General features: G+C 38.4%; 72 protein-coding genes, 1 tRNA gene and 2 riboswitches. Of the genes, 28 read left to right on the top strand and 45 right to left on the bottom strand.

Annotated elements, in window-relative coordinates:
• Window positions 1–122 precede the first annotated feature (122 nt).
• The 17 genes from fliD to H4J50_RS02755 all read right to left on the bottom strand — a co-directional run bounded on the left by fliD (window position 123) and on the right by H4J50_RS02755 (window position 18,249).
• The gene (fliD, locus tag H4J50_RS02835) at window positions 123–1,544 is read right to left on the bottom strand and encodes a flagellar filament capping protein FliD (protein WP_182254323.1); all 1,422 of its coding nucleotides are present in this window, start codon (window positions 1,542–1,544) and stop codon (window positions 123–125) included.
• Between the two features lie 85 nt (window positions 1,545–1,629).
• A complete protein-coding gene (locus H4J50_RS02830; RefSeq protein WP_182254321.1) occupies window positions 1,630–2,058 on the bottom strand; it encodes a flagellar protein FlaG in 429 nt (142 codons plus the stop codon).
• A 162-nt stretch (window positions 2,059–2,220) separates the two neighbouring features.
• On the bottom strand, window positions 2,221–3,402 hold the full coding sequence (locus H4J50_RS02825) for a flagellin (protein WP_182254319.1): 1,182 nt from the start codon (window positions 3,400–3,402) through the stop codon (window positions 2,221–2,223).
• Window positions 3,403–4,023: 621 nt separating this feature from the next.
• Window positions 4,024–5,202, bottom strand: a complete 1,179-nt coding sequence (locus H4J50_RS02820; RefSeq protein WP_182254317.1) for a flagellin — start codon at window positions 5,200–5,202, stop codon at window positions 4,024–4,026.
• A gap of 304 nt (window positions 5,203–5,506) precedes the next feature.
• Window positions 5,507–6,712 (bottom strand): flagellar hook-associated protein FlgL, encoded by a 1,206-nt coding sequence (gene flgL, locus H4J50_RS02815; protein ID WP_182254315.1) that lies wholly within the window; start codon window positions 6,710–6,712, stop codon window positions 5,507–5,509.
• Window positions 6,713–6,720: 8 nt separating this feature from the next.
• Window positions 6,721–8,721, bottom strand: coding sequence for a flagellar hook-associated protein FlgK (flgK, locus tag H4J50_RS02810; RefSeq protein WP_182254313.1), 2,001 nt, complete (start codon window positions 8,719–8,721; stop codon window positions 6,721–6,723).
• Window positions 8,722–8,773: 52 nt separating this feature from the next.
• On the bottom strand, window positions 8,774–9,766 hold the full coding sequence (gene flgJ, locus H4J50_RS02805; protein WP_182254311.1) for a flagellar assembly peptidoglycan hydrolase FlgJ: 993 nt from the start codon (window positions 9,764–9,766) through the stop codon (window positions 8,774–8,776).
• Between the two features lie 17 nt (window positions 9,767–9,783).
• On the bottom strand, window positions 9,784–10,881 hold the full coding sequence (locus tag H4J50_RS02800; protein WP_404842732.1) for a flagellar basal body P-ring protein FlgI: 1,098 nt from the start codon (window positions 10,879–10,881) through the stop codon (window positions 9,784–9,786).
• Between the two features lie 9 nt (window positions 10,882–10,890).
• Window positions 10,891–11,598, bottom strand: a complete 708-nt coding sequence (gene flgH, locus H4J50_RS02795) for a flagellar basal body L-ring protein FlgH (RefSeq protein WP_182254307.1) — start codon at window positions 11,596–11,598, stop codon at window positions 10,891–10,893.
• A 16-nt stretch (window positions 11,599–11,614) separates the two neighbouring features.
• Window positions 11,615–12,403: a flagellar basal-body rod protein FlgG gene (gene flgG / locus H4J50_RS02790; protein WP_182254305.1), complete on the bottom strand. Its 789-nt coding sequence runs from the start codon at window positions 12,401–12,403 to the stop codon at window positions 11,615–11,617.
• A gap of 22 nt (window positions 12,404–12,425) precedes the next feature.
• On the bottom strand, window positions 12,426–13,169 hold the full coding sequence (flgF, locus tag H4J50_RS02785; protein ID WP_182254304.1) for a flagellar basal-body rod protein FlgF: 744 nt from the start codon (window positions 13,167–13,169) through the stop codon (window positions 12,426–12,428).
• A gap of 276 nt (window positions 13,170–13,445) precedes the next feature.
• Window positions 13,446–14,819 carry a flagellar hook protein FlgE gene (flgE, locus tag H4J50_RS02780; protein ID WP_182254302.1) on the bottom strand — a complete coding sequence of 458 codons (1,374 nt, stop codon included), beginning with the start codon at window positions 14,817–14,819 and terminating at the stop codon, window positions 13,446–13,448.
• 30 nt (window positions 14,820–14,849) lie between these two features.
• A complete protein-coding gene (locus H4J50_RS02775; RefSeq protein WP_182254300.1) occupies window positions 14,850–15,539 on the bottom strand; it encodes a flagellar hook assembly protein FlgD in 690 nt (229 codons plus the stop codon).
• An 18-nt stretch (window positions 15,540–15,557) separates the two neighbouring features.
• Window positions 15,558–15,977 (bottom strand): flagellar basal body rod protein FlgC, encoded by a 420-nt coding sequence (flgC, locus tag H4J50_RS02770; protein WP_108455068.1) that lies wholly within the window; start codon window positions 15,975–15,977, stop codon window positions 15,558–15,560.
• A 2-nt stretch (window positions 15,978–15,979) separates the two neighbouring features.
• Window positions 15,980–16,378, bottom strand: a complete 399-nt coding sequence (gene flgB / locus H4J50_RS02765; protein ID WP_182254298.1) for a flagellar basal body rod protein FlgB — start codon at window positions 16,376–16,378, stop codon at window positions 15,980–15,982.
• Between the two features lie 65 nt (window positions 16,379–16,443).
• Window positions 16,444–17,274, bottom strand: a complete 831-nt coding sequence (locus tag H4J50_RS02760; RefSeq protein ID WP_182254296.1) for a protein-glutamate O-methyltransferase CheR — start codon at window positions 17,272–17,274, stop codon at window positions 16,444–16,446.
• A 39-nt stretch (window positions 17,275–17,313) separates the two neighbouring features.
• Window positions 17,314–18,249 (bottom strand): chemotaxis protein, encoded by a 936-nt coding sequence (locus tag H4J50_RS02755; RefSeq protein WP_182254294.1) that lies wholly within the window; start codon window positions 18,247–18,249, stop codon window positions 17,314–17,316.
• A 266-nt stretch (window positions 18,250–18,515) separates the two neighbouring features.
• Here H4J50_RS02755 and flgA point away from each other — a divergent pair, with 266 nt between their 5' ends.
• The 3 genes from flgA (at window position 18,516) to H4J50_RS02740 (ending at window position 19,973) form a co-directional block, all read left to right on the top strand.
• Window positions 18,516–19,139: a flagellar basal body P-ring formation chaperone FlgA gene (gene flgA / locus H4J50_RS02750; protein WP_239059101.1), complete on the top strand. Its 624-nt coding sequence runs from the start codon at window positions 18,516–18,518 to the stop codon at window positions 19,137–19,139.
• A 74-nt stretch (window positions 19,140–19,213) separates the two neighbouring features.
• A complete protein-coding gene (flgM, locus tag H4J50_RS02745; protein ID WP_108455064.1) occupies window positions 19,214–19,516 on the top strand; it encodes a flagellar biosynthesis anti-sigma factor FlgM in 303 nt (100 codons plus the stop codon).
• 25 nt (window positions 19,517–19,541) lie between these two features.
• Complete coding sequence (locus H4J50_RS02740) at window positions 19,542–19,973, top strand: flagella synthesis protein FlgN (protein ID WP_239059100.1); 432 nt, start codon at window positions 19,542–19,544, stop codon at window positions 19,971–19,973.
• 38 nt (window positions 19,974–20,011) lie between these two features.
• Here the strand turns inward: H4J50_RS02740 and H4J50_RS02735 are convergent, their stop codons facing one another.
• Together H4J50_RS02735 and H4J50_RS02730 are read right to left on the bottom strand one after the other, a co-directional pair.
• A complete protein-coding gene (locus H4J50_RS02735; protein ID WP_182254292.1) occupies window positions 20,012–20,476 on the bottom strand; it encodes an LPP20 family lipoprotein in 465 nt (154 codons plus the stop codon).
• Between the two features lie 37 nt (window positions 20,477–20,513).
• A complete protein-coding gene (locus H4J50_RS02730) occupies window positions 20,514–21,161 on the bottom strand; it encodes a FlgO family outer membrane protein (protein ID WP_108455062.1) in 648 nt (215 codons plus the stop codon).
• Window positions 21,162–21,583: 422 nt separating this feature from the next.
• Here H4J50_RS02730 and H4J50_RS02725 point away from each other — a divergent pair, with 422 nt between their 5' ends.
• Both H4J50_RS02725 and H4J50_RS02720 read left to right on the top strand, forming a co-directional pair.
• Window positions 21,584–22,786 carry a flagella assembly protein FlgT gene (locus H4J50_RS02725; protein WP_239059099.1) on the top strand — a complete coding sequence of 401 codons (1,203 nt, stop codon included), beginning with the start codon at window positions 21,584–21,586 and terminating at the stop codon, window positions 22,784–22,786.
• 191 nt (window positions 22,787–22,977) lie between these two features.
• Window positions 22,978–23,053: transfer RNA gene (locus tag H4J50_RS02720), tRNA-Arg, on the top strand.
• 318 nt (window positions 23,054–23,371) lie between these two features.
• On the opposite strand, the gene H4J50_RS19530 is transcribed toward H4J50_RS02720, so the two are convergent.
• On the bottom strand, window positions 23,372–23,506 hold the full coding sequence (locus tag H4J50_RS19530) for a hypothetical protein (RefSeq protein ID WP_259366141.1): 135 nt from the start codon (window positions 23,504–23,506) through the stop codon (window positions 23,372–23,374).
• A gap of 369 nt (window positions 23,507–23,875) precedes the next feature.
• Between H4J50_RS19530 and tkt the strand changes: the two genes are divergently transcribed.
• From tkt to H4J50_RS02690, 6 genes are all read left to right on the top strand, one after another.
• A complete protein-coding gene (tkt, locus tag H4J50_RS02715) occupies window positions 23,876–25,861 on the top strand; it encodes a transketolase (RefSeq protein ID WP_182254328.1) in 1,986 nt (661 codons plus the stop codon).
• Window positions 25,862–25,957: 96 nt separating this feature from the next.
• Window positions 25,958–26,971, top strand: coding sequence for an erythrose-4-phosphate dehydrogenase (epd, locus tag H4J50_RS02710; protein WP_182254290.1), 1,014 nt, complete (start codon window positions 25,958–25,960; stop codon window positions 26,969–26,971).
• Window positions 26,972–27,043: 72 nt separating this feature from the next.
• Complete coding sequence (locus H4J50_RS02705) at window positions 27,044–28,222, top strand: phosphoglycerate kinase (RefSeq protein ID WP_182254288.1); 1,179 nt, start codon at window positions 27,044–27,046, stop codon at window positions 28,220–28,222.
• Window positions 28,223–28,626: 404 nt separating this feature from the next.
• Entirely contained in the window at window positions 28,627–29,691 is a 1,065-nt protein-coding gene (gene fba / locus H4J50_RS02700) for a class II fructose-bisphosphate aldolase (RefSeq protein WP_108455057.1), read from the top strand.
• 248 nt (window positions 29,692–29,939) lie between these two features.
• Window positions 29,940–30,770 (top strand): mechanosensitive ion channel family protein, encoded by an 831-nt coding sequence (locus H4J50_RS02695; protein ID WP_108455056.1) that lies wholly within the window; start codon window positions 29,940–29,942, stop codon window positions 30,768–30,770.
• The gene (locus H4J50_RS02690; protein ID WP_182254285.1) at window positions 30,760–31,539 is read left to right on the top strand and encodes a YdiY family protein; all 780 of its coding nucleotides are present in this window, start codon (window positions 30,760–30,762) and stop codon (window positions 31,537–31,539) included. The genes H4J50_RS02695 and H4J50_RS02690 overlap by 11 nt, the downstream gene beginning before the upstream one ends.
• A 99-nt stretch (window positions 31,540–31,638) precedes the next feature.
• Here the strand turns inward: H4J50_RS02690 and H4J50_RS02685 are convergent, their stop codons facing one another.
• The 7 genes from H4J50_RS02685 to H4J50_RS02655 all read right to left on the bottom strand — a co-directional run bounded on the left by H4J50_RS02685 (window position 31,639) and on the right by H4J50_RS02655 (window position 37,723).
• Entirely contained in the window at window positions 31,639–32,400 is a 762-nt protein-coding gene (locus H4J50_RS02685) for a metal ABC transporter permease (protein WP_182254283.1), read from the bottom strand.
• Between the two features lie 24 nt (window positions 32,401–32,424).
• On the bottom strand, window positions 32,425–33,336 hold the full coding sequence (locus tag H4J50_RS02680) for a metal ABC transporter solute-binding protein, Zn/Mn family (RefSeq protein WP_108455053.1): 912 nt from the start codon (window positions 33,334–33,336) through the stop codon (window positions 32,425–32,427).
• Window positions 33,320–34,570, bottom strand: coding sequence for a hypothetical protein (locus H4J50_RS02675; RefSeq protein ID WP_162533715.1), 1,251 nt, complete (start codon window positions 34,568–34,570; stop codon window positions 33,320–33,322). The genes H4J50_RS02680 and H4J50_RS02675 overlap by 17 nt, the downstream gene beginning before the upstream one ends.
• 96 nt (window positions 34,571–34,666) lie before the next feature.
• Window positions 34,667–34,957 (bottom strand): ABC-type zinc uptake system zinc chaperone, encoded by a 291-nt coding sequence (locus H4J50_RS02670; protein WP_108455052.1) that lies wholly within the window; start codon window positions 34,955–34,957, stop codon window positions 34,667–34,669.
• 170 nt (window positions 34,958–35,127) lie between these two features.
• Window positions 35,128–35,937, bottom strand: a complete 810-nt coding sequence (gene djlA, locus H4J50_RS02665) for a co-chaperone DjlA (RefSeq protein ID WP_108455051.1) — start codon at window positions 35,935–35,937, stop codon at window positions 35,128–35,130.
• A gap of 34 nt (window positions 35,938–35,971) precedes the next feature.
• On the bottom strand, window positions 35,972–36,685 hold the full coding sequence (murU, locus tag H4J50_RS02660) for an N-acetylmuramate alpha-1-phosphate uridylyltransferase MurU (protein ID WP_182254281.1): 714 nt from the start codon (window positions 36,683–36,685) through the stop codon (window positions 35,972–35,974).
• Between the two features lie 42 nt (window positions 36,686–36,727).
• Window positions 36,728–37,723: an aminoglycoside phosphotransferase family protein gene (locus H4J50_RS02655; RefSeq protein WP_182254279.1), complete on the bottom strand. Its 996-nt coding sequence runs from the start codon at window positions 37,721–37,723 to the stop codon at window positions 36,728–36,730.
• A 143-nt stretch (window positions 37,724–37,866) separates the two neighbouring features.
• Here H4J50_RS02655 and lptD point away from each other — a divergent pair, with 143 nt between their 5' ends.
• The 7 genes from lptD (at window position 37,867) to H4J50_RS02620 (ending at window position 46,696) form a co-directional block, all read left to right on the top strand.
• Window positions 37,867–40,146 (top strand): LPS assembly protein LptD, encoded by a 2,280-nt coding sequence (gene lptD / locus H4J50_RS02650; RefSeq protein WP_182254277.1) that lies wholly within the window; start codon window positions 37,867–37,869, stop codon window positions 40,144–40,146.
• Window positions 40,146–41,468, top strand: a complete 1,323-nt coding sequence (gene surA, locus H4J50_RS02645; RefSeq protein ID WP_404842733.1) for a peptidylprolyl isomerase SurA — start codon at window positions 40,146–40,148, stop codon at window positions 41,466–41,468. The genes lptD and surA overlap by 1 nt, the downstream gene beginning before the upstream one ends.
• On the top strand, window positions 41,468–42,478 hold the full coding sequence (gene pdxA, locus H4J50_RS02640) for a 4-hydroxythreonine-4-phosphate dehydrogenase PdxA (RefSeq protein WP_182254275.1): 1,011 nt from the start codon (window positions 41,468–41,470) through the stop codon (window positions 42,476–42,478). Before surA ends, pdxA begins: the two co-directional genes overlap by 1 nt.
• Window positions 42,475–43,296 (top strand): 16S rRNA (adenine(1518)-N(6)/adenine(1519)-N(6))-dimethyltransferase RsmA, encoded by an 822-nt coding sequence (gene rsmA, locus H4J50_RS02635; RefSeq protein ID WP_108455045.1) that lies wholly within the window; start codon window positions 42,475–42,477, stop codon window positions 43,294–43,296. Before pdxA ends, rsmA begins: the two co-directional genes overlap by 4 nt.
• On the top strand, window positions 43,289–43,681 hold the full coding sequence (apaG, locus tag H4J50_RS02630) for a Co2+/Mg2+ efflux protein ApaG (RefSeq protein WP_108455044.1): 393 nt from the start codon (window positions 43,289–43,291) through the stop codon (window positions 43,679–43,681). Before rsmA ends, apaG begins: the two co-directional genes overlap by 8 nt.
• A gap of 9 nt (window positions 43,682–43,690) precedes the next feature.
• Window positions 43,691–44,509, top strand: coding sequence for a symmetrical bis(5'-nucleosyl)-tetraphosphatase (locus H4J50_RS02625; RefSeq protein ID WP_182254273.1), 819 nt, complete (start codon window positions 43,691–43,693; stop codon window positions 44,507–44,509).
• A 168-nt stretch (window positions 44,510–44,677) separates the two neighbouring features.
• Window positions 44,678–46,696: a methyl-accepting chemotaxis protein gene (locus tag H4J50_RS02620; RefSeq protein ID WP_182254271.1), complete on the top strand. Its 2,019-nt coding sequence runs from the start codon at window positions 44,678–44,680 to the stop codon at window positions 46,694–46,696.
• A 135-nt stretch (window positions 46,697–46,831) separates the two neighbouring features.
• Here the strand turns inward: H4J50_RS02620 and folA are convergent, their stop codons facing one another.
• The 4 genes from folA to rplU form a co-directional block, all read right to left on the bottom strand.
• Window positions 46,832–47,320, bottom strand: coding sequence for a type 3 dihydrofolate reductase (gene folA, locus H4J50_RS02615; protein ID WP_182254269.1), 489 nt, complete (start codon window positions 47,318–47,320; stop codon window positions 46,832–46,834).
• A gap of 123 nt (window positions 47,321–47,443) precedes the next feature.
• Complete coding sequence (gene cgtA / locus H4J50_RS02610) at window positions 47,444–48,610, bottom strand: Obg family GTPase CgtA (RefSeq protein ID WP_108455040.1); 1,167 nt, start codon at window positions 48,608–48,610, stop codon at window positions 47,444–47,446.
• A gap of 329 nt (window positions 48,611–48,939) precedes the next feature.
• A complete protein-coding gene (rpmA, locus tag H4J50_RS02605) occupies window positions 48,940–49,197 on the bottom strand; it encodes a 50S ribosomal protein L27 (RefSeq protein ID WP_081151723.1) in 258 nt (85 codons plus the stop codon).
• A gap of 16 nt (window positions 49,198–49,213) precedes the next feature.
• Window positions 49,214–49,525: a 50S ribosomal protein L21 gene (gene rplU, locus H4J50_RS02600; RefSeq protein WP_077285540.1), complete on the bottom strand. Its 312-nt coding sequence runs from the start codon at window positions 49,523–49,525 to the stop codon at window positions 49,214–49,216.
• Window positions 49,526–49,765: 240 nt separating this feature from the next.
• On the opposite strand from rplU, the gene ispB reads away from it, so the two are divergent.
• A complete protein-coding gene (gene ispB, locus H4J50_RS02595) occupies window positions 49,766–50,737 on the top strand; it encodes an octaprenyl diphosphate synthase (RefSeq protein ID WP_162533714.1) in 972 nt (323 codons plus the stop codon).
• A gap of 151 nt (window positions 50,738–50,888) precedes the next feature.
• Window positions 50,889–51,977: an aldose epimerase family protein gene (locus H4J50_RS02590; RefSeq protein WP_182254267.1), complete on the top strand. Its 1,089-nt coding sequence runs from the start codon at window positions 50,889–50,891 to the stop codon at window positions 51,975–51,977.
• Between the two features lie 121 nt (window positions 51,978–52,098).
• On the opposite strand, the gene argR is transcribed toward H4J50_RS02590, so the two are convergent.
• From argR to H4J50_RS02570, 4 genes are all read right to left on the bottom strand, one after another.
• On the bottom strand, window positions 52,099–52,581 hold the full coding sequence (argR, locus tag H4J50_RS02585) for a transcriptional regulator ArgR (RefSeq protein ID WP_108455037.1): 483 nt from the start codon (window positions 52,579–52,581) through the stop codon (window positions 52,099–52,101).
• A 100-nt stretch (window positions 52,582–52,681) separates the two neighbouring features.
• Window positions 52,682–53,755, bottom strand: coding sequence for an ACP S-malonyltransferase (locus H4J50_RS02580; RefSeq protein ID WP_182254266.1), 1,074 nt, complete (start codon window positions 53,753–53,755; stop codon window positions 52,682–52,684).
• Window positions 53,752–55,956, bottom strand: coding sequence for an alpha-ketoacid dehydrogenase subunit alpha/beta (locus H4J50_RS02575; protein WP_182254264.1), 2,205 nt, complete (start codon window positions 55,954–55,956; stop codon window positions 53,752–53,754). The genes H4J50_RS02580 and H4J50_RS02575 overlap by 4 nt, the downstream gene beginning before the upstream one ends.
• A gap of 119 nt (window positions 55,957–56,075) precedes the next feature.
• Window positions 56,076–57,269 (bottom strand): acyl-CoA dehydrogenase, encoded by a 1,194-nt coding sequence (locus tag H4J50_RS02570; protein ID WP_108457728.1) that lies wholly within the window; start codon window positions 57,267–57,269, stop codon window positions 56,076–56,078.
• Window positions 57,270–57,400: 131 nt separating this feature from the next.
• On the opposite strand from H4J50_RS02570, the gene H4J50_RS02565 reads away from it, so the two are divergent.
• The 4 genes from H4J50_RS02565 to H4J50_RS02550 all read left to right on the top strand — a co-directional run bounded on the left by H4J50_RS02565 (window position 57,401) and on the right by H4J50_RS02550 (window position 63,635).
• Window positions 57,401–58,237 (top strand): LysR family transcriptional regulator, encoded by an 837-nt coding sequence (locus H4J50_RS02565; RefSeq protein WP_182254262.1) that lies wholly within the window; start codon window positions 57,401–57,403, stop codon window positions 58,235–58,237.
• A 161-nt stretch (window positions 58,238–58,398) separates the two neighbouring features.
• Entirely contained in the window at window positions 58,399–59,481 is a 1,083-nt protein-coding gene (locus tag H4J50_RS02560; protein WP_182254260.1) for a phosphotransferase enzyme family protein, read from the top strand.
• Between the two features lie 397 nt (window positions 59,482–59,878).
• Window positions 59,879–60,053, top strand: a riboswitch (cobalamin riboswitch).
• Window positions 60,054–60,155: 102 nt separating this feature from the next.
• Window positions 60,156–62,153 (top strand): TonB-dependent receptor, encoded by a 1,998-nt coding sequence (locus H4J50_RS02555; protein ID WP_182254258.1) that lies wholly within the window; start codon window positions 60,156–60,158, stop codon window positions 62,151–62,153.
• Window positions 62,154–63,635, top strand: a complete 1,482-nt coding sequence (locus H4J50_RS02550) for a cadherin repeat domain-containing protein (protein WP_182254256.1) — start codon at window positions 62,154–62,156, stop codon at window positions 63,633–63,635. It abuts the gene before it with no gap.
• 125 nt (window positions 63,636–63,760) lie between these two features.
• On the opposite strand, the gene H4J50_RS02545 is transcribed toward H4J50_RS02550, so the two are convergent.
• From H4J50_RS02545 to H4J50_RS02525, 5 genes are all read right to left on the bottom strand, one after another.
• Window positions 63,761–65,257, bottom strand: a complete 1,497-nt coding sequence (locus H4J50_RS02545; RefSeq protein WP_182254255.1) for a cobyric acid synthase — start codon at window positions 65,255–65,257, stop codon at window positions 63,761–63,763.
• Window positions 65,254–65,922, bottom strand: coding sequence for a bifunctional adenosylcobinamide kinase/adenosylcobinamide-phosphate guanylyltransferase (cobU, locus tag H4J50_RS02540; protein WP_182254254.1), 669 nt, complete (start codon window positions 65,920–65,922; stop codon window positions 65,254–65,256). The genes H4J50_RS02545 and cobU overlap by 4 nt, the downstream gene beginning before the upstream one ends.
• A complete protein-coding gene (locus H4J50_RS02535) occupies window positions 65,919–66,773 on the bottom strand; it encodes an adenosylcobinamide-GDP ribazoletransferase (RefSeq protein ID WP_182254253.1) in 855 nt (284 codons plus the stop codon). The genes cobU and H4J50_RS02535 overlap by 4 nt, the downstream gene beginning before the upstream one ends.
• Window positions 66,763–67,827, bottom strand: coding sequence for a nicotinate-nucleotide--dimethylbenzimidazole phosphoribosyltransferase (gene cobT, locus H4J50_RS02530; RefSeq protein WP_182254252.1), 1,065 nt, complete (start codon window positions 67,825–67,827; stop codon window positions 66,763–66,765). Before cobT ends, H4J50_RS02535 begins: the two co-directional genes overlap by 11 nt.
• A 163-nt stretch (window positions 67,828–67,990) precedes the next feature.
• Window positions 67,991–68,161: riboswitch (cobalamin riboswitch) on the bottom strand.
• Window positions 68,162–68,375: 214 nt separating this feature from the next.
• Complete coding sequence (locus tag H4J50_RS02525) at window positions 68,376–69,032, bottom strand: histidine phosphatase family protein (RefSeq protein ID WP_182254251.1); 657 nt, start codon at window positions 69,030–69,032, stop codon at window positions 68,376–68,378.
• A gap of 230 nt (window positions 69,033–69,262) precedes the next feature.
• Between H4J50_RS02525 and H4J50_RS02520 the strand changes: the two genes are divergently transcribed.
• The 3 genes from H4J50_RS02520 (at window position 69,263) to H4J50_RS02510 (ending at window position 76,295) form a co-directional block, all read left to right on the top strand.
• Window positions 69,263–70,075 carry a cobalamin-binding protein gene (locus tag H4J50_RS02520; protein ID WP_182254250.1) on the top strand — a complete coding sequence of 271 codons (813 nt, stop codon included), beginning with the start codon at window positions 69,263–69,265 and terminating at the stop codon, window positions 70,073–70,075.
• A gap of 1 nt (window position 70,076) precedes the next feature.
• On the top strand, window positions 70,077–75,707 hold the full coding sequence (locus H4J50_RS02515; protein ID WP_182254249.1) for an ABC transporter substrate-binding protein: 5,631 nt from the start codon (window positions 70,077–70,079) through the stop codon (window positions 75,705–75,707).
• Between the two features lie 120 nt (window positions 75,708–75,827).
• Window positions 75,828–76,295, top strand: a complete 468-nt coding sequence (locus tag H4J50_RS02510; RefSeq protein ID WP_108455023.1) for a 2TM domain-containing protein — start codon at window positions 75,828–75,830, stop codon at window positions 76,293–76,295.
• 85 nt (window positions 76,296–76,380) lie between these two features.
• Here the strand turns inward: H4J50_RS02510 and H4J50_RS02505 are convergent, their stop codons facing one another.
• From H4J50_RS02505 to H4J50_RS02490, 4 genes are all read right to left on the bottom strand, one after another.
• Entirely contained in the window at window positions 76,381–78,066 is a 1,686-nt protein-coding gene (locus H4J50_RS02505) for an RluA family pseudouridine synthase (protein WP_182254248.1), read from the bottom strand.
• A 178-nt stretch (window positions 78,067–78,244) separates the two neighbouring features.
• Window positions 78,245–78,946 (bottom strand): OprD family outer membrane porin, encoded by a 702-nt coding sequence (locus H4J50_RS02500; RefSeq protein WP_182254247.1) that lies wholly within the window; start codon window positions 78,944–78,946, stop codon window positions 78,245–78,247.
• Window positions 78,943–79,314 carry a hypothetical protein gene (locus H4J50_RS02495; RefSeq protein WP_182254246.1) on the bottom strand — a complete coding sequence of 124 codons (372 nt, stop codon included), beginning with the start codon at window positions 79,312–79,314 and terminating at the stop codon, window positions 78,943–78,945. Before H4J50_RS02495 ends, H4J50_RS02500 begins: the two co-directional genes overlap by 4 nt.
• A gap of 145 nt (window positions 79,315–79,459) precedes the next feature.
• A complete protein-coding gene (locus H4J50_RS02490; RefSeq protein ID WP_108455020.1) occupies window positions 79,460–79,744 on the bottom strand; it encodes a hypothetical protein in 285 nt (94 codons plus the stop codon).
• Between the two features lie 511 nt (window positions 79,745–80,255).
• Here H4J50_RS02490 and H4J50_RS02485 point away from each other — a divergent pair.
• Entirely contained in the window at window positions 80,256–81,374 is a 1,119-nt protein-coding gene (locus H4J50_RS02485; protein ID WP_182254245.1) for a GGDEF domain-containing protein, read from the top strand.
• Between the two features lie 132 nt (window positions 81,375–81,506).
• Here H4J50_RS02485 and H4J50_RS02480 read toward each other — a convergent pair whose 3' ends face one another.
• Complete coding sequence (locus H4J50_RS02480; RefSeq protein ID WP_182254325.1) at window positions 81,507–81,758, bottom strand: TIGR03643 family protein; 252 nt, start codon at window positions 81,756–81,758, stop codon at window positions 81,507–81,509.
• Window positions 81,759–81,937 lie beyond the last annotated feature (179 nt).

Here is an 81,937-nt window from a genome sequence, read left to right as displayed (position 1 = left end):
AACGGGCTAGTACCATTCGATTATCTCATGCATTGCCTTGAACAATTGAGCAAGCCAAAAATTGACATCAATTCTTTACTCCCATGGAATATAAAGCTTAGCTAAGTGCTTTCCCCAGACGTTCACGATTCTCTTACTACACCTGGCAAGTTATCAAGCTGTTGCTGTAAATAACTACTAGTCGCATTCAAGTTAGATACTAGTAAATCCATGGCATTATACTGTGAGAATAATCGAGCTTCTAGCGCATCAATTCGTCTGGTAAAAGCTTCTCTTTCATCATCAAGTTTTGATAATTGACTATTTTTACTGTCAATTCGTCCTTGAATAATACCATCAGATTCCGTGTAAAACTCAGTTAAGGTTTTAAGTGATGCTGCAAAACCTGGCGTCTCATCAGAGCCAACAAAAAAGTTTTGTACGCCGTCAACATTCAATGCTATTTGTGCGTCTAAGTCATCAGTATCTAATTCAAATTTGCCAAATCGGTCTGAACGAACACCTAACTGGTTCAATGTTAAACTGTCACCACCGGTACTTGAAAATGAACTGCTTAGTTCTTGACGCAGTTTACTCATTACGCCTCGTAACAAAGAGTCACCGGCAAGCGGGCCCGCTGAACTTTCACCCGATTGTCCGAGTTGCTTACTCAGATCTACAAGCGCGTTATAGCTAGTAACAAATTCTTCAAGACCTAATTTTATATTACTATTGTTTTCGCTAGTTATAGCAATGCTTGGATCGTCATTTACATCATGCGCTTTCTTGGCGGTAATGGTTATACCATCAATAGCGTCAACAAACTCATTAGTACTATTGGTTACAACCAAGGATCCATCTATGGTTATTTGAGCGTCTTTTGCCTCACGAACTTCTGTTAGGTTTGTTGCCCCTGTATCATAAGCTAAGCGGGATAGTCCGACTTTGTCAGTATTATCGGGGCCAAGAATATCACCAGGCTGTGCTACTTCGGCGACGGTTACCGTTATTGCATTAGCAAGACCGGTTTCTTTGCTCGTTAAAACAAGATGTTGACCGTTATCATCGGTGATAATAGTCGCAGATATAGAGGTGTTATCTAAACTGTCGTTGATAGCATCACGAATATCACCCAGTGTGGCAGTCGCTGATACATTAATATCAAAACTTTCGCTGCCTGACGATAAAGTCATTGTACCTTCGCCAACAGCTTCGCTGCTTCCAAAAGCATCCGAAACTAGTTTATGAGGAGTGGCGATTTGATCAACATTGATAGAATAACTGCCTACCTCAGCGTTTTTGGTACTACTTAACGAAACAAAACTATCAGAGCCACTGGTCACTCTTTGTTGGTACTTATCCGCACTGGCTAAATTATCTATGGCATCAGCAACACTTTCTAGCGCTCCTTTTAAAGCACCAACAGCAGAAATATCTGTTGTTATCGCAGCCTGACGGCGGTTTAAGCGACCTTCGAATGGCGCACGTTCTGCCCCAACAATCGCATCAACGATTTCAGAAACCTGAAGGCCTGACCCTATACCTGTAAATGCAATATCTACCATAATTTCACCAAATTTTGTTGCGGTAAGCTTTTGTTATAAGTATACCTGAATAAACAATATCCATTAATCTAAGTTTTAATAGCTGTTATATTTCTGTATCTATCAAGCTACCTGTTGCATTAGATAATTTAGAAATAATAGCCAACACTTCTTCAGAAGGGTATTGCTTAATTAAATCACCCGTACCTTTATCTAGTACTTTAATAACGTCGCGTCCCGAATCTTTATCAACTAAAAACTCTAGACTTCGGTTCATTTCGCCCATAAATTCTTGCAATTGCTGCGCCACTTTATCTAACTGTTCAGGTGTCATTGCTTCCGCTTTTTTCGCTTCACTTATACGATCGGTCTTTTTTTCTTCTAGAACGGAGATATCTTTAGCTAAAGTGTTTTTTTCTACTTCTTCAGTATCTGGCTTCTTTATATTTTTTCGCTCGGCCTTGTCATTTACTAATTCAACGTTTGTTGAGTTATTTGAATTAACAGAGGTATTGACGGTGTTAGATACATTCATCTTTGACTCCTTTATCACCTTAATACATTAATTCTATGACGATTATTAACGCTATTTTAAGGCACAAACTTCATTAACTATAAAAACACAAAAAGGAAGAGGTGTTGTGCCCCTTCCTTAACTTATGCTACTAACATGTTTATGTTAGTGTCACTTCGAGGCTTAACCTAACAAGCTTAATGCGGCTTGTGGTAACTGGTTAGCTTGTGACAAGATTGACGTACCTGCTTGTTGCAAGATTTGGTTCTTAGTCAAGTTAGCTGTTTCTACTGCAAAGTCAGTATCTTGTATACGGCTACGTGACGCTGAAACATTTTCTTGGATGTTAGCAAGGTTACTAATCGTGTAACCAAATCTGTTTTGAAGTGCACCCAAATCAGAACGCTGTTCATCAATTTGTTTCAAAGCGGCATCAATTGACGTAAGTGCTAATTGAGCACCAGTATCATCTGAACCACTAATGTTAATTGAATTTACAGCTGTACCACCAACTGCAGTGTCTGCGCCACCTAAAGTGCCAGCGCCAGGAGCCGTATCAGTGTTAAAAATACCAGCACCGGCTGCGATACTACTACCTGCCGTAACAGCAGTTACTTCATTTGTTGAGGTAAAAGTAATTGAACCAGAACCATCAGAAACGGCTCGAATACCTAAACCACCTACATTCTCATTAACTGCATCAATTAAGTCATCTGTACCTTGACCAACACCAATGTCGAAAGTTACCGTGTTAGTACCCGATGCAGTTGTAACAGCAAAGGTCAGTGTTTCAGCAGCAGCACCTACAACAGCATTATCAAATCCCGCTATAGTAAGACTTTGACCAGATACTGTGCCTAAATCAGTCGCTTTTATGCTTGACAGACTTAAGTCTATTGTTTCATTAGCGTTGGCACCAACTTGGAAGCTTTTAGATGTAAAAGTACCATCTAATAATTTTTGGTCACCAAAGCTAGTAGTATCCGCAATTCGTGTTAACTCTGTGTTTAATGATGTCACCTCTTTTTGAAGTGCATCACGGTCGGCTGCTGAGTTTGAACCGTTAGCCGCTTGCAGTGCTAAGTCACGCATACGTTGTAATATATCTGTTGATGCTTGCATAGCACCTTCAGCAGTTTGTGCCATTGAGATACCGTCGTTAGCATTACGTTGAGCAACACCTAAACCATTAATTTGCGAAGTTAAACGGTTTGAAATTTGTAGACCAGCCGCGTCATCTTTAGCACTGTTGATGCGCATACCTGATGATAAACGTTGCATTGAGGTTTGTAGATCACCGCCTGATTTAGCTAGGTTACGTTGTGCATTAAGTGATGCTGTGTTTGTGATTACTGATAAAGCCATAATAAAACTCCTGATTACAATATGTAATGCGTTAGTTAGTTAGTACATCAGGGGCTTTGTTAAAATCATCAAGCTCCCGTTCTATAAATGGTAACGGCAGTTAAAATAATAACTTTAATTTTTTTACAAAAAAATATAAATCTACTAAAAAAAATAATTAAACATCTCTTGAAAAAGCGCATAAAACCCTATTAATAAGGGCCTGTACGATATTTTATTTATATGATTAAATTTAATAAATAAAACAATCAAGCACCTTCAATTTTTTCAAATAGGCATAAAAAAGTGCTTTATACCTATATATCCTAGCTTTTATCGACTTTACTAACTTACTTTTCAAATTCATTAACGTTATCTGACCATAGTTATCTGACCATAGTTATCTGACCATATATAATAGTAAGTAAGTAAGTAAGTAAGTAAGTAAGTAAGTAAGTAAGTAAGTAAGTAAGTAAGTAAGTATTATGTTTCCTTCAGCGGCAGTATAATTTCACGACTCTATATATACATTCTGCTTAATCACTCTCATTCATCTGTTTAATAAGCTAAAAAAAAGCAAAAAAAAAGCTGAACAATATGTTCAACTCTTCAACTATTTTTACTTTTCTTTTCAGGCAACTATTAACCACCAAGTAAGCTAATTGCTGCTTGTGGAATCTGGTTGGCTTGCGCCAAAATAGACGTACCTGCTTGTTGCAATATTTGATTTTTGGTCAAATTAGCTGTTTCTACTGCAAAATCTGTATCTTGTATACGGCTACGTGACGCTGAAACATTTTCTTGAATGTTAGCTAGGTTACTAATGGTATAACCAAATCTATTTTGAATCGCACCCAAGTCAGCGCGTTGTTCATCTATTTTTTTCAATGCCGCATCGATTGATTCCAGTGCCGCTTGCGCACCAGTGCCATCAGCACCACTGATATTAATTGCATTTACTGCCGTGCCACCAGTTGCTGTATCTGCGCCACCTAGCGTACCCGCACCAGGAGCTGAATTAAAAATACCCGCGTCACCCGCGACACTACTACTGGCCGTAACGGCTGTTACTTCATTCGTTGATGTAAAAGTAATTGAGCCTGCGCCATCAGAAATAGCACGAATACCTAGCGCACCGACATTATTATTTACTGCATCAATTAAATCGTCAGTACCTTGACCTACACCAACATCAAAAGTTACCGTATTTGTACCCGATGCTGTGGTAACAGCAAAGGATAAGGTTTCAGCAGTAGCACCAACAACGGTGTTATCGAATCCTGCAATAGTAAGGCTTTGACCCGATACCGCACCTAGATCAGACGCTTTGATACTTGATAATGACATTTCGATTGTTTCATTTGCATTAGCGCCTACTTGAAAACTTTTAGTACCAAATGTGCCATCAAGTAAAGTTTGATCACCAAATTTAGTTGTCTCTGCAATTCTTGTTAATTCTGTTTGCAAAGCAGTAACTTCTTTTTGTAATGATTCACGATCAGCTGATGAGTTTGACCCATTGGCAGCTTGCAGAGCTAAATCACGCATACGTTGCAAAATTTCGGTTGAGGCTTGCATTGCACCCTCAGCGGTTTGCGCCATTGAAATACCATCGTTAGCATTACGTTGGGCAACACCTAACCCATTAATTTGAGATGTTAATCGATTTGATATTTGCAAACCAGCAGCATCATCTTTAGCACTGTTAATACGCATACCTGATGATAATCGTTGCATAGCAGTAGCTAAGCCATCACCAGATTTAGTCAAGTTACGTTGAGCATTCAATGATGACGTGTTAGTTATTACTGATAAGGCCATGATAGACTCCTAGAAATTTAAATTATCTTTAACATAGTTATGCGTTAGTCGGTTTGCCTTTTGTATCAAACTTCCAACACTGTATATTTCAGCCCGTGTTTATATTTACTAAAACTCACATGACTAAAAAAATGTATGCAATGCATTTGGGCTTCATTGGCCTTAACAGCCAAGTTTTGCGATATAGGTTTACAACCTTTTAACGCCAGTTTTCTGTTTCTTATTTAGATAAAAGCAACATCTGTACCAAAATTAACCAATGGATTCTAATCACCTAATATAATGTACAAAAATAGGTGATTCGTTATCTAATATAATTAAATAAATTCAAACCCTGTATTTGAGTAAAGGTTTGCTGCGCGGCTTGTAGGGCTATTTTTGATTGTTCAAAAGTAGATATTGCCTTAGCGAAATCTAAGTCTTCAATTGCAGATCTGCCTGATGACAGATACAAGGCAGTATCTAAGTTATTATTTTTTTGACGGTCAATAACTTGCAAATTAATGCCTGATTGCGCTCGACGAGACGTTAGGTGATTCATGGAATCACCTAACTGGTCAATAATTCGATTAAAATCAACTTGCACTTGTGGATCTTCGCCGGCACCGGCCTTGGTATTTATCCAATCAATGGCTGAATTTATCGTGTCAAAAACACCAATATTTTGTTCAGGCGTAAGTGATAAGTTATCGCCCGGCAATGGATTGCCGCTTAATTTAACTTCAATACCGTTAAAGGCAATGGTTTGCCCTGGTGCGTAACCGGTAATATTAGTTACGTTGCCCGCACCGTCAGTAATGGTTAAGTCAGTGGCCGTGGTAAAGTTAAATGTGAAGTCTGCTGGGTTTGTTGCGCTATTGTAAATACTAGCATCTGCAACAATGGCACTTTCAACGGCTAAACCTGAAGTGTTGGTGTTATAAGTAGCAGAAAAGTCACCAATAGCATTTGGTACTTTTTGAAAGACTTGTTCACCACTTTGGTTAGTGGCAATTGAAACGTTCTTTGCTATTTGCAGCTCTCTAACACCATTATCGCCGCGATAGTTCACCGAATTATCTGTTTGTTGCACAAATGGTGCATCATCAATTTGGTAACCTGCAAAAACATAACCACCCGATGCATCTTTGGTATTAGCAATATCAAGTATTTGCTGTAAGCTTTGGCTAGCCTGCTGACCAATAGAAGCAAGGTCATCAGCTGTGTACACACCATTATTGGCTTGCAGCATTAAATCTTTTAATTCATTCATAATACCTTCAGCATTCGCCAACGTAGTATCGATTAAACTATTTTTATTTTCTGCTTGAGTAATATTACGTTGGTACTTATCAATACTGGCAAGATCATTTTTATAACCTGCTAACGTACCAAAAGCTACAGCATCATCTTTTGCTGTAACAACGCGCTTGCCAATGGAAATATTATTAACTTGCTCGTTAACGCTGGCCTGCTGATTAGACATCTGCAAACCACTTTGAATATAAAATTGTGCTGTAGAAACGCGCATAATAACTCCTATCTAGTAGCTGCTAATAAGGTATCAAAAATGGTATTTGCCACTGATATTATCTGTGACGACGCTTGGTAGGCTTGTTGGTATTTCAATAAATTTGCTGCTTCTTCATCAAGATTTACCCCTGACTTAGATTGATTACGGTTATATGCTTGGGTAAACAACGCCTGTGCTGTATTAGCCACAAGTTCTGCAGAACTTGCGCTCGACCCAACTTCAGCTGTTGACGTAGCTAATGCTTGACTAAATGTTTGTTTGCCGCCACCAAGAATTTGCTGCTCTTGCGTTGCTGCCATTTGGGATGCATTACTGGCGTTACCTGAGCCAAAAGCGTCTGATACGGTAAATTTCTCACGGGCTAATGCCCCTTGCCCCACTGGCAAACCTGCTATTTCAATTTGAAAAGCGGTGGTGGCTGGTGAAGGTGGCATATCAATAACAGCTGTTGCGCCCGCTGCAAAGCTACCACTGGCCAATGTCGCTGCCGGTGGTGGATTAGCCGCGTCGTAAACTCGATAATTAAACGTGCCTGGCACACTTTCATAAACATCGACCGTTAAACTTGCATTGGTACCTTTGGTAAAAGAGCGAGCAACTTCTGGGTCTGTGACATTAATAATACTTACAGCGCCATTACTGATGTTGTTATCATCCGCCTCAACCTCAATAGCAGAGCTTGCTGCAATGCCTTTAGGATCGGTAAGCGTTACCTGCATTAATGCAGCGCTATTTTCTGTTGGTCGAAGAGTAAAGCTGTCGTCAGCAATTGGTGTGCCTGAGTTAACTTTAAATTCAAAGCCAAAGTCTGTTGGATAAACACCAGGAGACGAAGCAACCAAAGTCGTTGTAGAGCCATCTCGAGGATTAGTCATTATGTAATCTGTGCCATCATACTTAATGGTAAATTCATTAGTTGGGACTAATGAAACGTCAGTAATTGTTAAACCCGCTTCAACGTTGCCAGAATTTTTTGACGAGGCTAATACCCGAGAGTTTTGTAGATTAGTCGCATTGATATCAGTAAAAATATCTAAACCTTGTTTAGCATTTAAATCTAGTCCTTTGGCTTGCGATTGATTTAATGTTTGTGAAACAGCCATAGCTAAACGATTCAGTTCGCTGCGCGCATTAGCCACATGCTCGTCTCGATATTCTATTTTAGCGGCAATAGCTCCACCGAGTTTAGTAGCATCTAGTGCGACTTTGCCATTGCGACTATTTAATTGTAATTTTGTTTGTAATGGATCCGGATTTCCAGCCTCAACACTCACCGTTAAAGGCGTAATACCGGCTACGAGTGTTGCGCCATTACCGATCATCACCGTCATAACGCCATAAGTATCTTCAATGGTACTAACTGAGGTATATTCACCCAATTGATTAACCAGTTGATCGCGTTTATCTAATAGACTATTAGGCTGGCCAGTTAGGTTTAAATCTTTATTTTGTAATATTTGTTCGTTAATTTTCGCTAAATCAAGCGATATTTGCGATATTTTGCTCGCCATTTGCTCTATTTCGCCGTTAGTCGACTTTTCAAGCTGATCGAAATTATTATTTAAACTATTAAAATCTTTTGATAATACATTAGCTTGACTAAGAGCGATATTACGTAAACCAATATCATTTGGATTGTCAGCGATGCCATTAACCGCTTGATAAAAACGATCAAGTGATCCTCTGATAGCCTCAGTTGAGAATGACATTATTTCGTTTAATTGGTTAAGATCTACACTAATGGAATCAGCATTACCCAAGTTACTTTTGTTGAGTAATTGTTCTTTATAGGAAAATTGATCGTAGAGGCGTGTTATGTCTTGTACATATGTACCCGAGCCAACAAAGTTACCACCGTTATAATTGCCAACCGCTGCAACCTGTTCAGTACGCTGACGGGTATAACCTTCGGTATTTACGTTAGCAATGTTATTTCCTGTAGTCGCTAACTGTTGCTGCGCGGACAGTAAACCACTTACACCAGTTTGATACAGATTAATCGACATGACCTAAACTCCTACAGTAACCTTAATTTCAACAGTGTAATTACCGATGAACTTATTTATTTAATAAGCCAGTTACTGTCCGAAGTGTTCCCATTATCTTTTTAGCGTAATCAGGGTCGGTAGCATAACCAGCACTTTGTAGGTTATGCAAAAATTGCTCCACATCTGTAGATTTTTCTAATGCACCTTGATAACGATCACTTTGAGTGAGTAAATTCAAGTAATCATTAACACTTTGACCAATAGACTCATACACCCTAAACGGCTCACGTTTTTTCACCATGGCGCCGTTTTCAAACTCTAAGGTTTCTTTATGGGTTTTCTCACCAGCCCAACGGCTATCAGCTTTAATATTAAATAAATTATTCGAACTCTCACCTGAATCAGTTTTGATAATTTTTTGGCCCCAACCAGTTTCTAGTGCGGCTTGGGCAATAACCACTTCAAATGGTACATTAATTTTGTCTTGCACGCGTTTAGCGTCGGCTGTTAAGGCAGTAACAAAATCTTTTGGCTCTTTAAATGCAGGGCTTAGCAACATACTCGAAGCTTGGGCTGCGATTGAGCCATTTGTTTGACAATCTTTATTAGGATCCTGATTCGCTGACGAGTCTTTGACTAAACTTACTGTATTTACCAATGAAGGTTCGCTAATGCGAACACTGCCGCGACTATCCAGGTTGCCGTCACTACGTAATATTGTATGAGGCGTAAAGTTTTCACTGTCGCCACCAAGTTGGCGAACAATTAACGGTGCAAGACCTAAAGCGCCATTATTAGATAGTTCGAGCGACATTTGTTGGTCATGCATGTCACGATAGAATTTGGTTGACTCAGAGTTCAGCGGGCTGTCTGCCTCTAACACGGCTTGCGCTTTACGCATGCTTTTCATCAGCATTTGCATAAAAATAGCTTCAAACTGCTTTGCAGCTTGTTCTAATGCATCTTTTTTGCTGGCACTATCACCCGACTTAGCGTCTTGACGAATCGAGTTTAAGCCGTTTATGTCTAAAAAGTTTTGTGCATCTGCAATACGTGTTGTCATAGTTACTCCATTGATCATTAAATAATGATCAAATTCCCACGTAAAGCGCCAGCTTGATCTAACGCTTCGAGTATGGCCATAACATCACCAGGACCGGCACCAACTTGGTTTATCGCCCGTACTAATGCATCTAAAGTGACACCGGGGTCAAAAACAAACATACGAGAATCGTCTTGCTTAACGTCAATAATAGATTGATTCGTTGCCACCGTTTCACCTTCTGCAAAAGCGTTAGGTTGCGAAACCGCTTCAATCTCATTAATGGTAACGGTAATACCACCATGAGTTATTGCCGCAGGAAGTAAACGTACATCAGCACCAATAACAATGGTACCAGTACGTGAATTAACAATAATTTTTGCTGACGGTGAGCCAGGTTCAAACTCTAAATTTTCTAAGGTTGACAAAAAGCTAACGCGATCAGCGGCATCTCTTGGAGCGGTAACTTGTACTGAGGCAGCATCTATTGCACGTGCTGAGCCAGAAATTAAATTATTAATAGTGTCTGAAAGTCGTTTTGCCGTGGTGAAATCAGCATTGTGCAGATTAAATGTAATATGATCGCCAGCGGTAAATGGTGATAATACTTCTCGCTCAACCATAGCACCATTGGCAATTCGCCCAACCGTTGGCGTATTAGCAATGACTTTTGAGCCATCGAGCCCTTCAGCACCTAAACCACTTACAATTAAGCTTCCTTGAGCAACGGCATAAGCATTGCCATCAAGCCCCATTAATATCGTTTGAATTAATGTACCGCCACGTAAGCTTTTTGCACTCCCCATTGAAGAAACCGTAACATCAATTTTTTGACCTGGTTTTGAAAACGCAGGTAATTCGGCATGTACGGCCACAGCAGCAACATTCTTAATTTTAGGTTTTAAGTTTGCTGGCATGGTAATACCAAAATTGGTTAGCATGGTTTTGAAGCTTTGCTCAGTAAAAGGGCTTTGCTCGCCTGTGCCAGGTAAACCTACCACTAAGCCATAACCAATAAGTTGGTTGCTTCGCACACCAGCTACATCGGCTAAATCTTTAATACGCTGAGCATTTGCTTCGGGTAAAAAAAGCAATACGATTAAACAAACGAGACTATATAAATATTTTTTCATCATATTTTCCTACTAAATTGGCCACCATGAACTACTGAAAAACTTAGACAACCAACCTTGTTCTTGAACATCGGCAAAGCTTCCTGTGCCTGCGTACTCAATACGTGCATTGGCAACTTTGCTAGAGGTAACGGTATTACTTGAGCTAATATCTTGTGAACGTACAATGCCGGTTAAGCGAATAAACTCATCACCATTATTTAAAGACATCCATTTTTCACCACGGATCATCAGGTTACCATTTGGCAATACACGTAAAACATGCACAGATATATTACCGGATAAACTGTTACCTTGATTTGCTTTAGAGTCACCTGAAAAGTCTGACGTTTGGTTATAGCCAAATTGTATGGCCTTGTTATCAAAATTTATTGCTGCTCCACCAAAACCCGTAATAGGACTTAGCGACGCATTATTATCTTTGGATAACTCAGTTTTTGCACTTTTTTGTGATTGAGTACTTTCACTCAAAATGACAGAAATAATATCGCCAACTCGATGGGCTTTAGAGTCTGAATAGATGTTATTTACATAATTAACGTTAAAAAGTGAGCCCGTTGGCACTAAAGGTTCATCTTTCATTTCCGGCAAAATAGGTGCAAAGTCAGGATCATTAGGCATTGTTTTTACCTGTTCAATACTGGCACAGCCAGTAAAAAATATGGCGACTATGCACACCGTAAATAAGGTGCTTAATAACGAAGATTTCTTGCCTTTCATGAACCCTTCCTCAACTTTATAATTGCTGATTTATGTAGCTAAGCATTTGGTCAACTGCTGAAATAACTTTCGAGTTCATTTCATAAACGCGCTGACTTTCAATAAGATTAACCAACTCTTCTGTCGTATTAACATTGGACGTTTCTAATGCTCCTTGCACTAATAGGCCATATCCGGCTAAGCCCGGAACACCCTCTTGTGGCGCGCCACTGACTGACGTTTCAACGTATAAATTTTGTCCAATTGGCTCTAAACCTGTTGGGTTAATAAAATTAATGGTATTAATTTGTCCAACTACGGCAGGTTCAGCTTGACCTTGCAAAGTGACCGAAACTTCACCATCTTGTGAAACAATAATGCTTAAAGCATCTTCAGGCACAGTAACTTGCGGTTGTAATAAATAACCTGCGCCCGGCGTAACAATATTACCTTCTTCGTCCATGGTAAATTGGCCGTTGCGTGAATAAGCAGACGAGCCATCTGGCATTAAAATTTCAAACATACCTTCGCCTTGAATCATCAAATCCAATGCATTATCAGTATTTAGCATGTCACCTTGGGTATGAATTTTTTGTGTTGCTACCACTTTGGTACCTGCACCTAACATTAACCCTGACGGCATTTCAGTATCTTGCGCTGAACGACCACCTGGTTGGTTAATATTTTGATAAAGTAAGTCTTCAAATACCGCGCGGCTTTTTTTAAAACCAATAGTACTGGCGTTCGCCAAGTTGTTAGATATAACCGCAATTTCTTTTGTTTGCGCATCTAAGCCTGTTTTACTAATCCATAATGCTGGGTTCATACATCACCTCAAAATATTTTATTTATAACGATCGCAATAATGACGCTGCACTTTCATCAATTTCTTCAGCGGTTTTCATCATTTTCAACTGCATTTCAAATTGACGTTGCAGTGCGATCATATCGGTCATTTCACTAATAGGGTTTACGTTGCTTGATTCTAATGAACCACTCGCTACTTTTATCGTGACATCAGCCGGCTCATTGTTGCCGTCTTTACGACGAAATAAGCCATCACTGCCTTTTTCTAGCAAGCGATTATCTGGGTTAACAAATTTAATTCTGCCGACTTCATCTTGAACAGTACTAGGCGCACCCTCAGGCTGAACCATAATGGTGCCATCAGCAGAAATATTAAGTTTACTAATGGGTAAGGGTAAAAATATTGGCCCACTATCGCCAATCACTAAATCACCTCTTGAGGTTTCTAGTGCGCCGTTGTCATTTAATTTTAATTGGCCATTACGGGTATAGGCTTCACTGCCATCTTTAGTTTGTACCGTTAACCAGCCTTGACCTTGAATAGCGAGGTCAAGATCACGCCCGGTACTCAATAATGCACCACTGTCAAAGTTTTGGCCTGCTCGTTCGATCATTGAAAACACTCGAGTAGGCATACCTTCACCGAAAGCTTGCATTGCTCTAGCATTAGCTAAATCAGCCTTAAAGGCCGTAGTTTTGGCGTTAGCGAGGTTATTAGCATTCACTGATAAGGCTTGCATGTTTTGCTTCGCGCCACTCATGGCGATATACAGCAACTTATCCATAATGAAATTCACCCATAATATTAATCATATTTGATGTGTTGCAAATAAAGTGCCAGAAAATTAAGAAGGGTAATGTTAAAGCCAAAATGAATCGGTTATTTATTGTGCGACTTTATGCTTGTGAAGTTTTTAATGTTGGGAACGGCATGAATGTAGCGTTTTTAAAGATAAAAAAACCAGAAATCAATATTGATTATCTGGTTTTTTATTTTCGGCTAATTAATTGTAATTACAATAAATTAGCGCTGAGTATTATTCAACTATTCGCGGTTAAAACTAACGAATTTGTAGAATAGTTTGGTTTAATTGATTGTCTACCTCAAGTGCACGAGAGTTCGCTTGAAAGTTTCGTTGAGCAGAGATTAAATCAATTAATTCTGAAGTTAAGTTAACGTTAGATTGCTCTAATGCTGAAGAGTTTATCGTACCAAAGGTACCTGAACCACCCTCGCCCGCTAACGCTTCACCAGAAGTAATACTTTCTTTCCATGCAGTGTTACCCACTTGTTTTAAACCTTGTTCATTGGCAAAGTTTACCATGGCAATTCGTGATAATGGCTGTGAAGTTCCATTACTATAGCTTGCTCTTACTAAACCATCAGTACCAATATCAATACCGGTTAATCGACCAACAGCTAAACCATCTTGTTGTAAAGAGGTGACTTCAAAGTTAGAAGCAAACTGTGTTGGTTCATTTGCATTAGGTCCTAGGGGATCTAAATTAAAATCAATTTTGATCGTTTGTGAGGTATCTGCGCCATTGGGTAAATGGTTAGTAAAGTCCTCAGTAATAATGCCACCATTAGCTGCAGTCGGAATTTGAGACTGAAAATCACCTGAGGAATCAAATAGTAACCTAGCACCAATCAAACCAGTTGGCGATAACGGACCTGATACGGTGCCCGCAACAGGGTTAGTTCCTCCGCCTGCCGGGTCGACAAGATTAATAGGTTTTCCATCAACACTAGCAAAAACCATCCACTCATTCGGGTTTACACTCGGATCATCTTTAACAAAGAAATAGGTCATAATATGACTATCACCCAAGGAATCAAATATGGTTACTGATGTTGAATTATTAAATGTTAATGGGTCTTCAGGATCAAAATTACCTGGCGCTGTTGAAATATAAGAATCACCCGCAGGTAAATTCATTCTTATATCAACTTCTGAAGATTTTTGAGGTGCACCTGAAGCCGTTGGTATACGAATAGGCTCAGCCGTACTTAAACTGACTGAAGATGAGGTACCATCGGTATTAACAGGAAAACCCAACAAATACCCGCTTTCTGAGTTAACAATAAAGTTGTCTTGGTTCAATTTAAACTGACCAGCTCGGGTATATGAGGTTTCTAAGCTATTTAACTCAGATACCGTGGCAAAAAATCCGTTGCCGGTAATCGCCAAATCTAACGAGTTATTGGTAAACTTTATGCTACCTTGTGAAAACTGCTGTGCAACTTCTGCCGTCAAAACACCGTTACCTGCTTTAGTTTTACTCGAAGATAGAAGCGATGCCGCATAAACGTCGACGAACTCTGCACGTGATTCTTTAAAGCCAGTAGTGTTTACATTCGCTATGTTGTTGGATGTTACATTCAAATCTTTCTGAGCTGCGTTTAATCCGCTCAACGCTATATTAAATGACATAATTTCACCTCATTATAAAAAACTGATTGCTTAACCTTGAGAAACTTCGACTACGTCCGAAAGTTTCATGGTGCTGCCACCATTAAGGTTTAATAAAATACTTCCGCCGCTTCCGGCCAAAGTGACACTATCTACTTTGCGATAAGTCATCGCTTGCAATTCTGATGTATTACCTTCAACTAAGCCGGCAACACGAAAGCGATATGCCCCTTCAGGTGCAGGCTCGCCATTAGATCCTTTGCCGTCCCAAGTAAAGGTAAATCCACCTGCTGCTACGCTACCTACTGGCACGGTTTGAATAATTTCACCGGCAACGTTTTCAACGTAAATATTGACATTACTTGCCGGTTGGTCGGTCACTAACTTACCTTTTACCGATTGACCTTCTTCCATACCAAAGACGTTGTCTTCAACTAAAACACTGCGACCAACAAGCGATGATGCTTGCAGGGCTTGGCTAGACGACATTGAAGCAGCAAAACTGGTAAATTGATCGTTTAACTTTGTCACTCCATCAGTGGTCGAGAAAGCGGTCATCTGAGATATCATCTCATTGTTTTCAACTGGCTTGGTCGGGTCTTGATTCGACAGTTCTTGAGTAAGTAACGCAAAGAAATCTGCTTGCGTTAACATTCCTCGGTCTTCGTCTGCCTCAGGAGTATTGTTCTCCTGCTGCCAGCGGATGTTATCTAATGGGCTAGAGCCAGATACTGTTTCCATGATAGTTCCTATTTAACCTTAGCGTTGACCAAGTGTTAGCGTTTTAGTTAGCATACTTTTTGCTGACTCCGCTATTTGCACATTGGTTTGATATGAACGAGAAGCAGAAATCATGTTAGTCATTTCTTCAATAACATTTACGTTCGGCTTGTAAATATAACCCTCACCATCGGCCATTGGATGGTCAGGAGCATATTCAATATTAAGCGGCTTGTTACTTTCAACAACACCAAGTACCTGAACACCAACCGACTCATTTTGTCCAGCGGCAGCTTTTTGCATCTCAGCGGCAAAAACTGGGTGGCGTGCACGATATGTTTGATCGATACTACTGCTAACACTATCAGCATTAGCAATATTACTAGCCGTAGTATTTAAGCGGACAGACTGTGCGCTCATACCCGAACCAGATATAGAAAATACATTAAATAGGCTCATTTTTATTGCCCTCCAGTAATTGCTTTTCTCAAGCCTTTTATGCTTCCGTTAAGAAATTGTAGGCTTGCTTGATATTGCATAGAGTTTTCTAGATACAAGTTTCGTTCCACTTGTACATCTACACTGTTACCGTCACCAGTATCTGCTTGATTAGGTACACGAAAACCCACGCCGTTATTGAGTTCCATACGAACATCGAAATGTTTTTCGTTAGTGCGCGTCATGCCGGTTTGTTGCTTTGAGGCTGCTTGCGCTAATGCGGCTTTGAAGTCCATTCCTTTGGCTTTGTAGCCGGGTGTATCGGCATTGGCAATATTGCCGGCAATAAGCTCCGCACGTTGTGCACGTATTTGTAAACTTTGCGGGTAAATGCCAAATGCTTTTTCAAAACTAATAGCCATAAAAAAATACCTCCGTATGAATGAAGGTATTTATTCAAGATTTATGCCAGAGATTTATAGAGAGGTTATTTTTTTTGGTAAACGATGCCAGGATTACAACGGATCATATTAAAATCTTGGCTAATACCTGAAAGCGATTCCGAGGCGCCAAGAAATAAATAACGGTCCTTATTTAACGTACTGTGGATTTGTGAAATTATTTTTGACTTTAACTCAGGAGAGAAGTAAATCAAGACGTTACGGCAGAAAACCAAATCAAAACGCCCCATTAAACTATAACTATTTAATAAGTTAATTTGGCGAAAGCTGACCATGTTTTTAATGAAGTCTTTCACCTTCAGCATACCATTATCACCGGCTTCAAAAAATTGTTTTTTACGCTCTAAAGATAAACCTCGTGAGAGGGCTAAATTATCATAATGAGCATACTTGCAATGTTCTAACATGGTGTTAGAGATATCAGTGCCAATAATTTGAACACCACCAGGAAATGCGCCGGGGTTATTTTGTTGAAATTCATAAACCGCCATAGCAATTGAATAAGGTTCTTGTCCTGATGAGCTTGCCGCTGACCAAATTTTTAATTGTGTTTGTTGGCCTTTAAATTCTGGCAGGATTTTCTTTTTCAAAAGTTCGAAAGGATAGTCGTCACGAAACCATAAGGTTTCATTGGTGGTCATGGCGTCAATAACTGATGCCCGCAGTTGCCGTTTAACCGGATTAAGCGTTTGCGCTACTAAATCAGACAAAGACGCAACATCAAATTTTGCCATCAGTGGTGCTAGGCGACTTTTTACCAAGTACTGTTTACTTTCACCTAAAACAATACCGCATTGCTGCTCTAGAAATATTCTAAACTGATGATAACTTTTATCATCGAGTTGCTTAGTTAACACTAGTTATTATCCACCTTATCTAAAGAATGCAAACAAACATTAAGAAGTTTCATCATGTTTTAACCACTTTTTAACCGCAGTAGCTAACTCGTCAGGATGAAATTTAGGAATAAAATCTTCAGCCCCAACTTTTTCTACCATAGCATTATTAAAAACACCACTGAGTGAGGTGTGTAAAATAACAGGCATATTTTTCATGCGATCATTTTGCTTAATTTCTGCTGTCAGCGTATAACCATCCATTTCCGGCATTTCAATATCAGAAATTAACAAAGCGACTTTTTCGGTGATACTATTTTGACACCCGTCAGCAATTGTTTGTAATTGATCAAGTGCATCTTGACCATTTTTGGCTAACAACATAGTTAAACCTAAAGATTCAAGCGCACGTTTGACTTGGTTGCGCGCCACGGTTGAATCATCGGCGATCATAATGACTCGCTCACCAATTTTTTCGCCCACCGTTGCATCAGCAATACCTTCACTTAACTCTGTTGAAATTGGGTTGATTTCATTGAGGATTTTTTCAACATCAAGAATAGAGACCATTTCGTTGTCAATTTCAGTAACTGCCGTTAGGTAGCTTGATTTTCCTGCCCCTTCTGGCGGTGGCATCATATTTTTCCAACTCACGGTCACAATACGCTCAACACCGGCAACAAGAAAGCCCTGCACGCTGCGATTATATTCAGCAATAATGACAAAGCTATCTTCTGTTTGCTCAATCTCCGGGCCACCAGTAGCTTTACTTAAATCAATAATAGAAATAGTTTGGCCACGAATGTGAGCAACGCCTTTAATAACCTTATCTTGTTTGGGTAATAAAGTCAGTCTAGGACAAGGCATGACTTCACGTACTTTAAAAACATTAATGCCAAAGCGATGCCGCCCATTAAGTTTAAATAGCAACAACTCCAATCGGTTTTGTCCGACTAATTGAGTGCGCTGATTAACTGAGTCTAGTATGCCTGTCATAAGAAACCTCTTTGGTATGCCATTGCAAATATAACAAAGGCACGATTCTTGATTGTACAATCATTAAAACCACTAATGTCTGTGCATAACGTAAATACTTTGACGTTATGTATATTAATTTAAGTTGAGTTGATTTTAGTTAACTAAATTAAGCTTAGACGAGTATTTTTATTTCCCTAGCATTCAAATAAGAAATTATGAGCCAATTAAAGATAATATTAACAATAGCCCTTATATACATAGCCATAGTTAATTCGAGTTCAGCCATGACGTTTGATCGGGAGTATCTCTATAACTTCATCAAAAAACATGTCGAGAATAACGTGAGTTTACCTGCTCAAGGAAAGCTAAATGTCGAAGTATCTGAAATAGATCCTCGCATTTCATTACAATCTTGTGTGTCACCATTAACGGCAAATATACCTGAAAACCATAACGGTAGAAACGTAAATGTTAAAATTGTTTGTTCCGACGAAAATTCTTGGTATTTATATATACCGGTAAAAATTCAAACAATAGTGCCTGTTGTAGTGACACGAATGCGCGTCAGCAAAGGTACTTTACTCAGTCAAAGTAATATAGAACTTATATTTAAAGACTCAGGGCAAATTCGAGGGGCAGTGATGACAGATCCAAGCCTTGCCACTGGTGTGCGCACCAAAAGAAATTTATCTCAAGGTAGCGTTATAACAAATAAAAACACCTGCTTTGTTTGTAAAGATGAGCCTGTGAATATCATTGCTAAGTCAGATAGCTTTGAGATTAAGTCGTTTGGCGTTGCGTTAGACGACGGCAGCTTAGGTGAAATTATATCCGTGCGAAATAAGCAATCTGGACGAATTGTTCAAGGGCAAGTTAGCGCTATTAACCAAGTCGTAATTAATTTATAATAATTGCTTAAGTTTTCTGCTGTTTTGCCGATAAAAGGTTAGAAACCAATAACTGTTGTAAGTAGGATACAATAATGGCTATTAATATCAATAACTTGAGTAACACCAACCAAGTAAAGCAACAAGTTCAAACTAAACAGCAAGTTAGCGAAAATGCAAATACATCGCAACAAGCTAAATTAGCACCGCGCGATTCGGTGTCAATTACCCCACAAGCAAAACAGATGACTGAGTTGCAAAAAAAAGCAGCTGACTCACCAGTGCTAAACCAGAAAAAAATAGCTGAATTAAAAGATGCTATTGCATCTGGTGATTATAAAGTTAACCCAGAAAAACTGGCAGCGAGTATTGCTAACTTTGAATTTGATCTCAACTAACTCGTAAGAAGTAAAGGAGTAATAAGTGTCTGAAAAAATAACACCGCAACAATTGATCTCTCAACAGTTATCTCAGTTGATGCAACTAGAAACGTTATTAAATACAGAGAAAGACGTCCTTCAGAAACAAAACCCTGATGCACTTATTAGTATTACCTCAGATAAAAACAACTTACTGATAGCGATTCAAGAAATTGACAATGCTATAGGACAAAGTTTTGAGTTCAAACAAGAAAAGTTAGCTGGTAATTTCGACACAGAGTTAGCCGATATTGAAGCGTGTTTAGTCCGCTGTAAAAAACAAAACCAAATTAATGGTTTAATCATTCATCAGTCTCAACTCTCAGTTGAACGAATGAAAACCTCTTTATTAGAAAATCATAATAAGTCATCAATGACTTATGATAGCAAAGGAAAAACCTCTGGTGGGCTGAGTAGCCTAGGGTTAAAAGCTTAAGCACTTTTATTTTTAGGTATAAATTTCAGCCACTAATGCTAATAATAAGTGATATGCTTTATCTCTTGACGGTTAGACGATGCATTATAAATTTCATATACATCTTTAAAGTCTAAGCTTAACTCTGTTGTGTAACTGTCACCAACAGGGTAACTTTTTACAACTTTAGCGCCACGAATAATACCTTGTACCGAAGCCTTTAGTAGCTGGTTATCTACCACTAAATTAGACATAGTGGTTTTGCCATCAATACTTTGCCCATAAACTTGTTCAGCAAGCTCGGCATAGGCAGCAATTTTTGATGCTTTCATTGCCATTAACATACGTTGTGTTTTGTGTGTTGAGTTTTGCAAACTAATTGGCGCTTGGCCAATAGCCGTTAATACAGGAAATTGCTCTGGCTTTACATTTTGCCATTCAACATGTCTATCAAACACCGAAGAACATGCGCTCAAAACTATAGCACTTAAAAAAATTGCGATATTATTGCGTAAAGTATTCATATTCACCTTCGATATTGTCATTCTCATCATTGGAGTATTATTTCTGTATAGCAATTGCACGAGCATCATCAGCTAGCATTGCGCTGTCACGTATGATCATGCCATCTTTCATTTTAACATTATCATCATTTTTAAAGTCATCGCCTACAACCCAAGCCGGAATAAAAGACTGAGCAGTTGCAACAACAACACGTGATTGCATACCTATCATCCGAGCATTAACTAAAACCCCTGCTTCTTGTTGCATCATGGTTCCGGTCACTACATAGTCAATTATCTGACGTTCAGGTAATTCTTTCCAATCTCGGCTAAAAACATAGTCACCATCTTCAGTAACTCGAATATGCCCAGTAGTTTTAAAATCAATAACCACTAAGCCATGTCGCTGCATTTCATGAACAAAGCTTTCAGATAGTTGATTACCAAGCCAATTGGTTGATTCTAAATTTTTTAAATCCACAAATGACGCAATGGCAATTGGCGTTTTAGGATTTACAAATGTACTACTTTCCAACATTTGATATGCCAAACCTTTAACTACATCGTTTATTGCATGACGAGGTAACGCAAAGCTGTCAATTTCTTGTTTATCAACGTAATTAGAACCATAAAAATCATTGTTTTTGGTTTTTACAGAACACGCCATAAGTGTCGGTATTAGTAGTGCTATAAGCCAATTTTTCATTGAGCTATCCTCAATTAATACAAATATCATAAAATTAATACAAATAACAAAGCATGATCCGCGCCAATATTTAAATTTAACTTGGCTTCATCAATATTAGATTAAAAACCAAACAGTATATGAATAAAAGATACCAGAGGAATTATTAATAACACTCTACTGATGCCTATTTGCTTACCTAATCGATTACCTAGTAGAACGCCTAAATAAAAGGCAAACCTCTCTGCTTATATTATAGAGTGATACCAAGTTGTGTATTCTGCAATGAATACCACCTAAAACTTTACCCTGTGTTTTAACACTGGGGGACATAAAAATACCACGTTTATCAACTCATATAATAGTGAACTAAATTAGCTAGGTAATAGCTTTACCAACATTGGTTTATATTTAAAGTATTAGTAGGCACAAAAAGTGCATATTTGAATAGAGAAATCGATCCACTATTAAAAGAGATATTTATGCGCTTAAGTTCAATTTGCCTTTGCTTTGCTTTATTCAGTAGTGCCAGTTTTGGACAATGGTATGAATCGCAAGGTGTGGCGAGCATAAAAAATGGTGATAATAAAGCAGCCAAAGCTCAAGCGATGCAAAATGCACTAAAAAAAGCGTTGTTGGTTGCAGGTGCTTCTGTATCAAGTGTACAACAAGTCGTTAACGGCTTACTCACCCAAGATCAAATAAGCATACGAGCCAGTGGCAGTGTTAATTCATTAGCCTTGATCAGTGAAACCTACAACGACGACTTTGTAACAGTTACTATTCGAGCTGATATTTTCCCACAAGAAAAAAAATGTTTTGCCGCTGATTATAAAAAATCGATGTTACTTACTCGTAGTAATATATTGCATCGAGAACAAGCCAATATTGGTAGTATTTATGCACTTGATAAAACATTAATTAAAAAGCTCGCCAGTAAAATACAGCAGCAAGGGATATATCTAGACACTAAGTTAGCGCTGCAAACCAAAACAGAATTTTCACGATACAATCAAAGCTTGCAAGCTCAAAGCTTAAAAAATTTAGCGATGTCGTTAGCTAATATGTCAGACAGCCAATATGTTTTATTTTCAGAAATTCAAGACCTATCTATGGCGGATGATGAAAACAATGATTGGCAATTCTGGCAAAAAAATATTTATCAACGCCAATTTAATATCGCACTCTATGTTCACGATGGCACCACAGGTGAAAGAATTCTAGATAAACATTATCAAAGTTCTGCGCCATGGGATTTTGATAAGCGTAAACATATTGATGTAACTAGCCAAAACTTTTGGCAGAGTGAATATGGCCAACAAATAAACCTGTCTTTAGATGACATGGTGCGAGATATCGACGAAAACATGATGTGTCAGCCAACCCAAGGTCGCATCGTGCAAGTTCAGGGTAATTCAATTACTTTTAACTTAGGCAAAAGACACGGGGTGCAAGTGGGTGATGAGTTCTCTTTACTGCATTTCAATAACTTTGTCAGTGATGATAAACGCACATACACCGGCTTTAATATTAGTCCTTATAAAGTGATTGTTACCTCAGTAAGCCAAGATAGTGCCCATGCAACAACGGCAGCACAACACGTATTAGACAATATACAAATAAATGACTTAGCCGTAAGATATTAAACAATAAGTTAAGAGTTCATTGAAAGGATGAATTCAACTGCTATTAATTAAGCCTCTGTTAGTGTTAATTTTATTTGATTTTTTTGAATACAAATTAATAAAATAGTTGTAGCATACTTGGGCTTTAAATAGCATTTCACTGCTCTGGGCTAGTTAATACTGCGTGGTGATAATCAAACTACTTGCGCTTTGTCCTCATAGTTTAACTGGATAAAACTGTGGCCTCCTAAGCCGCTGCTCCAGGTTCGAGTCCTGGTGGGGACGCCAGTAATTGCTTTTAGTAAGCCTCAATAGATCATTTTAAAACGGTTAATATCGTATTACGGCATCGTTTACCTTCGTTCCTTGATATCCTGTCACCACGACATACCGTACATCCTGTACCGTCGTTCTTTGACGTCCTGTCACCACGACATACCGTACATCCTGTTCCGTCGTTCCTTGACGTCCTGTCACCACGACATACCGTACATCCTGTTCCGTCGTTCCTTGACGTCCTGTCACCACGACATACCGTACATCCTGTACATAAAAAAGCCCCGCTATTGCGAGGCTAGTAGTTATGATGAGCTAATTGATAAGCTCTTAATTATTTTGTTCTATTGTAACTTCCTTGTCGTCTAATGCTGAGCCTGTGCTCAACACTGCTGATACTGCTAATATTAATACCGCTAATATTACCGTAGTCAGCTTAATTCCGCGTGACGACGACCTGTTCATTCTTTAATCCTGTATTATGTTGTATCTTTTTCTAATTTTTATTAATACGACGCATTAACATTAAAGCAACTTGTATAGATATTCAACCAAAAGCTCATTAAATGAACGATTTTAATTTTTTCTTATATAAATGCTAAAGTTTATATCTGTCTACTAACTTCCCTTTCAGTTTGCTCAATCAAATTAATAAGCGATCAAAATCTTATTTCATTCATTAAATCAGGTCATTTCACATTTAAAAGACGATAAATATAACTTAGTTAAAAATAATGCCATAAAAGTGCTAATTAAATTTGCAGTCAAGGGGCACTCTAGGTGAAAATAAGCGCAATTTATATCCCATCAAATTTAACAATAATTGGAGCAATTATGCCGTCGCGTCAACAACTGGCCAATGCAATTCGAGTTTTAAGCATGGATGCCGTGCAAAAAGCTAAATCAGGACACCCTGGAGCCCCAATGGGCATGGCAGATATCGCTGAAGTTTTATGGCGTGACTTTCTAAAGCATAATCCAACAGATACACAATGGGCCGATCGTGACCGCTTTGTTTTATCAAATGGCCACGGTTCAATGCTTATATATTCATTATTGCATTTAACGGGTTATGATCTACCAATTGGTGAGTTGAAAAACTTCCGTCAATTGCATTCAAAAACCCCTGGTCATCCAGAGTATGGTTACACACCAGGTGTTGAAACCACTACGGGCCCACTAGGTGCTGGTGTTTCTAATGCGGTAGGTATGGCAATTGCCGAAAAAACTTTAGCGGCACAATTTAACCGCGAAGGTCACAATATAGTTGATCACCACACTTATGTATTTTTAGGTGATGGTTGTTTAATGGAAGGTATTTCGCATGAAGCCTGTTCATTAGCGGGTACTTTAGGTTTAGGTAAATTAATTGCTTTTTGGGATGACAATGGCATTTCAATTGACGGTAAAGTGGAAGGTTGGTTTACCGACGATACGCCTGCTCGCTTTGCAGCTTACGGTTGGCATGTTATTAGTGACGTAGATGGACACGATAGTGCGGCTATTGCAGCGGCAATAACAGAAGCAAAATCGGTAACAGATAAACCTACCATGATTTGTTGTAAAACGGTCATTGGTTTTGGCTCGCCTAATAAATCAGGCACACACGATTGCCATGGTGCACCATTAGGTGATGATGAAATTGCCGCGACTCGCGAATTTTTAAATTGGCCACACGCGCCATTTGAAATTCCAGCAGATATTTACGCTGACTGGGATCAAAAAGAAAAAGGCACTTCAGAGCAAGCAAGTTGGAATGATAAATTTGCTGCATACCAAGCTGCACATCCAGCATTAGCTGCTGAGTATGAACGCCGTGTTATTAAAGGTGCTTTGCCTGCTGAGTTTGAAGAAAAAGCTAATGCTTATATTTTAGAGTGCCAAGAAAAAGCTGAAAATGTTGCCTCGCGAAAAGCATCACAAAATACTATTGAAGTATTTGGTGCAATGTTACCTGAATTATTAGGTGGCTCAGCCGATTTAGCGGGTTCAAACTTAACGCTTTGGTCTGGTTCAAAAGGTATTCAAGACGATGCTGCTGGTAACTACATTTACTACGGTGTTCGTGAATTTGGTATGAGCGGTATTATGAACGGTATTTCATTGCACGGTGGTTTTATCAACTACGGCGCAACTTTCATGATGTTTATGGAATACGCACGAAATGCTGTACGTATGTCTGCTTTAATGGGCATTCAAAACATTTTTGTTTATACCCATGATTCAATTGGTCAAGGTGAAGATGGTCCAACGCATCAGCCTATCGAGCAATTAACTAACTTACGTACAACGCCAAACATGGTGACATGGCGTCCAGCCGATGCAACCGAGTCAGCAGTTGCATGGAAAAACGCGGTTGAACGCCAAAATGCGCCAACTTCATTAATTTTCTCACGCCAAGGTTTACCTGCGTTGAGTCGTACTAATGCACAAGTTAGTGACATTGCTAAAGGTGGTTACATCTTAAAAGACAGCGTTGGCACACCAGAGATTATTTTAATTGCCACGGGCTCTGAAGTGTCTTTGGCATTGAAAGCCGCTGAAAGCTTAGGTGATAACGTGCGTGTTGTTTCTATGCCATCAACCAATATTTTTGATGCTCAAGACAGTGACTATAAAGAATCTGTATTGCCATCAACAGTGATTAAACGTGTTGCTATTGAAGCGGCTCATACCGATTTTTGGTATAAATACGTTGGGTTAAGTGGCAAAGTTGTTGGTATGACAACATTTGGTGAATCAGCGCCAGGTAATGTGCTTCTTGAGCACTTTGGCTTTAGTGTTGAAAACGTTGTTAAAACGGTAAACAGCTTAAGCTAATCGCTTTTTCTCACCGTTAAACGTTATTGATAGCCAGTTAATATTGTTAACTGGCTATTTCCTTTTCTAGGTTCGTTAGCAATAAGATCCAATAATATGTCAATTAATATTGCAATAAATGGCTTTGGAAGAATCGGCAGAAATGTTGTTCGTGCTTTATATGAAAACGGCAGAACGAACGAATTCAATTTAGTCGCTATTAACGAGTTAGCAGAGCCTGAAGGTATAGCGCATTTATTAAAGTACGATTCTACACACGGGCGTTTTTCATTTTCAGTTCAACAAAGTAATGGCAAATTATTTATTGCGGGTGACGAAATCGCATTAAGTCATGAAGCTGAATTAAGCAACTTGCCATGGCAACAACATAATGTCGATATAGTTATTGACTGTAGCGGACAATATGGCAGCCAAGCCGATGGACAACAACATATTAAACAAGGTGCAAAAAAGGTACTTTTTTCGCATCCAGGTTCACAAGATTTAGACGCTACGATTATTTATGGCATAAATCATCAACTACTTACTCCAGCTGAGAAAGTGGTTTCAAACGGCTCGTGTACCACCAACTGTGTCGTGCCCGTTATTCAGGTTTTAGATAAAGCCTTTGGTGTTGAAAGTGGTGCGATTACTACTATTCATTCTTCAATGCATGACCAACAAGTTATTGATGCTTATCACCCTGATTTACGCCGTTCTCGTGCTGCAAGCCAATCAATCATCCCGGTAGACACTAAGCTAGCCGCTGGTATTGAACGAATACTACCTAAGTTTGCTGGTCGATTTGAAGCCATTGCAGTGCGAGTTCCCACTATCAATGTAACGGCAATGGATCTGAGCTTAAACTTATCGAGCGATGCGACTATTGCTGACATTAACCAAGCAATTATCGACGCTCAACAAAACGGTTTAGCCGGGATTTTAGGTTATACCACTGAGCCACTGGTTTCTATTGACTTTAACCATGATCCGCATTCAAGCATTGTGGATGGTAACCAAACTCGTGTTAGTCACAAACGTTTGGTTAAGTTACTTATTTGGTGTGATAACGAATGGGGATTCGCTAACCGTTTATTAGATACCGCCTATACTATGGCTAAAGTGGGTTAGTTCGATAGCACCCAACCAAGAATTTATTTATCACTTACTTAACAGTTAAACTTCTATCAACAGGAAATAAACATGTCAGTAATTAAAATGACCGATCTAGCATTAAACAATCAACGTGTGCTAATTCGTGAAGACTTAAATGTGCCAATAAAAGATGGCAAAATAACTTCCGATGCTCGTTTAAGAGCTGCATTACCAACTTTGAAGCACGCTTTAGAAGCGGGTGCTAAAGTCATGGTAATGTCACATTTAGGTCGCCCAACTGAAGGCGAATACAATCAAGAGTTTTCATTACAACCGGTTGCCGACTATCTTAGTGCAGCACTAAATGTACCTGTACGTTTAGTTAAAAGTTACCTTGACGGTGTAGATGTTAATATTGGTGAACTAGTTATTTTTGAAAATATTCGCTTCAATTCAGGCGAGCAAAATAATGATGATACTTTGTCTAAAAAGTTAGCATCGTTGTGTGATATTTTTGTCATGGACGCATTTGGCACCGCTCATCGTGCACAAGCAAGTACCCACGGCGTGGCAAAATATGCACCTACGGCTTGTGCTGGCCCATTATTAGCGGGTGAGCTTTCAGCTTTATCAAAAGCCCTTGATAACCCTGCCCGCCCATTAGTGGCTATTGTTGGTGGTTCAAAAGTTTCAACTAAACTTACCGTGCTTGATTCTCTCGCAGGTATTGTCGATCAATTAGTTGTTGGTGGCGGTATTGCTAATACTTTTATTGCTTCGCAAGGTCATAATGTTGGTAAATCATTATTCGAAGCTGACTTAGTTGATGAAGCTAAGCGCTTAACAAAACAAGCCAATGACAATAATGGTTCAATTCCAGTTCCAACGGATGTTGTTGTTGGTCAAGAGTTTTCTGAAACAGCCGTTGCGACGCTGAAAAATGTAAATGACGTTGCCGATGGCGACATGATCTTTGATATAGGTCCAGAAAGCGCTAAAGCGCTAGCAGAAATTATTGCTAATGCTGGCACCGTAGTCTGGAATGGCCCTGTAGGTGTATTTGAATTCGACCAATTCGGTAAAGGTACAGAAGTTATCGCCCGTGCCATTGCAGATAGTAAAGCATTTTCTATTGCAGGTGGTGGTGACACTTTAGCCGCAGTTGATAAATATGATATTGCAGACAAGGTATCTTATATCTCAACCGGTGGTGGCGCTTTTCTTGAATTTTTAGAAGGCAAAAAATTACCTGCAGTAGCTATTTTAGAAGCTCGCGCTAAAAAATAAATTTGCTAAACACAATAGTTACAACGGCAGCGTAGAAATACACTGCCGTTTTTTTATTAACCCCATGTTCCCCGCAAGCATTTTAGGTCAAAATCTACTTTTATCACCAAGCAAAATATTTATCATAAATATATTCTCTAGACTGCCATTAATTTGTAGTAAAATTACATAAATTTATAGCTGTTTAGCAATAAAACCTCTCTTATATCTTCAATATTTCAGTAATAAAAACACAAATATAATAACTGTAAAATAATGCGGTTTATTAACCACAGTAGTGCTATTTTTTCACGTGCAATGCACTAATTTCTTCTGATACAATTACGACATGAAAGCACTAAGTTTCATAATGAAACCTTTTTGAAATCAATTTTATCACCAACAATAATCTCAGGAGTTAATTCATGGCTTTAGTTTCTATGCGCCAAATGTTAGATCATGCCGCCGAAAACGGTTACGGTATTCCAGCTTTTAACGTTAACAATTTGGAGCAGGTTAGAGCAATTATGCTTGCTGCTAACGATACTAATAGCCCAGTAATACTGCAGGGTTCTGCTGGTGCTCGTGCTTATGCTGGTGCACCTTTTTTACGTCATTTAATTTTAGCTGCTATTGAAGAATTCCCTCATATTCCTGTGGTAATGCACCAAGATCACGGTACCTCACCTGGCGTGTGTCAACGCTCTATTCAATTAGGCTTTTCATCAGTTATGATGGACGGTTCACTTATGGATGACGGTAAAACACCTTCAAGCTATGAATACAATGTAGACGTAACTCGTCGCACGGTTGAAATGGCACATGCTTGTGGTGTTTCAGTTGAAGGTGAATTAGGTTGTTTAGGTTCACTTGAAACGGGTGAAGCTGGCGAAGAAGATGGTATTGGCGCGGTTGGAAAATTAACCATGGATCAAATGCTAACTGATCCAGAAGAAGCGGCTGATTTTGTTCAAAAAACACAAGTTGACGCCTTAGCCATTGCTTGTGGTACTTCACATGGTGCTTATAAATTTACTCGCCCACCTACAGGCGATATTCTCGCTATCGATCGTATTAAAGCGATTCATGCTCGTATTCCTAATACGCATTTAGTTATGCATGGTTCTTCTTCTGTGCCGCAAGAATGGTTAGCCGTTATTAATGAATTTGGTGGTAAAATACCTGAAACTTATGGTGTTCCGGTTGAGCAGATTCAAGAAGGTATTAAAAATGGTGTGCGTAAAATTAACATCGACACTGACTTACGCTTAGCCTCAACAGGCGCAGTTCGCCGATTTTTAGCACAAAACCCAAGCGAGTTTGACCCACGTAAATTTCTAAAAGCGTCAACACAAGCAATGTATGATATTTGTAAAGCGCGTTATGAAGCTTTTGGTAGTGTTGGTCATGCTTCAGGTATTAAGCCAATATCTTTAGACAATATGTTTGTGCAATATTCAACGGGTAAATTAGACGCATTAATTAAATAGCATTAATAGCTATTACTAACATGCCTATGTGTTCATAACGGTAACCGTTATATTGAAAATTTAGTCAATGATCCGATGAATCGTATTCATCGGATTTTTTTGTTTTGGCTTGCAATGTAAACTTCTCCTTTCTCCCCAAAACACTCCTTAAAGTAATGTTGAAAATTATGGTGTTTTTTGAACAATGTAATGAAATTTCAATTGATGTTTATTATAATCCCCCATCATAAAATTGCTCAGGGTAAATAATGGACACTATTCAGAACTGGTTTCTAGAAAATCAACAAATGCTAATGGATTTTGCGATAAAATTAGTCGTTGCACTAGCTATCGTATTTATTGGTAAATTTGTTGCAAATTTAGTACGCGATGGCGTTGTAAAAGTTATGCGTCATAGAGGTATGGATGAAACCATTATCTCATTCCTAAGCAGCTTACTTTACGGTATGTTGTTCGTTATTGTTATTATCGCTGCTATTTCTCATTTAGGTTTTAACACTACTTCATTAGTCGCCATAGTCGGTGCAGCTGGCTTAGCAATAGGCTTAGCGCTACAGGGATCACTATCTAATTTTGCCTCAGGTGTTCTGCTTATTATATTAAAGCCATTCAAAAGTGGTGATTTTATCGATGTAGCGGGTGTTTCCGGTATTGTTGAAGAAATTCATGTTTTCTCAACAAAATTAAGAACTGGTGATAACAAAGCGGTCATAATTCCAAATGGTAAAATTACCTCTAGTACGATTACTAACTTTTCAACCAAACCTGAGCGCCGATTAGATTTAGTTATTGGTGTAAGTTACGATGCAGATCTTGCTAAAACTAAAGCGTTACTTACTAAGATAACCAGTGAGCATGAATTAGTCTTAAAAGATAAAGAAGTTGTTATCGGTGTACAAGAACTTGCTGAAAGCTCAGTAAACTTTGTTGTTCGCCCTTGGGTTACCTCTGCCGATTACTGGCCATTACATCGTGATCTGTTACAAAAAATTAAAGTCGCATTAGATGATGCTGGCATTGAAATACCATATCCACAATTATCATTACACGTAAGAAAGGAAGAAACAAATGAGTCATAAGTTAATATCAGCAGCACTTTGTTTTATGCCGTTAGTTGCATTAGCAGAAGAAGCAACCGCACCAAAAGTTAAATCTCCTTATACTGCTTCTGCAGAGCTAGGTATGCTTTTTAAAACAGGTGATACAAACAGTGCAGATGTTAAAGCAGGTTTTGACTTTACTCACGAAGCAGGTGCTTGGAAATCAACAGTAAACTTAGGCTCGTTGGTAAAGAAAAGTGAGGAAGAAGATGAAAATGGCGAAGATCACTTTACTACCAGTGATCAAAAGTGGACTGCAGTCGGCCAAACTAATTATACAATTGACAAGGCAAGTCCAAACTATATCTATGCGAATGCTTCTTATGAAGACGACCGTTTTAGTAGTTTCGACAACCAGAGCTCAATTTCTGCAGGTTGGGGTCGTCGTTGGTATGAAACTGAAAAAACAACACTAGATGCTGATATTGGTCCAGGTTTTAAACGCGATGTTGTCAGTGCAACTGATACTGATCCCGAAGAAATCAATACTGCCTTTATTGTTCAAGCCCAAGCTTTATACACACGTGAAATTAATGAGCACGTTTTATTTAAGCAGTTATTAGTAGCAAAGTATGCTCCAAAAAGTGATGCAAACAGTACTTATAAAGCAAGAACGTCTATTTCTACAAAGTTACTTGAAACACTACAACTTAAATTTAGCTTTACTGTAGATTACAATACTGACGTTGATGAAGATAAAGAAAATGTTAACACTGAAACAGCAATGACTTTAGTTTACAGCTTCTAATTATCTAACTAGAAATTATTTTAGTCAGAACATTACCATTGAAAAAGCCAGCAGTTTTTAACTTGCTGGCTTTTTAATTTTTGAATCAACACACCCTATTTACTTTCTTAAACCTAACCTACTTACTAATCTAAACACTACTGCACTTAAGGCTAATGTCGCCACTATTGCCGCACCGCTAGGTAAATCGAAAGTTGCTGACATATACAAGCCTAGTAAATACCCAACTAAACCTACACCGTAAGCCCATAACAATACCCGAGTGCCCTGTAATTTATTAATTGCTAAAGCAGGTAATATTAAGGTACTAAAAACAAGATAAACCCCAACAAGCTCAACGGATAATGTTATAACCACAGCAAATAATAAATAGAAAGCAGCTCCATCTAAAATTTTAGGTCGGTAAAGTATTAACGCAAGTATGGCACTATAGACTATCGTTGGTAATAACAGTTGCTGCCAACTTACCCAAAGAATTTGACCTGACATTAGTTGTTTAAGTAACTCTGCACCATGTGGATCATTAGATAACAACAACATAGCTGTCACAGCAGATAGAACGTAAAAACAACCGATCATCGCCTCTAGCTCTTCTGCCATATATTTGGCTAATAAGGCAATAATGCCTGCCCCTGCTAATGCAAATAGGCCTGGGATCCAAATATTTGCATACGCAAGCTCAGCAAGATCATGATCCATACGCACAACTATCGCTCCTAAAGCCGCTATTTGTGCAATAGCTAAATCTATAAAAATAATACCACGCCTTAATACTTGTTTACCCAATACAACATGAGTTGAAAGTACTAAAATACCCGCAGCGAATGCAGGTAACAGTATAGTGAGTAATTCATAATCCATCGATAATACCTGTAGCTTTAAATGCTATTTTTTAGGGTGATTTACTTTAATTAATAGGTCTAAAGCACTGTCATACAAGCTGAATAAATCATCACTTTGCTGATTACCACCGACCGATAAAGGTAGCACAACAACAGGTAAATTCGATTTTTCTGCTAACCAGTTCGCTCCACGTTGATCTTGGTAAGAAGCCACAACGATTGCCGATATATCACCTTGGTTAGCTAGTTTTAACAAACTTGCAAGGTGGCTACTTGTTGGCGGCAATCCCGGTTTGGGCTCTAAATCAGCAACAGAATCAATACCTGTAAAATCAAATAAATAACGAAATGTTGAGTGATAGGCAATAACTTTCATGCCCTGCAACGTCGCCACTTTTGACTGCCATTGTGTCCTCGCCAATTGCCAACGATTCACAAAGCTTGATAACTGCTGCTGATACACATCGCTTTGCTTTGTATCTAGCTGAATTAACTTCTCTGTTAGTGCCTTCGCAATGTCGAGAACACGCTGTGGTGAAAAATGTAAATGTGGATTTCCAGCACTATGAACATCACCCATGCTGCGATCAACATTACTCATTTGGTCTAACGTTTCGACATGATCAGCGGCAAAAAATAAGCCATCTTCTGTGTTACGTACTCGAGTATTAGCCGATTTCATTTGCAACATAGGTAACCAACCTATCTCTAAATCAGCCCCAGCACAGATCACAAGATCTGCTTGGCGCATTTTAGCAATCAGGCTAGGTCGCGCTTGTACTTGATGTGGATCTTGCATAGCGGTTGTTGCAGTATAAATTTTCGCTGAGGGAGCAAGCTCTTTTGCTAAAGCAGCATACTCTGGCTCACATGCAAAAATATTCATTTGCGCGAAAGCACTTTGGCTCAACGTCAGTAAAGCACTGCTAAGCAGTAATTTAAAATTGATGTGCATTATGTGCTCCTAGTGCCATTACATATTGCAAAGTAATAACATTGTCATTTTCAGCATTATCAAAACCAATATTACTCTGATGACTAAATTCAACTCTAACGGTTGAGAAGTGACTATTGTGCCAAGCAACACTTAGCTCAGTTTCTTTTAGGGTTTGTTGATCGAAATGTTCTTCGTGTAGTACTTGAGTATTTAATTTTCCGTATCGCAGTCCTGCTGACCAACTTGGTGAAAATTGATAGACTCCACTAACATACCAAGCTTGATGATAATCATTAACACTACCTTCTTCGTCATGTTCTGCTGACAAATGCTCTTCATCAAGGTCTGGCACCATAAAATCACTCACCCTAAAATATTCAGCACTGAGCGTTAAATGTTGATATTTATAGTTACCATTTGGCGCCCACTTATAAACAAAATCAGCCACAAAGGTATTTTTACCTGTATAGCTAGCAGAGTGTGCATGCGCTTCTTCACCTTCTTCACCTTCTTCATCGTGTTCTTCAGGCGTTAACAGACCATTTTCATTGCGTAGGTAACTTGCCCCCAACTGCCATGAACTTTCAATACCAATATCACCACCTATTTTTGTAAACGCCGTATAAACGCCCGTGCTATCAAATTCGCGCTCACCTGACTCATCTTCAGCTCGTAAACTATCACCTGAAAAAACTTCAGCTCCCATCGTCCAGTACAAATCTGTTGGTGCTATATAGCTTACTCTTAAGCCATCATCGAAATAATGTCCGCCTAGAAATGCACGATATGCACTCGGTCTACTGGTAAAAGCGTCAGTATGAAGATGTTGATTATTTAAATAGCCAATATCAGATAAGAATCGCCCTGCTCGAACAGTAAATCCATTCGGCAATGCCATTGTTTGTATAAAAGCTTCTTCGACATTAACTTCGGTTTCACCTTCATGTGATTCAAAAACAGTGGTGAGTTTACCAAAAAACATATCATCGATACTGGCACTAAACGCTAACTCAGTTTCACCTAAGCCAAAGCCTTTTGCTCTTTCGGTCATCAGGCGATCTTCACTCTGATAGTAGCCATCTAGCACAGCACTGACAGTAAGGTTAGACAATGTCGGCGTTTGTGCGAATGAAAGTAAAGGCAAAGCGCCAGATAAGATTAAAGCAGCCGTTACTTTAGTCGGGTTAATAGTCGCTAAGCAACCAGCGATATCTGTAGATACAAAAGTCGAAACACGTTGGAAATTTTTCATTTGGAAATCTCTAAAATAAATTATATACGAATACAACAACCCACTTACTCAATTGGCAAGTTGGTTTTGTAAAAATAGCTTGTTAAATAATTAGGTTTAAAGCGTTTTGGGAGGTGCGCGGCTATGATAATTAACACGTTGAATTAGTGCTAATTTTGGTTCAACAGTAACGATTGTTTCTACTTGCTGAACATTAAAGTCAAGTGTGGCGTTTTGCTGTGGTAGTACTTGATCGAATTGATGTTGATGAAAACACAACGTACAGTGTTTTTTAACACCATCATCTATATGTTCAACACTATGCGCAGCAGCAGCCACAGACAATACTAACAATATAGCGCTAAGCCATATTGCGATAAATCGCCTATTAGTTACTGAAAGGAACATTTGTGTTATCCAAAGTATAAATCAAAATCGGCATTAGTCTACGCGACTTACAACTGCGTATGCAAGCTACTGATCAGTCACTTAACACATAAAAAAGCAATTTAGTCGCATTTATGCTGTTTACTTCGTTGTTAAAATAATCTTTAAAAACGAAGTAAATACAAAAGTTGTTATTTATTTTGTGCGTTTATTAACTCGTAAGCTGCTTGAATGTCTTGTGCTTTTTGTTTTGCCGTTTCCATCATCTCAGGAGGTAAACCTTTAGCTACCAGTTTATCTGGGTGATGTTGCGACATAAGTTTACGATAAGCTTTTTTAATATCACTCGCTGAATCTTGTTCTGTAACACCTAACACTTTATAGGCGTTTTCAAGTTGCTGACCCGACTGTGCAAAGCTATGAGTTCCACCTCTTTGCCCTTGTTGATGAAAACTAGCCCCTGCAATTATCATCTCTAATAATTTATCTAATTCATGTGCAGAGTAGCCTAAGCCTTGAGCAACTTGGTGCAGTGCTTCTCGTTCATCTTCATCTAGGCTTCCATCAGCGAAAGCCACTTGAATTTGAATTTCTAAAAAAAGTAACAATAAATCCTGACGATTTCCAACGACAGATCTTAGTTCGGTTAAACGTTCAGTAACTGGGAAGCCTGTTGTTTTTCCATCTCTAAATGCATCTTGAGCTTGTTGACGCATTGCACCTTGTAGCCCCAACTTATCCATATAAGCTGTAGCAAAAGCAATTTCATGCTGGGTAACCTGCCCATTAGCCTTAGCAATAAAACCCATAACTGAAAAGCTGCTATAGAAAAATATTGCTTGGCGGTCGGCATCCGATTTAGCACCACCTAAGTTGTTAAAATTAAGCCCTATACCTTTATCAAACCGATGTCCGAGCCAAGCGCCCAATAACGCACCGAAAATATTTTTACTCAGCATCAAGCCAAATAAAAATCCTAAAACTTTACCCCAAATTCGCATCGTAAAACTCGATAATTAATTAATTATAAAATGGTTAAATAGTGTTTAGCTTAGCTAAACGTTCTGGTGTTCCAACATCTGTCCAAGCGTTAGTCATTAAACTCGCTGACACTTTACCTTGTTCAGCCCCAGCCCTTAACATAGGTGCTAAAGGTTGTATAAGTTGTTGTTCTTGAACTGGTTGTAACAAAGTCGATTCTTGTGTTGCAGCATCTTGCTTAAAAAAACTTTTTCTGTAAAGAGCAATACCACTAAAAGTGTATGTTTCATGATGGTTGTTTTTAGGGTTAGTTAATACCCCTTCGACAAGTTGAAAGTCACCTTTAGGGTTATGCTCTGGATTATTAACCAATAACAAATGAGCGTTAAACTCTTCACCTAAACGTGGTAATTGCTTGAGATTAAAATCGCAATAAATATCACCATTAATCACCATAAAAACATCGTCTTCATGTTCAACTAACATCGGCAATGCTTTTATAATACCACCGGCTGTTTCTAATGCTACAGGCTCTTCGCTATAACTTATATTCGCCGAAAATTGCTGACCGCAACCGAGATAATCTACAATTTTTTGACCTAGCCATGCATGGTTAATTACAATATCTTTGATACCCGCCGCCACTAAGTTTTTTATATGGTGCACTATCAACGGCAAGCCATTCACTGTTAACAGTGGTTTAGGGCAGTTATCAGTTAGTGGTCGCATTCGCTCGCCTCTACCTGCTGCTAATATCATAGCTTTCATGAAAAACTTTCCAAAATCTTACTTAAAAATAAGCACATTATGTTATTTGTTGAGCGCAGGTATTACCCGCTTACTGACTAACTCATGTAAAAAAGTGAGTTTATCATATTGTGCGCTAACATCTTGTATGTAGCTCAAGGTAAGTGGAATATCAGCTAAATATCCTGATTTACTGTCTCTGTGATAGAGGCGTGCAAAAATACCACTCGCTTTTATATGGCGCTGCAATCCAGTTAAATCAAACCAATATTGCCATTTTTCTTTTGTTAGGGTTTCGTTTGGAAAATAATTTTGCACTTGTAAGCGATAATCTTCTATTAAAGGTGCTATAAGCTGGTTTGGCCAACGTACGTAACAATCCCTTAATAAGGAAACCAAGTCATAGATAACGGGCCCTTGTACAGCATCTTGAAAGTCAATAATACCCAGTTCATCATTACTAAGCTGCATAATATTTCGGCTGTGATAATCGCGATGCATAAATACTTTAGGTTGCTCAACCATGGCTGAAACTAATTCATCAAAGCAACGGGTTAATGCAATTTTCTCTTCTGCAGTTAAGTAAATAGCTAAATGTTTTTCGAGTAGCCATTCAGTAAAGATGCTCAATTCTGTGAAAATAAATTTTTCATCATACAAAGGTAAAGTCGACACAGATACCGATGAGCATGTTAGCATTTTATCTAATTCTACTATCGCTTTAGCGTAATATTTCTGCATGTTATCACTTGATAATCGTTCAGATAATACCATGTCGCCAAAATCGCTAAGACAAAGAAAACCTTGTTCGAGATCCGCATGGATAATGTTAGGTACATTAACGCTAACATCTTTCAAAATTTCCTGAACGTTTAAAAAAGCTTGGTTATTTGATAGTTTTACCGGCGCATCAACCGCAATATAACTTTTACTTTGGTATGCAAAGCGAAAGTAACGTCGAAAACCGGCATCACCTGTAAGTGGTAATAAGTTGATTTTTTGCGTTGAAAACTGACTTTCAAGCCAATGTGATAAGGCTGTAGTTCTTAAATTACTCAATAGAAAATATCTCTAAAAAATGATAGTGCCAATATAACTAATTCGCAGGCTAAAGAAAATTGCTATATTATTACCGCCTTTAGCGTTAAAATGCCGAACTAAACTAGGCTTTGTATTTTTCAAGTTAATTACCCGGATTATAAATGCGTTTTTCCTTACACAAAACCCCCTTTCTCTGCCTAATAGCATTTACCTTTGGTAGTAAGGCGCAAAACATTGAAATAAATACAAATATTGCTAGTCAGTGCCCTATTCCATTTTACGCAAATATTGCAGAAGAAACCGGTAAGCAGGCAAACGACAGCTTTACTATTTTATCTTCTACTTCAAATATTAAAAAAGGTGAATATGCTACGTTTACCGGTGGTGTTACCTTATTAAATCAAGATAAATCAATTGTTGCAGATGAATTATCCGTTAATAGAAATACATCTACAGTTAACGCTAATGGTGATATTCACTTTCAAAACAAAGGTATAGATATTTTTGCCGACACGCTTAATATAAATCAATTAAAAAAGTCCACGGCGTTAACATCAACTTCATATCAACTAAACGGCTCTGCTGGGCACGGAAGTGCAAAAGAAATTAATATTGATGGAAATGGAAAAACGATGAGTTTTATCGACTCAAGTTTTACCACTTGTTACGATCCTGTGCCAGATTGGCAGATGCGCGCAAGCGAGATTACCATTTCTTCAGATAAAAAATCACTTGAGGCATATAACGCTCGTTTTAGTCTTTTTGATGTGCCTATTTTATATATTCCTTATTTAACCATGCCTATTAGTGATGAACGCCAATCAGGTATGCTATACCCTAAAATTAGCACTTCAAATAGCTCAGGTTTAGAAGTTGAAATTCCTTATTATGTCAATATATCAGAAAACATGGATGCCACTATTACACCACGCTACATGTCTGATAGAGGCACACAATTAATTACAGAGTTTCGATATTTAGAAGGCTTACAGTCAGGTCAACTTGATATTGAATACCTCAATAAAGATAAAAAACTTAACAATAACGATGATTCACGTTATTTAGCCAGAATTCAACATATTGGTACTTTCTCAGAAAGGTTTAGAGCCCATGTAGACTACACGACCATTAGTGATGATAATTACTTAGTGGATTTAGGTAGTAGCCAATTTAACTCTAACGATGCATATCTCTATCAAATAGGTGAATTGGCTTATTTCGCAGAAAATTGGCAAACCACCCTAAAATTACAAGATTTTGAATTATTAGGTAATCATCAACAAAGTTATAAAACCTTGCCTCAAATAGAAGCGAGGCGCCAACAAACTTTTGATGACTTTGATGGTATCTTTGATGTTTATGGCGAATTTTCTAGCTTTGATACACCAGATTTAACCAAGCCAACAGCGCAGAGATACCATGTAGAAGCTGGTTTACTTTACCCTATGGTTACACCTGCATGGTTTTTAAATTCAGAACTCAAAGTTCTGCAAACTAATTACATTCAACAAAATATTGGTAATAACAGCCTGCTAGAAAAAAATATTAATAGAACGTTGCCTAAAATACGATTGCATGGTGGTGTCAATTTTGATCGTAACATCGCCTTATTTAATAGCGAGTACAACCAAACACTTGAGCCACAGTTACAGTACCTTTATATCCCTGAAAAAGATCAAAGCAACATTGGTATTTACGACACAACTCTATTGCAAGATGACTATAACGGTTTATTCCGTGACCGTCGCTTTAGTGGCATAGACAGAATAGCACAAGCCAATCAGGTTTCGTGGGGGGTAACAAGTCGGTTATTAAATGCTGAAAATAACGAAATGTTGCGTTTTAGTTTGGGCCGTATTGTTTATTTAAATGAAAGTAACTTTGATGAAGCAAATCAAGACACCTTAGTAGATAAGTCAGCATTAGCAGCCGATATTTTCCTTCATTTAAGTCGAAACTGGCAGTTTAGTTCTGACATTCAATATAATACCGATTTAGGCGTGACCAATAAAAGTCAAACCACTTTAGATTACTTATTTAGTAATAATCAAACAATTCAATTGAACCATCGATATACTCGCGATGTCTCAGGAGAGTCATTAGAACAAATGTCGTTGGCGGCAAATGTTAAAATTGCCCAGCGGTGGCAACTTGTAGGGCGGTTTACACAAGACTTACAAGGCAAACGCAGTATTGAAAGCTATGCAGGTCTTGAGTACAGCAGTTGTTGTTGGGGGATACGTTTTACGTACCATCGCAATATTAACTCTAAAATTGAAGATGACCTGAACATAAATGAAAACCGCGATGCATTTGATAGCAGTTTTAATATTCAATTTGTATATAATGGCATAAATAGCAATAAATCTTCCGACAGTGTTGGAGATATGCTTAATTCAAGTATATTCGGCTATAAACGCCCTTACTTCCTCAATAACTAATTAAAAGAAATATACGTTACATGAAAAATTCATTGAAATTATTACTTCTTAGCTCGGTGTTTATTTTAAGCTCATATGAACAGAGTATAGCTGCTGAAGTTGAGCTAGACCGAGTAGCAGCCGTGGTTAATAGTGGTGTGGTATTAGAGTCTGAAGTTAAAGATCTTATTACTTCTATTACCCTACAAGCAAAAAAGAATAACCAAACATTACCTTCTGATCGCGCATTGCGAATTCAAGTAATGGATAAGTTAATTAATGACGCAATAATAGCTCAATTAGGTGAGCGCATGGGTGTTCAAGTGAGTGATGCTCAGCTTGACGAAACCTTGTCTAATTTAGCAAAAGATAATAATCAAACGCTTGATTCATTCCGTCAAGCGCTTGTTGCAGACGGATTAGTTTACGAGAAGTATCGTGAAAGCGTTCGTAATGAGTTAATTGCAGGAGAAGTAAGACGCGCAAGTTTACGTCGTCGTATTTATATTTCACCTCAAGAAATTACCAACTTAATGTCAGTAATGAAAGAGCAAACTAATGCTGACGTTGAATATCGCTTAGGTCATATCTTGATCGAGTTCCCTAATAATCCAAAGCAAGCAGATATTAATGCGGCTAAAGTACGTGCTGATAAAGTACTAGAGTTATTAGATAGCGGCAGCGATTTTACCAATATTGCAATGACATCATCTGGTGGCTCGAACGCTCTTGAAGGTGGTGATTTAGGTTGGAAAACCATTAATGAAATGCCAACATTATTTTCTGAACTCGTTGCAGGTCAAGAAAAAGGCAGTGTGTTTGGTCCAATACGTACAGGTTTAGGTTTTAGTATCGTGAAATTAGTCGATGTTCGTGGTCGTCAGGTTGTCGAAATTGAAGAAGTCAAAGCCAGTCACATATTGATTAAACCTTCAATTATATTAAGTGAAGCAAAAGCAGAAGCCTTACTACAAAGTTTTGTTGATAAACTAAACGCTGGTGAAGCCGACTTTGCCGAACTGGCTAAAGAACATTCTGAAGGACCTACATCGGTTCGTGGTGGTGACTTAGGTTGGTCAGAGCCAAGTAAATATGACCCAGCATTTTCCGAAGCATTAGCCAGTTTAGATATCGACGAAGTTCATAAACCATTTCGTTCATCATTTGGTTGGCATATAGCTAAATTAACTGGTCGTAGAACATTAGACGCCACCCAACAAATGAATGAAAACCGAGTATACCAACTGCTTTATAACCGTAAATTCGGTATGGAAGGGGCTCGTTGGATTAAAGAACTACGCGATGAAGCATACATAGAAATTATAGAAACAGGTAAAAAGTAGTGTTGAAACGAATTGCAATAACGCCAGGCGAGCCTGCAGGCATTGGCCCAGACCTGATGATAAAAGTAGCACAGCGAGATTGGCCAATTCAAATGGTTGCTGTCGCATCTCCTGAGTTATTAATTGCAAGGGCAAAGCTATTAAACCTGCCGATCACCATCAAGCAATATAACGTCAATGATGAAGTAACATCACATAAAGCGGGAACACTTCTTGTGTTACCTGTGCCATTAGAAGATGTTTGCGAAGCTGGTGTTGCTAACCCTAATAATGGCCGCTATGTGGTTGAAACTTTGCGTATTGCGAGTGAAAAAAACATTTCAGGTGAATTTGACGCCGTTGTTACTGGCCCTGTACATAAAGGGTTAATTAATAAAGCAGGAATCGCATTTAGTGGCCATACAGAATACTTTGCTCATGAAGCGAATTGCTCTGACGTTGTCATGATGCTAGCCACTGAAGGGTTAAGAGTTGCACTGGTAACTACACATATTCCTTTAGCTTATGTGTCTAAAGCCATTACCCACGAAAGGCTTCAAAAAGTATCACGCATATTGCATAAAGATTTAATCAAGAAGTTTGGCATCCCTAACCCCAAAATTTATGTTTGTGGTATTAATCCGCATGCGGGGGAAGATGGCCACCTTGGTCGTGAAGAAATCGATGTGATGATCCCGGCATTAGAAGAATTACGTTTAGAGGGCATGAACCTAATTGGTCCATTACCTGCTGATACAATTTTCCAAGCTAAATACTTAAATGACGCTGATGCGATTTTAACCATGTTCCATGATCAGGGTTTACCGGTACTTAAATATAAAGGTTTTGGCGCTTCAGTTAATATTACCCTTGGATTACCATTTATTAGAACATCGGTAGATCATGGTACGGCGTTTGATTTAGCCGGCACCAATCAGGCAGATGCTGGTAGCTTTTATGAAGCTATAAATACCGCGATAACATTGGCTAATAACCATGACAAAGATGCATTAGAGCAGACAAAACTATGAGCAAAAATTCCCACTTAGGTCATCAAGCTAAAAAACGCTTCGGTCAAAACTTTTTACACAATGAAGCTATTATTAGCGATATTGTTGATGCTATTAACCCAGAGCCTGGTGAAAACTTAGTAGAAATTGGCCCAGGTCTAGGCGCACTTACCGAGCCTGTTATCGAACGAGCTGGTCACCTTAATGTAGTTGAGTTAGATAGGGATTTAGCGCACAGACTTCGTCATCATCCATTTTTGGCTTCAAAGCTCACCATACATGAAGAAGATGCATTAAAGTTCGACTTTGCTCAACTTGCTAGTAGCGAAAAGCCATTACGCATTTTTGGTAATTTGCCATATAACATTTCAACGCCGCTTATTTTTCACTTGCTCACGTTTAAAGACAAAGTAAAAGATATGCATTTTATGCTACAAAAAGAAGTAGTCGAGCGTATGGCATCAGGTGAAAACTGCAAAGCTTTTGGGCGCTTATCAATTATGACCCAATATCAATGCCAAGTAATACCTGTAATGGAAATTGGGCCTGAAGCGTTTAAACCTGCACCAAAAGTAGATTCTGCTATTGTCAGATTAATACCGCATAAAACCATAAAAAATCCTGTTAAAGATATTAACTCGCTTAACAAAGTTTGTTTAGCTGCATTTAATCAGCGTAGAAAAACGATTCGAAACAGCTTTAAAAAGCTGATTTCTGCTGAGCAATTAACAGCGTTAGGCATAGATCCTGGACTTCGCCCTGAAAACTTAGCTTTAGCAGATTTTGTTATGTTAGCGAATTTTGTCACTGACAACCCGGTAGAACTAGATAATGAGTAATGACAAAGTAGCAACAGCCGCTGATATTGACATTTCTATTGTCACTGACTTCATTGCGCAGCAATCTGTCGAAGCAGAGCAACAATTTGTTTTTAGTTACACTATCACTGTTACAAATAATAGCAGTGAAACGGTACAATTACTGAGTCGATATTGGTTGATTTCTGATGCTAACGGTGAAACTAATACCGTTACAGGTGAAGGTGTTATCGGTCAGCAACCATTTATTAAACCCGAGCAAAGCTTTACCTACTCAAGTGGCTGCGTGTTGAAGTCTCCTTTAGGTAACATGCAAGGTCACTATCAAATGCAAACACATTCAGCAGCGCTTATTCAAGTTGAAATACCCCCTTTTCGATTAGCAAAGCCTAATATATTGAACTAGAGAACAGTTATGGCTATTTATTTCGTCGGTGATATTCAAGGTTGCTATTACGAACTAGATGCATTGCTGAATCAAGTTGGATTTTCTAGTAATAGTGACCAACTTTATGTTGCGGGTGACCTCGTCGCCCGTGGGCCTAACTCACTTGAAACCTTACGTTTTATAAAGTCACTTGGTAAAAATGCTAAAATCGTCTTAGGTAATCACGACTTGCATTTACTTGCTGTATATCAAGGGATTAAAAAAGTAAAAAAGCAAGATTTGCTAACAACGTTATTGGCAGCGCCTGATGCAGCCTCGCTAATGCAGTGGTTAATTCAACAGCCATTGATTCAAAAACTCCCCAATGAAGAAACTTACATGAGTCATGCCGGACTCTCGCCGCAGTGGACGCCTAAAGTAGCGATGGAGCAGGCTGAAATAGCCCATCAACACTTAACTTCTTCAGCAAGCCAAACTTGGCTGAGTAATATGTATGGCGAACAACCTACTAGCTGGCAGAATGCAAATGATGACTTAGAACGATTTAGATTTACTATTAACTCCCTTACTCGCATGCGCTATTGTCATGCCGATGGTAGTTTAGATTTTAACTGCAAAGAAAGCCCTGCTAGCGCACCTAAAACACTCACGCCTTGGTTTGAGTTTCAACATATATCTCAGCATACACAATGGATATTCGGCCATTGGGCAGCGTTAATGGGAAAATGTCAGCCTGAAAATATTTATGCTCTAGATACTGGCTGTGTTTGGGGGCAACATATGACGATGTTGAGGTGGCATGATAAGAAAATATTTATCGAGCAATCACACAAAAATCAAAGATAAAGCAGAGCATTAGTTTAAAATGTAATTTAGCTTGTTATACTAAGCCATAATAAACAACCTACATTACCTTGTAGTCTAATAATAATTAATGCTTACACACTCTTTTAGTTCAATTGACTGATTATAGTGTAAGCAAATAATGACTTAATCAATACCTTGGTGGGCTCTATGAAATTAACCGTAGCGACGAAAATAATTGGTGGCTTTACCATTATTTCACTTTTACTTTTTTTAACCAGCGCAATATCTTGGAATAGCCTAAATACAATTGGTGATGCCACAAATCAGCAAGATGAACTTGCCATACCGACTTTAAAAGAAAGTAATAAATTAGCAAATGACCTAACCGGCATTGGTAACCTAACCCTAAGGGCATACTATCAAACCACACTGGAGCCACTTGCAGCGAACCAAGAAACTTTTGACGCAGACACAAGCAACTTTAGAAAACATTTAAAAAAGCTAAAAAGCATTGTTCAAAACGAACCTAGTTTACTCAGTAACCTCCATAAAATTGATCCTGTTTATAACAAATTAGAAGATGAAATAGAAAGTGTATTAAGCAATAGAAAACTTGCTATAGAGCAACAAATTACCCTAACTGAAAAAATAGATAACATTGAAGAAAGCGCCGACGACACCGCTACTATTTTATTAGACCTTGGTGATCACGAAATGGCTACAACTAAACTACAACGTGCGGTGAGCTTAGCCGAACGTTTAGAAATGTTGCTTAATAGCATAGTAAGTTCATCTTTTGAATATCGTGATGTTAAAGATGAGCAATCTGCATCGCTAGTGACTAACGAAATACAAAACACTTTTATCGATATTGAGAAATCTATTATTGATGTTGTTAGTGAGCTAAAACTACAAAACACACCAAATATTGCAGAAGATTTAACTGATAGCTTTGCCGCGTTAAAAGGTTACATTGCTGGCAATGAGAAAATATTTTCAAATAAAGACAATCAATTAAATGCGATAGCAGCGGCTACTATTAGTTTAAAATTAGCCGAAGATGGCATTTACCGCGCAAATACCATTTTGGCTAAACAAGTTGAATTAGCAAACGAAACAACCATAGCAACAGGTATTTTAATTGAAAAATCAGTTTCTGATGGTACTCGAAATACCTTTATAATCACCTTAATCTCAATCGTCTTAGCAATAGTTATTGCATGGAAAACTTTAACCAGCATTACCCGACCGCTAAGACGTGTAAATGAAATGCTGCACATTGTTGCATCAGGTGACTTATCTCGTAAGCTAGATGAAAGTGGCAATGATGAATTCGCTCAACTTTCACACAACTGTAATTTGTTAATAGATAGTCTTCGTACGTTAATACAAAGTATTGTTAGTCGCTCCACTCAACTTGCCACAGCGGCAGAGCAAACGTCAGCAGTAACAGCTCAAAGTACGACAGCAATCGAAGAGCAGCGTGCTCAGGTAGAACAGGCGGCCTCAGCAACAACAGAAATGAGTAGTACGGCACAAAGTGTATTATCGAGCGCGAATGATGCGTTAGGTGAAATCAAACAAGCAGACGATGAAGCAGAGCGTGTTAAAGTTATTTCTGGCCGTAATCGTGCAACCATCGAACTACTTGCTAAAGAAGTTGAATCAGCATCACAAGTGATTAATAAACTTCAACAGGACAGCGCATCTATAGGCGGTATTCTTGATGTTATCAGAAGTATTGCAGACCAAACTAATCTACTAGCATTAAATGCTGCCATAGAAGCGGCACGCGCAGGTGAGCATGGCCGAGGGTTTGCTGTGGTAGCAGATGAAGTAAGAACACTAGCAAGTCGTACTCAAGTCTCTACCCAAGAGATTCAAAATATGATCGAAGTGCTACAAGGTGGCGCAGAAAAAGCGGTTTCTGTGATGGATACCGGTAAAGAACAAGCAACTAATTGTGTTGAGCAAAGTGTCGAAGCTGAAAAAGCACTTGATACCATTACCCATGCAGTTCATGAAGCATTCGACCGCAGTTCTCAAATCGCGACAGCGGCAGAGGAACAAAGTGTTGTTGCTCATGAAATAAGTGAAAACCTAGAGTCTATTGTTGCTATAGCTGAACAAACGACTGCGGGCTCTAAGCAAACGGCAGAATCAAGTAGTGAAGTGGCGCGTTTAGCGGAAGAGTTACAACAATCGGTACAAGAGTTTAAACTTTAGTTACTCACAAAAATAACGCATAAAAAAGAGCGCATGAGCGCTCTTTTTTGATCTAACAATACAAACAATCAATGCAATACAATCAATGCAACAAAATCAAATTATATTTATTGGGAATATATTCCCTAGCTACCTTTAAACTTTTTCATAAATTGAAAAGTCGAGTTGGTATTGATTTTTTTCATCGCTCGGTCGAATATCGCTAGCCACTTTCTTCCAAGCTGCTAGATCATATGCGGGGAAATACGTATCACCATCAATATCCGCATCAATGTGTGTTATATAAAGTCGCTGTGCAGCCGCTAAACAATGTTGATATATTGCACCACCCCCAATAACCATCACTTCTTCGCTATCTACAACTAACACCAAGGCAGCGTCAACGGAATTAACCACCTCAACGCCTGCGACTTGATAGCTCTCGTCACGCGAAATAACGATATTTTTTCGTCCCGGTAAGGGCCGACCTATCGATTGAAAAGTTTTTCGCCCCATAATAATAGGCTTACCTAAGGTAGTTTTTTTAAAGTAAGCTAAATCAGCGGGCAAGTGCCACGGCATATCATTATTTTTACCGATAACACGATCATTAGCGTGTGCAACTATCATTGAGAGTATGGTCATGTGGATTATTAATTCTTAAGCAGCGTAATTTAAAAATATTATACGTGATTACCGGCAACAAAAAAGGTGCATTGTATCGCTACAAAGCACCTTTTTTTTATCGGGGGAGAGTAATGTTATAGATTACTTACGATATTCAACTTCTACGTCGTAATCGTCTTCATCCCAATCTTCATCGTCAAGATCATCGGCTAAATCAGCATCAGCTATAGCATCTTCATGATAAGTATCCCATTTAAACTCAACAGTTTTACCATCAATAGGCGCTTCTTCAACCTCTGGAGGTAATGCCTCAATAAAGCTCATAACGCCCTGACACAGATCTTCGGTGCCCATTCTGTTTACTGCTGAAATACTGCGAACCTCACCTTCCCAGCCTAAGCCTTCGATAATGCGATCAGTAACTTCTTTAGCTTCTTCTTCAAGCAATAAGTCTAACTTGTTAAAGACTAACCAGCGTGGCTTTCCTGCTAGTGCTGCAGAATGTGTTTCTAGTTCACCCGCAATGGTTTTTGCATTTTCTAACGGATCAGAGCCATCAACAGGTAAAACATCAACCACATGCAATAAGATACGACAACGCTCTAAGTGTTTTAGAAACTGTGTACCTAAACCAGCGCCATCAGCTGCGCCTTCAATCAAACCAGGGATATCAGCAATAACAAAACTACGTTGAGCATCTAAACGCACAACACCTAAGTTAGGCACAAGCGTGGTAAACGGATAATCGGCTACTTTTGGCTTCGCTGCAGATACACTGCGAATTAACGTTGATTTACCGGCATTAGGCAAGCCAAGTAATCCAACATCAGCTAAAAGTAATAACTCAAGTTTCAAGTTACGAATTTCACCTGGGGTGCCATCAGTTTTCTGACGCGGAGCACGGTTAGTACTACTTTTGAAACGGCTATTACCTAAGCCATGCCAACCACCTTTAGCGACCAGTAATTTTTGCTCGTGTTGCGTTAAATCACCAAGTTGCTCACCGGTGTCAATGTCCACAGCACGCGTACCAATAGGTACTTTTAGGTACAAGTCTTCTGAACCTTTACCTGTACAATCTCTGCTTCGGCCGTTTTCACCACGTTTCGCGCGATGAAATTTCTCAAAACGGTAATCGATTAGTGTATTCCAGCTTTCATCCGCTAATAAGTAAACGTCGCCACCATCACCGCCGTCACCGCCGTTTGGTCCACCGAACTCGATATACTTTTCTTTACGAAAACTAACAATACCATTACCACCGTCTCCGGCTTCTACGCGAATTTCTACTTCATCTACGAATTTCATGGTGTTTTAAAACACTCCAAAATTTTATTTTCTGCTACATATTATAAATGATTTATTTCAAATAGTATGAACAATGTCATTTTTTATACAATTTGTAACGAGTAGGATAAATTATACCCATTTCATTAATTAGCTAGACTACTTTATACGTAGGGAAAACGGCCAGATATAAGGCGTTTATTTTAATAACGAGTTGCTCTAATTATTAAATAAATAACGCAATCTTTGATTGTTTTAACCAGTAGAAATAGTCAGATAATTAGTGAGATTGGTATTACCTGCAAAAAAAAACCCTGCGTAACAGCAGGGTTTTATAAGTTTGCGTATTACTACTCAGCAATAATGCTTACAAACTTGCGGTTTTTAGGACCTTTAACTTCAAATTGTACTTTACCATCTGATAAAGCAAATAAAGTGTGGTCTTTACCGATACCCATGTTGCTACCAGCGTGGAAACGAGTACCACGTTGACGAACAATAATGTTACCCGCTAAAACGGCTTCGCCGCCAAAACGTTTAACACCTAGGCGTTTAGCTTCTGAATCACGACCGTTACGTGTACTACCCGCAGCTTTCTTATGTGCCATTGTAAATCGCTCCTAATTAGCCGTTAATGCCAGTAATTTTCACTTCAGTGAACCATTGACGATGGCCCGCTTCTTTACGTGAATGCTTACGACGTTTAAATTTAACAATTTTAACTTTGTCAGCGCGACCTTGGTTTACAACCTCAGCCACAACTTTACCACCAGCAATGTAAGGCGCGCCTACATTGATGCTCTCGCCATCGGCGATCATTAAAACGTTTTCGAATTCTACTGCAGCACCAATTTCAAGTTCAATTTTTTCTAAACGAACCGTTTGGCCTTCAGTTACACGATGCTGTTTACCACCGCTTTGGAATACCGCGTACATAGCTACTCCGTACTGCGTCATCATCTATGGACGACGCTTAAATTTAAAATTATAGGGCGCGAATTCTACGCGAAGAAATCAGATAGAGCAAGTATAAAAGTAATGATTTATTATTATTTTTAATTAAGTAAAAACTTCTTACTCACAAAACTTCTATCATCATGAATTTCGTGTAAAATTACCTCGGAAATTACGGGTATTCTATCACTAAAGAACATTTAAGGTAACTTGTTACGCTCTATGAATATAAAAAATATCCAAGCTTTGGCTCAACAAGACATGACCGCGGTCAACGATCTGATTTTTTCAAAACTACATTCCGACGTTGCGCTTATAAATCAATTAGGTGTGTACATCGTTAATGGTGGTGGCAAACGTATGCGTCCATTACTTACCGTTTTAGCGGCTAAAGCTATTGGTTATAAGGGTGAGGAACATTTACAGCTTGCGGCAATCGTTGAATTTATTCATACCTCAACACTTTTGCATGACGATGTTGTTGATGAGTCGAACATGCGCCGTGGTCGTGAAACAGCTAATGCGATGTTTGGTAATAGTGCCAGTGTGCTGGTAGGTGATTTTTTATATTCTCGTTCATTTCAAATGATGAGTGAATTAAGCAACTTAAAAATTATGGACATTTTATCTGACGCAACCAATATTATTGCTGAAGGTGAAGTGCTGCAATTGATGAATTGCAATGATCCCGACACCACAGAAGATAGCTACATGAAAGTTATCTACTGTAAAACAGCGAAATTATTTGAAGCGGCTACCCGCCTTGCAGCTGTTATTGCTAAACAAGATGATGTAACAGAACTGGCTATGCTCAATTACGGTAAACATTTAGGCACTGCTTTTCAGTTAGTTGACGACATTATGGATTACACGGCTGACGCACAAGAAATGGGTAAAAATGTTGGCGACGACCTCGCTGAAGGCAAACCTACTTTACCACTGCTTTATGCAATGAAACATGCAAATGAGCAACAAAGTCTCATGATACGTAATGCAATCGAGCATGGTGATGGCATGGATAATCTCGATGATATTCTTGCAGCGATGAAACAAACAGGCGCTTTAGTTTACACGCAGAAAAAAGCTGAAGAAGAAGCCGACAAAGCCATTAGCGCTATCGCAATACTGCCAGAGTCAGAATATAAACAAGCATTAATTTCTCTCGCACATATTGCAGCTAATCGTACTCACTAAACACTCACACCCTGAAAAATTAACAGTTAGTGGCACTAGCTGTTAATATTTATTAACCCAAGTTTTTATCTAATTTCGCTCGCTCTCAACCTATACAATGCCCTCGGCTACTTGCTAAAATAAGCCATATTTTCAATCGAAACATAAAAACATGCCAACAAAAAAAGTGAGTTGTCCAACGATCACCCAAAGCGATTTTGGTACATTACAAAATGGTGAAAGTGCACAACTTTATACGTTAGAAAACTGTCATGGCGTGAAAATAAAAATCAGCAATTACGGCGGTATTATTGTAGCCCTTGAAACGCTAGATAAGCACAGTAATTCAGCTGATATTGTTTTGGGTTATGATGACATTGAATCATATGAGAATGACCCATACTATTTGGGCGCAATTATTGGTCGATATGCCGGACGAATTGATCATGGCCTGTTAACGATTAACGAAAACACTTATCAGCTTGAACTGAATAATAATGACAACCAACTTCATGGTGGTTTTCAGGCTTTGAACAAGCAGCTTTGGCAAGCAACATGCACAAGTAGTACTGAATATGTCAGTTTAATATTGCATCACACAAGCCCTGATGGTGCTAACGGCTTTCCCGGCAATGTTGATTTTAAGGTTATCTATAGTCTGAGCAATAACAATGAATTAACCATTGAATATTTTGCTAGCACAGATAAGACCACTGCCATTAACTTAACTCAGCATAGCTATTTTAATCTTGCAGGACATAACTCTGGTGATATTTATCAACATCAAATCCAACTAAACGCTGAACACTTTCTCCCGATGAATGAACGAATTTATCCCACAGGGGAAATTAGACCGGTAAAGAATAGTGCTCACGACTTCAAGCAATTAAAACTTTTAGGCTCGGACATAAAGTCTAACGACGAACAAGTTGTTATTGCCAAAGGTTACGATAATTATTGGTTAACAAATGATAATGCGATAACAGGTGAGGTTTATACTGCTCGTGCAATAGAGCCAAGCTCTGGTAGACAATTAACAATGTATAGCGATAATCCTTGTTTAATTTTATACACCGCTAATTATATTGATGGCAGCCAAACCGGTAAGCAAGGTACGGTTTATCAGCAGCATTCAGCGTTTTGTTTTGAACCGCAACGCTTAGCTAATAATTTAACGGGAGCCGACATTAAAAACACTATACTTAACCCAGAACAGCCATTTTATAGTAAAACTCGCTTTATTTTTGAAACGCTAGCTTAGTTTAAGTGCCGTTTTCGACTTTATATTTGCTGATCAAAGGCAGGTATTTAACATGAAAAAGCTAATTATAGCGCCGTATAAATGCCCCAAAATAGCATTAACATGTTAACTGTAATTTAAATCAAGATGATGAAGAAACACCTAATAATAAACTAATGTCTTTAGTGATTTCATCAATTCTATTAACATCTGTTGGTGCAATAAATATTGTATCGTCGCCAGCTAAAGTACCTAAAATACCTGTCGACTCACCTAAACTGTCTAACATTCTTGAAATTAATGGCGCGCCACCAATGCCAGTTTTTAAAATAATCTGCATATTGTTATGTTTTACACTGATCACAACAGATTGAATTGCTTGCTTAGATTTTGGCACCGCTAATTCATCAGGTAAAATATAAACAACTTGATCACTAGCATTACGCATTTTTACAGCGCCCAGCTTAGACAACAAGCGTGAAATTTTCGCCTGTGACATATTCTTAAAGCCTTGTATATCAAGCGCATCGGCAAGTTGACTTTGTGAGCCATAACACTGCTCTTTAAGTAACGCCTTAAACGCAAGTATTAATTCTGCTTCATTTTTTTTACGGCTTGTGGTCATTATTTAACTCAAAACGGAAATTTCTAATGGTCTATTGTATAAAATAAATATTTTTTCAGCTATTTTATTTTATCTCGAATACTAATTACTTTTTTTATCATTATTTTACAACACACTTGCGTTGCTCAGATAACCCCATGGCAAGTACATAAGGCGCTTGTTTTTGTCGAGTTATAAAATCAGCTTTATTGGCAAGGTTAAGCCAGTTATGGCTGATCAAACTCTGAGCGACTGCACCTCCTAACGTGGCACCTGGACCTAAAATAATCAACTTATCTGGTGCAAATTCTTTAATGGCGACCTCTATCGCTTTTGAAAAGTTATATGGCTCGACCACTTGAGTGCTTAGCGTATATTGATGTAAACGTTTAACATCGCAACTAAAAGGTTGCCATACTTGCCCTAACCCATCGATTAGCGGTATTTCTGGCATACTAAATAATTCAGACGACATCAATTTCATCGCTTGTGCTGAAACATCTGTTAGTAACGGAGTATGAAAAGCTGCATGGTTAAATAAATTCATGGGGTAGCGGTCTTGTACTACGGGTAGTAATGCTTCTAGCGCTTTTAGCCCATTCTTATTACCACCAAAAACTAAATAGCCACCTAAATTAATCGACACATACACTTCACAATCACTTTGTTGGTTGGCTTGCGCTAAGCATTGCATCACCCTTTGCTCTTGCTCACCGTCAACTTTCCATTCATCGTTAATGATGGGATAGATCATTTGACCGCCAATAACGCCGTTTGTCATCATTGAGCCCATGGTATTAATTAGCTCAATCGCTTGTTTGGGCTTTAAAGCGCCAGCAACCGCTAATGCGATATACCAACCCATCGAGTTTCCAGTTACGGCTACAATATCAAATTCATCTTTATTAATAGCTTGGTAATCTGATAGCGCACAAGCATAAATAAGCGCAGAAGCGTTTTCACCCGCTGTATGAATGCGCATACTGTAATTTTGCATGCCATCAAGTTCAGCGACTTTTATTTGCCCTTGCTTATCACGATAGTCATCTATCAGTGAAACAATTTCAGCTTTATCACCATGCAGACGCTGTAAATAACCTAGCTCTTCTTTATTATATGTGCCACGCCCTGGACAAATAACGACTGCTCGCTGCTTTTTTTTAAATTCTTTAGAGTTTTTATCTTGCGCACTCATTGGCAAACCTCCTTCGCGGCTGCAATTATATTGTCAACTGATGGCAACACTTCATAAGCCGCAGCGCCAAGGGGAATAAAACTATCGCTGGCAGTAACACGCTTTATTTTAGGACAATTGCTTGTTTGTTCATGAATTAACGTGACTAAAGCTTCACTAATTGATCCCGTTTGTCGACATTCATCAACAATAAGCACATGTTCGCACTCATTTACTTGTGCCAAAATGCCTTTTTCATCAAGGGGTGCTAACCAACGCAAATCAACAACGCGCGCATCAATGCCCTGTTCGGCTAACTTGGCTTGGGCTTGGCGCGATAAATAATTGCCATTACCATAGGTTAAAATACATAGTTTTTTACCTGTGCCAGCAACCTTAACGCCCAAATCAATGTTGCTATTTTCTTGTGCTGGTGGCTTATATTCAAACGTCCACAGTCCGTCACCTTCTTCATGCAGGTCTTTCGCCATATATAACGCTATAGGTTCTAAAAATATCACCATACGCTGCTGTTCTTGCGCTAAACGCACACTAGCGCGCATCATTTCAACCGCGTCAGCACCATTTGATGGGCACGCCAGAATCAGACCTGGAATATCACGAAAAACAGCAAACGAATTATCATTATGAAAATGTCCACCAAAGCCTTTTTGATAAGCTAAACCCGCAATGCGAATTACCATAGGGTTAGTAAACTGGCCATTGGAGAAAAACGGTAAGGTGGCCGCTTCACCACGAATTTGATCTTCCGCATTGTGCACATAAGCTAGAAATTGAATTTCAGGTATCGGTAAAAATCCGTTGTGCGCTAAACCAATAGCCGCACCTAAAATGGTTTGTTCATCTAACAGCGTATTAACCACACGACTTTTACCAAAGCGTTCGCATAGTTTTGCTGTTACGTTGTACACCCCACCTTTTTTGCCAATGTCTTCACCACACATAACAATATTGGGATATTCAGCCATTAAATCCATTAATGCCCAGTTAATCAATTTTGCTAAATGCTGCTTTTTAGACAGATTGTGTTTTTCATGTTTGAATATTTCTGCACGGGTGTTATCACTTACGACTAACGAACTTCGTGCTTTATGAATACTAGGTATAATGCTCGCCATTACCGCATCAGCACTGGTTAATTTTTCTTTACCTGCTGCATTGTCAGCAATTACAGCAATACGTTGTTCAACATTTTGATAAATTTCAATTAACTGTTCGGCACTTAAAATATTGTTTTCTAATATTATGCGTGCGGTATGTAAAAGTGGGTCTTGAAACTCTGTCGCGGTAATATCGGCCATATCGCGATAAACAAACTCAGCATCTGAACCCGCATGACCGAGTAAACGCACCATGCGGATATGTAAAAATACCGGTTTACGTAATTCGCGTGCAATGTGCTCAGCTTTTTTCGCTGTATGATACGTGTCTAGTATATTCAAGCCATCACAGTAGAGATAAGTTATACCGGCTCTATTTTGATAATTAGCAGCGATCCAACCTTCTGGGGTTGCCGTTGAAATACCAATGCCGTTATCTTCACAAACAAAAACAATCGGCATAGGGATCGACTGATACGCAGCCCAAGCCGTGCTGTTAATTGCTCCTTGTGTAGTTGAGTGATTCGAAGAAGCATCACCGAAATTACAAATAATCACGCCATCGTTAGGAATTTCACCTTGGTGTGCTAACCGTTTGGCAAGTGGAATACTATAAGCCGCGCCAATGGCTTTAGGTAAGTGCGAGGCTATGGTGCTGGTTTGTGGTGGTATCGATAGCGCTTTACTACCTAAAACCTTATGACGGCCACCAGAAATAGGGTCATCCTTTGAAGCCGCAAATGATAACAACATGTCATATAAAATAGTTTGTCCGGGCACTTGTTTGCTGCGCTGTATAACAAACGCGCCGCTGCGATAATGTAAAAAGGCCATATCAGTCGGACGAAATGCCTTGGCATAAGCCGCATTACCTTCATGACCAGAACTGCCAATAGTATAAAAACTTTGGCCTTTTTTCTGCATCACGCGTGATTGTAAATCAAGGTGACGACTCATCACTTGGGTTTCAAATAGGTCAATAATGTCAGTTGAGCTTAAGCCAACATCACTTGGGCTTAACGTACACCTTGATTCAGGTAAAGTACCGGCGCGAACAAAGTTGATAAAATTTTCTTTCACCAACTGATTACGATCAGACATGATATCTCCACGGGTCATTTTTATTATTGTGGTTTAAAAGTAACGATTATGGCCATTTTAAAATAACTAAAAAGCCTAAATTAAAGGCGCATTCACTACGCCTTTAATTACGCTTTATTTTAGTAAAATGCTTGTAGACCTGTTTGCGCTCTACCCAATATCAAGGCATGTACATCATGTGTGCCTTCATAGGTGTTAACCGCTTCAAGGTTCATCATATGGCGTATAATATGAAATTCGTCGGCAATACCGTTACCACCGTGCATATCTCGGGCATTTCGAGCAATTTCTAATGCCTTACCACAAGAATTACGTTTGATTAAGGATATTGCTTCAGGCGCTAGCTGATCTGAATCCATTAAGCGCCCTGCTTGTAAACAGGCTAATAGTCCGGTGGTAATATCGGTTTGCATATCAGCTAATTTTTTCTGAATTAACTGTGTTGCCGCCAATGGACGACCAAACTGTTCGCGGTCAAGCGTGTATTGACGCGCGCCGTGCCAGCAAAACTCTGCCGCACCTAAAGCGCCCCAAGCTATGCCGTAGCGTGCTTTGTTCAAACAACCAAATGGACCTGACAAACCTTTAACATTTGGCAGTAAATTCTCACTAGGTACAAATACATTGTCCATTACGATTTCACCGGTAATCGATGCACGTAATGAAAATTTACCTTCAATTTTAGGTGCACTTAATCCTTCCATACCTTTTTCTAAAACAAATCCACGAATGACACCGTCGAGCTTGGCCCATACCACAAAAATATCAGCCACTGGTGAGTTCGTGATCCACATTTTATTACCTGTCATGCGATAGCCACCTTCTACCGCAGTGGCATGGGTAGTCATACTGGCAGGATCAGAACCTGAATTCGGCTCTGTTAAGCCAAAACAACCAATGTATTCACCGCTCGCAAGTTTAGGTAAATATTTCATTCGTTGCTCTTCACTACCATAAGCATAAATTGGATGCATAACTAAAGACGATTGAACGCTCATTGCACTACGGTAACCACTGTCAACACGCTCAACCTCACGGGCAACTAAACCGTAGGTAACATAATTTACGCCAGCACAGCCGTATTTCTCAGGTAAGGTTGCACCTAATAACCCCAATGCACCTAGCTCGCGCATAATTTCAACATCGAATACTTCATTACGATTAGCCATTAATATTCTTGGCATGAGCTTTTCTTGGCAATACTGATGAGCGCTATCGCGGATCATGCGCTCCTCTTCAGATAATAAAGATTCCAATAAAAGCGGATCTTGCCATTTAAACGAAGGACGGTTTGCACTGTTTGAGTTAGACATGAAATTACCTGATTGACTGTTTAATTTTCGTGCAAAAATAATAAGCAAATCCTAGCCAAAGTTAAAATATTATTTTCCTTTAACTGATATAGTTTAAGACTATACCTAAAACTAAAGTACTGGATATTATTATGGATTTAAAATCACTCAATTATTTTATTTCAGTTTATGAGCTCAAAAGCTTTAGCGCAGCCGCTAAAGCCTGCTTTATAGCTCAACCTTCAATATCGTCTGCAATAGCACAACTAGAACAACAACTTAAAGTACAACTTTTTATTCGCCATGCACGCGGGGTAAGACCTTCTGAACAAGGTAAAAAACTCTTTCCATTAGCCAAGCAACTCCTTGGGCAAGCAGGAGCAATAAAAAACATTTTCTCTGAAAAAACAAATAAACAGCCCTTTAATTTAGGTGTTACTAGAGGTTTAGGTGTTGAGCGCATGAGTTTATTGTTAAAAGACTTCACCGCAGATAACCCGTTAGTCGAACTCACTTTGGTACCACACACAGATCAAGTTGATGCGCGTATTATTCTAAAAGACGAGTTACATGAAAATGAATCATTTATTGATATGTGGCAAGAAGACTACTTGTTAGCTCTCCCTTATGATCACGTTTTAGCACTCAATGAAACTGTTTCGCTCTCGCAATTAGATGGCTTACCTTTTATTCAGCGCACACCTTGTAGCGCTTGGAACAATTTACACGATACCTTAGCGTTAGCCGGTATTAGCCTCGACATTAGAGCAAAAATAACCACCATAGATTATGCCCTGGGTTTAATTCATGCAGGTTTAGGATGTGCATTTTTACCTGCACACAGTGAAATTATGAAACAAAGTGACGTCGTATTTAGGCCCATAGTAGGCTTACAACTTACTCGAGAAATTGTGCTGGCTTATACTTCATCGTCGAAGACCATGAATAATTTAAAACGCTTAGCTCGCAAGCATGCATATACGCATTAACCTTCGAATGGCTAAAGTGATTTGGTTTTATGGTTTGGTTTAAGATTTGGCTTAAGGTTAATACGCTAATGAGCACTTTATTTATTAAAGCCCTTGCCTTAACATAACTGTATTACAGGGCGCATTAATGGCGTCATACTTAACTAAATTAATAACAATATATGCCTCACGTCACACCTGATAAAATATTAGCCTTAGTGTTACCGCAATTTGGGTTTACGCTAGAAGATTGCAAGATATCACGGCTTGGTAACGGGCTTATTAACAACACCTTTTTAGTGCAGTCGGCTGATCAAAAGTTTGTTTTACAGTGTTTAAATCAACAAGTGTTTAAAACACCGCAGCAAGTCACTGACAATGCAGATTTGATCAGCGCTCACTTACAAATTAAGTATGAAAATAATAGTTATCCGTTAACGCCTGTTTTCCAACGTCGAAATATTGATAATAGCAACCATGTCAAAGTACAAGGGCAATACTGGCGCAGCCTACATTATATTCCCCAATGCTACACCTTAGAGTCTATCGCTAACGTCGAACAAGCCAGTTCTGTTGCCAGTGCCTTCGCACAATTTACCGCGGCATTAAGCGACTTTAACAGTGAAAAATTAGCGGATATTATTCCGCAGTTTCATGATTTAGCAATGCGAATAGAGCAACTGCATCAGGCAATAGAGAACACCTCTGAGCCGTTACTACTATCTGCCAAAGCACAACTTAAAGTTATTGAATCTCAACAAGACTTTATCAAAAACATCGCCAATACAACCGCAGCATTGCCTTTACATGTTACGCACAACGATACAAAAATTAATAACTTACTTTTTAGCGAAGCCACCAACAAACCAATAGCAGTAATTGATTTAGACACCTGCATGGCAGGCTATTTAATGCATGATTTTGGCGACATGGTACGAACTTGTTGTGTATCAATTGCTGAAGACAGTGCTGAATTAGATAAAATGGTGATTAATTTTGACATGCTAGGTGCAATAACAGAAGCCTACATTGCCGGCTTTAAAGGCTCGTTAAGCGAGTCTGAGCAAAGCAGCTTAATACAAGGCATAAAATTAATGCCTTTTATGCTGAGCATTCGGTTTTTAACAGATTTTTTAAATGGCGACACTTACTTCAAAACATCATACGCCACACATAATTTAGTTAGAGCAAAGAACCAATTACATTTGTATCAGTTGTTTTGTCAGCATGAGGCTTTATTGATGGAAATAGTGTTAAAAAACTGATTTTAAGTTTAATTGACCTATGAATAATTGCCGCCGAGTAAATTACCCGTTTTTTCTTGAATATGGATTTTAGAGTGCTTGATAAACTTAGAAGTTGAGCAGTATTAATCCGCTATTGGATATACACCCAAATATAACCAACAAGGATATAAGCTAATATAATATCGTCTCACCTATTATAATCTCATACAGCACAGATAATTTAATAGAGAAAAATACCAATTACATTGGTTTTAATTCCATTACCACCATGTAGCTTTATAAACAGATGTAGTACTTGCAGGACATACTGCAAGCTCCAACAAATAAACTGTACGAGCACTTAAATTATCAAATCTATAAGCTTGTAGATTAATAATGCTAACAGTTGACAAGCCATAGTAATGGGGTCAGAATTGCCGCTCAAAATTGCTTAGGTGCTCGATATTTATACGTTAACAACGTTAAAAATAAAGAGATAATCGGGAAGTTAGTGACATGCTTTATGCATAATTCTAATGCTGCCCCCGCAACGGTAATACTTTGTTTTGCAAAGTTAAGCCCGGAGACCGGCCTAAACAACATAGAATTATTTGCAGTGCGGTGGGCGCTTCGGAAATATATCGACATTAGCAACAGTTTTGCTAAACCGTCTGTAGCCTTCCGTACGCCCCTCAAAAACTTTTGAGGTATTCATGTTCTCTCGTTTACGATATCTATTTATAACTATCTTTGTGGTATCACCCGTTTCCGCACAAGTAGAAACACCTTTAAATCAAGAGCTTGAAGTTATTGAAGTGGTGAACGAACAAAGTTTCAATTCACCAAATTATCAGGTTCTACAACGAGAAAGCTTTGTTCATTCATCGCAAACACTTGCCGATATTTTACAAACGGTTAATGGTATTCAAATTCGTCAGATAAGTGGTATTGGTAACCCCGTTTCTGTCTCTATTCGAGGCTCAAGTAGTAAGCAAATACAACTCTATATCGATGGCCAATTAATTAATGACAGTCAATTCGGTGGTTTTGATTTAAACCAAATACCAACCGAGCAAATTCAAAGTATTGAAATTAGTAAAAACCAAGCTATTGGCACCGGCGCAACCCCCATTGGTGGCGTTATTCGCATTAACACTTATAGCCCAACACAAGACACGGCGAAATTAACGCTAGCCACTGGATCATTTGGTTACCGTGAAGCTAACATATTATTTAATAAAGTATTTAAAACTCAAAGCCTTTCATTTGGTGGCCATTATATAAATAGTGATAATGACTACGATTTTCTTGTACCTCAAAGCTTTGAAGATAGTACAAAATCAGATGAGCAAGCATTAAGAAATAATGAATTCACTAAAAAAACATTTTTCATTAATGACATTATTCAACTGGGCCAGCATCAAATTAGGTTGAATGTACAATACAATGATCAAGAAAAGTCACTACCTAACTATCGCAATAATTCCCCAGAAAACAGTTCAGAATTAAGCTCAGACAGTACTCGCTACAGTTATCAGCATCACTGGTTAAGTAATTCATCTTGGTTAGATTCAATCGAAGTAGAGGCTTACGCTGAAGACAAAAACGAGCGTTATATTTCAAGTCCTGATTCTGTAATGTTCGATATCAGTGATTATGAAACTAAAAAATACCATGTAGGATTAAAACCTTTACTAACTTGGCAAAATTTTAACTTAACCCCTTTTATTAGTTTTAATAAACAAAAATTTACATCTATCAGTCAACATAATGGTCAACCTACTCAATGTAATGGTATTGGCTCATGTGATATTTCAGCCGAGCAACAACAAACCAACTTAGGTTCTCGCTTAGAGTGGCAACCAATTTCATTACCATTAGAAGCCTATGTATTGATCAGTAATTTACATGAGAAAAACGTAAATTCTGCCCTTAATCAGCCTGACGCCGAGAAGCTGAAAAATGATGAAAATTATTTAACCACTGAATTAGGTTTAAGCGTTAAACAAGAAAATTTTAAAATTACGGCGAATGTTAGTGACGGTGTAAGAACTCCGACCCTATATGAGCTTTTTGGTGATCGCGGCTCTTTCAAAGGTAATGATGACTTGTTACCTGAAGAAGCTGTTACGCTTTCAATTGGCGGGCAATATCAAAATAAAACCCTGTCTATATCATCTTCGATTTATCAACAAACATTAGAAAACTCTATTGTTGCCATTTTTAATTCAAGTAATGTTGGCAGTTACAGAAACGTTAGCGACGCCGATTTAATGGGCTTTGAAGCACAACTGAATTATCAATTATTTGCACCTTTGTCTTTATCATTTCAAGTGAACTTAATTGACAGTGAAATTAAATCTGAATTTGTCGCCTTTAATCAAAATAAGATACCCGGCATTTATCATCAGCAATACAGTGCCTCGCTAAAATATCAAGTCAATAAAGCATGGCAGCTATCATTTAAAACTAGCCAAGACAAAGATTTGTACTTCAACCTTATTAACAGGTTTCAAAATGACGACAGTCACTTAGGTAATGGTAATCCAGCCAACCGCACAGTGTCTGACCTATTGGTCTATTGGAAAGAAGGCAAGCATCGCGTGACTTTCAGTGCCAACAACTTATTCAATGATAAATATCAAGATCTTGCGAATAGGGCATCACAAGGTCGAAGTTTCCAAATTAAATACACAATCGAGGGATTATAAATGTTAACAACTTTTAAAACACAAATGTTGCCACTAAGTTTAGCCATAGGTACAACAATACTTGCTGGCTGTGGTGGCGGTTCTGACAGTAATAGTGCACCACTTGTAACAGGTGCTACTAATCCTGTTGTTGAAGAAAACACAACTTTGGTTAGCAGTTATAATGCAACTGATGCCGATGGCGATGCTATTACATTGTCGCTAGGCGGTAGCTCAAGTACTTTATTTGCCATTACGCAAGCCGGTGAATTAAGCTTTTTAACCGCACCTGATTTCGAAAATGGCGATATTGGCCCTTTCTCTGTAACAGTTATTGCTACCGACGACAGTAATCAAAACCTTACAGGTGAATTGAGCATTCAAGTAACCGTTGGTGATGTTAAAGACACACCTTCGTTTGCTGTTGTGCAAACAGTTGCACCAGATTACTCAGGTTCAGAAGTTGTTACATTAGATCCAGAAACTGAATTAGTAACTAAAGGTTACTATATTAAAGATGGCTCTGATTACACTGTACGTAGCTTCAATCAAGACGTTTTCCATATCGGTCGTTTCTTCATTGACACTATATCAAAATACAATGCCGATGCACTTGATACTGAAGTTTGGAGCTATACTACGCAAGATACTGGCGATTCTACTTCACGTAACCCTTATGATATTGTTTCGCTAAGTGATACTAAGGCTTACATTTTACGCTATGGTTCAAGCAAAGTATGGATTGTAAACCCACAAGCAACGACCGCTGATGACTTTAAAATTGGCGAGTTAGATCTTGACGCTTACATCGCAGATGACAACAGCAACGGCACGCCAAACCCTTCAGCCGGAACAATTGTTGATGGTAAACTATTTATTACTTTACAACGTTTGAACGACTCATATTCACCAAACACCGCTTACGTTGCTGTTTTTGACACCGAAACTGATATCGAAATAGAAACCAACGCCAACGCAGATGACACTGTTATGGGTATTCCTTTGGTGGGCTTAAATCCACTCAATAATAGTATTGTTAGTAAAGATGATGTTGTCTATGTCACTACACGTAACTCATACAGTGACACTGACTTAACATTAAGTCGTGTAGAAGCTATTGCCACTAGTGATTATAGCTTAAGTACTGTGTTAACTGCTGAGGACATTGCTGATAATAGCTCAGCTTTCATAAGCTCAAGTGCAATTGTTTCAGCAACAAAAGGTTATTTAGTTGCTGAGGAAACTTTTTTCTCGCCATATCGTGTGCTTTCAACGGTTTATAGTTTCAATCCTACAACAGGTGTTATTGCAGATGCTGCAGTAGCAGAGACAGGCTCTGAACAAATTAGTCATATTAATTTAGATGCGGCTAATTTCCTTTGGATCAGTGTTAGCAACCCAGTTAATCCAGGTGTTGACGTTGTAAATACTGAAACTGACGTAAAAGCGCTACCTAGATTTGCAACTGAATTAAACCCAACGGCAATTGCATTTATCGAATAACAAGTACGATTTTCAATAATTTTGCCAATAAAAAACCGCTTTTAAGCGGTTTTTTTATGTCTTAAACCAAGTAGATTAATTAGACCGGTCATTTCATGATAAATGCTTGGAGTTGAAGAGAGTAATTAGCTGTTTTTACTCTGAGCAATAATCAGTTTAATTTCATCCATATTAAGATGTTCATTACAAACCTTAGCAAGGCGCTCTAGTTGTATTTCTCTATGCTGACTAATATCAATAATAGGTGCTTTAAAGTCTTTAATACCCAACCAATTTAGTACTAATTGTGTTGGCTCTGGACAATCAAAAAAACCATGTAGATACGTAGCGATAATTTGCCCGTCATTTGAAATACAGCCATCGGCAATACCATGCTGATTTTTATCGCTTGGTTGAACTTGAATCTTAAGTAAAGGCTTACTTAACGCTGGTCCGTTTGAAACACCACAATGTATCTCATAGCCCGTTAACTGGCATGTTTCATTATTAAGCGTCATAGTTGCACAGACTTGGCTTAAGGTCTTATTTTCCGTTAGCGTGGTTGTAAAATCTAACAAACCTAAACCCGATACTTGCTCAACATGTGACTCTATATGTTCTGGGTCAAATATTTTTTCACCCAGCATTTGATAGCCACCGCAAATACCCATAACTTTTCCGCCATAGCGTAAGTGTTGATCAATTTCTTGCTGCCAGCCTTGTTGCTTTAAAAACGTTAAGTCAGAGGTAACATTCTTACTACCGGGTAAAATAATTAAATCAGCGCCTTGCAACGACTGACCCATTTTTATGTATTGTAAATTAATATTGGGCTGTAAGCGCAGAGGATCAAAGTCGGTATGGTTGCTCATATGCGGTAACAAAGGTACAAAAACATTCACTTGCGCTTGTGTCACTTTATTATCAAGTGCTACGGCATCTTCGGCGTCTAACGCTAGATCATGCAAGTAAGGTAAAACACCTAATACGGGTTTCCCCGTTCGCTCTTCTAACCAGTCTAATCCAGACTCAAGCAACTTTATATCGCCGCGAAAACGGTTAATAATAAACCCTTTCACACGTTCTTGCTCTGACTCCGACAATAATGCCAACGTCCCCACTAGGTGGGCAAAGACACCGCCACGATCAATATCTGCAACTAAAATAACGGGGCAATCAACCGCTTCGGCATAGCCCATATTGGCTATATCGTTAGCTCGAAGATTAATTTCAGCGGGGCTACCGGCTCCTTCCACAAGCAATACATCATGATCAAGAGCTAACCTCTGATGAGACGTTAGCACAGCTTGCATCGCTACTTTTTTGTAGTCGTGATATTTACCTGCTTCCATATTAGAAAGCGCTTTACCGTGGACAATAACTTGCGCACCAGTGTCACTATTGGGCTTTAATAAAATAGGGTTAAAATCAATGCGTGCTTCAACTTTTGCAGCTATTGCCTGTAAAGCTTGTGCACGACCAATTTCACCACCGTCTTTAGTAACGGCACTATTTAATGCCATATTTTGCGGTTTAAATGGCGCGACATTAAAACCCGCGTTAACTAATACTCGGCAAAGCCCTGCAACTAAAGTACTTTTTCCTGCATCAGAAGTAGTACCTTGTACCATTAATGTTTTCAAAGTGGTGCCTTATGGCTAATATTTTCAACCGACTTTAATGTTAGGGGCAAGCCTGCCATAACAAACTCGACTTTATCGGCAACTTTAGCAATGGCTTGATGCAACCACCCTGCTTGGTCGACAAATTGGCGCGACAACTCACCCATTGGCACAATGCCGTGACCGACCTCATTGCTAACTAAAATAAGTTCAATCGCGAATGTTTGCGTGTTTTCTCGCGCAAAGTTTACATCTTGAAGACTATTTAATAACTTAAGAAACTGCTGTTTTTCTTGCTGCCAATACTCACTATTACAACTGTCTTGGCTTACATTATTGCTGCTATCAGTACTTGAATTCGACTGACATAAACTATTACTTAACCATAAAGTTAAGCAATCGACTAAAATGCAAACGCCTGATGAGTTACTTGATAAAGCTTCAGAAATAATCGACTCAATAGTGACACTCAATTGCAAAGGAGCTTCTATTAATCGCCAATGTGTTGGACGTTCTGCTTGGTGCTGCGCAATTCTTTGCGCCATTTCAGCATCTAACGCTTGTGCGGTCGCAATATAAGTAACCGGCAGCTTTGACAACATCGCATATTGCTCCGCTAATGAGCTTTTACCTGAACGTGCGCCGCCAAGAATTAACTGAATTTTATGCTTCACTATTTCAGTCATATGCTCGCCGATGTAAGGGCAAGTAATGATATATATATAACCACTTCTGAAAACTGTTGCGCTGCGCCTAAACAGTCACCGGTATAACCACCTAGCTGTTGCATAAACCAACGTTTTAAACACCAACGTGTCAGTAATAAAATAACCACTAACTTCCAAATAACACTAAAAGATAAGGTTATTAAAAGGATCAAAGTGCCCGTAGCTAGCAACGTTAAATAACTATTATTTGATAATGCTTGCGCTAAAGGCTTTACTTTTGAGGTGGCATCTTCGCTGACATAGGGCATATCGGCAATTAAGCTTGTCGCCAGAACTCGACTTAAACAGTGCCCTAAAACTAGAATAGACAACACGCTCAGCCCATCATTTATCAAGTTAACATTAGACATATTTTGCTGAATTAATGCTAGTAACGTTTGGTACTTAATCATCAAAATAAAAAATAATGCTGCTGCGCCATAGGTGCCTAAGCGACTGTCTTTCATAATATTAAGTTTATTTTCGATACTCCAGCCGCCGCCAAAGCCATCCCAAACATCGGCCCATCCATCTTCATGAAAGGCACCGGTTAATAACACACTGCTTGCCATAGCAACTAACAATGCGATTTCAGTAGGCAGATACATAGCACTTAGATAAAAAGCTAATGCAGAAATGATTCCTATAAGCACGCCCACTAAAGCGAAATATCGGCTTGCTTCATTTAGCATTTTGGCGGTCACATCAACCGCCATGTTAACCGGAATTCGGGTAAAAAAGCTGATAGCTAAAAGACACAATTGCCATTGCTGGCAGAGTAACTCTCGCTTGGAAGCGCTTGATTGTATTTCGTTAGACTCAGGTAACATCAGTAACCTCTGCATCGGCAAAGCTTGCCATATCATTATAAAAAGCAGCTGCGGCTTGTATTATCGGTAGCGCTAAAGCCGCGCCCGTACCTTCGCCTAAGCGTAATTCTAGGTTCAGCAGCGGTTTAACTTGAAGCCATTTCAGCATTTTTTTGTGGCCTTGCTCACCTGAGCAATGGGCAAATATCATATAACCTTTCACGTTAGTATTTAGCTCAATCGCTAACATTGCAGCAGCGGTACAAATAAAACCATCAACCACAATTAACATACGATTTTCTGCTGCGGCTAGCATCGCTGCGGTAATTTGTACCACTTCAAAACCACCTAAACAGCGTAAAATAGCTTGAGGGTTTGTGAGATTATCTCGATGAAGTGCTAAGGCTTGCTCAACCACTTGTTGCTTCTTTAAAACAACATCATCTGAAACGCCAGTACCACGACCAACGGCTTCGCTCGCAGGAATAGCCATCATTGCCGCCATTATCGCTGAAGCAATCGTGGTGTTGCCGATACCCATTTCACCAAAAGCAACAATGTTACAACCGGTATTTTTTAGCTCTGCAATATGTTTTTTGGCAAAAATAAAACCTTGCTCGACTTGGGTTTGAGTCATAGCTTCTTGCTGATTAATGGCTTGAGTAATATTACCTAATCGTTGATCTAAAACTGCTGTCGATGATGCAGGATGTAAAATACCAGCATCGACAATATTTAGCTGCCATCCAAGTTGCTGACTAAAAACATTAATGGCTGCGCCGCCACCAGCAAAGTTTGCCACCATTTGACTAGTCACTTCACTAGGTGCAATGGAAACACCTTCGCTAGCAACGCCATGATCGCCAGCAAAAATAGTTAAATGAGGAGAGTTAAGTTCGAGTTTATGTTGGTTATTTTTAGGAGATTTAAAAGATGAAGCAGTTAACTGAATCTTAGCCATTTGCTTGGCTAAAGATTCAAGATCACCCAATGCGCCTAGCGGCTTAGTTTTACCGTCAATTAGTGCTTGAATTTTTTCTGAGTGTTCGCAACTAACTGCTTTAATATTAAACATTTCAAAACCTAACAAAAATCAAACCCAAAAGAATTGGCTTACAAAAAATGATTAACGTAGATGAGTTTAGAGGCTTAAGGGAGTATATATTTCATCAATGATGACATAATCAACAAGGCAAAATAAAAATTCCAATGCTCGAGTAACCCGCTCGACGTGGTAATTAATGTCTATATTTCCCCTGGTATCCTGACTTACAGCATATATGTTTTTTCGGCCAATGACTTTATGGCTAAGTGGTAATATATGCGCTGTTTACAGTTGCGGGCACAGTTGTGGATTTTCACCACATTCCCAGTTTTACCTTTGCAATAATGGGATCCTCCATTAAAGTAGTAAAATTGAATATGACATTATTTAATTAATGGCGCGATTATCGACAGCTAGGACAAAATAGCAAGGTTTATTTTTAACTCAGTGGTGCGTTAAAAGCTTAAATATTCAAGCTTTCACATTTAAATTCCGGTGAGATAGCGTTCTTACATCCTATGTAAAAAAGTGAGTTTCTAAAATAACAACACAGTTCGATAATGCTAAATTTGCTGTTATTAAAGCATTAACTTCGACCAAGCTTTGCCGTTACTATCAATACTAACTTGTATATGAATAAGTGCACCATAAGGTACATCGATATTAGCCATATGATTAACACCTGGGATTGGTAAGCCAAGCACTTTAGCTAAAATATAGCGAATAACACCGCCATGACTAACCACTAAAGTATTTTTCGGTCGACATTGTTGCTGTTCTTTTTGAACGGTCTGTTCAAATTGGTGTAATAAACGCGCCCAAAAACTATCAATCCGTGCAGTAAAGCTTGCCATAGTTTCACCATTTGGCGGCTGACATTGCCAAGGATTTTGCCAAAAATCACCCAATGTGAGCGCATTCTCAGCATTTTTTGTTGAGTTTTGAGGTTGCCAAAGTGTTTGATAGCTTTGCCCGTCCCAATCACCAAAATCCATCTCTTTCAAGTCAGCCGTAATTTGTAATGAAATATCTACTTGCTGGCAATAGCTTTCTGCAAACGCTCGACAACGAATAAGGGGTGAGCTGTAGCATTGTGAAATATCCACTAAACCTTGACTAGCTTCAATAAGCTGTTGTTTGCCGGTATTCGATAGTGCAATATCTGAACGCCCACATAAAACTCCGGTCTCAACAAGTTCGCCATGGCGTAACAAATAGATATTAAAAACTGACAAGCTAACTTCCATGATTTATTAGTAATAATTGCATACAGTCTAACAAATAAACTTGCTGTATTAACAATGAAACAACCTTGTTTAAAACACGAGTTGTTACAACCACTAAAAAACCAATCATTGCTGCGTGGTTTTTGATAAAGTAAAACTCATCAAATGCAATAGCAACGATTGCATGTCAATATAATACCAATAAAACAAAACACTACCGTAAGTAACAAGGAAAATGCATGATTTTAGTTCCTGAACCTAAATGGCCAGAGCGCATTATTTGTTTAACCGAAGAAACCACCGAAGCACTTTACCTTATGGAAGAAGATCATCGTATTGTTGGCATTTCGGCTTACACCATGCGCCCTGAACGTGCACGAAAAGAAAAAACCAAAGTAAGTGCTTACATTACCGCCAGAACGGAAAAAATCCTATCGCTTAAGCCTGATTTAGTCTTGGCATTTTCAGATATGCAGGCTGATATCGTTGCCGATTTAATTAAAGAAGGAATACAAGTTCATTGTTTTAATCATCGCAGTATCAGTGAAATTTTACAGATGATTCGCACCGTATCAGCTTTAATTGGGCAGCCAGCTAAAGGTGAAAAACTCGTCGCAGACATGCAAGACAATTTACGAAAAATTAAGCAACAAGCTGAACAATTGCCTAAACATCCAAAAGTATATTTTGAAGAGTGGTTTGATCCTATTATTACTGGCATTGGTTGGGTGAGCGAATTAATAGAAATTGCCGGTGGCATAGATTGTTATCAAGAGTTTTCGACTCAATCTTTAGCAAAAAATCGTATTGTTGCAGATGCCAGCGAGGTAATAGCCAAACAACCCGATATTTACATTGCTTCATGGTGTGGGCGTAAGTTTGATGAAGAAAAAGTCACCTCAAGAGTTGGTTGGCAAACGATCCCAGCAATAAAAAATGGTGATATTTTTGAGATAAACTCAACAGATATTTTACAACCTGGTCCTGCAGCACTTACCGATGGTGTTGCACAGTTGGCAAAGATTATAAAGCAGTGGGCTGAACGTACATAATATGTTGAATTATTTTCGTAATAAAAATGTCTCAATGTTGTTAAGTTGTATCTTAACTTTATTAATTTCTCGCCAAAGCTTAGGACAAGAACTCGATAAAGTATCAATTCAATTTAATTGGTATCATCAATTTCAATATGCTGGCTATTACGCGGCAAAGGAACAAGGTTTTTATCAAGAACTTGGCTTAGATGTCGAGTTAAGAGAACGCGATAAAATAGGGTCTATTGAAGATTATATTGTCGAGGGTAAAGCGGACTATGGTATCAATGACTCGAGTTTAATCGTGGCAAAAAATAACGGTAAACCTGTAGTTATCGTTGCGCAAATATTTCAACACTCTCCCACCACTATTGCAACACTGCGATCTTCTGGCATTGGTAGCCCATTTGATCTTATTGGTAAGCGCATTATGGTGGATAAAGAATGGAAAAATTTCGCCCCCATCACCGCCATGTTGATGCAAGCAGAGCAAGATATGTCGGCTTTTGTATGGCAAAAACAAAGTGACCATTTCGGCGCATTAACCCGTGGGGAAACTGATGCTATATTAATATATAACACCAATGAGCCCTTTCAATTCAAAGAAGCTGATATAGACATATTAACCATCAGCCCTAGAGATTATGGCATTGATTTTTATGGTGATAATCTCTTCACCAGTGAATTAGAAGTAAAAAATAATCCTCAACGGGTTCAAGCGATTCGCCAAGCGACCATTAAAGGTTGGCAATATGCGATTAACCATCAAGCTGAAATCATTGATTTGATTGAAAAGAAATATAATAGCCAAGATAAGTCTCATGCTCACCTAACATTTGAAGCCAATGAGATTAGAAAGATTATTTTAGCTAAATTTATCCCGCTAGGCTCAATTGCCCGTACTCGTATGGAAAAAATTAGCGAGATTTATCATCAGTTAGGCATGATCGATTCGCCTTTCATCCCCGAAAATTTATTACTTGAAGATGCGTTAATCAACTTTTCTTCAGATCAAAGTAATGACGCAGACAGTACATCACTAATTTTCATGATGACCTTAGTATCATTATTGTTAATTTTTTCTACCTTACTTTTACCTAAATTAATTAGCCAGCAACGTATTGCCGCATTTATGGCATCGAGGAAATTTCCTTTTATAGTGCATTCAATATCGGCCTTGAATATCGCTATTATTTTTAGTGTTATTTACTTAACCTTGCAAGACAATGAAGAGAACACCCGCGCCAACGTGCAAAAAAATCTAGAGTTTGTCGTAGAAGCAACAAAAACTCGCCTCAATGACTGGATAAGTGAGCAAGAAAGGCAATTAAAAAAAATAGCTAAAAGTAACACTGTCATAGAACTCACCAAAGAATTACACCTGCAGTCAGCGTTAAACCAAGCAATGAAAACCTCAAAGTCGACAATAAAAATACGTCAATATATTAGCCAAAGTAGTATTGAGGGAAAAGATTTTTCAATTATCAGTTCAGAACATATCAATATTGGTTCAAACCGTAACGAAAACTTAGATAAAATCAGCTTAATAGCCCAACAACATCCTGAGATAATTGCCGCTGTTTTTACGGGAGAAAGTCATTTTGTGCCACCAATAAAGTCGAATGCTTTGGACTTGTTGAATAGTACGACTAAAGCCATAGACCAATACAGTATGTATATGATCACACCGATAACGGATGAGAATAATCAAGTGATTGCCGCTTTATCTATGCGAATTCAACCTAGCGGCCAAATATCTAATATTATGCAACAAGGTCGTATTGGCAACTCTGGTGACAGCTACTTAGTAACTAAACAAGGAAAAATGCTGACTAAAAGTCGCTTTAAAAACGAGTTCACATCAATTAATTACTTACAAATATTCAGTAAAAACAAACAACTGATCACACTTAAAGTGCCAAAAGTTAACGTAATAGACAACCCTGATGCGACCTTTGACTTACAACAATTACCGTTCACATTTATGGCAAATCACTTAGTTAATAGTGCTCGTTCAGACAACATTACCCTAATTACTAACAATAAAATAACCAGTAATGTTATCGGGTATAACGACTATAGAGGTGTAAACGTTTTTGGCGCTTGGCTGTGGGACAACCAGTATGGGTTTGGTATTGCAACAGAAGTTGATGTAAACGAAGCCTTATTAGAGGTGAACATACTTCGAAACAAGTTAATGTTCATTGCCTTTATTACTCTATTATTAACGCTAATCGCCAACATATTTACTATCTCTGTTGGACAGCGTTCAACAAAGTATATGCGACGTTCAAAAGAAGAGCTGGAGCAGCTCGTCGTAAAACGTACAGCTGAATTACATCAACGTGAACGAGCACTATGGGAACTATATGAACACGCACCCGTTGCTTATGCGACATTAAATGCTCAAGGTATGTTTATTAAACATAACCTTGCGTTTGCACAAATGTTTGAGCGCCCTCGTGAAACCTTTACCTCTTTAAATTGGCAAAGTTTTGTTGACCCATCACATTACGTACACAAAATATTTCAAACGAAATCTCACCCATTAGCCAATGAAATTCCGGTTAATATTAGTGATACAAAAACCATAGACACCATGTTGTCAGCGCTTCCTGTTTATAATGAAGAAGAACAATTAACTGAAGTACGTTTAACGTTAATCGATATTACGCAAAGAAATGCAGTTCAAGCTCAGTTTGCTGCTTTAATGGAGTCAGCACCCGATGCTATTTTAATGTTAGATAAACATCGAGTGCACAACTTAGTTAATTCACAAGTTTTAACTATGTTTGGTTATGAAAAGTCTGAGCTTATTGGTCAGAAGATTGATTGTTTATTACCTGAAGAAACAAGCTTGCATGTTTTTGACAAAATACTGCATGAACCTTCCCCTGAAAAACAACTATTGGAGCTAACAGGTAAGCACAAAAGTGGTTATGAGTTCGCAGCTGAAGTCACCGTGAGTGTTCTTGATATGCATAATGAACGTTTTATCGTTGCTATTATTCGCGATATTACTGAACGTAAACTCCATGATGCTGAATTAGCAGAGCATATTTTATTTCAACAAGCATTGGCTGACACTATTCCTTACCCAATATTTGTTAAAGCGCCAGATTCAACATTTACTAACGTAAATAAAGCATATGAACAAACCTTTAATGTTAAAAGAGAAGACATTATTGGAAAAACAGTACTCGAACTTGACTTTTTACCGATGGCAGATCGAATAGCTTATCAGACTGAAGACACTGAAATTATTGCCTCAAAGGGTATGATACGAAAAGAAATACCCATGATTTATGGTGATGGTTTAGAGCATACCACTATGTATTGGGTAAAAAGCTTTGAGAAAGCTGATGACTCGGCAGGTGGTTTATTAGGTACATTTGTTGATATCAGCGAACAAAAAATGGCAGAAGAAACCCTTGCAGATGCTAAGTCGCTGGCAGAAGATGCCGTAAAAGCTAAATCTAATTTCTTAGCTAATATGTCACATGAAATTCGTACCCCAATGAATGCCATTATTGGTATGTCTGCGTTAGCATTGAAAACAAATTTAACTCCAGAACAACAGAATTATATCGCAAAAGTTAATATTGCTGCTGAGTCATTATTAGGTATTGTTAACGACATTCTAGACTTCTCAAAAATTGAAGCGAACAAAATTGAGATAGAATCAATCCCTTTCTGTTTGGATGACGCGCTCGATAATTTAAATAATTTATTGGTCGATAAACTCAACGAAACACAAACTGAGTTGATATTTGACGTAGAGCAAGATGTGCCACTTAATCTTATTGGTGACCCGTTGCGCCTTGGGCAAATATTAACCAACCTTGGCAGTAATGCCGCTAAGTTTACTGATCATGGCGAAATAAAAATTAATGTGTCGTGCATCAAAAAACATAAAAACAACGTAACTTTACAATTTTCAGTTTGTGATACCGGCATAGGCATGAATGCCGCACAACAAGAAAAACTTTTTCAGTCATTTAGCCAGGCTGATGCATCAACTACCCGTAAATATGGCGGTACAGGTTTAGGCTTGGCAATATGCAAACAGCTTGTTGAACTATTAGGCGGTGAAATATGGCTAGAAAGCGAAGCGCATATTGGTAGTAAATTCCATTTCACCCTCACTTATCAAAGCCAACCGACAAATGAACTTAATACTAAATCATCTAGTTTAACGTCACTAAATGATTTAAAAATTGCATTGGTGACTGACAATAGCGTTTATCAGGTGATTTTACAGCGGATCTTAAATTCTTTTGGCTTTGCAATAAAAAACTATAGCTCTACCAGTGAACTATTAACTGACTTAGCACAGCCACAACTTGGTGGCTTTGATGCAATACTCATTGATCTGATAAATTGTAGCGACAATCAATACTGTGGTGAATTAAAGTTAATTAGAGATAATCATGCTGAATTACCAATCTTGCATATTCTCCCCAATAAACGAAAAATGTTAATCCCTACTCTGGCAAACGATGCTAAATATTCAGTAATTTGTAAGCCAATAACGACTTCTAACTTACTTGATAACCTACTGGTGACGCTAGGTAAAGAAAACTTGAGAAAAGAAAGTTATGAGCAAATTGAGCGCGACTCATTGTCCGCCATCGAGTCTTTACAAGGTATAAAGTTATTAGTAGTAGAAGATAACGAAATAAATCAGGAGCTAGCAACAGAATTACTCACTAGCAACGGTATTAAAGTGGTTATTAGCAACAATGGGCAACAAGCACTGGCTCAACTTAATCAAGAACACTTCGACGGTGTATTAATGGATTGCCAAATGCCAGTGAAAGACGGCTACACAACCACACGCGAACTTCGTCAGAACCCTCGCTTTGTTGATTTACCTATTATCGCTATGACCGCTAACGTAATGGCCGGAGATCGTGAAAAAGCATTAGCCTCGGGTATGAATGAGCATATTGGTAAGCCCATTAATACCCAAGAATTGTTTATCAAATTAGCACGATGGGTTGTTCCTGCTTCACAGAAAAAACTTCATCACTTAAACGCCAATAAAGCGCTGTTATCAGCAAATGAAAATGAGCAAATAATCATCCCTGAACTTGACGGTATTGACATAAAATCTGGTTTAGCTATTGCACAAAATAATAAAAGCCTTTATCTGCGCTTACTGCTTAAATTTAAAAATAACTATACTCATGCATTAGCACCTTTAGAAAGTGCGTTTGCTAACAATAACTTTGCTGAGATTGAGCAATTAGCTCACACTATTAAAGGTGTAGCTGGCAATATTGGTGCTACAAACCTTTATACACTTTGCCAAACTTTAGAAAGAAATGCCGTACAACATAATATAAAGCCATTAATTTTAAGCCAGTGTCAAAATGAATTAAAACGCATTCAATTAGCATTATCAGCACTCAACCCACCAGAGCCTACTGATGTTATTTTCAACATTTCAGACTGCAAAGCCCTTATTGAGCAATTAAAATTTGATGTCGATAATTATGATGTTGCTGCAATTGAAACCATTCAATCATTATTAGCAATGACCCAGCAGCAAGATTATCATCAGCAATTAAAAGACATTATGTCAAAAGTAGAAGTTTATGAGTTTGACGACGCTGCTAGGCTACTTAAAAGCATTACCATCACCTAAATAACAAATGGTGTAAGTAACTGATTTTAAATAACTGTCGTATTAAAGTCAGGTAAAAGTCGTAGAAAAGTTTTAGCGAGTAATTAATAATTCAATACGAACAGCAACAAGGAGAAGTATATGATCGTCCGAAAGTTAAGGCTTAAAAGAGCTTGGTCTCAGGAGCAGTTAGCCCAGTTTAGTGGTTTAAATATCAGAACCATTCAACGTATTGAGCGAGGTCAGAAAGCTGGTTTGGAATCACTTAAATCTCTTGCCGCTGTCTTTGAAATTGAACTTGAAGATTTGCTAAAGGAAAAGAAAATGGAAAATTCAGAAAAATATAGCGAAGAAGAGAACCGTGTTATTGAACATGTGAAGGACATTAAAGGCTTTTATAGTCACCTTATTAATTATGGCATGGTAATACTTGGTTTGTTTATCGTAAATTTTATTACCAGCCCAGATTATTATTGGGCTTGGTGGGCAGCATTTGGCTGGGGTATTGGCGTAGTTTCTCATGGAATAAGTGTGTTTGAGGTATACAGTTTTTTTGGCGCTGACTGGGAAAAGAAACAAATTGAAAAAAGGTTAGGAAAGAAGCTTTAATGCCGTAAGTGGTTCTCCTGTGACAGTTACAGTTACAGGAGACGAATTATATTCAATGCGACATTTTATTAGGAGCCACTAATCATTAAAAATCAGCAGCGACTTCAAACTCCAATTTGCAATGATTAATAGGATGCGATAACGACAAATATTCTGCATGCAAATGTAAGCGATCGGCTTTTAAACCATAATGATCATCGCCAACAATCGGCATATTTAGCCCTAACTTATGCGCACAATGCACTCTTAACTGATGCGTTCGCCCAGTTTTAGGAAACAAATGTAATCGTGTGGTGTTGTTTTTTCGCTCTAACACACGCCAAGTAGTCAGTGCGTGTTTACCACGCTCATAACACACCATTTGCCGAGGCTTATCATCAAAGTCTAGTATTAATGGTAATTCGATAGTGCCATTATCTTCGACAACATTTCCAGAAACCAATGCAACATAACGCTTCTCGATACTGCGTTCAATAAACTGCTTTTGCAATGCTTTATGGGCTCTTTTATTAAGCGCTATGATTAATAACCCAGAAGTCGACATATCTAACCGATGCACAATAAGTGGCCCCGACGCCTGTGGAAATTGCGTTTTTATGCGCATGTAAACCGAATCTTCAATATTTTTACCTGGCACCGATAAAAACTCAGCAGGTTTGTTAACCACTAGCATATCGCTATCTTGGTAAACAATCGTTAAATCTTTACCCTGCGCAGGATTTACTAATAATGGGTTATCGTCGACTTTCAGGCCTTTAAGCATATGAGTCAAAATGGGTTGGCATTTGCTGTAACAAGATGGGTAATAGTTTTTGTGTTGTCGAATAGCTGATTTAGGTGCAGCACCCCACCAAAACTCAGCCATCGCAATGGGCGTTAAGTTATGTTGATAGGCATATTGTAATAATTTAGGTGCCGCGCAATCACCTGCCCCTGCGGGTGGTGTATGCTCAGGTAATTCGGCAAAAATAGCGTTTAAATCTTTCGTTTCGCCGTTAGCATTAAGAAAATCATATTGAGCGAAGAGTTTTTTTTGTAAATTTTTCGAACGTGATTTTCGCAGCTTCTTTAACTTATCAATTTCATCTGTAATGTCAGTTAAGGCTTGGTGTAATGATTCAAGATTTTTTTGACCGCTTTGCTTAAGTGCTTGTAGCTGCTTTTTTTCTTGAATACTTTGCCCTGCTAACTCAATACTTAAGCGCTCAGCATCATTGTCTGTTAGTTGCTCAGAAGCGACTGTACGTCGTTGCTTTCTTTGTTGGCGGTTCAACACAATTTGATTTTGCTGGGATGATAATGCCTGCTGATAGGCTATTGTGGCATCATTTAGGTTTTCTCTAATACGGCTAAGCTGTTGGCTATTTTCCAAAACCGTTATTTCAGCATTAATATTGTTAATAATGCGGTTTTCAGTTAAAAACGCTGAATCTTGCAATTGCATATTAGACACTGCAGGTACAAATTTAATCATACTTACATCAAGGTCGAGTTGACCAGAGTAGGCGCTGAGAAAACCGATGTTATCTTGGCTACTTTTCACCACTAAAACACCAAACATTTTACCTGAACTAACCTGTTCAGCTTTCGTTTCTGTAAAAGCTTCAGAATAGCTAATAGGCAGCTGTTCAAGCTGTTGCTGTAACTGCAAAGCAGCAGCAATGGCAATGGGCTGTGGTTGGTAATAAAATGGGAAGGTAAATTTTTCTGGCAGCACAGTATTGTCAATAGACTGAGAAAAAGGCGTAAAACAAGCAGTAAGGTTTGTCATGGCAATAAAATGATGGAATATTCTGTAAAGCAATTAATTAAGATAATAACATAATCAATATGATGTTACTGAGTAACCTTACCTGTGAGTAAATAAACTCACGCATATTAAAAAGATGGAGTAGCGCTATATGTAAGCACTACTTTATTAAATTATTTAAAAAACACTTAAAAAATAATTAAAAGCCAACATTAAACATAGCTAAAACCATTTTTCCATCGTCATGTATATGGTGATAAATAAAATCAAATACCATGTTATTACCAAAATCATAGCTGAAAAATAAGTCTATTTCGTCAGCACCTTTGTCAAAGGCAACATTTAATAATCCCAACGTGATGTTATCAAAACCACTGTAATCAATACCAATGGCCAAGGCATCTTGATCGAGTACACCCGATATAGTGTGATCTGCCGCATTGGAATAAAAAGGACCGCCACCAAAGCCATTGATAATAGTACCCGACACATGGTTATACGAGGATTTAAATGTAAAGTCATTCAATGTATAACTGGCCATAATGCCATATACGTCACCATCAGGGCCGTTATTATTATCACTGCTGTCTGATTGCTTACCAAATTGAGCACCTAAGGTAATGTTATCAAACTCAACGGTAGCATCAACATAGAAAAAGTCGGCTAAGTCTTTGGCATTGTAATACCATGTTTGTAGCTCAACATGGTCAATTCCCTGATAAACAACACCTAATACGTTAACGCTATCACTACCCAGTAGATCAATAAAGTCTTCTGGTTTTTCGCTATCTACACTGATCCAGTCAGTTAAATGCGCAGCATATACCGTGGTATCCGTAATATCGGCATTAGTCACTAAAATGCCGGTAAAGCTATTCGGCACCATACGCACATCGTTCATGTCAACATAAGGCGAGTCAAAACTAAAACGGCATAACCGTCGCCATCAGAGCCAAAAAAGCTACCTTCATCATCGTGGAATATTTTTTGTGTGGTATATAAGCTACCGTTGGCAGTAAGACCTTGCCAACTTGCACTGCTATAATTAAGCTCTGCGCCGATAGCAGAACTTTGCATACGCGCTTCAACCTCATTATCAATTGAAATGTAGCCCACACGAATACGACCAGAAAACCCTGTATCTGACGTTTCAGCAGCAATATTATCAGTTTGCATTTCGCCGTTTTCAAAAGCAGAAACATCATTTAAAAATGTACTAGACATTGCCATAACTGCGCTTACAGTTAATGGTTGTTTAAAAACATTCATGAGTAGGGACATTGGTTGAGTGAAAGTGCGGCAAATATAGAGACTAAATTAACCATAATCAATCTAAAATATGCATAAAAGTCAAAATTAGTTTTATTTAGAGTAATTGAGCGTAGGTGATCTTTTACTGATCATAAAACTGATATCAATTAATTTTTGCGACTCCCGCGACTTCTATCACTGTTTTCGCTTCAGCTCGCTCAATAATTTTTACGATGGTTGTCTGAATCGTTTCATCTTTACGAACATCACTTTCGCTTAAAAATTTCTCTTCTTGAGCGTCAGCACCTTCCTCTAATACAAAACTGACCACCACTTTTGTTGCACAACTTTCTGACTCTCCAAAATAAGCTAGCGTTATTTGTGGATATCCTTGAAAGCCATTTTTAACTTTTTTAGCAATGCGTTTTGTTGATTTATCTAAATTCATAATATCTATCCAATAGGCTTAAAGGCTCAGTTAACATGCTAGTCTTTAGCAAAAACATATCAAACGTATGTCAGTAATTAACATTGTCTTTGAAGGGAGTAATAGCGACATACTATTTTGCATTACTTTTCAGCCGTTGACTAATAATGTTTATAATAAATGCAAAAAGGCAGCAGCATTTATTACTTTATTTATTACTGCATTGTTAAGCACATATTTAATATGTTAAATATTGTAATAAAAACCCCAAATATACGGTCTGTTAATATGATGGTTTACTATCAAGGATGGTGAGCACTACATTTTGAATTCAACGCTAATGTTGTTATGTTTAAATTACCGTTGATAGTTGATGATTAAGTGACTAGGCTAACAACATAGAGTTCAGCAAGAAAGTTCATACTCGAATGAGCAATTATCACGGTGGTTTACTTTAAATTTTGAGCGATATTAAATTTTTGCATAAAAAACTAAAACCACGCCTTCTCGTATTATCGAATAAAGTACTTATATGAACAAAAAAATAAAAAATTTGAACGATAATGTAAAAAGTGAAGACAACTTTTTACATTTTTTAATGACTCAGTGCCTAGGTATCAGACGCTGGGCTTTGCTAGTTTCATTAATTTTGTATACCGCATTCGCTGTAATGGACGTCATAAAATTCCCCAGTGAGATTTACTCACTAACCCTTACAACACGTCTAATACTCGTTGTATTGCCGTTAATATATTTAAATATTGTTTATTGGTACTACCCTCCTCTTTCAATTCGTTCGAATTCATTAATAATGTTAATGGTTTATGTCGGAAGTGGCTTAAATCACACTTTCATTTATTATCTTTCTGAAGTTTACACTTTTCAATTTTCTGAACTTGGCCTCGTACTGATATTAATGTTTGGCTGTTTACTCTTAATAATTGCAATTAAGCCCGCAGTGGTAGCAACGGCAATTATTTTATCCGTATTTTCAGCAGTGAATTTTCATTTAAATCATCAAATAGCAGACTTAATATTTTTGCTGATAATATTACTGTTCGTGTCTGGAATTTGCCTAACGATTAACCTATTAGGTCAAAAGGTGCTTTATCAAAACTACCTTCTGATTAATAGGCTATATAACGAATCGATAACGGATGGATTAACTAAACTCCACAATAAAAGATCTTTTCAAGAAGAAATAGAACGATTAAACGCGATAGCAACTCGAGACAATGCAACCTTAGGTTTAATATTAATAGATGCTGATAATTTTAAAACCATTAACGACACATTTGGTCATGATGTAGGTGATGACGTTTTAGTTAAATTATCGGAAGTTATCGAGACAAAATGCCGCCGTGCTGAAGACATTGGTTTTCGCATAGGAGGAGATGAATTTGCACTCATACTCTACGGTATCAGTAGTGAAAAGCTTGAACAAACCTGTTTTGATATGGTGTTAACGGTTGCGACCTTAAACTTAAAAAATAGCGGGAAAGATGTAAAAACAGCCTTATCAATTGGTGCGGTATTAAAATCTGCCAATGCGAAAGTTTCTAGCGATAATTTAGTTAAAATCGCAGATGAATATTTATATGAAGCAAAAGAGAACGGTAGAAACCAGTATTATTTAAAAACTTTCCAATGATCATCAGCTTAGCAATAAAACTAACTGAGACTATGCAGGTAGTTTTAATACCCTAAGCCTGATAATAAATAATTATGTGTTTACCATCAAAAGTTCGGTAATTAACTTTTAAAATCGTTCGCGTATGCTTAATCAACGCTGTTTATATTGTGTTGGGCAATAGCCTCTTGTGACGTTTTCACTCCGTAATTGCAGGTGTTTTGTTGATCGACCTGACACTCTTTTTCGCCACAACTTAAAACTGTTGGCTTTTAAACGACTTCGCATAAATTTAATAACCTCAGGTTCATTCATATTAAACTGCAGCTCAATTGCCTCAAAAGGGGTGCGATCTTCCCACGCCATTTCTATAATTCTTGATTCTTCGCTCATCAGTAATATCATAAATATTCTCATCTTAATCATCTTATAAATAACTAGAATTACAATACGGGATACGGATAGAAAAAGACCAATTTAGGCTTAAAATAACTAGAAATTAAAATGTTTATATATCTTAAGTATTCGTTGTTGGGATCCGCTGGCAACATCCATTTTAAATGGCTAATTAAGCGGATATAAAT

The sequence above is a fragment of the Colwellia sp. 6M3 genome (genome assembly GCF_014077595.1).
GTDB lineage: Bacteria > Pseudomonadota > Gammaproteobacteria > Enterobacterales > Alteromonadaceae > Cognaticolwellia.
The sequence above is the reverse complement of the archived record's forward strand: the minus strand, read 5'-3'. Positions and strand labels throughout refer to the sequence as shown.

Excerpts from the sequence above, each read along its gene's own strand:
- cobU (WP_182254254.1), bottom strand. The coding sequence starts at position 65,922 with ATGACTGAAATAGTGAAGCATAAAATTCAGTTAATTCTTGGCGGCGCA.
- flgF (WP_182254304.1), bottom strand. The coding sequence starts at position 13,169 with ATGGATAAGTTGCTGTATATCGCCATGAGTGGCGCGAAGCAAAACATG.
- fba (WP_108455057.1), top strand. The coding sequence starts at position 28,627 with ATGGCTTTAGTTTCTATGCGCCAAATGTTAGATCATGCCGCCGAAAAC.
- H4J50_RS02480 (WP_182254325.1), bottom strand. The coding sequence starts at position 81,758 with ATGATATTACTGATGAGCGAAGAATCAAGAATTATAGAAATGGCGTGG.
- H4J50_RS02505 (WP_182254248.1), bottom strand. The coding sequence starts at position 78,066 with ATGACAAACCTTACTGCTTGTTTTACGCCTTTTTCTCAGTCTATTGAC.
- flgL (WP_182254315.1), bottom strand. The coding sequence starts at position 6,712 with ATGCGCGTTTCTACAGCACAATTTTATATTCAAAGTGGTTTGCAGATG.
- H4J50_RS02705 (WP_182254288.1), top strand. The coding sequence starts at position 27,044 with ATGTCAGTAATTAAAATGACCGATCTAGCATTAAACAATCAACGTGTG.
- flgE (WP_182254302.1), bottom strand. The coding sequence starts at position 14,819 with ATGTCATTTAATATAGCGTTGAGCGGATTAAACGCAGCTCAGAAAGAT.
- lptD (WP_182254277.1), top strand. The coding sequence starts at position 37,867 with ATGCGTTTTTCCTTACACAAAACCCCCTTTCTCTGCCTAATAGCATTT.
- H4J50_RS02675 (WP_162533715.1), bottom strand. The coding sequence starts at position 34,570 with ATGAAAAATTTCCAACGTGTTTCGACTTTTGTATCTACAGATATCGCT.
- H4J50_RS02550 (WP_182254256.1), top strand. The coding sequence starts at position 62,154 with ATGTTAACAACTTTTAAAACACAAATGTTGCCACTAAGTTTAGCCATA.
- H4J50_RS02570 (WP_108457728.1), bottom strand. The coding sequence starts at position 57,269 with ATGTCTAACTCAAACAGTGCAAACCGTCCTTCGTTTAAATGGCAAGAT.
- argR (WP_108455037.1), bottom strand. The coding sequence starts at position 52,581 with ATGACCACAAGCCGTAAAAAAAATGAAGCAGAATTAATACTTGCGTTT.
- flgJ (WP_182254311.1), bottom strand. The coding sequence starts at position 9,766 with ATGACAACACGTATTGCAGATGCACAAAACTTTTTAGACATAAACGGC.
- H4J50_RS19530 (WP_259366141.1), bottom strand. The coding sequence starts at position 23,506 with ATGAACAGGTCGTCGTCACGCGGAATTAAGCTGACTACGGTAATATTA.
- H4J50_RS02590 (WP_182254267.1), top strand. The coding sequence starts at position 50,889 with ATGCCAACAAAAAAAGTGAGTTGTCCAACGATCACCCAAAGCGATTTT.
- H4J50_RS02535 (WP_182254253.1), bottom strand. The coding sequence starts at position 66,773 with ATGTTACCTGAGTCTAACGAAATACAATCAAGCGCTTCCAAGCGAGAG.
- H4J50_RS02755 (WP_182254294.1), bottom strand. The coding sequence starts at position 18,249 with ATGACAGGCATACTAGACTCAGTTAATCAGCGCACTCAATTAGTCGGA.
- H4J50_RS02490 (WP_108455020.1), bottom strand. The coding sequence starts at position 79,744 with ATGAATTTAGATAAATCAACAAAACGCATTGCTAAAAAAGTTAAAAAT.
- H4J50_RS02825 (WP_182254319.1), bottom strand. The coding sequence starts at position 3,402 with ATGGCTTTATCAGTAATCACAAACACAGCATCACTTAATGCACAACGT.
- H4J50_RS02695 (WP_108455056.1), top strand. The coding sequence starts at position 29,940 with ATGGACACTATTCAGAACTGGTTTCTAGAAAATCAACAAATGCTAATG.
- apaG (WP_108455044.1), top strand. The coding sequence starts at position 43,289 with ATGAGTAATGACAAAGTAGCAACAGCCGCTGATATTGACATTTCTATT.
- H4J50_RS02500 (WP_182254247.1), bottom strand. The coding sequence starts at position 78,946 with ATGAACGATGTGCGTATGGTGCCGAATAGCTTTACCGGCATTTTAGTG.
- H4J50_RS02565 (WP_182254262.1), top strand. The coding sequence starts at position 57,401 with ATGGATTTAAAATCACTCAATTATTTTATTTCAGTTTATGAGCTCAAA.
- H4J50_RS02555 (WP_182254258.1), top strand. The coding sequence starts at position 60,156 with ATGTTCTCTCGTTTACGATATCTATTTATAACTATCTTTGTGGTATCA.
- H4J50_RS02670 (WP_108455052.1), bottom strand. The coding sequence starts at position 34,957 with ATGTTCCTTTCAGTAACTAATAGGCGATTTATCGCAATATGGCTTAGC.
- murU (WP_182254281.1), bottom strand. The coding sequence starts at position 36,685 with ATGAAAGCTATGATATTAGCAGCAGGTAGAGGCGAGCGAATGCGACCA.
- H4J50_RS02735 (WP_182254292.1), bottom strand. The coding sequence starts at position 20,476 with ATGAATACTTTACGCAATAATATCGCAATTTTTTTAAGTGCTATAGTT.
- flgH (WP_182254307.1), bottom strand. The coding sequence starts at position 11,598 with ATGAAAGGCAAGAAATCTTCGTTATTAAGCACCTTATTTACGGTGTGC.
- H4J50_RS02820 (WP_182254317.1), bottom strand. The coding sequence starts at position 5,202 with ATGGCCTTATCAGTAATAACTAACACGTCATCATTGAATGCTCAACGT.
- rsmA (WP_108455045.1), top strand. The coding sequence starts at position 42,475 with ATGAGCAAAAATTCCCACTTAGGTCATCAAGCTAAAAAACGCTTCGGT.
- cobT (WP_182254252.1), bottom strand. The coding sequence starts at position 67,827 with ATGTTTAATATTAAAGCAGTTAGTTGCGAACACTCAGAAAAAATTCAA.
- H4J50_RS02620 (WP_182254271.1), top strand. The coding sequence starts at position 44,678 with ATGAAATTAACCGTAGCGACGAAAATAATTGGTGGCTTTACCATTATT.
- H4J50_RS02580 (WP_182254266.1), bottom strand. The coding sequence starts at position 53,755 with ATGAGTGCGCAAGATAAAAACTCTAAAGAATTTAAAAAAAAGCAGCGA.
- H4J50_RS02575 (WP_182254264.1), bottom strand. The coding sequence starts at position 55,956 with ATGTCTGATCGTAATCAGTTGGTGAAAGAAAATTTTATCAACTTTGTT.
- H4J50_RS02520 (WP_182254250.1), top strand. The coding sequence starts at position 69,263 with ATGATTTTAGTTCCTGAACCTAAATGGCCAGAGCGCATTATTTGTTTA.
- epd (WP_182254290.1), top strand. The coding sequence starts at position 25,958 with ATGTCAATTAATATTGCAATAAATGGCTTTGGAAGAATCGGCAGAAAT.
- H4J50_RS02625 (WP_182254273.1), top strand. The coding sequence starts at position 43,691 with ATGGCTATTTATTTCGTCGGTGATATTCAAGGTTGCTATTACGAACTA.
- H4J50_RS02685 (WP_182254283.1), bottom strand. The coding sequence starts at position 32,400 with ATGGATTATGAATTACTCACTATACTGTTACCTGCATTCGCTGCGGGT.
- rplU (WP_077285540.1), bottom strand. The coding sequence starts at position 49,525 with ATGTACGCGGTATTCCAAAGCGGTGGTAAACAGCATCGTGTAACTGAA.
- H4J50_RS02830 (WP_182254321.1), bottom strand. The coding sequence starts at position 2,058 with ATGAATGTATCTAACACCGTCAATACCTCTGTTAATTCAAATAACTCA.
- djlA (WP_108455051.1), bottom strand. The coding sequence starts at position 35,937 with ATGCGAATTTGGGGTAAAGTTTTAGGATTTTTATTTGGCTTGATGCTG.
- H4J50_RS02495 (WP_182254246.1), bottom strand. The coding sequence starts at position 79,314 with ATGAATGTTTTTAAACAACCATTAACTGTAAGCGCAGTTATGGCAATG.
- H4J50_RS02510 (WP_108455023.1), top strand. The coding sequence starts at position 75,828 with ATGATCGTCCGAAAGTTAAGGCTTAAAAGAGCTTGGTCTCAGGAGCAG.
- H4J50_RS02775 (WP_182254300.1), bottom strand. The coding sequence starts at position 15,539 with ATGGAAACAGTATCTGGCTCTAGCCCATTAGATAACATCCGCTGGCAG.
- H4J50_RS02800 (WP_404842732.1), bottom strand. The coding sequence starts at position 10,881 with ATGATGAAAAAATATTTATATAGTCTCGTTTGTTTAATCGTATTGCTT.
- H4J50_RS02680 (WP_108455053.1), bottom strand. The coding sequence starts at position 33,336 with ATGCACATCAATTTTAAATTACTGCTTAGCAGTGCTTTACTGACGTTG.
- flgM (WP_108455064.1), top strand. The coding sequence starts at position 19,214 with ATGGCTATTAATATCAATAACTTGAGTAACACCAACCAAGTAAAGCAA.
- H4J50_RS02485 (WP_182254245.1), top strand. The coding sequence starts at position 80,256 with ATGAACAAAAAAATAAAAAATTTGAACGATAATGTAAAAAGTGAAGAC.
- rpmA (WP_081151723.1), bottom strand. The coding sequence starts at position 49,197 with ATGGCACATAAGAAAGCTGCGGGTAGTACACGTAACGGTCGTGATTCA.
- ispB (WP_162533714.1), top strand. The coding sequence starts at position 49,766 with ATGAATATAAAAAATATCCAAGCTTTGGCTCAACAAGACATGACCGCG.
- flgG (WP_182254305.1), bottom strand. The coding sequence starts at position 12,403 with ATGAACCCAGCATTATGGATTAGTAAAACAGGCTTAGATGCGCAAACA.
- H4J50_RS02690 (WP_182254285.1), top strand. The coding sequence starts at position 30,760 with ATGAGTCATAAGTTAATATCAGCAGCACTTTGTTTTATGCCGTTAGTT.
- flgA (WP_239059101.1), top strand. The coding sequence starts at position 18,516 with ATGACGTTTGATCGGGAGTATCTCTATAACTTCATCAAAAAACATGTC.
- H4J50_RS02515 (WP_182254249.1), top strand. The coding sequence starts at position 70,077 with ATGTTGAATTATTTTCGTAATAAAAATGTCTCAATGTTGTTAAGTTGT.
- cgtA (WP_108455040.1), bottom strand. The coding sequence starts at position 48,610 with ATGAAATTCGTAGATGAAGTAGAAATTCGCGTAGAAGCCGGAGACGGT.
- flgB (WP_182254298.1), bottom strand. The coding sequence starts at position 16,378 with ATGGCTATTAGTTTTGAAAAAGCATTTGGCATTTACCCGCAAAGTTTA.
- flgC (WP_108455068.1), bottom strand. The coding sequence starts at position 15,977 with ATGAGCCTATTTAATGTATTTTCTATATCTGGTTCGGGTATGAGCGCA.
- H4J50_RS02730 (WP_108455062.1), bottom strand. The coding sequence starts at position 21,161 with ATGAAAAATTGGCTTATAGCACTACTAATACCGACACTTATGGCGTGT.
- fliD (WP_182254323.1), bottom strand. The coding sequence starts at position 1,544 with ATGGTAGATATTGCATTTACAGGTATAGGGTCAGGCCTTCAGGTTTCT.
- folA (WP_182254269.1), bottom strand. The coding sequence starts at position 47,320 with ATGACCATACTCTCAATGATAGTTGCACACGCTAATGATCGTGTTATC.
- flgK (WP_182254313.1), bottom strand. The coding sequence starts at position 8,721 with ATGTCGATTAATCTGTATCAAACTGGTGTAAGTGGTTTACTGTCCGCG.
- tkt (WP_182254328.1), top strand. The coding sequence starts at position 23,876 with ATGCCGTCGCGTCAACAACTGGCCAATGCAATTCGAGTTTTAAGCATG.
- H4J50_RS02560 (WP_182254260.1), top strand. The coding sequence starts at position 58,399 with ATGCCTCACGTCACACCTGATAAAATATTAGCCTTAGTGTTACCGCAA.